Origin of the sequence: Solirubrum puertoriconensis (assembly GCF_001483135.1) — a bacterium.
Taxonomy (GTDB): Bacteria; Bacteroidota; Bacteroidia; order Cytophagales; family Hymenobacteraceae; genus Solirubrum; species Solirubrum puertoriconensis.
Genome location: NZ_LNAL01000007.1, coordinates 341627 through 456969 on the forward strand (window position 1 = coordinate 341627; position 115343 = coordinate 456969).

Annotated in this window: 94 protein-coding genes and 4 tRNA genes (1 of these 98 cut by a window edge); 47 read left to right on the forward strand and 51 right to left on the reverse strand. The window is 58.1% G+C overall.

What is annotated here, in order from left to right; genetic code table 11:
* From ASU33_RS11930 to ASU33_RS11950, 5 genes are all read left to right on the forward strand, one after another.
* Positions 1–754, forward strand: partial view of a SusC/RagA family TonB-linked outer membrane protein gene (locus ASU33_RS11930; protein ID WP_078063082.1) — the end only. It extends 2282 nt beyond the left edge of the window; only the last 754 of its 3036 coding nucleotides appear in the window; its start codon lies beyond the left edge, outside the window; the stop codon is at positions 752–754.
* 24 nt (positions 755–778) lie between these two features.
* Positions 779–2434, forward strand: a complete 1656-nt coding sequence (locus ASU33_RS11935; protein ID WP_059071073.1) for a RagB/SusD family nutrient uptake outer membrane protein — start codon at positions 779–781, stop codon at positions 2432–2434.
* A 338-nt stretch (positions 2435–2772) separates the two neighbouring features.
* Complete coding sequence (locus tag ASU33_RS11940; RefSeq protein WP_078063083.1) at positions 2773–4494, forward strand: glycoside hydrolase family 28 protein; 1722 nt, start codon at positions 2773–2775, stop codon at positions 4492–4494.
* A 55-nt stretch (positions 4495–4549) separates the two neighbouring features.
* Positions 4550–6508, forward strand: a complete 1959-nt coding sequence (locus ASU33_RS11945) for a glycoside hydrolase family 88/105 protein (protein ID WP_059071074.1) — start codon at positions 4550–4552, stop codon at positions 6506–6508.
* A gap of 3 nt (positions 6509–6511) precedes the next feature.
* Entirely contained in the window at positions 6512–8170 is a 1659-nt protein-coding gene (locus ASU33_RS11950; protein WP_059071075.1) for a glycoside hydrolase family 43 protein, read from the forward strand.
* A gap of 62 nt (positions 8171–8232) precedes the next feature.
* Here ASU33_RS11950 and ASU33_RS11955 read toward each other — a convergent pair whose 3' ends face one another.
* Positions 8233–9264 (reverse strand): LacI family DNA-binding transcriptional regulator, encoded by a 1032-nt coding sequence (locus tag ASU33_RS11955; protein ID WP_059071076.1) that lies wholly within the window; start codon positions 9262–9264, stop codon positions 8233–8235.
* 276 nt (positions 9265–9540) lie between these two features.
* On the opposite strand from ASU33_RS11955, the gene kduD reads away from it, so the two are divergent.
* The 14 genes from kduD (at position 9541) to ASU33_RS12030 (ending at position 29156) form a co-directional block, all read left to right on the forward strand.
* Positions 9541–10311, forward strand: a complete 771-nt coding sequence (gene kduD, locus ASU33_RS11960; protein WP_059071077.1) for a 2-dehydro-3-deoxy-D-gluconate 5-dehydrogenase KduD — start codon at positions 9541–9543, stop codon at positions 10309–10311.
* A 77-nt stretch (positions 10312–10388) separates the two neighbouring features.
* A complete protein-coding gene (kduI, locus tag ASU33_RS11965) occupies positions 10389–11207 on the forward strand; it encodes a 5-dehydro-4-deoxy-D-glucuronate isomerase (protein WP_059071078.1) in 819 nt (272 codons plus the stop codon).
* A 47-nt stretch (positions 11208–11254) separates the two neighbouring features.
* Positions 11255–14530, forward strand: coding sequence for a SusC/RagA family TonB-linked outer membrane protein (locus tag ASU33_RS11970; protein WP_059071079.1), 3276 nt, complete (start codon positions 11255–11257; stop codon positions 14528–14530).
* Positions 14531–14558: 28 nt separating this feature from the next.
* Positions 14559–16433, forward strand: coding sequence for a RagB/SusD family nutrient uptake outer membrane protein (locus tag ASU33_RS11975; protein WP_059071080.1), 1875 nt, complete (start codon positions 14559–14561; stop codon positions 16431–16433).
* A 106-nt stretch (positions 16434–16539) separates the two neighbouring features.
* Positions 16540–18579 carry a pectate lyase gene (gene pelA / locus ASU33_RS21815; RefSeq protein WP_286130516.1) on the forward strand — a complete coding sequence of 680 codons (2040 nt, stop codon included), beginning with the start codon at positions 16540–16542 and terminating at the stop codon, positions 18577–18579.
* A 10-nt stretch (positions 18580–18589) separates the two neighbouring features.
* Positions 18590–20119 carry a tagaturonate reductase gene (locus tag ASU33_RS11990; RefSeq protein ID WP_059071081.1) on the forward strand — a complete coding sequence of 510 codons (1530 nt, stop codon included), beginning with the start codon at positions 18590–18592 and terminating at the stop codon, positions 20117–20119.
* Complete coding sequence (locus tag ASU33_RS11995) at positions 20116–21768, forward strand: UxaA family hydrolase (RefSeq protein ID WP_059071082.1); 1653 nt, start codon at positions 20116–20118, stop codon at positions 21766–21768. The genes ASU33_RS11990 and ASU33_RS11995 overlap by 4 nt, the downstream gene beginning before the upstream one ends.
* Before the next feature lie 143 nt (positions 21769–21911).
* On the forward strand, positions 21912–23351 hold the full coding sequence (gene uxaC / locus ASU33_RS12000; protein WP_059071083.1) for a glucuronate isomerase: 1440 nt from the start codon (positions 21912–21914) through the stop codon (positions 23349–23351).
* A gap of 176 nt (positions 23352–23527) precedes the next feature.
* The gene (locus ASU33_RS12005) at positions 23528–24544 is read left to right on the forward strand and encodes a sugar kinase (protein ID WP_059071084.1); all 1017 of its coding nucleotides are present in this window, start codon (positions 23528–23530) and stop codon (positions 24542–24544) included.
* 28 nt (positions 24545–24572) lie between these two features.
* Positions 24573–25250 (forward strand): beta/alpha barrel domain-containing protein, encoded by a 678-nt coding sequence (locus ASU33_RS12010; RefSeq protein WP_059071085.1) that lies wholly within the window; start codon positions 24573–24575, stop codon positions 25248–25250.
* Between the two features lie 4 nt (positions 25251–25254).
* The gene (locus ASU33_RS12015; RefSeq protein WP_350308180.1) at positions 25255–26625 is read left to right on the forward strand and encodes an MFS transporter; all 1371 of its coding nucleotides are present in this window, start codon (positions 25255–25257) and stop codon (positions 26623–26625) included.
* Positions 26626–26637: 12 nt separating this feature from the next.
* Positions 26638–27105 (forward strand): nuclear transport factor 2 family protein, encoded by a 468-nt coding sequence (locus ASU33_RS12020; protein ID WP_059071087.1) that lies wholly within the window; start codon positions 26638–26640, stop codon positions 27103–27105.
* 173 nt (positions 27106–27278) lie between these two features.
* Positions 27279–28823: an aldehyde dehydrogenase family protein gene (locus ASU33_RS12025; RefSeq protein WP_059071088.1), complete on the forward strand. Its 1545-nt coding sequence runs from the start codon at positions 27279–27281 to the stop codon at positions 28821–28823.
* A gap of 261 nt (positions 28824–29084) precedes the next feature.
* A tRNA-Glu gene (locus ASU33_RS12030) sits at positions 29085–29156 on the forward strand.
* Positions 29157–29215: 59 nt separating this feature from the next.
* On the opposite strand, the gene ASU33_RS12035 is transcribed toward ASU33_RS12030, so the two are convergent.
* On the reverse strand, positions 29216–29611 hold the full coding sequence (locus tag ASU33_RS12035; protein WP_059071089.1) for a hypothetical protein: 396 nt from the start codon (positions 29609–29611) through the stop codon (positions 29216–29218).
* An 80-nt stretch (positions 29612–29691) separates the two neighbouring features.
* Entirely contained in the window at positions 29692–29880 is a 189-nt protein-coding gene (locus ASU33_RS21015; protein WP_078063084.1) for a DUF2256 domain-containing protein, read from the reverse strand.
* Positions 29881–29962: 82 nt separating this feature from the next.
* Between ASU33_RS21015 and ASU33_RS12040 the strand changes: the two genes are divergently transcribed.
* From ASU33_RS12040 to ASU33_RS12050, 3 genes are all read left to right on the forward strand, one after another.
* Positions 29963–30412, forward strand: coding sequence for a DMT family transporter (locus ASU33_RS12040; RefSeq protein WP_059071090.1), 450 nt, complete (start codon positions 29963–29965; stop codon positions 30410–30412).
* A 76-nt stretch (positions 30413–30488) separates the two neighbouring features.
* Positions 30489–31211, forward strand: coding sequence for a class I SAM-dependent methyltransferase (locus tag ASU33_RS12045; protein WP_059071091.1), 723 nt, complete (start codon positions 30489–30491; stop codon positions 31209–31211).
* A 39-nt stretch (positions 31212–31250) separates the two neighbouring features.
* A complete protein-coding gene (locus ASU33_RS12050; RefSeq protein ID WP_059071092.1) occupies positions 31251–31706 on the forward strand; it encodes an acyl-CoA thioesterase in 456 nt (151 codons plus the stop codon).
* Here ASU33_RS12050 and ASU33_RS12055 read toward each other — a convergent pair.
* Positions 31703–32257, reverse strand: a complete 555-nt coding sequence (locus ASU33_RS12055; protein WP_059071093.1) for a DinB family protein — start codon at positions 32255–32257, stop codon at positions 31703–31705. The genes ASU33_RS12050 and ASU33_RS12055 overlap by 4 nt on opposite strands.
* A gap of 64 nt (positions 32258–32321) precedes the next feature.
* On the opposite strand from ASU33_RS12055, the gene ASU33_RS12060 reads away from it, so the two are divergent.
* On the forward strand, positions 32322–33722 hold the full coding sequence (locus ASU33_RS12060) for a hypothetical protein (protein WP_059071094.1): 1401 nt from the start codon (positions 32322–32324) through the stop codon (positions 33720–33722).
* Between the two features lie 66 nt (positions 33723–33788).
* Here ASU33_RS12060 and ASU33_RS12065 read toward each other — a convergent pair whose 3' ends face one another.
* From ASU33_RS12065 to ASU33_RS12075, 3 genes are all read right to left on the reverse strand, one after another.
* A complete protein-coding gene (locus ASU33_RS12065) occupies positions 33789–34766 on the reverse strand; it encodes a pyruvate dehydrogenase complex E1 component subunit beta (protein WP_059071095.1) in 978 nt (325 codons plus the stop codon).
* A 127-nt stretch (positions 34767–34893) separates the two neighbouring features.
* The gene (locus tag ASU33_RS21285; protein ID WP_149867186.1) at positions 34894–35106 is read right to left on the reverse strand and encodes a hypothetical protein; all 213 of its coding nucleotides are present in this window, start codon (positions 35104–35106) and stop codon (positions 34894–34896) included.
* A gap of 269 nt (positions 35107–35375) precedes the next feature.
* On the reverse strand, positions 35376–37190 hold the full coding sequence (locus ASU33_RS12075) for a tetratricopeptide repeat protein (RefSeq protein WP_059071097.1): 1815 nt from the start codon (positions 37188–37190) through the stop codon (positions 35376–35378).
* A 150-nt stretch (positions 37191–37340) separates the two neighbouring features.
* Here ASU33_RS12075 and ASU33_RS12080 point away from each other — a divergent pair, with 150 nt between their 5' ends.
* The gene (locus tag ASU33_RS12080; protein WP_059071098.1) at positions 37341–37559 is read left to right on the forward strand and encodes a PspC domain-containing protein; all 219 of its coding nucleotides are present in this window, start codon (positions 37341–37343) and stop codon (positions 37557–37559) included.
* Positions 37560–37659: 100 nt separating this feature from the next.
* On the opposite strand, the gene ASU33_RS12085 is transcribed toward ASU33_RS12080, so the two are convergent.
* The 14 genes from ASU33_RS12085 to ASU33_RS12150 form a co-directional block, all read right to left on the reverse strand.
* Positions 37660–38730: a glycosyltransferase family 2 protein gene (locus ASU33_RS12085; RefSeq protein WP_059071099.1), complete on the reverse strand. Its 1071-nt coding sequence runs from the start codon at positions 38728–38730 to the stop codon at positions 37660–37662.
* Complete coding sequence (locus ASU33_RS12090; RefSeq protein ID WP_059071100.1) at positions 38720–39055, reverse strand: YbaB/EbfC family nucleoid-associated protein; 336 nt, start codon at positions 39053–39055, stop codon at positions 38720–38722. The genes ASU33_RS12085 and ASU33_RS12090 overlap by 11 nt, the downstream gene beginning before the upstream one ends.
* Before the next feature lie 123 nt (positions 39056–39178).
* On the reverse strand, positions 39179–41167 hold the full coding sequence (locus tag ASU33_RS12095; protein WP_059071101.1) for a T9SS type B sorting domain-containing protein: 1989 nt from the start codon (positions 41165–41167) through the stop codon (positions 39179–39181).
* 34 nt (positions 41168–41201) lie between these two features.
* A complete protein-coding gene (hutH, locus tag ASU33_RS12100; RefSeq protein WP_059071102.1) occupies positions 41202–42698 on the reverse strand; it encodes a histidine ammonia-lyase in 1497 nt (498 codons plus the stop codon).
* A gap of 507 nt (positions 42699–43205) precedes the next feature.
* Positions 43206–44618 carry a histidine--tRNA ligase gene (gene hisS / locus ASU33_RS12105; protein WP_059071103.1) on the reverse strand — a complete coding sequence of 471 codons (1413 nt, stop codon included), beginning with the start codon at positions 44616–44618 and terminating at the stop codon, positions 43206–43208.
* Positions 44619–45008: 390 nt separating this feature from the next.
* Positions 45009–47555, reverse strand: a complete 2547-nt coding sequence (locus tag ASU33_RS12110; RefSeq protein WP_078063085.1) for a TonB-dependent receptor — start codon at positions 47553–47555, stop codon at positions 45009–45011.
* Positions 47556–47679: 124 nt separating this feature from the next.
* Positions 47680–48336 carry a TIGR02117 family protein gene (locus ASU33_RS12115; RefSeq protein ID WP_160328182.1) on the reverse strand — a complete coding sequence of 219 codons (657 nt, stop codon included), beginning with the start codon at positions 48334–48336 and terminating at the stop codon, positions 47680–47682.
* A gap of 170 nt (positions 48337–48506) precedes the next feature.
* Positions 48507–48932 (reverse strand): carboxypeptidase regulatory-like domain-containing protein, encoded by a 426-nt coding sequence (locus ASU33_RS12120; RefSeq protein WP_059071106.1) that lies wholly within the window; start codon positions 48930–48932, stop codon positions 48507–48509.
* Between the two features lie 441 nt (positions 48933–49373).
* Complete coding sequence (locus ASU33_RS12125; protein ID WP_078063086.1) at positions 49374–51848, reverse strand: TonB-dependent receptor; 2475 nt, start codon at positions 51846–51848, stop codon at positions 49374–49376.
* A 275-nt stretch (positions 51849–52123) separates the two neighbouring features.
* Positions 52124–52567, reverse strand: coding sequence for a carboxypeptidase regulatory-like domain-containing protein (locus ASU33_RS12130; RefSeq protein WP_078063087.1), 444 nt, complete (start codon positions 52565–52567; stop codon positions 52124–52126).
* Between the two features lie 834 nt (positions 52568–53401).
* The gene (locus ASU33_RS12135; RefSeq protein ID WP_149867188.1) at positions 53402–54808 is read right to left on the reverse strand and encodes a toxin-antitoxin system YwqK family antitoxin; all 1407 of its coding nucleotides are present in this window, start codon (positions 54806–54808) and stop codon (positions 53402–53404) included.
* 276 nt (positions 54809–55084) lie between these two features.
* Positions 55085–56269: an acetyl-CoA C-acyltransferase gene (locus ASU33_RS12140; protein ID WP_059071110.1), complete on the reverse strand. Its 1185-nt coding sequence runs from the start codon at positions 56267–56269 to the stop codon at positions 55085–55087.
* Between the two features lie 120 nt (positions 56270–56389).
* Positions 56390–57265 carry a hypothetical protein gene (locus ASU33_RS12145; RefSeq protein ID WP_149867189.1) on the reverse strand — a complete coding sequence of 292 codons (876 nt, stop codon included), beginning with the start codon at positions 57263–57265 and terminating at the stop codon, positions 56390–56392.
* A 20-nt stretch (positions 57266–57285) separates the two neighbouring features.
* Positions 57286–58266: a vWA domain-containing protein gene (locus ASU33_RS12150; RefSeq protein ID WP_059071112.1), complete on the reverse strand. Its 981-nt coding sequence runs from the start codon at positions 58264–58266 to the stop codon at positions 57286–57288.
* 159 nt (positions 58267–58425) lie between these two features.
* Here ASU33_RS12150 and ASU33_RS12155 point away from each other — a divergent pair.
* From ASU33_RS12155 to ASU33_RS12165, 3 genes are all read left to right on the forward strand, one after another.
* A tRNA-Ser gene (locus ASU33_RS12155) sits at positions 58426–58516 on the forward strand.
* A gap of 59 nt (positions 58517–58575) precedes the next feature.
* Positions 58576–58649 (forward strand) — tRNA-Pro (locus ASU33_RS12160).
* A 134-nt stretch (positions 58650–58783) separates the two neighbouring features.
* A tRNA-Arg gene (locus tag ASU33_RS12165) sits at positions 58784–58860 on the forward strand.
* A gap of 78 nt (positions 58861–58938) precedes the next feature.
* Here ASU33_RS12165 and ASU33_RS12170 read toward each other — a convergent pair.
* The 3 genes from ASU33_RS12170 to ASU33_RS12180 form a co-directional block, all read right to left on the reverse strand.
* The gene (locus ASU33_RS12170; protein ID WP_059071113.1) at positions 58939–59643 is read right to left on the reverse strand and encodes a RibD family protein; all 705 of its coding nucleotides are present in this window, start codon (positions 59641–59643) and stop codon (positions 58939–58941) included.
* Positions 59644–59704: 61 nt separating this feature from the next.
* Positions 59705–60529 (reverse strand): SMP-30/gluconolactonase/LRE family protein, encoded by an 825-nt coding sequence (locus ASU33_RS12175; protein ID WP_216818566.1) that lies wholly within the window; start codon positions 60527–60529, stop codon positions 59705–59707.
* Between the two features lie 169 nt (positions 60530–60698).
* Positions 60699–61367 carry a flavodoxin family protein gene (locus tag ASU33_RS12180; protein ID WP_059071114.1) on the reverse strand — a complete coding sequence of 223 codons (669 nt, stop codon included), beginning with the start codon at positions 61365–61367 and terminating at the stop codon, positions 60699–60701.
* Between the two features lie 341 nt (positions 61368–61708).
* On the opposite strand from ASU33_RS12180, the gene ASU33_RS12185 reads away from it, so the two are divergent.
* Positions 61709–62557, forward strand: coding sequence for a DNA/RNA non-specific endonuclease (locus ASU33_RS12185; protein WP_059071115.1), 849 nt, complete (start codon positions 61709–61711; stop codon positions 62555–62557).
* A 78-nt stretch (positions 62558–62635) separates the two neighbouring features.
* Here the strand turns inward: ASU33_RS12185 and ASU33_RS12190 are convergent, their stop codons facing one another.
* The 3 genes from ASU33_RS12190 to ASU33_RS12200 all read right to left on the reverse strand — a co-directional run bounded on the left by ASU33_RS12190 (position 62636) and on the right by ASU33_RS12200 (position 64745).
* Positions 62636–63166 carry a hypothetical protein gene (locus ASU33_RS12190; protein WP_059071116.1) on the reverse strand — a complete coding sequence of 177 codons (531 nt, stop codon included), beginning with the start codon at positions 63164–63166 and terminating at the stop codon, positions 62636–62638.
* A gap of 135 nt (positions 63167–63301) precedes the next feature.
* Entirely contained in the window at positions 63302–64174 is an 873-nt protein-coding gene (locus tag ASU33_RS12195) for an EamA family transporter (protein ID WP_059071117.1), read from the reverse strand.
* A gap of 133 nt (positions 64175–64307) precedes the next feature.
* On the reverse strand, positions 64308–64745 hold the full coding sequence (locus ASU33_RS12200) for a hypothetical protein (RefSeq protein ID WP_059071118.1): 438 nt from the start codon (positions 64743–64745) through the stop codon (positions 64308–64310).
* A 117-nt stretch (positions 64746–64862) separates the two neighbouring features.
* Between ASU33_RS12200 and ASU33_RS12205 the strand changes: the two genes are divergently transcribed.
* Entirely contained in the window at positions 64863–65231 is a 369-nt protein-coding gene (locus ASU33_RS12205) for a hypothetical protein (protein WP_149867190.1), read from the forward strand.
* Between the two features lie 22 nt (positions 65232–65253).
* Here the strand turns inward: ASU33_RS12205 and ASU33_RS12210 are convergent, their stop codons facing one another.
* Positions 65254–65709 carry a hypothetical protein gene (locus ASU33_RS12210; protein WP_059071120.1) on the reverse strand — a complete coding sequence of 152 codons (456 nt, stop codon included), beginning with the start codon at positions 65707–65709 and terminating at the stop codon, positions 65254–65256.
* Between the two features lie 357 nt (positions 65710–66066).
* Between ASU33_RS12210 and ASU33_RS12215 the strand changes: the two genes are divergently transcribed.
* Entirely contained in the window at positions 66067–66861 is a 795-nt protein-coding gene (locus ASU33_RS12215; RefSeq protein ID WP_059071121.1) for an alpha/beta fold hydrolase, read from the forward strand.
* A 105-nt stretch (positions 66862–66966) separates the two neighbouring features.
* On the forward strand, positions 66967–67497 hold the full coding sequence (locus ASU33_RS12220) for a hypothetical protein (RefSeq protein ID WP_059071122.1): 531 nt from the start codon (positions 66967–66969) through the stop codon (positions 67495–67497).
* Between the two features lie 75 nt (positions 67498–67572).
* Here ASU33_RS12220 and ASU33_RS12225 read toward each other — a convergent pair whose 3' ends face one another.
* The 3 genes from ASU33_RS12225 to ASU33_RS12235 form a co-directional block, all read right to left on the reverse strand.
* Complete coding sequence (locus ASU33_RS12225; protein ID WP_059071123.1) at positions 67573–68130, reverse strand: DUF6799 domain-containing protein; 558 nt, start codon at positions 68128–68130, stop codon at positions 67573–67575.
* Between the two features lie 141 nt (positions 68131–68271).
* Positions 68272–69240, reverse strand: a complete 969-nt coding sequence (locus ASU33_RS12230) for a YitT family protein (protein ID WP_059071124.1) — start codon at positions 69238–69240, stop codon at positions 68272–68274.
* A gap of 176 nt (positions 69241–69416) precedes the next feature.
* Positions 69417–69746, reverse strand: coding sequence for a hypothetical protein (locus ASU33_RS12235; protein ID WP_149867191.1), 330 nt, complete (start codon positions 69744–69746; stop codon positions 69417–69419).
* 314 nt (positions 69747–70060) lie between these two features.
* On the opposite strand from ASU33_RS12235, the gene ASU33_RS12240 reads away from it, so the two are divergent.
* From ASU33_RS12240 to ppk1, 4 genes are all read left to right on the forward strand, one after another.
* Entirely contained in the window at positions 70061–71461 is a 1401-nt protein-coding gene (locus ASU33_RS12240; protein ID WP_059071126.1) for a T9SS type A sorting domain-containing protein, read from the forward strand.
* Positions 71462–71694: 233 nt separating this feature from the next.
* Positions 71695–73671, forward strand: a complete 1977-nt coding sequence (gyrB, locus tag ASU33_RS12245) for a DNA topoisomerase (ATP-hydrolyzing) subunit B (RefSeq protein ID WP_059071127.1) — start codon at positions 71695–71697, stop codon at positions 73669–73671.
* Between the two features lie 108 nt (positions 73672–73779).
* Positions 73780–74157: a RidA family protein gene (locus ASU33_RS12250; protein WP_059071128.1), complete on the forward strand. Its 378-nt coding sequence runs from the start codon at positions 73780–73782 to the stop codon at positions 74155–74157.
* 54 nt (positions 74158–74211) lie between these two features.
* The gene (gene ppk1 / locus ASU33_RS12255; protein WP_078063089.1) at positions 74212–76539 is read left to right on the forward strand and encodes a polyphosphate kinase 1; all 2328 of its coding nucleotides are present in this window, start codon (positions 74212–74214) and stop codon (positions 76537–76539) included.
* Positions 76540–76614: 75 nt separating this feature from the next.
* Here the strand turns inward: ppk1 and ASU33_RS12260 are convergent, their stop codons facing one another.
* From ASU33_RS12260 to topA, 5 genes are all read right to left on the reverse strand, one after another.
* Entirely contained in the window at positions 76615–77592 is a 978-nt protein-coding gene (locus ASU33_RS12260; protein WP_286130519.1) for a Ppx/GppA phosphatase family protein, read from the reverse strand.
* Between the two features lie 85 nt (positions 77593–77677).
* Entirely contained in the window at positions 77678–81388 is a 3711-nt protein-coding gene (locus ASU33_RS12265; protein WP_059071129.1) for a BamA/TamA family outer membrane protein, read from the reverse strand.
* Between the two features lie 158 nt (positions 81389–81546).
* On the reverse strand, positions 81547–82254 hold the full coding sequence (locus ASU33_RS12270) for an SIR2 family NAD-dependent protein deacylase (protein WP_059071130.1): 708 nt from the start codon (positions 82252–82254) through the stop codon (positions 81547–81549).
* An 82-nt stretch (positions 82255–82336) separates the two neighbouring features.
* Complete coding sequence (locus ASU33_RS12275; protein WP_078063090.1) at positions 82337–83233, reverse strand: DUF4846 domain-containing protein; 897 nt, start codon at positions 83231–83233, stop codon at positions 82337–82339.
* Between the two features lie 103 nt (positions 83234–83336).
* Positions 83337–85775 (reverse strand): type I DNA topoisomerase, encoded by a 2439-nt coding sequence (gene topA, locus ASU33_RS12280; RefSeq protein ID WP_059071132.1) that lies wholly within the window; start codon positions 85773–85775, stop codon positions 83337–83339.
* 353 nt (positions 85776–86128) lie between these two features.
* Between topA and ASU33_RS12285 the strand changes: the two genes are divergently transcribed.
* From ASU33_RS12285 to ASU33_RS12320, 8 genes are all read left to right on the forward strand, one after another.
* Positions 86129–90574 (forward strand): methyl-accepting chemotaxis protein, encoded by a 4446-nt coding sequence (locus ASU33_RS12285; RefSeq protein WP_286130520.1) that lies wholly within the window; start codon positions 86129–86131, stop codon positions 90572–90574.
* An 81-nt stretch (positions 90575–90655) separates the two neighbouring features.
* A complete protein-coding gene (locus tag ASU33_RS12290; protein ID WP_059071133.1) occupies positions 90656–91192 on the forward strand; it encodes a chemotaxis protein CheW in 537 nt (178 codons plus the stop codon).
* A 48-nt stretch (positions 91193–91240) separates the two neighbouring features.
* Positions 91241–91642 (forward strand): response regulator, encoded by a 402-nt coding sequence (locus ASU33_RS12295; protein ID WP_059071134.1) that lies wholly within the window; start codon positions 91241–91243, stop codon positions 91640–91642.
* 81 nt (positions 91643–91723) lie between these two features.
* Positions 91724–92842: a chemotaxis protein CheB gene (locus ASU33_RS12300; RefSeq protein WP_149867192.1), complete on the forward strand. Its 1119-nt coding sequence runs from the start codon at positions 91724–91726 to the stop codon at positions 92840–92842.
* Positions 92839–94476, forward strand: a complete 1638-nt coding sequence (locus tag ASU33_RS12305; RefSeq protein ID WP_059071136.1) for a chemotaxis protein CheA — start codon at positions 92839–92841, stop codon at positions 94474–94476. Before ASU33_RS12300 ends, ASU33_RS12305 begins: the two co-directional genes overlap by 4 nt.
* Positions 94477–94556: 80 nt before the next feature.
* A complete protein-coding gene (locus ASU33_RS12310) occupies positions 94557–95180 on the forward strand; it encodes a chemotaxis protein CheC (RefSeq protein ID WP_059071469.1) in 624 nt (207 codons plus the stop codon).
* A 34-nt stretch (positions 95181–95214) separates the two neighbouring features.
* Positions 95215–96312, forward strand: coding sequence for an agmatinase (gene speB / locus ASU33_RS12315; RefSeq protein ID WP_059071137.1), 1098 nt, complete (start codon positions 95215–95217; stop codon positions 96310–96312).
* 92 nt (positions 96313–96404) lie between these two features.
* Positions 96405–96740, forward strand: coding sequence for a phage holin family protein (locus ASU33_RS12320; RefSeq protein ID WP_059071138.1), 336 nt, complete (start codon positions 96405–96407; stop codon positions 96738–96740).
* Between the two features lie 74 nt (positions 96741–96814).
* Here ASU33_RS12320 and ASU33_RS12325 read toward each other — a convergent pair whose 3' ends face one another.
* The 5 genes from ASU33_RS12325 to ASU33_RS12345 all read right to left on the reverse strand — a co-directional run bounded on the left by ASU33_RS12325 (position 96815) and on the right by ASU33_RS12345 (position 102771).
* On the reverse strand, positions 96815–97501 hold the full coding sequence (locus tag ASU33_RS12325; protein ID WP_160328183.1) for a DUF4349 domain-containing protein: 687 nt from the start codon (positions 97499–97501) through the stop codon (positions 96815–96817).
* A gap of 355 nt (positions 97502–97856) precedes the next feature.
* Positions 97857–99164 (reverse strand): UDP-N-acetylglucosamine 1-carboxyvinyltransferase, encoded by a 1308-nt coding sequence (murA, locus tag ASU33_RS12330; RefSeq protein ID WP_059071140.1) that lies wholly within the window; start codon positions 99162–99164, stop codon positions 97857–97859.
* 5 nt (positions 99165–99169) lie between these two features.
* On the reverse strand, positions 99170–99886 hold the full coding sequence (locus ASU33_RS12335) for a DUF4290 domain-containing protein (protein ID WP_059071141.1): 717 nt from the start codon (positions 99884–99886) through the stop codon (positions 99170–99172).
* Between the two features lie 187 nt (positions 99887–100073).
* Positions 100074–100442: a hypothetical protein gene (locus ASU33_RS12340; RefSeq protein WP_149867193.1), complete on the reverse strand. Its 369-nt coding sequence runs from the start codon at positions 100440–100442 to the stop codon at positions 100074–100076.
* Between the two features lie 88 nt (positions 100443–100530).
* Positions 100531–102771 (reverse strand): ATP-dependent helicase, encoded by a 2241-nt coding sequence (locus ASU33_RS12345; protein WP_059071470.1) that lies wholly within the window; start codon positions 102769–102771, stop codon positions 100531–100533.
* A gap of 200 nt (positions 102772–102971) precedes the next feature.
* Between ASU33_RS12345 and ASU33_RS12350 the strand changes: the two genes are divergently transcribed.
* A complete protein-coding gene (locus ASU33_RS12350) occupies positions 102972–103544 on the forward strand; it encodes a DUF3109 family protein (RefSeq protein WP_059071143.1) in 573 nt (190 codons plus the stop codon).
* 80 nt (positions 103545–103624) lie between these two features.
* Here ASU33_RS12350 and accC read toward each other — a convergent pair whose 3' ends face one another.
* From accC to ASU33_RS12400, 10 genes are all read right to left on the reverse strand, one after another.
* Complete coding sequence (gene accC, locus ASU33_RS12355; protein WP_059071144.1) at positions 103625–104968, reverse strand: acetyl-CoA carboxylase biotin carboxylase subunit; 1344 nt, start codon at positions 104966–104968, stop codon at positions 103625–103627.
* 104 nt (positions 104969–105072) lie between these two features.
* The gene (accB, locus tag ASU33_RS12360) at positions 105073–105576 is read right to left on the reverse strand and encodes an acetyl-CoA carboxylase biotin carboxyl carrier protein (RefSeq protein WP_059071145.1); all 504 of its coding nucleotides are present in this window, start codon (positions 105574–105576) and stop codon (positions 105073–105075) included.
* A gap of 34 nt (positions 105577–105610) precedes the next feature.
* Positions 105611–106174, reverse strand: a complete 564-nt coding sequence (gene efp / locus ASU33_RS12365) for an elongation factor P (protein WP_059071146.1) — start codon at positions 106172–106174, stop codon at positions 105611–105613.
* Positions 106175–106368: 194 nt separating this feature from the next.
* Positions 106369–107382, reverse strand: coding sequence for a beta-ketoacyl-ACP synthase III (locus tag ASU33_RS12370; protein WP_059071147.1), 1014 nt, complete (start codon positions 107380–107382; stop codon positions 106369–106371).
* A gap of 109 nt (positions 107383–107491) precedes the next feature.
* Positions 107492–108433, reverse strand: a complete 942-nt coding sequence (plsX, locus tag ASU33_RS12375) for a phosphate acyltransferase PlsX (RefSeq protein ID WP_059071148.1) — start codon at positions 108431–108433, stop codon at positions 107492–107494.
* Positions 108434–108516: 83 nt separating this feature from the next.
* On the reverse strand, positions 108517–108738 hold the full coding sequence (gene rpmF / locus ASU33_RS12380) for a 50S ribosomal protein L32 (protein ID WP_059071149.1): 222 nt from the start codon (positions 108736–108738) through the stop codon (positions 108517–108519).
* Positions 108739–108786: 48 nt separating this feature from the next.
* Complete coding sequence (locus ASU33_RS12385; RefSeq protein ID WP_059071150.1) at positions 108787–109320, reverse strand: YceD family protein; 534 nt, start codon at positions 109318–109320, stop codon at positions 108787–108789.
* Between the two features lie 77 nt (positions 109321–109397).
* On the reverse strand, positions 109398–109766 hold the full coding sequence (locus ASU33_RS12390; protein ID WP_059071151.1) for a helix-turn-helix domain-containing protein: 369 nt from the start codon (positions 109764–109766) through the stop codon (positions 109398–109400).
* Positions 109767–109965: 199 nt separating this feature from the next.
* The gene (gene pdxA, locus ASU33_RS12395) at positions 109966–110985 is read right to left on the reverse strand and encodes a 4-hydroxythreonine-4-phosphate dehydrogenase PdxA (RefSeq protein ID WP_059071152.1); all 1020 of its coding nucleotides are present in this window, start codon (positions 110983–110985) and stop codon (positions 109966–109968) included.
* A 141-nt stretch (positions 110986–111126) separates the two neighbouring features.
* Positions 111127–112575 (reverse strand): leucyl aminopeptidase family protein, encoded by a 1449-nt coding sequence (locus ASU33_RS12400; RefSeq protein ID WP_059071153.1) that lies wholly within the window; start codon positions 112573–112575, stop codon positions 111127–111129.
* 138 nt (positions 112576–112713) lie between these two features.
* On the opposite strand from ASU33_RS12400, the gene rsmA reads away from it, so the two are divergent.
* The 3 genes from rsmA (at position 112714) to greA (ending at position 115158) form a co-directional block, all read left to right on the forward strand.
* Entirely contained in the window at positions 112714–113505 is a 792-nt protein-coding gene (gene rsmA, locus ASU33_RS12405; protein WP_059071471.1) for a 16S rRNA (adenine(1518)-N(6)/adenine(1519)-N(6))-dimethyltransferase RsmA, read from the forward strand.
* A gap of 56 nt (positions 113506–113561) precedes the next feature.
* The gene (locus ASU33_RS12410; protein ID WP_149867194.1) at positions 113562–114506 is read left to right on the forward strand and encodes an NAD(P)-dependent oxidoreductase; all 945 of its coding nucleotides are present in this window, start codon (positions 113562–113564) and stop codon (positions 114504–114506) included.
* A gap of 181 nt (positions 114507–114687) precedes the next feature.
* Entirely contained in the window at positions 114688–115158 is a 471-nt protein-coding gene (gene greA, locus ASU33_RS12415) for a transcription elongation factor GreA (protein WP_059071155.1), read from the forward strand.
* Positions 115159–115343 lie beyond the last annotated feature (185 nt).

Genomic DNA, 115343 nt, shown 5'->3' on the forward strand with positions numbered 1-115343 from the left:
TAGCACCGGCGCCAACGACATCAACAACGGCTGGTTTATTGGGCAGCCCACGCGGGTGTTCTACGACTACGAGAAGATTGGCATTTGGCAGCTCGATGAAGCCGACCAAGCCAAGGCCTACGGCCAAAAGCCCGGCCAGATTAAGGTGAAAGACCAGAACGGGGACGGGCGCATTACGGCCACCGACGACCGCATTATTGTGGGCTCGGCCTTGCCCAAGTGGAACGGCAGCCTGAGCAGCGACGTGGCCTACAAAGGCTTCGACTTGTCGTTTCAGGTGTTTGCGCGGGTGGGCCAGATGATCAACTACGAGTACGACCAACTCTGGGACCCGCAGGGCATCGAGAACAGCGCGAAGCAGGATTATTGGACGCCCGAAAACCCCACCAACGCTTACCCACGGCCCGATGCCAGCGTGTCGAAGAGCAGCATGCAGTATTTCAGCACCCTAGGTTACCGCGATGCCTCCTACGTGAAGCTGCGCGCCGCCACTTTGGGCTATAACCTGCCTGCCGCTTGGCTCAGTAAAATTGGCCTAGGTACGGCGCGCGTGTACCTGCAGGGCAAGAACCTCTTGGTGATCAGCAAAGTGAAAGACTACGACCCCGAGCGCGGGGCGGCCGCCGCTGCCGCGAACCCCGAAGCAACGGCTACGACCTCTACCTCCACGCCAGCTGGCGCACGGGTTGGTTTGGCTCCGTTGTCGAACCCCATTCCGCGGGTGCTTACCGTGGGCCTGAACCTCAGCTTCTAACCTCCCAACTACCCATATCAAGTCATGAAACGCACGACAAACAAACTGATGCTGGGTGCGGGGGCGGTACTAACGCTGCTTGCTGTCAGCTGCGATAAGAAGCTTGAAGAATTTAACCCCTCGGGCCTCACGGCCGAGGTGGTGTACACCACGCCCGCGGGCTTCGAGAGTCTCGTGAGTGCCGCCTACTCCTACAACCGCTGGTGGTACGGCAAGGAAGATGGTTTCAGCGCTTCGGAACTGGGCACCGATTTGTGGCTGCGCGGCGCCGGCGACGTTAACCCCGAACTAACTGATTACACCACCAACCTGCAGTCGAGCTCCAGGGCGCTGGAGGTGCTGTGGGGCAAGCTGTATGCCGCCGTAAACCTGTGCAATACGGGCATGGAGTACCTAGGCAAATCGGGCCTCTCGGATGCGCAGAAAAAAGCGCGCGAAGGCGAGCTGCGCTTTCTGCGAGCCTTCTATTACTGGCACATCGTTGAAACGTGGGGTGGGGTTCATTTCACTACCGAATCGACGAAGAGCGTGCAAACCACTGCCAACCGCACCTCCGAGGACGAGTTCTACAAGCAGATTATAGAAGACCTGACGCTGGCCGTGGCCAACTTGCCCGCTACCTCGCCCGATTACGGCCGGGCCACCAAACCGGCGGCCGAGGCTTTTCTGGCAAAGGTGTACCTCACGCGCGGCAACTATCAGCAGGCGGCTACGCTGGCGCAAAAGGTAATCACCGGCTACAACTTTCAGCTGGTGCCGCGCTACGCCGACCTCTGGGCCATGAACAACCTAGAGAACCGCGAAATTATTTGGGCCGTGAATTACTCCAAGGACCTGAGCCTGAACGACCGCACCGATGCGCTTCTGTACCCCGACGGGCACCCGCGCGGCGGCAACAACGGCCACTTGCTTTGGATGATGAAGTACGACGACCAGCCCGGCATGATCCGGGACGTAGCCAACGGGCGGCCCTTCAACCGCTACATGCCGTCGTTGTTCCTGCTGAATCTTTTCGATGAAACCAAGGACTCGCGGTACCAGGCATCGTTCAAAACGGTGTGGTTTGCCAATACTGCCGTGGCTGGCCGCTTGGCCGTGGGCGATACGGCCGTGGTAGCCAGCAAGCGCGAAATACCCGATGCGCTGGAGGCCACCAAGAAGTACCGCGTGTGGGACCTCAGCAAGGTGTATCGCGCCAACGGCACCGTGAGCGGCGACCGGCTGCACTACGTGTGCCTGCGCAAGTTCGACGACCCAACGCGCCCAACCATTCAGGAAGAGCAAAGCGCCCGCGACGCCTACCTCATTCGCCTGGCCGATGTGTACCTGCTGAACGCCGAAGCCGAGCTGCGCCTAGGCAACACGGGCAAAGCCGCTGCCCTAATCAATTCGGTGCGTAAGCGGGCCGCGCTGCCCGGCAAGGAAAGCCAAATGGAGATAACCGCCGCCGATGTTTCGCTCGATTTCATCCTCGATGAGCGGGCCCGCGAGCTAGCGGGCGAGCAGCACCGCTGGTTCGATTTGAAACGCACCGGCAAGTTGCTCGCGCGGGTGCGCACCTTCAATCCCGAAGCCGGCCCCAACATTCGCGACTACCATTTGCTGCGGCCCATTCCGCAGCGCCAACTCGATGCCGTGCTGAACAAGGACGAGTTCAAGCAAAACCCCGGCTACCGCTAGCATGTACAGCACTGCCCGGCCCCGCGCCGGGCAGTGCTTTTTTGGTACATAGCACTTCTGACAGTTGGTTAGTGGCTATTGAAGCGGCACGTTGTGAGTGTTGTGCTCAACACCAAGCATGCTCAAGTAGCGGGCTGGAGCGGCTTTGCTCAATCGTGTTGGCAACGTTCCCGATAACGTTTGCGCAAAAAAATACCCACGCAAGCACCTAGGCTTGCGGAGGCGAGGATTAACATTAGACTACCACTGGTCCTACTCTCAGGCATAATGCCAAGCTCCGGACCTAAGGAACGGGCGTAAGAAAGTGCATGCAGCACCACCCGAATTTTGCTTCAGCTATGAAAAGACTTACCACACTGGCGCTGCTCGGGGCCCTGATGAGCTGCCGCGCAGCCGAGTATCCGGCAGCAACCGCTAAGACAAATGCTGGCAAGCTTACCGACAACGCCGGTGCGGCATCTGCTACCGAAGCACTGCCCAACCTGCCGCAGGTGAAAACGCCTTCGTTCCGGGCCGACACAGCTTCTGTCGTGAAGTTTGGGGCTGTGGCCGATGGCGTTGCCAAAAACACGCAAGCGTTTCAGCAAGCCATTGATGCCGTAAGCAAAGCCGGTGGGGGCGTGGTGCTGGTGCCGCGCGGGCACTGGCTCACGGGCCCCATTGAGATGCGCAGCAACGTGAACTTGCACCTAGCCAAAGGCGCGCTCGTGCAGTTCTCGGCCGACCGGGCCGATTACCACCTCATCAAAACCAGCTGGGAAGGCGTAGCGGCCGTGCGCAACCGGGCGCAGATCTACGGCCAAAACCTCGAAAACATTGCCATTACCGGGCAGGGCGTTTTCGATGGCGCAGGCAACACTTGGCGCCCCGTGAAAAAGGGTAAGCTGACGGACTCGCAGTGGAAGCGCCTGGTAGAGTCGGGCGGCGTGCTGAACGAGAAAAAGGATACCTGGTACCCCTCGGCATCGGCGCTCAAAGGCTCTACCATCAAGGAGGCCTTTTACCTGAAGCCGGGCAAAGAGGTGAAGGACTACGAGGACATCAAAGACTTTCTGCGCCCCGACATGATGGTGCTCGACCGGTGCAAGCGGCTGATGTTGGAGGGCGTAACCTTCCAGAACTCGCCGGCCTGGACGCTGCACCCACTCATGAGCGAAGACATCACCGTGCGCAACGTAACCGTGCTCAATCCCGAGTACGGCCAGAATACCGATGCCATCGACCTAGAATCGTGCCGCAACGGCATTGTGGAGGACTGCACGTTTGACGTGGGCGACGACGCCATCTGCATCAAATCGGGCCGCGACGAGCAGGGCCGCGAGCGGAACATGCCCACCGAAAACTTCATCATCCGCAACACCAAAGTGTACCACGCGCACGGTGGGTTTGTAATTGGCTCGGAGATGTCGGGCGGGGCGCGCAACATCTACGCCTCCAACCTCACCTTCATGGGTACCGACGTAGGGCTGCGCTTTAAAACCACACGCGGCCGCGGCGGTGTGGTCGAGAACATTTTCATCAACAACGTCGACATGCGCGACATTGTGGGCCAGGCCATCATCTTCGACATGTACTACATGGCCAAGGACCCCGTACCGCTAGCTGGCGAATCGGCAGCACCGCCCGTTATCAAGGCCGAGCTGCTAAACGAAGGCACCCCGCAATTCCGCAAAATCTCTATCAAGGACGTAACCTGCAACGGCGCCGAAACGGGCATTTTGGTGCGCGGCTTGCCCGAAATGCCTATCCGAGACATTTCGATTGAAAATGCCACGCTACAAAGCACCAAAGGTTTGGTGTGCATCGAGGCCGAAAATATCCGCCTGAAAAACGTAGCCCTGCTCACGACGCAAACCCTGCCCGTGATGGAAATTCAGAACAGCAAGGACATTGTGCTTGATGGCATCCGGTACAAGCCCGGCGCCGAGCTGCTGATGCGCGTAACCGGCGACCGTGCCAAGGGCGTGAAGCTGGCCAACACCGACACCAAAGCCGCGAAAAAAGACGTGGAGTTTGGCGACAAAGTGTCGAAGAAAGTTCTGTCCATCTCGAAGCTCTAAACCGGATGCCCCTGCTACCGCCTGGCAGGGGCATTTCGTTGCACTCCCTTTCCCGATGAAACTAACCTACCGACTGCTCCTAGGTGCTTTGCTGCTGACTTCGGCCGCCCAGGCCCAACAGGCACCGGCGCCTACCAAGCCCATGTCGCAGCGCATGGCCGATGCATTTATTTCGTGGCACCCCGATTCTATCCTGATCGGCAACCGCAAAACTACCCGATGGGACTACGAGCAGGGCCTGATGCTGAAAGCCTTGGAGCGCGTATGGAACCGCACGGCCGACGCCAAGTACTTCACCTACATTCAGAAAGACCTGGACTTGTTTGTGCAGCCCGATGGCAGCATCCGCACCTACAAGTTGCAGGACTACAACCTCGATAACCTCACCACTGGCCACGCGCTGCTTACCCTAGGTCAGATGTCGGTGCCGAAGCAGGAGAAGTACCTGAAGGCCGCGCAGCTGTTGCACAAGCAGTTGGAGGAGCAGCCCCGCACCAAAGAGGGCGGCTTTTGGCACAAGAAGATCTACACCAACCAGATGTGGCTCGACGGCCTGTACATGGCCGAGCCCTTCTACGCCGAGTACAGCCAGGTTTTCAAGCAACCCAAAGGCTTTGATGATATAGCCAAGCAGTTTGCGCTTATTGAAAAGCACCTGGTTGATGCCAAAACCGGCCTCATGTTCCATGGCTACGACGAAAGCCGGGAGCAGAAATGGGCCAACAAGCAAACCGGTCAGTCGCCTAACTTTTGGGGCCGCGGCATGGGCTGGTACGCCATGGCTTTGGTAGATGTGCTCGACTACTTCCCACCCAACCACCCCGAGCGCCAGAACCTAGTAAAGTACCTGCAGCGCCTGGCGCCCGTGCTCGTGAAGTACCAAGACCCCAAAACCGGAGCCTGGTTTCAGGTAGTTGACCAAGGCACACGAAAGGGTAACTACGTGGAGGCCTCGGCCTCGAGCATGTACGTGTACGCGCTGGCCAAAGGCGTGCGCATGGGTTACCTCGATAAAAAGTACTTCGCTACTGCTCAAAAAGGCTACGCCGGCCTGCTGAAGCAGTTTGTGCAAACCGAGGGCAACGGTGCGCTGGCCTTCAACGGCACCGTAAGCGTGGGCGGCCTAGGTGGCAACCCTTACCGCGACGGCAGCTACGAATACTACCTGAGCGAACCCCTGCGCAAGAACGACCTGAAAGGCGTGGGCCCGTTTATTCTGGCCAGCGTGGAGATGGAAGTAGCCGCCGAGCAGGGCGTGGGCAAAGGCAAAACCGTGGGTTTGGATACCTATTTCAACCGCGAGTTTCGGAAGAGCAACATTACCGGCGAGCAGGAGCCTTTCCATTACACTTGGGAAGACCGCATGCACTCTGGTTTTTGGTGGTGGGGCAATCAATACCGCGAGTTAGGGGCCCGTACCGTTTCGATAGGTGCGCCTACCAAAGCCTCGCTGAAGGACCTCGACGTGCTCATCATCGTTGACCCCGATACCCGCAAGGAAACTCCGCAGCCCAACTTTGTGCAGCCTGCGCACATCGAGGCGCTGCAGCAGTGGGTGAAGGGCGGTGGCGTGCTGGTGATGATGGCCAACGACACCTCGAACTGCGAAACCAAGCACTTCAACGAGCTGGCCAAGGTCTTCGGCATGCAGTTCCTCCCCCTGAACCTGAACATGGTGAAAAACGACCAGTTTGAGCAAGGGAAAGTGAAAGTACCGGCTGGCACGGGCGTATTCAAGCAGCCCCTCAGCCTGTATATCAAAGAGCTGGCGCCGCTAAGCGTAACGGGCCCAGCCAAGCCGTTGATTGCCCGCGAAGGCAACGTGATTATGGCCACCGCCAAAGTGGGCAAAGGAACGGTATTCGCCATCGGCGACCCGTGGCTGTACAACGAGTACGTGGATGGCCGCAAGATTCCGGCAACGTTTCAGAACGCCCAAGCTGCGAAAGACTTGGCTACCTGGCTACTGAGCCAAACGGGCGGCAGCACTGCTAAGCCTGCCGCCGGGCAATAATCTATGCCGCTGACACAGGTGAACAACTACATTCTGCAAATCCTACTAATGGCTGCCTGGCTTGTGCCGGGCAGCCTTTTTGCTCAGCAGCCAACTCCTGGGGTATCCAACGTATGGGTGCCCGACCTAGGCAACGGCACCTACAAAAACCCGGTACTCTACGCCGACTACTCCGACCCCGATGTGGTGCGCGTGGGTGCCGATTATTACCTCACTTCGTCGAGCTTTAATGCGGTGCCAGGCTTGCAGATTTTGCACTCGCGCGACTTGGTAAACTGGTCCATTATCGGCTCGGTTTTTCGGCAGCAACCGCCGCTGGCTCGCTACCGCGAAGTGCAGCATGGCAACGGGGTGTGGGCACCGGCTATTCGCTACCACAACAAGGAGTTCTACATCTACTATCCCGACCCCGACCTAGGCATTTTCGTGACAAAGGCCAAAAGCCCGGCCGGGCCGTGGTCGGAGCCGGTGTGCGTAAAAGAGGCCAAAGGCTGGATTGACCCTTGCCCGTTGTGGGACAAAGACGGAAAAGCCTATTTGGTGCACGGGTTTGCTGGCTCGCGGGCGGGCATTAAATCGGTGTTGGCCATTAGCCCCATGAGCCCCGATGGTACCCGCTTGGTTGGCGACGACGTGCTGGTGTTTGATGGGCACAATGGTCACCCAACCGTAGAGGGGCCCAAGTTTTACCAGCGCAACGGCTACTACTACATTTTCGCGCCGGCGGGCGGAGTGGCTACCGGCTGGCAACTGGTGCTGCGCTCCAAAAACGTGTTTGGGCCCTACGAGGAGCGTATCGTGATGGACCAGGGCAAAACGACCATCAACGGACCGCACCAAGGGGCTTGGGTTGATACCAACACGGGCGAAGACTGGTTTCTGCATTTTCAGGACCAAGGCCCTTACGGGCGAGTTGTGCACCTGCAGCCCATGGCGTGGAAGAACGACTGGCCCGTGATTGGCGACGACCCCGACGGCGACGGCAAAGGTCAGCCGGTGCTTACCTACCGCAAACCACGCACGAAAGGTCCAGCTAAACCCCTTGCCACACCGGCTACTTCCGACGAATTCAATGCCAATCACCTAGGGCTGCAGTGGCAGTGGCATGCCAACCCGCAGGATTACTGGGCGTACCCCAACGGAGCGCAGGGCTTCTTGCGCATGTACTCGGTGCAACTGCCCGAAGGCTTCCGCAACTATTGGCAAGTGCCCAATCTGCTGCTGCAAAAGCTGCCGGCCGAAACCTTCACGACTACTACCAAACTCACCTTTAGCCCGCGGGTAGAAGGGGAGAAGGTAGGCCTAATGATGATGGGGTTGGATTACGCTTATCTATCAATCACCAACCTAGGCGGCCAGTTACAACTCAGCCAAAGCGTGAGCACCAACGCCGAGAAGTTAACTGCTGAAACCACCAGCGCGCCGGTACAAATACCAGCCGCGCAAGCCAAGCAGCCCATTTACCTGCGTGTGGCGGTGCGGGCCGGTGCCAAATGCCAGTTCAGTTATAGTTTCGACGGGCAAACCTTTCAGCCCCTAGGTCAGGAATTTCTGGCGCGCGAAGGCAAGTGGATCGGAGCGAAGGTGGGCTTGTTTTGTAGCCGCCCGACCAGGTTCAACGACTCCGGCAACGCCGACATCGATTGGTTCAGGATAGAGTAGAAGCAACAAGGCCAGCACACAGTGCTGGCCTTGTTGCTTGTAAAGGGTGGAGGTTCGTTGCCTTAGCTGGCTGTGCTGCTTGCAACGCGAGTCGATTCGCGCACCTCCAAATGCGATGGAATGACTACCGTGTTGGGCGGCATAGCTCGGTGCTTGCGCTCGATAAGCTCGATGAGGCGTTCGGCTGCTGCTTGGCCAATTTCCTGGGCCGGCTGCACCACCGTGCTCAGCGAGGGCGAAAGCAAATCGGCAACGTTCAGGTTGGTGAAGCCGATGATCGACATTTCGTCGGGGATGGAGATATGCCGCTGACGTAGGGCAGCCAAAGCACCTAGGGCCAGCCGGTCGCTGGCGGTAAAAATGGCATCGGGGCGGGGCGATTGGGCCAGCAGCTCATCCACCATACCTAGGGCTTCATCAGGGCCGAAAGTGCCGTAGCGTACCAGGTTCTCATCGAAGGGAATGCCGTATTGCTCAAGGGCTGCGCGGTAGCCCGCCAAACGTTCCTGCGTAATCGACATCCAGCGCGGAATGGTAAGGTGCGCAATGCGCCGGCGGCCCGATTTGATGAGGTGCTCGGTGGCGGCAAAAGCTCCCGCGTAGTTGTCGGCTACTACTTTGGTAGTATTCAGCTCCTCCGAAACCCGGTCGAACTGCACCAAGGGCAAATTGCGCTGCAGCAAATCTTGCAGGTGGTTCACGTCGGAGGTTTCGCTCGAAAGCGAAATCAGCAGGCCATCTACCTTGCGCGCCATGGCTTGCTGCACGTTGGCTACCTCGCGCTCGTACGATTCGTGCGTTTGGAAAATAATGACGTGGTAGCCCCGGTTGTAGGCAATGGCCTCAATGCCGTTGATGGCTTGCGAGAAGAAGTAGTTGGCAATTTGAGGCACGATAACCCCGATGGCCCGCGAGCTGCTGCCCTTCAAACTCAGGGCAATCGGGTTGGGCCGGTAGTTTAGCTTCTCGGCGTACTCCATCACAAGCCGCTTGGTCTCGGGGTTGATTTCGTAACTGCCCCGCAAGGCCCGCGAAACCGTGGACGTGGAGAGGTTGAGTGCCCGGGCTATGTCTTTGATGGTGACGTTTTCCAAGAATAAAGCTGGTTAAAGTGCAATTGAAACCGCTGGCTAGTTAACGGTTTTTTTTGAGTTTGGCAGAGGGCAAGGGTGCGGATGAAGAAATGCAAAATCGGTGAAAGCAAGCATCAGAGCGAAATGGCAACGTTCCCGATAACGATTGCATAAATAAACTCAGAGTATTGCTTCCGTTTGCGCTGTAGGCTATAAAAATTAACAATCACAGTGGTGCTAGTCAGGGTCTTCAGCCAAGCTATTCATCCTGAAAAGTTAACAACACAACTCCAACGAATGAACCTGTCCACTGCCTTTCGCCTCGATGGCAAACTCGCACTCGTAACCGGCTGCAACCGCGGCATTGGGCAGGCCATGGCACTGGGGTTGGCCGAAGCAGGCGCCGACATCATTGGCGTATCGGCCTCGTTGGCCTTGCAGGGCAGCGAAACCGAGCAGCAGGTGCGGGCTCTGGGCCGTAACTTCTATCCGTACCAGGCCGATTTCAGCCAGCGTAGCCAGGTTGATGCGTTTTTGGAGCAAGTGCAGCAGGATTTTCCCCGCATCGACATCCTCATCAACAACGCTGGCACCATTCGGCGCCAACCCGCCGCCGAGCACTCCGATGAGTTCTGGGACGAAGTGCTGCGCATTAACCTCGACGCCCCGTTCCGGCTGGCCCGCGCCCTAGGTGCCCGCATGCTGCAGCAAGGCAGCGGCAAAATCATCTTCACGGCTTCGCTGCTCACGTTTCAGGGCGGCATCAACGTGCCCGGCTACGCGGCCAGCAAAGGCGCCATCGGCTCGGTTGTGAAAGCATTGGCCAACGAATGGGCCGGCCGCGGCGTCAACGTCAATGCCATTGCCCCGGGCTACATCGCTACCGACAACACCGAAGCCCTGCGCAACGACCCCGGCCGTTCGCAGAGCATTTTAGGTCGCATACCGGCTGGCCGCTGGGGCACCCCCGACGACTTCAAAGGCCCCACGGTTTTCCTGGCTTCGCCGGCCGCCGACTACGTGCACGGCACCATCTTAACCGTCGACGGCGGCTGGATGGGACGCTAACCGCCACGCAGCCGCCAACTATTCCTCACCTAGGGCTTCGGCTCGCTTGCTGCCTTCGGGCACTTCACCCCAACCACATGCTCCAACGCTACGCCTGCAGCCCCCGCGAAACCGCCGCCATGAACACGGCCCAGTTGCGCGAAAACTACCTCATCGAGCAGCTTTTTGTGCCCGGCGAGATAGAGCTGGTGTATACCCATTACGACCGCATGATTGTAGGCGGCGCAACCCCCGGCGCGGCCGCGCTGAGCTTGCCCTGCCCCGATGAACTCAAGGCCGAGTACTTTTTGGAGCGGCGCGAGCTGGGCATCTTGAACGTGGGCGAAGCCGGCGAGGTAACCGTTGATGGCACCACCTACGCCCTAGGTAACCAAGACTGCCTATATGTAGGCAAGGGCAGCCGCGAGGTATCGTTTGCCGGCGAAGGCGCCCGGTACTACCTGCTATCGGCCCCGGCCCACGCCGAGTACCCCACCACGCTACGCACCCAAGCCGAGGCTACGCCGGTTGAGATGGGCGCACTCGAAACCGCCAATCAGCGCACCATTTACAAGTACATCTACTCCGAAGGCATCCAGAGCTGCCAGCTGGTAATGGGGCTCACGCAGCTCAAGCCCGGCAGCGTGTGGAACACCATGCCCAGCCACACCCACACCCGCCGCATGGAGGCCTACCTGTACTTCAACCTGCCGGCCGGCCAGCGGGTGCTTCACCTTATGGGCGAACCGCACGAAACGCGGCCCCTGTGGGTATCGAACGAACAAGCTATTCTCTCGCCGCCGTGGTCTATCCACACCGGCTGCGGTACGGCTGCCTACGCCTTCATCTGGGGCATGGCCGGCGAAAACCGCGAGTACACTGACATGGACGCGGTTGCTCTCGACCAACTCCGCTAGGCAAGCTCTTCCCGCAACAGCCAAAGATTCCCACACCCGTTCTTCCCATGAAAAAACAACTACTGATGGCCGCGCCGCTACTCGCCGTAGCGATTTCGGCCACGGCGCAGTCCCGACGCATTGAGGGTATCGTGCGCTCGGAAAAAGGTGAGGCGCTTCCTGGCGTTACCGTAGTAGTAAAAGGCACCACCACCGGTGCCAGCACCGACCCCGATGGCAAGTTTAGCCTGAGCGTAGACGGGGAGAATGCCACCTTGCGCCTGAGCTACATTGGCTTTGTGCCGCAGGATGTGGTAGTGGGCAATAAAGCAGCCTTGAACATCACACTCAAGGAAGATGCAAAGCTGCTCAACGACGTAGTGGTTATCGGCTACCAGGAGGTGCAGCGCCGCGACGTAACCGGTTCGGTGTCGTCGGTAAGTGCCCAGCAGATTAAGGACATCCCGGTTAACTCTGCCGCCGAGGCCCTAACTGGGCGCCTGGCTGGTGTGCAGCTGACCTCGTCGGAGGGCACGCCCGGCAACCAGAACGTGCAAGTGCGCGTGCGCGGTGGCGGCTCGATTACCCAAGACAACTCGCCTCTGTATGTAGTCGACGGCATTCAAATCGAGAATGCGCTATCGGTTATTGCGCCGCAGGATATTGCCTCGGTTGACGTGCTGAAGGACGCCTCGGCCACGGCCATTTACGGTGCCCGCGGTGCCAACGGCGTAATCATCATCACCACCAAAAAAGGCCTCGAAGGCAAAACGGTGGTGAGCTATAACGGGTTTGTGGGCGTCCGCAAAATCTCGAAAACGCTCGACGTACTCAGCCCCGACGATTACCTCAACTACCAGTTCGAGCGTGCCAGCCTGATTGGTACTGCCTCGGGCGGCCTGAACACGTTCAAAGAACTGTTTGGCAGCCGCAACTTCAACAGCGACACCCTGCAGCGGGCCCGCCGCGCCCCGTTTGTTGACTGGCAGGACCAAGCCTTTGGCCGCAATGCCATGCAGCAAACCCACAACCTCTCGGTATCGGGTGGGGGCAAGGGTACCACCTACAACCTGAGCCTGACGCGCAATAACGAAGAGGGCATTCAGCGCGGCTCCGATTACGTGCGGAACCTCGTGAACTTCCGCTTCGACACGAAAGCCACCGAGAAGCTAAGCCTAGGTCTGAACGTCCGCTTCAACGACCAGGAGGCCAACGGAGCAGGTACTTCGTCGTCGGGCTCCAACACCACCTCGCGCCTGCGCAACGCTGTGCAGTATATGCCGCTGATGGTGCCGCGCGCTGATGGCACGGTAGCCGATGTATCGACGTTCGACCCGGATTTCTTCGATCAATCCTCGCTGGTAAACCCCATTGTTACCATCGATAATGAGCAGCGCGAAGACAAGCGCCGCACCTTTAACATCGGCGGCAACGCTGCGCTGGTGCTGATGAAGGGCCTGACCTTCCGTACCACCGCCGGCCTCGACATTACCAACTTCGGGGTAAGCACCTTCAACGGGCGCTACTCGCCCACGCTTCGCTCGCCTGCCGGTGGCTACGCCAACTTGCCGTTTGCTACCATTACCACGGCTACCCAGCAAACGATCAACAACTCGAACGTGCTGGACTACAGCCGCAAGACGGACAAGCACTCGTTGGGCTTGTTGCTGGGCCACGAGGTGTACCTGCAAAACAACCGGCAGCAGTACATCCAAACCAACTTCCTGCCGCTCGACATCACGGCTGACCGGGCCTGGGCCAACATCAACCAAGGCGTACTGCCTCCGGGCCAATCGGCGCAGCCGGTATTGCCGCAAACCAGCATTCCGCAAAACTTCCGCTTGCTGTCGGGTTTCGGTCGCGTTACCTACTCCTACGACGATAAGTACTTGTTTACGGGTACCTTCCGGGCCGATGGTTCGTCGAAGTTCCACCCCGATGATCGTCGCCGGTGGGGTTTCTTCCCCGGTGCTTCGGTGGCGTGGCGCATTTCGCGCGAGGGGTTCTTCCAGGATGTATCGGCAGTTAACGACCTTAAGCTGCGCCTGAGCTACGGCGAAGCTGGCAACAACCGCATTCCGGACAACCTGTACTACGGCTTGTTCCAGGCCGGGGTAGCGCCATACTCGCTCAATAACACCATCGTGTTGGGTTCGGCGGCCACGCGTTTGGCCAACCCTTTCCTGCGCTGGGAGTCGACCACCACGCGCAACGTGGGTCTCGATCTGGCCCTGTTCCAGAACCGGGTGCAGTTCACGGCCGATGCCTACTACAACACCACCTCCGACCTGCTGCTCGATAAGCCGGTGCCGGCCTTCACGGGCTACACCTCGCAGCAGCAAAACGTAGGCAAAACTTCGAACCGCGGTATCGAGCTGCAGCTGACGGGTACCGTGGTGCAGACGCCCGACTTCACCTGGACGGCCACGGCCAACGCCTCGATTAACCGTGGCAAAATCGAAAGCCTAGGTGGCGACCAGCAGGAGATTCCAGCCATTACCTCGGGTTGGGCAGGCTCTACGGCTTCGCTGATTCCGGACTTTGTAGCTCGCGTGGGCCAGCCGGTAGGGCAGATGTATGGCTACGTAACCGATGGCTACCTCACTGCCGACGACTTCGAGAGCTACACGCCCTCCACAACGCCTGGTGCCTTAGGTAGCTGGGTGCCCAAGCCGGGCTTGGTAAACAACCTAGGCCTGATCGGCGAATCGGCTTTCCGCCCGGGCCTCATCAAGTTCAAGGACCTTAATAACGACGGTCGTATCGACGATGCCGACAAAACGGTTATCGGCAACGCCAACCCCAAACTGGTGGGTGGTCTGAACCAGCAGTTCGCTTACAGAGGCTTTGACGCCAGCGTATTCCTGAACTTCGTGCTGGGCAACGACGTGTACAACGCCAACAAGCTCGAGTTTACCTCGAACACGGCTAACACGGCTTACAGCAACGTGCTTGGCATTATGGAAGATCGGTACCGCACCATCGAAGCCGATGGTACGCCCATTACTTCCCTCGACCGTCTGCGCGAGGTAAACCAAAACGCCAATATCTGGACGCCCACCCGCAACTTCGTCTTTCACTCGTGGGCGGTAGAGAGCGGCTCGTTCCTGCGCGTGAACAACGTAACCCTAGGTTACACGCTGCCCAAGACGCTGACCAGCCGTGCCAAGCTGAGCAGCCTGCGCTTCTACGTGACGGCCAACAACCTGTACACCTTCACGAAATACTCCGGCTACGACCCCGAGGTGAACACCCGTCGCAGCTCGCCGCTGACGCCCGGCGTCGACTACGCCGCTTACCCGCGCAGCCGTGCCTTCCTGCTTGGCGTGAACCTCTCCCTCTAATTCCCACCCGAACTTTCCCGTCCTGCATATGAAATCGTTCAGCTTCTTTCGCGTTGCGCTAACTGCCGCAACCGTAGTAGGCTCAGCCGGTGCACTTACGTCGTGCAAAGACTTTCTCGACGTTGAGCCTATTGCCCTGAACACGACGGAGTACACCTTCAGCACCGTCGACGGAGCCACGGCCGCCGTAATTGGCGCCTACGACCCGCTTTCGGGCGACAACGGCTACGGTACGCGGGTGAGCATGTACTACCCCTACGACTCCGACGAGATGATCGGCTCGGCAGGGGCTCCCGATGGCGGCCGCCGCAGCATCGCACGCTACTCGTCGTTGGCTACGAATTCGGAAATCAACAACCCCTGGAACCAACTGTACCAAGGAGTTGAGCGCGCCAACATCTGCATTCAGCAGATTCCGCAAGCAACGATTTATACCAGCGGCACCCCGGCCGAGCAGGCTGCCATGCGTCGCCTGCACGGTGAGGCCCTCACGCTGCGTGCACAATACCTGTTTGAGCTGGTGCGCAACTGGGGCGACATTCCGGTGCAGTTTACTCCCTCCGTTGCGGGGCAGGATTTCAACCTGCCAAACTCCGACCGCAACGCCACGCTCAAGCGCCTCATCGATGACCTGAACACTGCTGTTGAGCTGGTGCCGTGGCGCTCAGAAGCAGGTGCTGCCAATGAGCGCATCACCAAGGGTGCCGTGAAGGCGCTGCGGGCCCGCATCGCCTTGTTCCGCGGTGGCTACCATCCTAGCTCAAGCACCGGTACGTTCGAGCGTGCATCCGACTACCAGGAGTACTACCGCATTGCTCGTCAGGAGTGTGCCGATTTGATGGCCCGCCGCTCCGAACACGACCTCAATTCGAGCTTCCTGGAGGTATTCAAGAGCATGAACGAGAAGCGCCCCGAGGCCAAAAACGAAATCATCTTCCAAGTGGGGATGTCGACGGCAACGGGTAACTCCGGCAGCAAGCTGGGCTATTACAACGGCCCGCGTCTGCGCAACACCAACGGTACTTACGGCTCTACACAGGGCGCCGTAACCATTGCGCCGCCATATTTCTACGCCTTTGACTCGACCGATACGCGCCGCGACGTGACCATTACCACGTACGAAATTGGGGCGAACAGCAACTTCCAGTCGGGTGTTGCCCTGAACAACATCACCGATGGCAAGTGGCGCCGCGACTGGCACATTCCGCCGGTAACCGGCTCGGTTAACTACCTGGATTACAACTGGCCCATCATTCGCTTCGCCGATGTGCTGCTGATGTTTGCCGAAGCCGAGAACGAGCTGAACGGCCCAACGCAAGCGGCTCAGGATGCCCTGCTCGAAGTACGCGCCCGTGCCTTTCGGGGCAACCGCGCCACCGCGCTGACGACGCTTAACCAAGCGGGCTACAACCTAACCAGCAAGACGAGCTTCTTCAACGCACTTACCCAAGAGCGCTACCTGGAGTTTGGTGGCGAAGGCATCCGTAAGTATGACTTGCTGCGCTGGAACCTGTTTGCTACCAAAATCGAAGAGGTAAAGGTCAACATCGAAAAGATGGCCAAAGGCGAGGCTCCTTACCAGAACGTGCCGCTTTATCAGTACTACCGCACGCCCTCGGCCAGCCCCGTGCAGTGGACGCGTTCGTTCTACCGCCCTTCGCCCAGCAACAATGCTGCTCCCTCCGGTACTACCCGCGTAAACTGGCGCCAAGCCATTACTGCCGAATACGTGGCCAACACGCGCCCCGCCGGTACCACTTACCGCCTTGGTACCACCAACGCCACCAGCACCGCTACTGGCCTAGCTGCCGAGTACGTGCCCAACCGTGGCAAGGAGCTGCTGCCCATTCCACAGGCTACGCTTTCGGCCGATCCGGCTCTCAAGCAAAACTTCGGCTACTAGGTATTTAGGCCCCGGCTATTCGTGGCTGGGGCCTTACCCAGGCTACCATAAACATTACCCAACTGCCTAACACAGGCACTCCGAAATGAGCGGCTCGATGACATTTATGCTGCGACTACTGATCCTGGTTTTGGGATTGGCAGGGGGCATTATCTGCCGGGCAGTTGCCCGGCAGATAACGGTAGCCGCCGATGGTTCGGGCATGTTCCGAACTGTGCAGGAGGCTATCAACAGCCTGCCTGCGCATGCCTCCAAGCAGCGTGTAATCTTCATCAAAAATGGCACCTACCGCGAGCAGGTGTTTATCGATGGCAAGGACCACATTACGCTGAAAGGCGAAAGCGAAAAAGGCAGCATCATCAGCTTTGCCCTGGCCCGCGATGCTTACCGCTGCGGTGGCAACGCCGACGACTGGGGCGTGGCTACGCTGAACATGCGCAACTCTCCCGACGTCACGCTCGAAAACCTGACCATCGTAAACAGCTACGGGTTTGATGCCGCCGGCGACGTAACTATTGATTGCCCCGTGGAGCCCTCGGGCAAAAAGGTGGTAAGCAAAACCGGACATCAAATGGCGCTGCGAACCTTTGCGGGCACCACGCGCCTGATTGTGCGGCATTGCACTTTCCGGGCCCTAGGTGGCGATACGGTTAGCCCCTGGGACACCGAAGGGGGCATGTATTATTTCAAGGACTGCACCCTGGAAGGTGGCGTCGATTTTTACTGCCCGCGTGGGTGGGCCTACGCCGAAAACGTGCGCTTTATCTGCCACAACATGTCGGCCGCTATTTGGCACGACGGCTCGGGCAACCGGGACTCCAAAACAGTATTGAAGAACTGCACCTTCGAAGGCGACAACGGTTTTAAACTGGGGCGCTACCACCGCGAATCGCAGTTCTATTTAATCGGCTGCAGGTTCCCGCAGAACATGGCCGATGCCGACATCTACCACGCTACTTCGGGGCCGGGCACGCCCTCGTGGGGCCGGCGCGTGTATTACAGCGACTGCCACCGCGAAGGCGGCGACTTTGCCTGGATGAAGGACAACCTGGCCACTGCCCTAGGTGCTCCTACGGCCAAGCAGATTACGGCAGCCTGGGCATTTGATAACCGCTGGAACCCGGAGGGCAAAAAGAAAGACGTAGCAAAAGCCGCTGCCCCCGCCGCTACCGATACCACTGCCGAGCGCATGCTGATTTATCAGCGCACGATTGGGGGCTGGCCCAAGGCAATCAGCGAGGTAAAAGTTGATTACAAGAAGGCCCTGACGGAGGCCGAAAAAGCCGCTGTTGCAGCCGGTGCTGCACGCAACGATGCCACCATCGATAACAACGCCACCACCCGCGAAATCCGCTACTTAGTTGAGGCCTTTAAACGCACCAACAACGCGGTGTACCGCAAAGCAGCCGAGCGCGGTATTCGCTTTTTGCTGCAGATGCAGCACAAGAGCGGCGGCTTTCCGCAGTACTACCCCGATAGCAGTTCGTACCGCGGCCAGATTACCTACAACGACGACGCCATGGTGCGCGCCCTGTGGGTACTGAAAGACGTAGCCGATCAGAAGGGCGACTTTGCTTTGGTTGATCCTACGTTGGTTGGGCCAGCTAAGCAGGCGGTGCAGCGCGGCATCAGCTGCATCCTACGCACGCAGTACGTGCAAAACGGCAAGCTCACGGCGTGGTGCGCCCAGCACGACCGTCGCACCTTGCTGCCCACCAAAGCCCGCGCATTCGAGCTACCCTCGCTGAGTGGGATGGAAACGGTGGGCATACTGGAATTCTTGATGGCAGTGGACCAACCCACGTCCGAAATCAAGCTAGCCATTAAAGCTGGTGTGGCTTGGCTGAACGAAGTGAAGATGCCGGGCCTCACGGTGAAGCTGATTGAAGACCCCAAGCAGCCCAGCGGCCGCGACCGGGTTATCGTGCCCGAGGCAGGTGCTAACGTGTGGGCCCGCTTCTACGACCTAGAAACCAACAAACCATTCTACGTGGGCCGCGCAGGGGAGAAGAAGCCTAACCTGGCCGACATCGAAAACGAGCGCCGCGCCGGCTACGCTTATGCCGGCACCTGGCCCGAAAAACTTCTGACAAAAGCTTATCCCAAGTGGCAGCACAAGTGGGAGAACGGAAAGAGCGGATTATAAGCACATCATCATGACCTACTTGTCGCGCAACATTGTGTTAGCTGAAGCCGCCACCGCGGCCGTTGCGTTGCCCAACGCAGCGCAGTTCGAGCTACCCGAAAAGGTTTTGCAGTTTGGTACCGGCGTGCTGCTGCGCGGCTTGCCCGATTACTTCATTAACAAAGCCAACCAGCAAGGCATTTTCAATGGCCGCATCGTGGTAGTGAAATCTACCGACGGTGGCGACATCAATGCCTTTTCCCGCCAGGATGGCCTCTACACCCTGTGCATCCGTGGTATCGAGGATAGCGAGCAGGTAGAGGAGAATGTGGTATGCTCGGCCATCAGCCGCGTGCTGTCGGCCAAAAGCCAGTGGGCCGAGGTGCTGAAATTTGCTGCCAGCCCCGATCTGCAGGTAGTGATTTCGAACACTACCGAAGTCGGTATTCAGCTGCTACAGGAAGATATTCACCAAACCCCGCCGCAGTCGTTTCCGGGTAAGCTACTGGCCGTACTTTATGCCCGTTACCAAGCGTTTGGCGGCGACAAGAGCAAAGGCTTGGTGATTGTGCCCACCGAGCTGATTCCGGACAACGGCAGTAAGCTCGAAGCCATTTTGCTTGAGCTGGCACACCGCAACGGGCTGGAAACGGAGTTTCTGGATTGGCTTGAAACCGCCAATCACTGCTGCAACTCACTCGTCGACCGCATCGTGCCCGGTCGCCCCGATGTAGGTTCGTACAACGCCTTGAGCGAGCAGCTCGGCTACGACGACGACCTGCTGACGATGTCGGAAGTGTACCGGCTGTGGGCTATTGAGGGCGACGAGCACGTGCGCTCGGTACTCTCGTTTGGGCAAGTTGATAAAGGCGTCATTATTCAGCCCGACATCAACGAGTTTCGGGAAATGAAGCTGCGCCTGCTCAATGGTACGCACACCCTGAGCTGCGGCCTAGCGCACCTGAGCGGTTTTGAAACAGTGCGTGGCGCAATGGACGACGAGGTGTTTGGCTCCTTCATTGGGCACCTGATGCTGGGCAATCTGCTGCCTGGTATTCCGTACCCCGTAAGCGAAGCCAAAGCCCGCGACTTTGGCCGGCAGGTGCTGGATCGATTTCGCAACCCCTTTATTGAGCACCGGTGGCTGGCCATAACGCTAAATTACACGGCCAAAATGCAGATGCGCAACGTGCCCACGCTGCTGCATTACTACCAGCAGCGCCGCGGCGTGCCGCAGAGCATTGCCCTAGGTTTTGCCGCTTACCTGCTGTTCATGCGCGGTACGCACGAGCAGAATGGAACGTGGTACGGCGAACTAGGAGGGGAGCAGTACCCCATTCAGGATGAGAAGGCGGGCTACTTCGCCGAGCTCTGGCAAAAGCTAAGCCCGGCAGTCCTCGTCACCACGGTGCTGCAAAACCAGGCACTATGGGGCCACGACCTAGGCCAGCTGCCCGGGTTTGCCAACCAAGTAACCGAGTACCTGCAGCAGATGCTCGACCACGGCGCATACGCTGCGGTAACTACGCTGCTCAACAACCAGGTGCTAGTAGAGAAATGAGACACCAAGTAGCCAAAATACACCCTGCCGACAACGTGCTGGTTGCCCTGCAGGACCTTCCGGCTGGAACTCCCATTCAGTGGGACGGAGCCACCATCACTACCGCCGCGGCTATTCCGGCCAAGCACAAACTGGCGCTGCAGGCTTTCGAGCCCGGCGACTCCGTAACGATGTACGGCGTGTTGGTGGGCAAGGTACGTCAGAGCATCCCCCTAGGTGGTTTGCTCACTACGGCCAACATTCAGCACGCCACCAACAACTTCGACCAAAACGGCTCGCACCGGGCCGAGTGGCCGAAGCCCGACGTATCGCAGTGGCAGGAGCGCACCTTTATGGGTTACCACCGCGCCGACGGGCGCGTGGGTACATCCAATTACTGGTTGGTTATTCCGCTGGTATTCTGCGAGAACCGCAACATACAGGTGCTGGAAGAAGCCTTGGTAAACGACTTAGGCTACGCTCGCAAGAAGTCCTACCAGCCGCAAACGCAGGAGCTGATTGCCCTGATGCAAGCGGGCAAGTCGGTAGAAGAAATCCTGCAGGCCGACCTGCAATCGGCCATTGAAGCGCACCAAAAACCCAAGCTTTTCCCGAACGTGGATGGCGTACGTTTCCTGAGCCACGAAGGTGGCTGCGGCGGTATCCGGCAGGATGCCCAAACGCTGTGCGGCTTGCTGGCTGGCTACATCACGCACCCGAACGTAGCCGGAGCAACGGTGCTCAGCTTAGGATGCCAGAACGCGCAGGTGAGCATGCTGCAAGAGGAAATCCAGAAGCGCAGCCCCAACTTCGACAAGCCGCTCTTCATCCTGGAGCAGCAGAAAATGGGCACCGAGGAAAACCTCGTAAGCACCGCGCTGCGCCAAACTTTTGTGGGCCTGATGCAAGCCAACACAGCGCAGCGCCAGCCGGCTCCGCTCAGCAAGCTCGTAATTGGCTTAGAGTGCGGCGGCTCCGATGGTTTCTCGGGTATTTCTGCCAACCCGGCTGTAGGCCACGTGTCCGACCTAGTGGTTGGCCTAGGCGGCACAGTTATCCTGTCGGAATTTCCGGAGCTGTGCGGCGTGGAGCAAGAGCTGTGCGACCGGAGCGTGGATGCAGCCACGGCCCAGCGTTTTACCGAACTGATGAAAGCTTATGGCGACAGCGCCAAGGCGGTCGGTTCAGGCTTCGATATGAATCCTTCGCCAGGCAACATCCGCGACGGCCTCATTACCGATGCCATGAAATCGGCTGGGGCGGCGCGCAAGGGCGGCTCGTCGCCGGTAGTGGCAGTGCTCGACTACCCCGAGCTGGTGACCAAGCCGGGCCTGAACCTGTTGTGCACCCCCGGCAACGACGTGGAATCGACCACGGCCGAGGTGGGCTCGGGTGCTTCGGTGGTGCTGTTTACCACTGGCTTAGGCACGCCCACCGGCAACCCCATTGCGCCCGTGGTCAAGATCAGCAGCAACACGGCGTTGGCCAAGCGCATGCCCGATATCATCGACGTGAACACGGGTACGGTAATCGACGGCGAAGAGACTATCGAGCAGGCCGGCGAGCGAATTCTGGACTATGTGATTCGCGTAGCCAGCGGCGAAGAAGTAGCCGCTGTACGCCACGGTCAAACCGATTTTATTCCCTGGAAACGGGGCGTTTCGCTGTAAACCGATTCATCAGCTGTCATCCTGGGTAGTAGCCGGAGGGCTTTATCACGCGTGAACGACTAACTCCGGATAGTTTACTATTCGAATGTGATAAGGTCCTTCGGCTATGCCTCAGATGACAATTAGCTTCTAGCTCACTCGCTATGAAACCCTTCCTGAACGAAGATTTCCTGCTTCAGACCGATACCGCTCGCACGCTCTACCACGAGTATGCGAAGCAGATGCCCATTATCGATTACCACAACCACCTGCTGCCCGACCAAATTGCCGAAGACAAGCAGTTTGAGAACCTGACGCAGATTTGGCTGTACGGCGACCATTATAAGTGGCGCGCTATGCGCACCAACGGCGTCGACGAGCGGTACATCACCGGCGATGCATCGGACTGGGAGAAGTTTGAAAAGTGGGCCGAAACGGTGCCTTATACCCTGCGTAACCCGCTGTATCACTGGACGCACCTAGAGCTGCAGCGGTATTTTGGCGTAACCGAACTGCTGAACAAGGAGTCGGCGCGGCGCATTTACGACCACTGCTCCGCGTTGCTGCGCACGCCCGAGTACTCGGTGCGCAATCTGCTGCGCAAGATGAACGTGCAAACGCTGTGCACCACCGACGACCCCTCTGACTCGCTGGAGCACCACCGCGCCATTGCCGAAAGCGGCTATAACATTCAGGTACTGCCCACTTTCCGCGCCGATAAAGCCATGTCGCCGGAAGACCCGGCTGCTTACAACGCCTACCTCAATAAGCTAGGCGCTTCGGCTGCCGTCGACATCGTAAGCTATCAGGATCTGCAGCAAGCCCTGCGCGTGCGCCACGACTACTTCGCGGCCTTAGGTTGCAAGCTTTCCGACCACGGCTTAGAGCAGATTTACGCAGCTGATTACACCGAGGCTGACACCGCACGCATCTTCGCGAAAGTGCGCGGCGGTGCTGCGCTAGAGCAGGCCGAGGTGTTGCAATTCAAATCGGCCATGCTAGTATTCTTGGCTGAGCTAGATTGGGAGAAAGGCTGGACGCAACAGTTTCACCTAGGGGCGCTGCGCAACAACAACTCGCGCATGCTGCGCCAATTGGGCCCCGATACCGGCTGGGACTCCATCGGCGACTTTTCGCAGGCTGCGGCGCTGTCGAAATTCCTCGACCGCCTCGATACGCAGGATAAGCTGGCCAAAACCATCCTCTACAACCTCAACCCCGCCGACAACGAACTGTACGCCACCATGATTGGTAACTTCCAGGATGGCTCTGTGGCTGGCAAAATGCAGTTTGGCTCGGGCTGGTGGTTTCTCGATCAGAAGGACGGTATGGAGCGGCAAATAAACGCCTTGTCAAACATGGGTTTGCTGAGCCGTTTTGTGGGCATGCTCACCGATTCGCGCAGCTTTCTCTCGTACCCGCGCCACGAGTACTTCCGTCGCATTTTGTGCAACCTGCTCGGCAACGATGTAGAAAACGGCGAGCTACCCGCCGACATGGAGCTGCTTGGGCAGATGGTGCAAAACATCTGCTACCACAACGCCGAGCAGTACTTCGGCTTCCAGCAAGTAGCAAAATCAAGCCAAGTAGCCATCGAGGCATAAGCTGCTAAGAGCGCCGGCAACGTTCCCGCAAACGTTGCCGGTGTTTTTTATGGCTATTTCGATTGCCAGGCTTCGTTTACTGCCGATTTTGTCGGAAGACCTTTTCCTAACTCTTCAATGGTAGCGCTGAGCACCACCCGCGCTGCTCTGAATCACGAGCCGCTTTCCACCCCCGCATGAAGCAGATCGTTACGTTTGGCGAAATCATGATGCGGTTGTCGCCGCCGCTGAACTACCGCCTCGAGCAAGCCTCGAACCTAGAAGTGACTTACGGCGGCGGCGATGCCAACGTGGCTGCTTCGGTGGCTTGCCTTGGCTTGCCGGCCGCCCACGTAACCTGCTTTCCGGAGCACCAGCTGGGTAGGGCCGCCGTGCAGCAGTTCCGGCGCCTAGGCGTTGATATGCGCCACACTGTGTTTATCCCAAACACGCGTATGGGCCTGTACTTTCTCGAAGTAGGCTCGGCCTTGCGGGCCAGCACCATCGTGTACGACCGGTTTGATTCGGCATTCGCCAAGCTCGATCCGGCCGCTTTCAACTGGGAGGAAATTCTGAAGAATGCCCAGTGGTTTCACTGGACGGGCATTACGGCAGCCATTTCGGCTTCGGCGGCGCAAGCCTGCCGCGAGGCCATCCGGGTAGCCCGTCGCCTAGGTATTACCGTGTCGGCCGATGTAAACTACCGCCGCAACCTGTGGCAGTATGGCCAACGCGCCCAGGATGTGATGCCTGAGTTGGTTGAAGGCTGCGACGTAGTGGTATGCTCGGAAGGAGATGCCGCCGACTTGTTCGACATCAAAGCCGACGCCGGCACTGCCAACAGCTTTGCCTCGATGGCCGAAAAGCTAATGCAGCGTTTTCCGCAGATAAAGCAAGTAACGGCGACGCAGCGCGAAACCCAGAGCGCTTCTCACGAACGCATTAAAGGCATGCTCACCGATGCACAACTCGGCTACCTCGAAACTGCCTTCTACGACATCGTGCCCGTTGTCGACCGTATTGGCGGCGGCGACGCCTTCATTGCCGGCTTTATCTATGGCGCTCTGAAGCTTGAGAATCCCGAGCAAGCGCTGGCCTTCGCCACTGCAGCATCGGCCCTAAAGCACACCATCCACGGCGATGTAAACCTGGCCACTGCGGCCGAAGTGGAGCACATCGTGGCTGGCAATACTACTGGCCGCCTGCTGCGCTGATTTTTCCACACCTTATATCCCACCCGCCATGCCCTTCACTACCGACAACACTCCTAAAATTGCCTCCGTCGACGTGCTGGCGCGCGTGCTGGAAGCGCCGGTGATTCCTGTGTTTTACCACGCCGATGTGGCGCACGCGCAGCAGATTATCAGCGCCTGCTACGCCGGTGGTATTCGCGTATTCGAGTTCACCAACCGCGGCAGCAACGCCTTCGAGGTGTTTACCAAGCTGCGCAGCTACGTGCGCGACAACTGCCCCGAGATGCTGCTGGGCATTGGCACCATCTACAACGCGCAGGATGCCGAGGCTTTCATTCAGGCCGGTGCCGATTTTGTAGTGCAGCCCGTAACCACCGCCGATGTAGCCGCCATTTGCCGCCACTACGATGTAGCCTGGGTGCCCGGTGTGATGACGCTGAACGAGATTTTCCATGCCACCCGCTTAGGTGCGCAAATGGTAAAAATCTTCCCTGGCAATGTAGTAGGCCCCGATTACGTGAAAGCCGTGCACGGACCCATGCCGAAGGTGAAGATTATGGTAACGGGAGGCGTGGAGCCCACCATCGAAAGCCTCGGCGCTTGGTTTGGGGCTGGCGTAAGCTGCGTGGGCATGGGTTCCCAGCTCTTCAAGAACGCCGATGACCTAGGAGCACTGTCGGGCCGCATTGCCGACCTGATGGATTTCGTAAAAACCTTTACGCGCTAGCCGTATGCCAACTACCACCCCCAAACCGATGGTAAGCACTGCCGGGGCTACGGCGCCCGCGCAAGGCCCCATAGGCAAATACCGCTGGACGATATGTTCGCTGGTGTTTTTTGCCACCACCATCAACTACCTCGACCGGGCGGTTATTTCGCTGCTCAAGCCGTACCTGGAAACGGAGTTTCGGTGGACGGATGCCGACTACGCAAACATTGAAATTGCCTTTAAACTGGCCTACGCGTTGGGCATGGTAGGGGTGGGCCGCGTAATCGACCGCTTGGGTACCAAAATCGGCTACGCGCTGTCCACGTTTTTGTGGAGCCTGGCTGCTGTCGGTCATGCCTTCGTGAGCAGCACGTTTGGCTTTAGCGTAGCGCGGGCTTTCCTAGGTGTTACCGAGGCCGGCAACTTCCCGGCAGCCATTAAGACTACGGCCGAGTGGTTTCCGCAGCGCGAGCGGGCCTTGGCTACGGGCATCTTCAACTCGGGCTCGAACGTGGGCGCCATCATTGCCCCGCTTACCGTGCCGCTGATTGCCGAAACCATTGGCTGGCGCTGGGCCTTCATCATCACCGGTGCCATTGGCTTTGTGTGGCTGGTGCTGTGGTTTATGCTCTACGAGGTGCCGGCTCGCCAGGCGCGCCTCACCAAAGCCGAATTCGACTACATCCACAGTGACGTGGACGACTTGGCCGCCGCATCCATCGAAACCCAACCCAAGGTATCGTGGTTGCAACTGCTGGGTTTTCGCCAAACCTGGGCCTTCGTGCTAGGCAAGTTCCTCACCGATCCTATCTGGTGGTTTTACCTGTTCTGGTTGCCCGACTTTCTGAACAAACAGTACGGCCTGAAGGGTACCAGCGTGGCGCTGCCAGTGGCTATGGTCTACATCTTGTCGAGCGTTGGTAGCGTGGGCGGCGGCTGGATTCCGCTGCGCTTTATCCGCAATGGTTGGCCGGCTTTCCGGGCCCGCAAAACGGCCATGCTGTTAATTGCCTTGTGCGTGTTCCCGATTGTGTTTGCTCAATACCTAGGGCAAATCAACATGTGGTTGGCGGTGCTGGTGATTGGCATTGCGGCAGCGGCCCACCAAGCCTGGAGCGCCAACATCTTCACCACCGTTTCGGATATGTTCCCGAAGCGCGCCGTAGCATCGGTAACGGGTATCGGCGGCATGGCTGGTGGCCTGGGGGGCATTCTGCTCTCGGCCTTGGTGCAGAAGCGCATGTTCGTGTACTACGAGAGCATCGGCCAGAAAGAAACGGCCTACTTCATCATGTTCCTGATTTGCGGAGGCGCCTACTTAGTGGCTTGGCTACTGATGCATTTCCTCGTGCCCCGCATGAAGCCCATTGCCATCGATAATCCTGCCGAATAGCCCTAGGTGTTCATGAAGAAATTACTCGCCCTGGCCTTGCTGCTGTTGATGGCAGTGGCAGACATGGCCCAAAGTTCCAAAGACAAAGCCGCGGCCAAAGAGGTAGAAGCGCTGGAACGCCAACGCTTCGAAGCGCAGGTGAAGAAGGATTATGCCTTTTTGGAGAAGGTGTTTGCCGACGACCTAGTGTATACCCACTCCAACGGCAAACAAAACGGCAAGCCCGACTACATTCAATCGATTCGGGATGGCAAAAGCCAGTACGATAAGATTGACGTGGAAGCCCTGAACGTGCGTGCTTACAACAATGGGCAAGCTGCCGTGGTAAACGGAACCATCACCATCACACTGCCCAACAACCCCGATGGTACGCCCAACTTGGCCCACCTTAAGTACGTCGTGGTCCAAATTAAAGACCCCAAGAAAGGTTGGCAGGTGGTGCTGTGGCAGTCGCAAAAGCAACCCCAAGCCAGAACCTAGGTAAACCTCACTGCCCCCTTGCTCGCAGTAGCAGTTAGGGCAGTTCCCACATCATTGCCAAAGCAAGAAGCCGGAGTTGTTGGTTATTGTTGCTAAAGAAGCAGGCACTTGCCTGCTGCAACCCGCCGCCTAGGTGGTAACCAATGTCTCCGGCTTTGCTGTACCCACTTCCTATGCCTAAAATCATTTCGCCCCAAGTAGAGTTTGCCGGCCTTGTTGCGCAGGTAAAGCAAGTTGCTCCCGAAATCTTCGACCAAAACGGCCGGTACCTGAACCTGCTTGAAGGCCGCTGGCAAGAAACCGGCAAGCCGCAGGACTTTGTATCGCCAATTGACGGCTCGGTGCTCGGTGCCTTGCCCATGCTCGACCGCGAAACCGCCCTGCGCGCTGTGAACTTCGCCAACGCCGAAGCCGGCCAATGGGGCAAAACCGACCTGGATGAGCGCCGCCGCCGCGTGCAGGACTGCCTCGATCAGCTCCGCCAGCAAGCCGACCTGGTGGGCAAGCTTCTGATGTGGGAAATCGGCAAAACTTACAAGTTAGGCTTTACCGATATCGACCGCGCCATCGACGGCGTGCAGTGGTACGTCGACAATATCGAAGACATGCTTGGCGACCGGGAGCCCCTAGGTGTGGTTTCGAATATTGCCTCTTGGAACTACCCCATGTCGGTGCTGCTGCACGCGGTGCTGGTGCAGGTGCTGTGCGGCAACTCGGCCGTGGCCAAAACGCCCACCGATGGCGGCTTCATTTCGCTGAGCCTCACCTTTGCCATTGCCCGCCGCTGTGGCTTGCCCGTAACGCTGGTGAGCGGCTCGGGTGGCGAACTGAGCGATGTGCTGGTAAAAAACGACGCCATCGACTGCCTCTCGTTTGTGGGTGGGCGCTACAACGGCCGCAACATTGCCGATGCCTTGGCCTCGGTGCACAAGCGCTACATGCTGGAGATGGAAGGCGTGAACACCTACGGCATCTGGAATTTCTCCGACTGGACGGCGCTTGAGGACCAGCTAAAGAAAGGCTACGACTACGGCAAGCAGCGTTGCACCGCTTACGTGCGATTTGTGGTGCAGCGCAGTCTGTTCCCTAGGTTCCTCGAAACCTATTGGAACGCCGTGCGCAGCCTGAAAGTGGGCAACCCTACGCTGGTTGATAACCCCGACGACAAGTTGCCCGATTTGGCATTTGGCCCCGTCATCAACCAACGCCAAGCCGAAGACCTCGACCGCCTCTACGCCGACGCCTTGAAAACTGGTGCTACGCCCATCTACGAAGGCCAGCTCGACGATTCATTGTTCTTGCCCGGCCAAGACCGCTCGGCCTACCGTGCTCCGCGCGCCTTGGTAAACCTGCCGCGCCAAAGCGAGCTGTACTTCAAAGAGCCGTTCGGCCCCATCGATAGCATCGTGCTCGTGGATCGGGTAGAGGAGCTGGTAGGGGAGATGAACATCTCGAACGGTGCTTTGGTAGCCGCTTTGGCTTCCGATGATCAGAAATGGGCCCAACGCACGGCCAAAGAAATTCGCGCCTTTAAGGTTGGCATCAACAAGCTCCGCTCGCGCGGCGACCGGGAAGAAGTGTTCGGTGGCCTAGGCGAATCCTGGAAGGGAGCCTTTGTGGGCGGCAAGCTGCTGGTTGAGGCCGTTACGCAAGCCAGCAACGGCCAGCTTGTTCTTGGCAACTACGAAGACGCACTGCTGCTTCCGGAAAAGATCTAGAGCCCGGCTGCTGCAACCAGACACGTGTACCGCTATGGTGCGTGTGTTTGGTTGCACTGCGCGCTGGCTTAGTTCACGGAGCCACGGTCAACTCGGCTTCAGTAATTGGTTTTAGCAGTCAAAAGTTACCGTTGAGTTAATTTTTTACAGGTGAATATCAGCTTGGTAAGACGCAAAGGGTCGATTTTGTGGCTTAAACAATGATTTGGCCTTGCGGAAATAAAAAGCCTTTGCTTACCTTTGCATCGTCAAACGACAAACGCTCCGTTCGTCTAGGGGTTAGGACTGCAGATTTTCATTCTGCCAACAGGGGTTCGATTCCCCTACGGAGTACTAAAAAGGCCGCTTCCTGATGCAGGAAGCGGCCTTTTTGATTTGAGTAGTTTTCGGTACTAGTGCACCACTCGGAGCATGTACTCGGGCTGACCCGGCTTGGGATTGTCGAGTCGGAAAGCGCCCACACGGCTGGGGCCGTAGCCGAGGTTTACCTTCACCCACTCGTCGCGGGCGGGCAGCAGTTGCATAACCTCGTCGCGAAGCTGGGCAATGGTTTGCTGCAAACGCTGGATTTGCTGCTGTACTTCGGCCAACGGGCGCGGCGGCTCAACCGGCGGAATGTTCTGGATGAAATTATTCGCTGCCACTTCGGCCGCCGAGGGATGAGCCGATTGAAGGCTGCGGGCCTCTACCTCCGCTTGGCGCAAATCTTCTTCGGCCTCTAGGTAGGCTATAACTTTTTGCTCCAGGGGCACTAGGTTGGGGTCGAGGTAATCAAGGTTCGATGACATAAAGCATCAGGGAAGGTTGTGGTAGGTTCTCAACGCAACCTCCGCTGGCAAGGATACGCCCTCGGCTACGGATAAGCCCCTTAAGCCGACGGCGCACCATCGGTTGCGGAGGCAAGGCGGTTGCGCCGGCACTTCTCCCCGCAGTATTTCACCTCATCCCAGCATTGGCTCCACTTCTTGCGCCAAGCAAATGGCCTACCGCAGGTTGCGCACTGCTTTGTGGGCAAATTGCTTTTGGTATAGCGCGGGGTGGAGAAGCTAGAAGGCATGTGTGCGGGAGCTTTGCTTACGTAAACCGCGTGCCTTGCGCTTAGTTGTGCCTAACTTGCCGCGTTTTTTCATTTCCGGTTTATGAATCGTTTGTTGTTGATGCTGCTGGCCGTGAGCATGGGCGCATTGCTGCCGGTACAGGCAGCGCTGAATGCCCGCCTGGCCCGCGCTGGAGGAGGACCTGTAGTAGCCGCGCTTGCGTCGTTTGCTATCGGCACGATTACCCTGTTGCTGATTGCCCTAGGTTCGGGCATGCGGCTGAGCAGTTTGGCAGGGGCTGCGCGCACTGAGTCGCCTGTGGTATGGTTGGGCGGCATTATCGGAGCGTTTTATGTGGGCTCGGTAACCTTGCTAACGCCCCGCCTGGGAGTGGCGCTTACCTTCGGGCTACTTATTGCCGGGCAGCTGTTGCTGTCCGTGGCGCTCGATCATTTTGGTTTGTTGGGTTTGCCCATGCAGCGCGTGTCGGTGGGCCGCGTGGCCGGCATACTTTTGTTGCTGGTTGGCGTACTACTCATCCGCCGTTTCTAATTACTGCATGGTAAGCAGCTGCCAGCGGGTACCATGGTGCATGGCCGCAGGCTGCTCATTACCAAATTTCTCGCATATGGCTTCTGCTTTCGACCCCATCGGGGCTGCGCTCAACGACTACCTAGGCGGCAACCAATCGGCATCTATTACGGTGCACAGCAGCGTAGCCGAAGATGAGCCGCTGCCGGCTAAATACTTCTTCCGCACGCTTTGGGAAATGCCGGAGCTCGAACGCACGGCCCTCGACGAGTGCCGCGGTCGGGTGCTCGACCTAGGTGCTGGTGCCGGTGCTCATGCGCTGGAGCTGCAGAACCGGGGTTTTCAGGTGAAAGCCATTGATGTATCGGTGGGGGCGGTGCAGGTTATGCAACAGCGCGGCGTGCGTGAGGTTGCCTGCCACGACATCTTCGAGCTAACGGCCTCTGCCGAACGCTACGACACCCTGCTGATGCTGATGAACGGCCTAGGTGTGGTGGGCACCCTCGAAGGGTTGGAGAAGTTCCTGAAGCTTGCCCACCAGTTGCTGGTGCCGGGCGGCCAGATATTGGCTACCAGCTCCGATATCAGCTACATCTATGAAGACGAAGACGGCGCGCTCAACTTCAACCTCAACGGACCTTACTACGGCGAGGTGGAGTACCAAATGAGCTACAACCAGCAAACCGGCCCGCAGTTTAACTGGCTGTTCGCCGACCCTACCATCGTGCAGGATTACGCCGAAGAAGCCGGCTACGATGTGGAGTTTATCGACGAAGACGACCAGCAACAATTTCTAGTGCGCCTCACCCGCCGCGGCTAAGCCAAGGGCTTACCGTACCGGGGCTCTTACTTGCCTTATATGCAATACCACAAGCAATACCCCATTCGTTGGGCCGACCTCGACCCCAACGGCCACATGCGCCACTCGGCCTACAACGATTACGCTGCCCAACTGCGCCTCGATTTTCTGGAGGATGCTGGTTTTCCGCTGGCTAAGTTTGCCAAGCTGGGCATTGGCCCTATTCTGTTTCGCGAAGACACGCGTTTTCTCAAGGAAATCAGCCCGAACGAAACGATCAAGGTAGGTGCCGAACTGGCTGGCCTCAGCGCCGATGGCAGCCGCTGGCGCATCGTACATACCATCTACAAAGCCGATGGGCGCGAGTCGGCCATTATTACCGTCGATGGTGCCTGGCTCGATTTGCGCCAGCGCAAGCTTGCTACGCCACCAGCCGAGCTGGCCGAAGCCCTGAGCAAGCTCGATCGGCACAGCTCGTATGCCGAAATCGAGCGCAGCCCCAAAGCTGGTTCTTAGGCCACCGTCCGCAGCATTTTGCTGATGCGCCCCAGTTGTTGCTGATGGTGCAGCACGTGGTCGAGCAGAAAGTCGAGCGTCTGCTGAATGGTGAGCATGCCCACCCGCGGATGCTTGAAGATGGCGCGGTTTACAAGCTGATCGGGAAACTCGTTGAGTAGGTTTTCGAGCTGCCGGCGGCTGGCCATCCACTGCGCACGCATGTCGGCCAGCGCGGGCAAATCGGTGGCGGCCGCGGGCGTAAGCGCCGCCACCCGGCCCGGGGCCTTAAACTTGATGCCCGGCAAACGTAGCAACAGGCGCAGCAGTCCTGCCCGCAAACGCATACCTAGGGTGCCGTTGGTCAGCTGGCTTTGTTCGCGGAGCTTCTGCTGCAGGTACTGCCCAATAGCTGCCTCCGACGACAGCAAGTGATGCACCACGTGTGCCGCCGACCATTGCCCCGGCGCCGGTGCTTGGTAAGCTTGCTCGCCTAAGGATTCGGCCGCTCGCAGCAGCTTTTCGGTGGCGTGTTCGAGTTGCTCGAAGCGGAGGTGTAGGCGATGGTTCATGCGGCAATCAAACAAGAAGGCAATACAGCAGGCATAATCAGTTTACCGCCCACCTTTGCGCTCAATGTTACCGCATATTCCGCACTTATCCGAAGCGCACCGCCGCCTGCTGCCTGTGCTGGCTACGCTCCTGCTATACCTAGGATATTTGCCGTTTTCGGGGTACCAACACCTCTACCACGACGCGCTGCTGTACTGGTACATCGCAGTAGAGTTTCTGGAGCCGGGCCACCGCTTCAGCTTTTTGGCCTTCGATAACTCCTTACGAGGGTATTTGTGGCCGTTACTGCTACTGCCTGCAAGGGTAACTGCATTCTTTAGCGGCATTTCACCGTTGGTTTTTACCCGGCTAATGGGCGGATTGGTAGCTGCCGGGCTGTTTGGCTGGGCTGTGCCCGCGGTGTGGGCCAAATGCAGGCCCGATCATCCGGCAAGCGTGAAGGCGAAGCTGCTGTTTGTTGCCCTAGGGTTTGTGTTCTGGCGCGATTACTTCAACTTCCCGCTCACCGATTTTCCGGCTCTGCTGGCTCTGCTAGCGGCGTTGTGGCTGTTGTTGCAACCCGCGCCTCGTGGCTGGCAGATGCTATTAGCTGGCGCGCTGACAGGGGTTTGCCTCAACCTCAGAGGGGTGTATGTAACGGCACTACCTGTTGTGCTGGTGTTGGCAATGTGGGGGCAGGGCGTTGGGCTAGGTAGGCGGGCTGTACGGGCTGGTTCGCTGGTACTAGGGCTGTGCGTTGTATTGGGGCCGCAGCTACTACTGAATGTGCGGCACTTCGGCGCCTACACGCCGCTCGTCCTGACGATGTACAGCCCCCGCGACGAGCACAACGCCTTGGTTGACAAGCTAGGCTGGAGCTTGGCCGTGCAGAAGTACGAAACCAACATAGGCCCGCAGCACCACGCCGCGCAGGTGCTCTACTTCGATCCGGCAGGCCAAGCCTTGCTCCGCCACCTAGGCCAAACCGAGTTTACCACAATAGGCAGTTACCTGCAAGCGGTGGGCTACCAACCAGCCACCGTAGCCGGCATCTATGCCCGGCATTTGGTTAGTGGCTTCGATGTGAAATACCCCACGCCGTACCTGCAGGAGTTACAGCCGATGCGCTGGGGCTACCGATCAATCAATTTTGTTTTGCTGGCTTTAGGCTTGGCAGCCTTAACGATATGCGGGCTGCAAAAAAGACCCACAAAGCAGCAAACGTTGGTACTGGCAGCGGTGTCGTTGCCGTGCCTGGCCACAATACCCACCGCAATGGAGTGCCGCTACTTAATGCCGTTGCATCTGCTGCTGCTAGGTGCGGTTTGCTTCGAGGGGCACCAACTGTTAAGCTGGGTGCGCAGCAGCAACAAGCGGTGGCTGCTTTTAGCAGTATGCGTATTGATGCTGGTCGGGTTTGCTTTCGCCTTTGTTCGGCAGCTCGAGAGTAACCTCGCACGGCCCGGGCAGCAGATAACCGGGTAAACACAAAAAGCCACCGGGGCAATCCGGTGGCTTTTGTGATGATCAAAGAGCAATTGGGCTCGTGGCTTAACGGTAGAGGACTTCCTTCACTGCCTTCACCGTGCGGGCTACATTGGGCAGTGCGGCCTCGATGAGCGTAGGAGCGTAGGGCAGGGGCACGTCGGCCGAGGTGATGCGGCGGATCGGCGCGTCGAGGTAGTCGAAGGCGTAGCGCTGCACATGGTAGGCCAGCTCCGAGCTGATGCTGGCCAGCGGCCAGGCTTCTTCTACCACCACCATGCGGTTGGTCTTTTTCACCGACTCCACCAGCGTAGCGTAGTCGATGGGGCGTACCGAGCGCAGGTCGATTACTTCGGCCTCGATGCCGTCTTTGGCCAGCTCGTCGGCGGCACCTAGGGCCACCTTCATCATCTTGCCGAACGACACGATGGTTACGTGCTTGCCTTGGCGCACCACGTTGGCCTTGCCAATCTCAATCAGGTATTCCTCTTCGGGCACCTCGCCTTTGTCGCCGTACATCAGCTCCGACTCCATGAAAATCACGGGGTCAGCATCACGGATGGCCGACTTCAGCAAACCCTTCGCGTCGTAGGGGTTCGAGGGAACTACTACTTTCAGGCCGGGGGTATTGGCGTACCAGTTCTCGAAGTTCTGCGAGTGCTGCGACGACAGCATACCGGCGTTACCCGTTGGGCCGCGGAACACAATCGGCACCGTGTACTGGCCGCCCGACATCGACATCATCTTCGCCGCCGAGTTGATGACCTGGTCGATGGCCACAAGCGAGAAGTTGAAGGTCATGAACTCAATGATCGGCTTGAGGCCGTTCATGGCCGCGCCCACACCAATGCCAGCAAAACCAAGCTCGGCAATAGGGGTGTCGATAACGCGCTCGGGGCCAAACTCGTCGAGCATGCCTTGGCTTACTTTGTAGGCGCCGTTGTATTCGGCTACCTCTTCGCCCATCAGGAATACGCTCGCGTCGCGGCGCATTTCCTCGGACATTGCTTCGCGCAGGGCTTCCCGGAATTGGATCGTCCGCATGTAGATGTCAGGAAAGAAAAAGTCGGGTCAATGAAAAAAGGCCGGCTCGCGAGGAACCGGCCCGTAAAGCTACAATGATAGGCGGGAGTGGGCAAACGTAGTTGCCTAAGGCCGACACATAATCCTATTAGGGTATTCGTTCGACCACTCCATAGCAGGTTGTTTTTACGGTACAATTGCCAGGGTCAGTCGGAAAAGAAACAGGAAAGTCAGGCTGTTTGATTGGTTGCATCGCCACGGCAGCGCCTTCAGGAAATGGCTCTCCTAAGTAACAAAGCTGCAAAACGCGAATAGTATCCAGCTGATCAGTTTTGATCAGCATTACAGCGGCAGTAGCCATAAGACCGCATAGGTTATTAGTGGAGGCGTGAAACAACACCTTCCCTTTGTGCAAGGCACCACTTTCTATGTACTGCCACTTTTCCTGACAGCTATCTTGTTGTACGTTGCCTATATTACTTCTCTGTGTTTTGAAGCAAAAGCTACTCATCCCAAATATAAGTAGACCAAGTGTGGCACTTCTCTTCATGCGACAGTTCTAGCTGTATGCTCGTCAGATGGTAGTACAAGTTCAACGCAAATCACCTTTGCGAATGAACATACTGTTGCCTACTGCCGCAGCGCCTCTACAAACGTTTTGCTACCGGCGTAGCTGCGGAACTCTAGGTCTTCCACTGCGCGCTGGGCGAAGGTGCGGTCGAGTTGCACAGCGCGGCGCAGGTACTGGCCTACGTCGCCTTCGCGCTGAGCCCGGGCGGCGACAACGGCAAGGCAGTAATAGGCCATAGGATCATTGGGCTTGAGGTTGAGCGCTTCTTGGTAAATCTGCGCGGCGCCGTCGTAGTTCTCCTTGGTTAGGTAGATGAGGGCGCGGTTCATGACATTCTGGTACGACTTGTCGCTGTAGCTCAAGCTGCGGATGGCGTCATCAGTCTGCCCAATTTCGATTTCCAAGGCGGCTTTGTCGGCAAAGACTTTGTCGAGAATAGGCTTGGAGCCGCCTAGCTTAATGGCGTAATCGTAGTTCTGCAGGGCCTCCAGCCGGTCGCCGGCGCGGTGCCAGGCCGTGGCTACGTGGTAGAACATGGTAGCCGTAGGGTTGCGGTGCGCTGCCAGAGTAAAGTTGGTTGCTGCCCGGCGTTGGTAGGCGCGGCGCACTTTGTCGCTTACCTCTTTTTCGGAGCGTTCGAGCAGTACCACGGCTAGGTTGTGGTAGGCCTCCCAGCGGCCCGAAGTAGCTACGGCGGTTTCGTAGATGCGCTGCTTTTCGGCCAGCAACGGTGTTAGTGTGGCCGAATAGCGCAACTCCTCGGGCGTAAGGGCATCGGCTTCGAGCTCTTTTTCTACAATCTTCTTCGAAAGGATGTAAATCTCGGACTGCAGGCGCTGCGGAGCCGTGTAGCGCACGGCCACGGTGCCGAAGCGCATCACGGGGTACACGTACTGCTCGATGTAATCGAAGAACGACAGCGTATGCAGCTGCTTTTCCTTTTGGGCCCACGTGCCGCGCGAGTCGTTGATGATGCTCACCACCGAATCGATCTGCTCGGGCTGCAGGGCCGAAGCCTGCACTTTGCTCAGAAACAAATCCCAGCGGCGCCGGTAGGTCTGGGTTTCGAACTTAACCGAGCTCAGGGAGTTCAGGTACGAGTTGTTATCGAGCCGGCGTTTATAATAGCGCATCAGGGCCTGCACGCGCTTTTCGGGCAGGCGCGAATCGTGGGAGTCGAGCGAATCGGGCGAGTGGCCAGCCACGATCATCACCTTCTGGGTTTGCTGATTGGCTTCGATAAACTCTTCCAGGGCGGCAACGTTGGTGCCAAGGTAATTACGGATTGCGCTTTGGCCTTCATCGAAGAAGAAAGGCAACACGCGGGTGCCGCCGCCTTCCAAGCTGGCTTCTTCGGGCAGGTAGGTTACGCGCTCAACTTCGCGCACCACCAAGCGGCTGGGCAACACTACGCCGCGCGCTACCATCAGTTCCTTTCCGGCTTTCAGCACTTTGCCGCCTGGCTTGAGCCGGCGTACCTGCGGCATCGTTACCAACTGGCCAGGGTTTTTGCGCGGCTCGTAAGGAAATGAGATGGGCTTTTTGACAACAACGAAATTGCGGTCTTGCTCGTCGTACACAAATTCGCCCACCAAAAAGCGCACGGTGCCGGCGGTGTCTTCGCGCAGGCCATTATCATAGCGGTAGCGCAGGGGCAGCTCGTACACGGCTCCCTTGTGCAGGTGCTTGGCCGGTACGCGTACTTCCAGCTCGGCCAGCACGTTTTCGCCGTTGGCCTCGAGTACGGGCGGGCGTACCTGAACTTGTTGACCCTCTTGCGCAACCCGCAACATGCGTGGCAGCGTACAAGCAGGCAGTGTAGCGGCCGTAACGACCGGAAGTAGGCGTAGAAGCGCGGCGCGCGAAACGTTCATGCAGCTAAATTCAGACGGCAAAATCAGCACCCTTAACGCAATTAGCCTTTTTTTGGACATAGCATCAGCAAAATTTACTGCTGCTTTGCTTGACGCTTGGCTCGCCGCAAGTTATATTATCGTCTGAACTGCCTTGATCATCACCCAGCTATGAAACGAATCACTGACTTTATTGAGCAGCAAAGCTTCGGGGTGTGCAGCTCCCTGGGCAATAAACTGGGCTTTTCGACCAGCAGCGTGCGGTTATCCTTCGTGTATGCATCGTTCTTCACGTTCGGCTCGCCCATTGTGCTGTACTTCGCCCTGGCCTTTTGGATGAACGTACGCCGGGCCATGCGCCGCCAGCGCAGCACCGTGTGGGATCTGTAATCGGCAAAGCATGCAGGGCAATTAGGCCCTTGGTTCCATAGCAAAACAGGTCGGCAACCCCGGTTGCCGACCTGTTCTTTTTTCCGGCTGCCATGCCTACCTAGGGTTGGTGTTGGTTGAATTTTAGCTCCGAAAAACGCCGTTTGCCTTGGCCGAAATAGGCCCAGACCAAGCTGCCCAGGTAGGTGCCAGGCCGTTGGGCAGCGGGCAAGTGCGGCCTGGCCAGCTTGCGCCTTTCGCGCCAGTAGCGCAGCTTCCCGAAAAAGTGTCGATGCGCCCGCACGATGGCTACGGCATCGGCGGTGTTGCCTTTGATTAGCATTTGCGCGGCAGCCACATAATCGAGTGCAAGGCGGGTGAGCAGGGTAGGCCACAACTCGCCCGGGGCTAAGTTCTTGTACAACAAAGCCAAGCCGTTGCGGAAGTTGAGGTAGGTTTTGCGTGGGTTTGACTTGTGCAAGGTGCCGCCGCCCACGTGGTACACCATGCTAGCGCCGTGGTACCATACCTCGTGGCCCGCGTTCCAGAGGCGCCAGCAGAGGTCAATTTCCTCCATGTGCGCGAAAAACTCGGGCTCCAAGCCTTGCTGTGCGTGCCAGGCGGCCGCACGCACCATCATGCAAGCACCGGTGGCCCAGGCTACTTGGCGCGGGTCGTTGTACTGGCCTAGGTCGGTTTCGAGGGTATCGAATAAACGGCCACGGCAAAAGGGATACCCCAGCCGATCGAGGTAGCCACCGGCCGCCCCGGCGTACTCAAACTCGGCGCGGGCGTTGTAGGCCCTTATTTTAGGCTGCACGGCGGCAGCTTCGGGGTTGCTTTCGAGCAGTTCGCGCAAAGGCCGCAGCCAACCGGCTGTTACCTCCACATCGGAGTTGAGCAGCACGTAGTACTTGTAGCGAGGCAGCAGACCTAGGGCATGGTTGTAGCCCTGGCAAAAGCCTAGGTTTTGGGCGTGCTGCAGTAATTGCACCTGCGGGTAGTGCGTGGCCAGCCAAGCTACCGAGTTATCGGAAGAGGCGTTGTCGGCCACCACCACGCGGGCATTGTCGGAGTGGGCCAGCACCGACGGGAGAAACTGCTCCAGCCAGCGCTGCCCGTTCCAATTCAGGATGACTACGGCTACATCGGAGGCGTTGTAGCCGCTATCAACTGGGGTGTTATAAGCCAAAGCCGCTTAAATCGAGACCGGGAATGTTGGGCAGCAGGCCGCTGGTGCGCTGCTTCATGTGCTCTTTCGACTTCTCATTCACCTCGTCCATCACCTTGTTCACGGCAGCCACCACCAGGTCGGCCACCATGTCCTTATCCTGCGGCGAGAGCAGTGTTTCGTCGATTTCGAGCTTCAGCAACTGGCGCTTGCCGTTGGCAGTAGCGCGTACCATTCCGCCGCCGGCCTCAGCCGTAGCCGTAATGTTCTTCAGCTCCTCCTGGGCTTGTTTTACTTTCTCTTGCAGGTCTTTGAAACGACCCATCATGCCCATCATATCAAACATAAGCGAGGTATGTTGTTGGTTGTTAGTTGACAAAGAATGGCTGTGCTGCTAAGCAATAAACCTAGCGCACACAGCGGCGCCAAAAGTACGGCTAAGGGCGCAAGTAGCCGCCTGTGAGTGGCTCTACCTGAGTAGCGTAATAGTGCCGTGTTGCACCACGCGTTGGCCGGTTTCGTCGATGGCTTCGAACTGAAACGAAAAAACCTGCGGCGCGGCCACCACGCCCCGCACACGACCGTCCCACGTTTGTGTGCGGTCGGTGCCGCGGAACACCACTACGCCGTTGCGGTCGAAGATGGTGAAGTTGAAGGTGCTCAGGAACCGGCCTTTTACCTCCAGTACATCGTTCAGGCCGTCGGCATTGGGGCTGAAGGCATTGGGCACCACCACCACTACGCGGCGGCTTACGGCGGCTATGTTGCTGTACACGGTGCGGCCGTTACTGGTAGCGGCCAGGCGGTAGCGCAACACTTGGCGCTCGGTGGGAGGTTGGGTGTCGAGGTAGGCAGTGCCGCTGACGGGCTGGTTGCGCAGCTCGCGGTTGTTGGCATCGAGGGTAATGAGGCGGTACGTCCAGCCGGTACCTTGGCCGGATGGCTCCGTCCAGCGCAGGCGCACCTGGTTGCCATCGGCATCGGCGGCTTGGGCACCTAGGGTAGGAGGGCACGCCGCGGGGCCTTCGGCTGAGGTAGTGCCGCACTCATCAATCAGCACGCCGGTATAGCACGGAATACGCTCGGGCGAAGCCGCGCCGGGCTGATCGGTAACGGGCAGTTGCTGGGCAGGCGGCAACAACTGAGGCGCAGCACTGCCCACAAAGCGGCGCAGCTGCAATCGGCTGCCGGTACCTAGGGCCGGCCCGAGCGTGGTTACCTCCACGGTATTATCAAGCGCGATGGACACCGAAAGCTGCGGCGGTGCGGCCGCTTGGCCCACGCTGGTTTGCACCGTGCGCGTATCCGAGAGCGAGGTGCCGTTGGCGGTGCGCGCCGTAATTTGGTAGCGGTACGTTTGGCCGCAGGTTACGGCCGCATCGGTATAAGCCGTAGTGGTAGCGGGCACGGTGGTCAGCACCTGCCCGTTGCGGCTGATTTGATAATCGGTAACGTTGCTGCCGGGCGGCTGCACCCAACTCAGCTGGTTTTGCCCATTGGCCGACGTAGCCGCAAGGCTAACCGGGCAAAGCTGCGCCGAGGGCAACGATAAGCTGCCGCAGGCATCGGTAAGGCGTAAGCGGTAGCAGCTACCTAGGGCACCGTTGGCCAGCGAAAAGGTGGTGCTACCGGTCGGTAAGGTGGTTATGCTGCTGCCATCTTGCTCGAGCACGTAGCGGTACTCAGGCTGCAACGCGGCAAAGCCAAACTCCAGCGTGGCGCCTTGCACGACCAAGCGCTGCAACACCGGGCTTTGGGGCGCCGCCTGCACGGGGTAGGGCTTGGTTGTGGCACCTTCGCAAATGCGGGCGTCGCGGTAGTTGCCAAATACCGTAATGGTAGTGGCGCCGGGCGTAGCTGCGTACACCGCGGTGGGTTGCGTAACCGGCTGGCGCGGGCCACTGCCTACTTGCACCTCGTACTGCACGTTGGCTTGAGGCTGCAGTACAGTGATTTGCACCTGCGTACGAGCCGTACCGCAGTACGCAAACGTAAAATCGGGCTGCGGGCGGGCGCGCACCTCAAACCGCCGTGAAAACAGCTGGCCCGTGCCCGTAGGGTAGCCCGGGCCGCCGGGGTTGGGCGTGTTCTGCTGAATAATGAGCGTGCCCGGCGTGTTGGGCACAGTGCGGGTGGTTAAGGTATCGAGGTTGGTGTTGGTCGTCGAAAAGCAATCGAAGATGTACCGGATGTTTTGCCGCGGGTAGTTTTGGCCGCTGCAGTCGCGCAGCCGGATGCGCGAGCCGGCGCAGAGCACCGTAACGGGCTGACCGGGCACATCGAGCAGTTGGCCGGTGGCATCGTCGTACACCCGAAAGCAAGCGGTGGGACCAAAGGCGTCGTTGGAGCACACTTGCGCCAGTGCCGAGCCTAAGTTCAGCACCAGCAACAAGCCCAACAGCGTGCAACGCAGCATCATGCTCGCCCCAACGCCCAAACGCCCGTTTTCATATTTCATTTGCGCAAAATAACGCCAAGGTGCGCGCCGTGGCTTAGGCCCACTGGTAGGTACGTACAAACTCGGCCGCTTTGTGTAGCGACGGATACAATACGCGGTCGGTTGCCACAAAGCGAACTTGCTCCTGAAACGCTTCTACCACTTGCTCGAGGGCAGCCGAGCTGCGCGCCGGCCGGCGGAACTGCAGGGCTTGCACGGCATTTAGTAATTCAATGCCAAGCACCTGCTCGGTGTTCTCGAGCACGCGCAGGGCTTTGGTGGCGGCGTTGGAGCCCATGCTCACGTGGTCTTCCTGGCCGTTGCTGCTCACAATGCTATCCACCGAAGCGGGCGTGCACAGCTGCTTGCTTTGGCTGACGATGCTGGCAGCCGTGTACTGCGGAATCATCAGGCCGGAGTTCAAGCCGGGCTCGGCCACCAGGAAGGGCGGCAAATCGCGCTGCCCGCTGATGAGCTGATAGGTGCGCCGCTCCGAAATCGAGCCTAGTTCGGCCACGGCAATGGCCAAGTAATCGAGGGCTAAGGCCAGCGGCTGGCCATGGAAGTTACCGCCCGACAGAATGGCGTCGCTCTCGGGGAAGATGTTGGGGTTATCGGTAACGGCGTTGCACTCGGTTTCGACCACTTGGCTTACGTGCTGCACCGCATCGCGCGAGGCGCCGTGCACCTGCGGCATGCAGCGGAAGGAATAGGGGTCTTGCACAGCGGTTTTGGGGCGCACTTGTAGCTCGCTGCCGTGCAGCAATTCCCGAATGTGCCGCGCCGCAGCCACTTGCCCTGCGTGTGGCCGAATGCGGTGCAGGCGCTCATCAAACGGATCGGGGCGGCCATCAAACGCCTCCAGCGAAATAGCCCCGATTACATCGGCGGCGTGCAGCAAGCGGCGGGCGCGCAAGGTGGTGTGCACGGCGTAGGCCAGCATAAACTGAGTGCCGTTCAGCAGAGCCAAGCCCTCTTTGGCTTGCAACGCAATGGGCTGCCAGCTGAACAAATGCATGGCATCGGCTGCGGCCAGGCGGTACCCCTCAAACAGCACTTCGCCGAGGCCAATCAGGGGCAAGCACAGGTGGGCGAGGGGGGCTAAGTCGCCGCTGGCACCTAGGGAGCCTTGCTGATACACCACCGGCACAATGCCACGGTTGTAGAAATCGAGCAGGCGCTGCACGGTGGCCACTTGCACGCCGCTGTGCCCGTAGCTGAGGCTTTGGGCTTTCAGCAGCAGCATCAGGCGCACCAACTCGGCGGGCACTTCGGCGCCGGTGCCGCACGCGTGCGACATCATCAGGTTTTGCTGCAGCTGACTGCGGTCGGCGGGCGAAATGCTGGTGTTGCAGAGCGCCCCAAACCCCGTGTTGATGCCGTACACCGGCGCATCGGATTGCGCCAAACGCTGGTGCAGGTAGCGGTGGCAATGCTCGATGCGTTGGCGGGCGTCGTCGCTGAGCGCAACGGTATGCTTTTGCTGAATTACCTGTTCGAGGGTGTTGAGGTCGAGGTAAGTAGCCGGGTTGAGATGAAACGTGTCGGGCATGGGTGGGTAAAGCCTAGCTAGTGGGTGGAGCTAGCAAAGCCGGAAGCTACTTGTTTGCCCGAAAATTGCCACCTTTCGGGGGCTGAGAAGTTTGTTGAATGACTAGCAGGAGCAGGACCGGTTCTACCTTTCTGTCATCCTTCATCTGGCGTACGCACAGCGAAGAACCTAATCACGCCTGGGCTTCATGCTGAGCCCCGTCGAAGCATCTCTACCGCTTCTCCCAGAACGTCATGTCGAGCTTGGCGAGACATCTCGCGTGCTGACGTAGGATATTATAATACTATCCAGCGAGATGCTTCGGCTACCGCCTCTGCATGACGAGCTAGGGCAGCGCCAGCCGAAGCGGTAGTGGTACTTCGACAAGTTCAGTATGACGGCCTCACCTGATTAGGTCCTTAGGCTAAGGCCTCTGACAGAAACGCAATGAGCAAACCCTAGGTACCAAAAGCACAACTGCCCGCCGAGGGCTCGGCGGGCAGTTGATAAAAGCAGTTCGGCAAAAGATTAGCGTTGCTCAGCACTGAGTTCCAACAGCCGGCTGATTACCTCGCCAGATGGCAGAGTAACTTCGGTGCCGGCGCGCATGTCGCGGAGCTTTACCAAGCCAGCGGCGCGCTCATCGGGGCCGGCCAGCAGCATGTATCGAATACCGCGCTTGTCGGCGTACTCAAACTGTTTTTTCAGCTTCGATACCTCGGGGTAAAGCTCGGCGGCCAAGCCGGCGTTGCGCATTTGGCGCAGCAGCGGCAGTACGGTGGCGCGGCCCTCTTGGTCGAAGTTGGCAATAAGGCACAGGGGCGCCGAAACGGCACCTTCAGGGAACAGTTGCAACTCTTCAAGCACGTCGTAAATGCGGTCGACGCCGAAGGAGAAGCCTACGCCCGAGAGGCCCGGCATGCCAAAGGCGCCGGTGAGGTTATCGTAGCGGCCGCCGCCCGAAATGCTACCCATCTGCACGTTGTTCACCTTCACCTCGAAGATGCAACCGGTGTAGTAGCTCAGGCCGCGGGCCAGCGTCACGTCGAAATCGAGGCGTTGGAAGTTCTCGAAGCCAAAATCCTGCAGGTAGCCCTGCACCTGCTCTAGGTCGGTGAGGCCTTTGGCGGGGCCAGCAGTGGCATCGGCCAACACGCCATCGGCGCCGAAGGCGGTGCGCAGTTGGGTGAGCTTCTCCTCGAACGAGCCGTCCACTTCGAGGTAGTTAAATACCTTTTCGATGGCTTCGTCGGTGAAGCCGCGCTGGCGCAGCTCGTTGCTTACGCCCTCCACGCCAATCTTGTCGAGCTTATCGATAGCCACGAACAAATCCGGCTCGGAGCCCACGCCACCTAGGGCTTGGTAAATGCCGGAGAGCACCCCGCGGTGGTTGATTTTGATGGTGAAGTCCGTCAGACCTAGGGTCGACAGCACCTCGTCGATCATCAGCACAATCTCGGCTTCGCAGAGCAGCGAGGTTGTGCCCACCACGTCGGCATCGCACTGCACAAACTCGCGGTAGCGGCCGCGCTGCGGGCGGTCGGCGCGCCACACCGGCTGAATCTGGTAACGCTTGAAAGGCAGTGTGAGCAGGTTTCGGTTCATCACTACGTAGCGCGCGAAGGGCACCGTGAGGTCGTAGCGCAAGCCTTTCTCGGCTACTTTGGGCAGCACCTTTTTGGCGCCGGCGGCCAAATCCTCAGCCGTAACATCCTTAGCGAAGTCGCCCGAGTTCAGAATTTTGAACAGCAGCTGGTCGCCCTCTTCGCCGTACTTACCCGTCAGCACCGACAGGTTTTCCATGGTGGGCGTTTCGAGGGGCGCGTAGCCAAACTTTTCAAACACGCGGCGGATGGTGCCGAAGATATAGTTGCGCCGGGCTACCTGCTGAGGACCAAAGTCGCGGGTACCGCGGGGAATGCTGGGTTTCTGAGCGCTCATTCGAGAGGTGAATGCGGAAATGTGGCCGCGAAGGTACTGCCTAGGTCGGAGAGGGCCGAGTTTGATGTCCGAAAAGACAAGAGGCCGGCTCTGCAAGCAGAACCGGCCTCTTCAATTATTAGCTATTCTTCGAACGTCATGTTTAGTCTGCCGAACCGAAGGAAGGCGTTAGCCAAGCATCTCTACGGCAAAGGCAGTTGCTTCCTGGGTCGTCATGCAGAGCAAAGCGAAGCATCTCGCCGGATAGTAATTACTACCGAAAGTCAGCAAGCGAGATGTCTCGCCTGCAGCTCGACATGACGTTCAGTTTGGTCTGCGACGAAGCGGTGGAGATGCTTGGCTAACGCCTTCCTTCGGTTCGGCAGACTAAACATGACGTTCATTTTGGGTTTAACCGCCGAAATCGCCGCCGCCTAGGTTATCATCCTGCTGCGGCTGCTGTTGTTGCTCGCCACGGCCACGACCACGGCCGCGCTGCGGGCCACCCTCGCCGGGCGCTTGGCCGAAACGGTAGGTAAAGCCGATGAAGCCCACGCGGGTTTCGCGCTTGAACTGGTTTTCGCTGCTGAAGTTGGGGCCGCGGAACTTGATGTTAAACTCCTGGGTGTTAAACAAGTCCGATACGCGCAGCGTGATGGCGCCGCGGTCTTTCAGCACGCTGTACTTAGCGCCGAGCTCGGTGGAGAAAATCTGGCCGAACGAGCCCTGCGTGGTAACGGTGCGCGAGCGGTAGAACGCCGACACCTGCAAATCGAGTGATTTGATGGGGGTGAATACCGAGTTCAGGCGGCCGGTGTAGGCGAAGTTCTTGTTGTCGAGCTCGGTGCCGGTACTGGCCGCAATTACGTTGCGGAAAGCCGAGCCGTTGAGCGACACGCGCCACCACTTAGCCAAAGGCTGCGCAAGCGAAGCCTCTACGCCGTAGGAGCGGCTGTTTGAGATGTTTTGCGGGCGCGTGGTGGTGATGCCCGTTTCGGCGTCGAGCTCGCGCAGGCGCTGCACCACGCCCGTGGAGTAGCGGTAGAACGCCGTGCCCGTAAGGCTGGTGCGGCCCTTAAACCACTGGTAACCCAGCTCCGAAGCGTTGATGTACTCGGGCAGCAAGTAGGGGTTGCCTTGCTGGTAGTTCAGCGGGTCGGAGTAATCAATGAAGGGGTTAAGGCTGTTGACATCGGGGCGGTTGAGGCGGCGCGAGTAGCTGGCCTGTACCCGCTGCGAGGGCGAAACGTCGTATGCCAACGTGAGCGAAGGAAACAGCCCTAGGTAACTGCGGCGGAACTGGGCCGGGAACGGCTGGCCACCGGGCGCGGGTGCCGTATTGTACTGACGGCCTTCGGCGTTGGTTTGCTCGGCGCGCAGGCCGGCCTGGTAGTTCAGCTTGCCGCGCACGTTTTGGTACGTGAGGTAAGCCGCCTGGATGTATTCGTCGTACTTAAAGCGGTTGGAGCGGCTGGGGTCGAAGGTGAGCGGCAGCACATCCGATAGGCCCAGCAAGAACTGAAAATCGGCATCGGTGCGGCGCATGGTGCTCTTCAGGCCAGCATCGAGGCGGCCTTTTTCACCTAGGGGGTGCACGTAGTCGATCTGGACTGAGCCTTGGTCGAGGCGGTTGTCGCTGCTCTGCTGCTGCAGCTGCGGCTGCGCGGGCAGGCGGCGGACTTGCAGCGAGTCGAGGCGCGAATCGGTGGTGTTTTCGCTGCGGATGGGCGTAAACACGGCCATGGCCGTCAGCTCGCGGCGCTTTTGACCGGCCCAGGTACGGCGGTAGTCCAAAGTAAAGTCGGTAGAGCGGCTGCGGCCATCCGATTCGTTGCGGCGAATAAACGAGCCGCGGTCGGCGCCGGTGGGGGCGTAGGTGCGGTTGGCGTTCAGGGTTTCAAACGACTCTGAGGTGTTCAGGCGCGGCTGCACCGACAGCGTAATAGTTTGCTGCGGCGTAATGGTGTAATCGAACCCAAAGCGGCCGCTGTGCGAAATGCCGGTACGGTCGCCGCGGCCGCGCTGCGTGAGCAGAATGGTGGAGTCGCCTTCGAGGCGGCCCCGCAGCAGGCTTACCTGATCGAGGTTGCGGCGCGTGAAACGGTTGTCGTAGCGGGCGTCGTAGTTGCCGAAGAAGTTGAACTTGCCTTGGCGCAGGTTCAGGGCCACCGAGCCGTTGTACTTGTCGCGGGTGCCGGCGTTCAGCGTAACAGAGCCGTTGAGGCCGTTGCGCTGCTCTTTTTTCAGCACAATGTTCAGGATACCACCCGAGCCTTCGGCATCGTAGCGAGCCGAGGGGTTCGTTACGATTTCTACGCTCTCAATTTGCGAGGCTGGAATCTGATCGAGGTTGACGGCGCGGCCGCCACCAGCAGCGCCGGTGGGTTTGCCGTCGATGTAGATGGTTACGTTTTGCGAGCCGCGCAGCGACACCGAGCCGTTCTGGTCCACGTTTACCGAGGGCACGTTCTGCAGCACGTCCACGGCGGTGCCGCCCACGGTGCTCAGGTCCTTCGATACGTTGATGACCTTCTTGTCGAGGTTGTCCTGCACAATGGCCCGTTCGCCCGTTACGGTTACGCCCTTCAGCTGCTGCGTGGTGGAGCGCAGGCGCAACTGACCTAGGGCCAACGAAGCCTGCTCGGCCGACAGCGTAATGGGCCGGCGGGCTGGGCGGTAGCCCAACTGCGTTACGCGCAGCGAGTAATTGCCAAACGGTACGCCCTCGATTTTGAACGCGCCGTTGTCGGCTGTTTGGGCACCCGTCACCAGGGTCGAGTCCTGGGCCCGAAGCAGCACCACGTTGGCGAAAGGCACCGGCTGGCCGTTGGAGCCATCGAGCAAAGTGCCCGTTACCGAGCCGGTGGTTTGAGCCCACACGCTCAGCGGCAACAGCAATAAAATGACGAGCAACAGCCTAGGCAGCTGTTGCGAAGAAGAAGTAAAAGCTGAACTCATTGAAAGTGAATTGACAACGCACGGCTCAACAACTCACCACAGCCCGGCAGGTTTAAAATATCTGCTCTGTCGCTGCGGCGAAAAACCGAGCAAAGACCCGGCCGCGCCCGAGGTGTTGCACGCGTTACTCACTTTTTTTGGCCGCCTGGCGCACTTGGTACAGCACCGAGGCAGCCAGCGGAGCCTTTAGGGCCGCCCGAATGCCGGCGCGGTGCAGGCCTTGGTTGGTCCAGTCGTTGCAGGTGCGCAAGGCATGGTAGCGGCCCTTGGCCCGAAAAAAGAAATCGTCGGGCGAGTAACCGGCTTCGTTGCGCAGTGCCCAATTGCCGAGCGAGTCGGGCCGGAAGGATTGCTCGATGTAGCTGGTGAGTTGTCGGTACTCATCAACCGAAATACGCAGCGGTACCACCCGCTCGCGCGGCCTAGGTGCCCCGCGGTAAAAGCCTACGTGCATCAGAGTACGGGCCGGCAGCACGGCTCGCAGCACGGTGCCCAGCTTGGGCATGCGCCCGCCGTACGACTCGAGGTAAAACGCCTCGTTGCCCCAGCCAAACGCTATGTACTCGTAGCCCGCAAAACGCGCTTGCAAAGCCGGGTTGCCGGTGCGCTGCAGCCAGTTGGTGTGGGTGCGGGGCTCAAGAATGGGCAACACCAAATCGGTATGGAAGCCGTTCGATACCACGTACATCGGCACGCCATCGGGCGTCTGCCGAAACGCCGCGTTGCGCGGAATCAGCGTTCCGGACATCAGCAGCACCACAAAGGCAACGAAAGCGGACATGAGCAGGCGGAGGGTACGGGGCCAGAAACGCATACGGACAAGGTTAGGTGCCGCAGTACCTAGGGCACATGTTTATGCCGCGGACCGGCAGCTGGTAACCCAAACGAAAGCGGGGCCGCAGGTACTGTACCTGCGGCCCCGCTCGGCCATAGCTCAGAAAGGAAGAAAGCTTAGTGCATGATGAGGGCCGTAGCGCCCAATGAGTTAGCTGTTGCCACCGGGGCATCCTCGGCGGGCACATTCACCGGCTCGAGCTGCACCTTACCTAGGTTGAGGCGCGGTTGCAAGGCATTTACATTCAGCGTCGATTGTGGCTCTTGGTAACCCAGGATGGTGGTGCGGAGCTTGTACTGGCCGAAGGGCAAGTTCTTGAAGCGGAAGCTGCCATCGGGGGCGGTGGTGGCTGTGGCTACGTAGGCGTTGTCGCGGGCCCGGAGCAGCACCACGTGGGCTTGCGGTATGCTTTCTTTGGTGCCCGCATCGAGCACCGTGCCTGTTATCTGACCTGTTCGGGAGGTAACAGCGGCGGTGGCGTACAGGGCCAGCATCAGGGCGAGGGCCGAAAGAAGGGAGCGGAAGGCAGCAGTCGTTTTCATAGTAGTAGTTGGTCGAAGTTGCAGTGTTGAGGAGGGCGGTAGGCGAGAGCAGCCGCGGTACTGCTTGGTGCCGGTGCCCAAAGGTTGCTCAGGGCGAGCCGTTGGCTAGGCGACCTAGGGCAGCAGGTGCTTTGGTTTTCAGTTGCTTAACCGGCGCCTAGGTTGCTCTGAACTAACGTTACAAAGGTAGCTTGGCCAGTAGGCGCGCATCAATCGCACGATGATGTGATGCAGTTGAAAATGTGCGTTTTAAGCGTAGAATCAAGGTTTTTGCCCCTCGGAAATTCTTGCCATAATGCTGCCGTAAAGCAGCTCGGCTGCGGGCCCACATCATTGGGTGAGAGGGAGGGGCGCTAAGCCGGCAAACAGCGGGGCTGCTTCCTCCCAGAAGCAGCCCCGCGGCGCGTTGTTCAGAAGGATAGAGGGCCGGCGTGGGGCTGGTTAGCCGCCGAAGCCACCACCGCCACCTTGCGGCTGGTTCTCAATCTTTTTCGGCGGCTTGTTTTTGCCCATGTACCACGAGAAACCTAGGTAGCCGACGCGCGACTCCCACTTGTTGTACATGGTGGCGCGGTAATCGGTAGTGGGCGTTTGGGCGAAGGCCTCTACGCGGTTGCGCTGGGTGTTGAAGATATCCGACACGCGCAGGGTTAACGCAGCTTTGTCGTTGAAAAGGCGATGACGGAAGGCAATATCCACTGAGCCTACCGGTGCCACCCGGCCTTGCGACGTGAGCACGGCCGCGCGGTAGTTGCCGGTTAGCTGCACATCGAGCTTGGGCGTTGGGCTGAAGGAGTTCATCAGGCGGGCCGTGCCCGACACGGTGCGGCGGCTCGATTCGTTGCCGGTGGCGGCCGTTACATTCGTCTGGAACAACGAACCGTTGGCCGTTACGCGCCACCATTTAGCCAGCGGCTGATTCCAGGATACCTCGGCGCCGTAGCTGTAAGCCTGCCCAAAGTTGTCGGCGTACTGGCCCGTGATTACCGCGCCGTTGCCGTAGAGGCGAGTGGCCAGCGTATCGATTTTGGTGAGGCGCTGGATGGCGTTGTTGGTTTGGCGGTAGAACAGCGTCGAGCTCAGGCTGGCCTGGCCCAGCGTAATCTGGTGGCCCAGCTCCAGCGCGTTAATGTACTCGGGGCGCAGGCTGGGGTCGCCGATGCGGTAGCTGCGCTGATCCTGGTAGAGCGGAAAGGCGAGCAACTGCATGAAGTTGGGGCGGTTGAGGCGGCGCGAATAACTCAGTTGCACGCGCTGGTCGGCAGTTGGCAGGGTGCGCACCACCGTAGCCGACGGAAACAAATTGAGGTACTCCAGCTTAAAGGGGCCCTGGCCGTTCTTTACGGAGCCGCTGGTGTTGGTGTATTCGGCGCGTAGGCCACCTTGCACGCTCCATTTGCCTACTTCGGTTTGGTACGTGGCATAGGCAGCCTGGGTGTACTCGCTAAAGGTATAAGCGTACGAGCGGTCGGCTACGCGCTTTGCCTCTTCGCCCTCGGCATCCTGGCGCATGAAATCGTAGGTGCCTTCGTTGGTTTGCCATTGGCCCTTCAGGCCGGTATCGAGGCGCGTTTTCTCACCTAAGGGGTGCGTGTAATCCACTTGCCCTGCCACGCCGTGCAGGTTCACGCCTATGTCCTGCTTCCACTCGCGCAGGTCGTCGGTAGCGGTGCCTTCGGTGTTGCGTTGGCCTACTACCACGTTGGCACTCAAATATGTATAACCAAGGTTGGCGGTTAGCTCGCGGCCCTTGTGCTGTTCCCAAGTGCGGCGGTAATCGGCCGATGCCTCGTGGTTGTCAACATTTTCACGCACACCTAGGGTGCTGGCAATGCGGCGCGTGCCAGCGGCATCGGTAAGGTTGGCTACTTGCCAACCGGTGTTCCGGCTGCGGTTCAGGTTCGGCTCGAAAGCCACCGTCAGGCTCTGGTTGGCCGGCAGGTTCAGATCGAAGCCCAGGCGGCCGTTGTAAGTCTTGTTTTGGCGCAGGTTGCCGCCCTGCTGCGCAGTGCGCAGCGAGTAGCCCTCCACGGTGGTGTACTGGTCCATCCACATCGTCGAGCGGAAGTCCATGTCGCGCACATCGGCCGAGGCAAACATGTTTAGCTTACCGGCGCGGCGGTTCAGGCTCAGGCTGCCGTTGTATTTGTCGCGGGTGCCAATGGTGGCCGTTGCCTGACCATTCCAGCCGTCTTTCTTTTGTTTCTTCAGGATGATGTTGATGACGCCACCCGCGCCAGCTGCATCATAACGCGCCGAGGGGTTTGTTACCACCTCCACTTTCTCGATGCTGCTAGCCGGAATTTGCTCCAGTCGGTTGCCCACACCGCCGTTGGCAGCACCAGTGGGTTTGCCGTCGATCAGGATGGTAATATTGGAGCTGCCGCGCATGCTCACGGTGCCATCGGGCGAAACGGCCACCGAAGGCACGTTTTGCAACACGTTTACAGCCGTACCACCTACGCTCGTCAGATCTTTTTCTACGTTGATAACCTTCTTATCCAGGTTGTCTTGCACAGCAGCCCGTTCACCCGTTACCGTCACGCCCTTTAGTTGCTGCGTAGTAGGTTGCAGCGCCACCGAGCCGAGGTCAACATCGCCGCCTGCAGACCCAACCGTCACCGTACGGCGCAGTGGCTGATAACCCAGCACAGTAGCGCGGAGGGCGTAGGTGCCCGGGGCAACTTTCTCGAGCTTAAAGCGGCCGGTTTCCGTTGTGGCGGTACCCGTTACCAGCGTCGAATCTTGGGCGCGGAGCAGCACCACGTTGGCAAAGGGCAGGGGCTGGTTGTTTGCTTTGTCGAGCAAGGTGCCGGCTACCGAACCAGGGGTTTGTTGGGCCTGAGCAGCCATCGACGTGCAAACCGCTACCGGAAGAGCGCACCACAGGGCTTTGGATGAGTATAGTGCAAACATGGGCTTGAATGGTGAGGTGAGATGCAGCACAAGCGCTGCTTAGTTACTTTTGCATTGACATGTACCTTGTTAAGCAAGGTACATGGCGGAAAAAAATGCGGATCAGATCCGCTAATAGGTAAGTAAAGGGGCGGCAGGTGGCCCTTAGGCCGGGGAGCAAGGCTGTTTTTCCGAAGCTTGCTCCCCGGTTGGGCTAGATAGCGTGCCTATGCACGAATAGGTGATTGAAGCGCGAAAGGAGGGAAGGAGACGCATACGAGGCAGGTAGCAGATTATTAATCCTGGGCTACCAGCGTCATTTTGTGCTGCGTGGAGTTGGCGGCTACCGCCTTCAGCGGGATGAGGCCGTAGCTGCCTAGGTCTACCACATCGCGGCCGGCAGCAATGATTACTTCTTCGTGAAGAGGCTCGTAACCAGCAACTTCTACGTGCAGCATGTAACGGCCAAAAGCAGCGCGGTCGAGGCGGAATTCGCCGTTATCGGCCGTTACGGCACCCGCAATCAGTTGCTCGTTGTCTTGGCGCATCAGGGCCACGGTGGCCTGGTTGAGCGGCCGGCCAGTGTACTGGTCGATGAGCGTACCGCTGAAGGAGCCGGTAATTTGCACACCGGTGTGGGTGCTGGGTGCCTCCGAGAAGTTGGCGGCAGCGGGTTGTGAAATGGATGCAGCGAGGAGGCCAGCACCCATCAGGGCGCGGTTGAACATTGAAAGTAACATGACCTGAGAGAGAAAAAGGTTACACGAACGGGGGTGCCGTCGGGCAGCCGGTGGCCGCGGTTCCACTCTGTGCTGTCCGTCCGACCAACGATGGCAGACGCAAGACTATCGGTTGATCTTCAAGGAAGTATCAGTAGTTGATAGTCGCCAAATACCGTGTGCGGGTTGCAGCCCGGTTGGTGGGCGGCTGGCGGTCCGGTCGGTTACCGGGCCCCGCATGCGGCTTACTCATTCAACGTTTCAAAGGTAATGATAGGTACTTTGTAACGCAAGGTACTTGCTATATTTTTTTATTGTTAATCTTCAATTCGCCTTCTGCTATGCTTTTAAGGCGTTTTCAGAAGGGTAGATGGAAAGCCGTAGGTAGGGGTTGCCTAGGTAGTAAAGTTTTTCCTAGGTACTGGGCCGACAAGGATGGGAGCAGCAGGTAAATAAGCAGTACAGCCTAGATGCAGGCCAGCCGGAGTTCGGTAAGCACCAACAGCCCCAACAAAGTGGCTGGTGGGTAGGCCGAACGAGAGCGGGTAGAACGACGGCCGCGGTCCGCCGTCCTGTTCACTCACCATTCAAACTAAAGACTACGAACTTTTTCGTAGGATGCATCTGGCGGTAAATTTTTTTCGAGGCCTGAATGCGATGGTGGAAACTCCAACTTAGGGCAATAGTTACAGCCCGCTCCGAACTTTTTTACTAACGCTGCAGACCCCGGTAATTATATGCTACATCATATATAAATGTGCAGGACACACGCTTACGCTGAAGCTACCTCGGGCAAAAGAAAACCGCCAACTCAGAACGAGTCGGCGGTTGTGGCTGTAGCCAATAGGCTGCGGTTTACTTAGTGCCGGGGGCAACTACCTGCCCATTCCGGAAAGTCTTTTTTTCCGATACGGCTTTGCCATCGGGGCCAAAGTAGCTCCAGACGCCCGTTTCGCGGTTGTTGCGGAACTGCCCCTGCACCTCCAGGGTGCCATCTTCGCGCAGCTGCCGGTAGGGGCCCGATTTCAATCCCGCTTTCCAAGTGGTTTCGTTGCGCAGCTTACCCGATTGGTAGAACTCCTGCTCGGTGCCCACCGCCTTGCCGCCCTCGTAGGTGAGCTTGCGCTGCACCTGGCCCGTCGGGAAGTAGGTGGTTTGCTCGCCCACCAAACGGCCGTTGAGGTAGGTTTCCTTGCGCTGCACCTGCTTGCTGTTGGGGAAGAAAGTGCGCCACGTGCCGTTGCGCTGGGTGTTCTTGAATTCCTGTTCCTCCTTCACGCCGCCTTCCTCGAAGAACACGGTCACCTTACGGTCTTTGGCCGCATTGGAGTACACCACTTCCTGCTCGGGCTTGCCCGACGGGTAGAAGTAGCGCGATAGTCCCGTCAGCAAACCGGCTTTGTAATTCTGTGTGCTTTTCAGCTTGCCGTCTTCGTAGTAGGTTTTTACGGCGCCTTCGAGGTTAGCCGTACCGGGGGCCAACTGCTGGGCGCGCTTGGTAAGGTCGTCGCCGAGCTGGTTGGTTACCTGGCGAGTAGCGGCGGTAGCAGGCACGTAGTTGCCCTCGGTGCGCAGCTTGCCCGTGGGGTAGTAAGTGCGCATGGTGCCGCGGCCGGTGTTGTCCATGGTCACCTCGGTTTCGAGCTGGCCGTTGCTGTACCACGTTTTGTAGCCGCCGGCCAGCAGGCCGTTGCGGTAGGCACCTTCGCTCTGTAGCTGGCCGTTGGGGAAGTACGTGCGCACCACGCCGTTGGGCTGCCCATCCTTGTAGGTCATTTCAACCTGGGGTTTGCCCGAGGCATACACCTGGCGCACCACACCGGAGGGCTGGCCGCGGTCGAGTGTGGTTTCGAGTTTCAGCTCGCCCGAAGGGTGGTACATCTTGATGCTGCCCGTGGGCTGATCGTCGACGTAGGAGCCCTCTTGCGCTACTTTGCCTGTGGGGTAAAATGTGCGGAAAGGCCCTTGCCGTTGGCCTTCCTTGAAGGTTACCTCCAGGCGGCGCTGTCCGGTTTCAAAAAACTCGACGTAGGCGCTATCGGGCTTGCCGCCGCGGTAGCTGGTTTGAACCTCCAGCTTGCCCGTGCGGTAGAAGCGCTTGTAGGGGCCCTCCATTACGGTGTCGGCCCCCACAAGGGCGCGGTATACCTCGCGTTTTTTTGTGCGGGTGGTATCGAAGTACGTGGTAAAGACGCGGGGGCGCTGCGCCCAGGCCGGAGCCGCTAGCAGCAGGAGTAAGCCCGCCAGCAGTAGTTTGTTCATGCCGTCAAATATGCGCTTTCGAATTAACAGCGCCTGTCCTAGAAAAATTGTGCCGAAGCTGCAGATGCGCTGTCGGGTAGTGGGCTCAACAATGCCTTGCGCGTAAAGGTGCTGCAATCCTGCTTCTTACAACCGAGCCCTGAAACACCTAGGGTACAATACTGCCCTAGGTAAAAAAACAGGTGCCGTGGCCCATGGGCCACGGCACCTGTTTGGTTGTTCGCAATTTCCGTGGACTGGTAGGCCGGAAGGGCAACCAAACCCGGTGGGTTGCAATTACAATTTCTCGAACACGAGGCTGCTAGCGCCACCGCCACCGTTGCAGATGCCTGTTACACCAATCTTGCCGCCTTCGTTGTTCATCACGTTCAGCAGGGTGGTTACGATGCGGGCGCCCGAAGCCCCCAGCGGGTGGCCCAGCGACACAGCACCGCCGTACACGTTCACCTTGGTGCCTTCGAGGTTCAGGAGCTTGTTGTTGGCCAACGATACCACCGAGAAAGCCTCGTTGATTTCGTAGAAGTCAACCTGCTCGGGCGTTACCCCGGCGTACTTCAGGGCCTTCGGAATAGCCAGCGAAGGCGAGGTGGTGAACCACTCTGGCGCTTGCTCGGCATCGGCAAAGCCCAATACGCGCGCCATCGGCTTCAGACCTAGGGCTTCGGCCTTCTCCTTGCTCATCAGCAGCACGGCGGCGGCGCCGTCGTTGAGGGTAGAGGCGTTGGCCGCCGTTACGGTGCCGCCCTCTTTCAGGAAGGCCGGCTTCAGGCCCGGTACTTTAGCGAAGTCAACTTTGGTGTATTCCTCGTCGTCTTCAACCACCACGGTTTTGCCGCGCTGCTCAATGGTAACCGGAATGATTTCGTCTTTCTTTTTGCCGGCTTTGGCCGCATTGGCGCTGCGGGTGTAGCTCTCAATGGCAAAGGCATCCTGCTCTTCGCGGGTGATGCCCATTTCCTTGGCCGTGTTTTCGGCCGCGTTGCCCATGGCGTAGTTGTGGTAAGGGTCCCACAGGCCGTCCTTCATCAGGCCGTCGATCATCTGGCCGTGGCCGTATTTCGCGCCGAAACGGGCTTTGTCGAGGTAGTACGGTACGTTCGACATGCTTTCCATGCCACCGGCCAGTACCACATCGGCATGGCCCAGCATAATGGCTTGGGCGGCCATCATAATGGCCTTCGAGCCCGAGGCACACACTTTGTTTACGGTGGTGCACTCTACCTCGTAGCCGAGGCCGGCTTTCAGGGCAGCCTGGCGGGCCGGAGCCTGGCCCAGGTTGGCCGAAATCACGTTGCCCATGATTACCTGCTGCACCTCTTTGGGCTCAACGCCGGCTTTCTCGAGGGCACCTTTCAGGGCAATGCCGCCCAGCTCGGTAGCCGAAAGCGAGGCCAAGCTGCCACCAAACGAGCCGATGGGCGTGCGCACCGCCGAAATGATATAGACTTCTTTAGTCTGCATGAATGTAAAAAGGGTGGGGTTGTAGTAGAAAGTCGGGCTGAGGCTGCCGGGGCAGCGACAAGCCAAAAGTAGTAGGAATTTTCGGGTGCCTAGCTGCACTTCGCACCCAAGTACCTAGGGCTACCAGGCGGGCTTGCGCGGATCGGGGCGCTGCGTACCCTTGTGCGGTATCTGCTGCAGATACTGCTGCTCGGCAGCCTGCAGCGCATCCAGGAGCTGCCGGGCCTGCGCTTCATTCAGGTTTAGCGGAGCTAGGCGTTGGCGCGTAATCACACGGTTATCGGTGGGTTTAGCTGCTTCGCCGCTGGCAGCACCATTAGGGTTGCCCTCACCGGTGCCTTCGGCGCTAGTATCAAGCCCGCGGGTACCGCCTGGGGTATTACCCTGCGTTGTTTGCTGGTTGGTATTGCCGCCTAGGTTGCCCGCCTTACTGCCTTGCCCGGTAGCTTGGTTGCCACTGGCCGGAGCTTGTTGCGGAGGCGCTTGGGCAGGCTGGGTTTCGCCTGACTGCTGATTGGAGCCACCTTGCTGGGGTTGCCGCTCGGCGGGTGGGGGCGGAGGCGGCGGCAGTTGTGGCTCGTTGCGGCGGCCTTGGTAGGGGCGGAGCAACTCATAGTTGTAACGAGCGGCCGAGTTGCGCGGGTTATTCAGTAAAGCCTGCCGAAGCAAAGCCGTGGCCTGCGCGTAATTGCCGGCAGAAGCAGCCAGTACGGCAAGTTGCTGGCGCGCTACGCTGCGCACTTCCCGCGAAGGGCTTTGCAGTAGGGCGCCGTAAGCTTGGCGGGCTTCGGGGGTACGCTTGAGCTGCGCGTAGGCGTGCCCTAAGTTTAGCAGTACCGATTCTTCGCTAGCACCCAAAGCCCTAGCGCGGGCATAGGCAATAGCAGCAGTTGCATAATCGCGCCGGGCGTATGCGTTGCCGCCTGTGCGCAAGGCTTCATTGGCCTCTTGAACGCGCTGCAAAGCGCCCCACCAGCCGCCGACAAGCAACAGCATTACAAGTAGCAAACCGCGCATCAGGGCTTCACAACGGTTACGGAAATCACCACGTCGAGCGCGAGCAACAACAGTGCCGCCGCTAGTGGGTACAGGTAGCGGTTGTCGGCCACGGTTACGGTGCGCACTTGCTGCGTTTGGCCCTCGAGGCGCGAAATAGCCCGGAGCAGCAGCGGAAACTCGTTGCGCCGGTCGGTAAGCTCAACGTATACACCGCCGGTAGCTTCGGAAAGGCGGCGCAACACCGCTGGCTGTAAGCGCGTGAGGGCAGGCTTGCCCTGTGAATCGCGCACATAACCTCCAGCCCTAGGTATGCGTCCGCCGGCTGCGGTGCCCACCCCAACGGTGTAAAGGCGCATACCGCTGCGCACTACTTCGCGCAGTACGCCCTCTACATTTTCGCTGTAGTCTTCGCCGTCGCTCACCAACACCAACGCCGTGGCCCTAGGTGCGCTGGCACTGTCGGGCTTAATGGCCGAAGTGGCCATGCGAGTAAGTGCCAGCTGCAAGGGTTGAGCCAGCTCCGTACTGCCTTTAGGTACCAGGCGTGTATCCAAGGTGTTCAGCAAAAGCAAAAGAGCTTCCTGATCGTAGGTAAGCGGGCAGTGCACAAACGCTTCGGAGCTAAAGACAATTAGCCCGATACGGTCGGCCGGGAAACGCTGCACCAGTTCGGTTAGCTCGGCTTTGGCTTTCTGTAGCCGCGAGGGAGCCACGTCGGTAGCATCCATCGAACGCGATAAATCGACCAGCAGCCACACATCCTTGCCCGCTGTCCGAACGGCGCGCTGGGTAAGCCCATAAGCCGGACCCAACAAGGCTACCAGCAGCAGCCCGAAGGCAAGCAGGCGAGGCAAGGCTTTCCACCCCAAGCGCCACCCCGACATGCCAAGGGGGCGCGAAAGCCGCACCGTGCGCCACACGTATCCAAAATACAGCAGCAGCACCCCAGCCGTAAGCAAGGCTTCCCAAATACTCCAGGAATACAGCCAAGTAAGCATGCGCAGGGGCCCGATTCAGGCGGTGGTAGATGTCAAAGATAATGGCCCTGCTGAGCTGAAACGAAGATTTTTTTTCGCTCAACAATTGTTTTCCGAATGCTGCTTGTATATTTGCGGCACCTAAGGGCAAGCGGCCAGTAGGTTATCAGCCTCAAATACGGAGAGGTGGGTGAGTGGCTTAAACCAGTAGTTTGCTAAACTGCCGTAGACCTAAAGTTTACCGGGGGTTCGAATCCCCCCCTCTCCGCCACGGGCTTCCCGTACATCGGGAAGCCCGATTTTTTACCAGAGCGGCTCTTGTAGCCGCAACGGGGTGTAGCGTAGCCCGGTATCGCGCCTGCTTTGGGAGCAGGAGGCCGCAGGTTCGAATCCTGCCACCCCGACTACCTTTTCGGAAGCCGTCTGCCCGCCTAGTGGGGTGGGCGGCTTTCGATGCTTAAGTCCAGATGCTTGCACGGTGCACCTTTAGGCGCCAAGTCGGGTACTTAAGCTTAATGATTACGTATTGACACTATAAGCTCCCGTAGCTCAGCTGGATAGAGCATCTGCCTTCTAAGCAGACGGTCGCACGTTCGAATCGTGCCGGGGGTGCCACTTGTGAACAGCGTTCTAGCCATAAGCTAGGGCGCTGTTTGGTTTTGGGGCATACTGCTCGCGTCTGCTTACTCGCACTTAAGCCTGTTTGAAACGATATTTCAGCCACACAACATCGTTGTCGAGCTGTTGCACTTCGTTCAGGTACAAACGTGTAGCGGGGCCTTTGTGCAAGTATTCGCTTACCTCAAAGGTTGTCGGCGATTTAGGTGTGCCATCGGCAATGGGCAGCACCAGTAGGCTTAACTCGTCAATTAACCCAGCGTTCAGCAAGGAGCCGTTTAGGTGGCCACCGCCTTCGAGCATCAGCGTTTCAATGGGAAACAGCTTGGCCAATTGCTGCAGTACAGAAGCGAAATCAACTTCGGTAGCGCCCGCAAACAGGTAGGAGATTTTCTGGCGTTGCAGGTAGTAGAGATAGTCGTCGCTTACCTGTTCGGTAAGTACCTCGATTATGTGGTCGCCGCCGGTGGTATTGCTCTCCCAGCCTAGTTTGCCGTGCGCATCTACGGCAATAGCGAAAGAGGTAGCATGTTGGTCGCCGATGTACGGTTCGCGCGCCAATGGGTGCGGAGCCGGAAGCAACTTGGGCTGCACACCGCCCGAGAAGTCGCGCTCCATGGTAATGCGGCCGCACATCCACGCCTGGCTGGTGAAGGTTTCGTGGTATTTCTCGAAGTAACCAGAGTAGGTATTGTTCAGGTCTTCGTCTTGCCAATTGGCCGACAGGATCTTGCCGTCCACGGAGGACATCATGTGGCAGATTACGTGGGGTCGTTTCATAGCGCGGTTATACGGCGGAGCCGCTTGGTGTTGCAACGGTAGGTGTGTTTTGCTGCCTGGGTTAGCTCCGCAGATCAATGGCCCACAGATGTGCCTCCCCGGTGATAAACAACCGGTTGCCGCTCGGGCCACCTAGGGTGCAGTTAGAGCACAAAGAAGGCGTAGGTACTTCGCCGAGCCGCTCGCCTTCGGCGCTGAAAATTTGAACGCCGCTGCCCGAACTCGTCCAAACCCAGCCGCGCGTGTCCACAAACATGCCGTCGGGTACGCCGGGCTCAATCGTCGCAAAGGTGCGAGGATTACCCAGGCGCCCATCGGGCTCAACCGTGAAGGCGACAATCTCATGCTTGTGGCCACCGGCCTTCAGCGAAGTATCGGAAACATACAGCGTGTGGCCATCGGGCGAAAAGGCAATGCCGTTGGGTTGCTCGAGGTCGGCGGCGCGGGTTAGCTGGTGCGTGACGAGGTCGTAGCGGTATACGCTGCGGTGATCTAAGGCGGGCTCGGCGGGGCAACCCTGCCGAGGCTGCGTGAGGCCGTAGGTAGGATCGGTAAACCAGATGGCTCCGTCGGGGGCTACTGCCAAATCGTTGGGCGAGTTCAGCCGCTTGTCGGCGTAGTGCGTCACGATCATCACGGTGAGCCCATCGGCGAGGGTTCGGCTGATGCCGCGGCGTCCCTGTTCGCAGTGAATGAGGTTGCCATCGGCATCGATGGCGTTGCCGTTGGTGAACATGGTGGCATCGAGCAACACGCCCACGCTGCCATCGGGCTGCCACGCTAGTACGCGGCGTCCTTCTACATCGCTCCACACCAATAGTTGCTGCTGCTCCCACCATACGGGGCCCTCGCTCCAGATGGCCTGATCGTACAAGCAGAGAAGCATTAGCATCCAGCACTGCTGCCAATCGATTATCGAGGATGCGTGGCTTGGCTACGTCGGTTACTTGCCGGGGCGTACCGGCTTGCCGGACAAGGCAGCTAAACGCGATGCGTTCCATGGGTGAGAAATTGGTAATGGAAGGGGGGACTGGCGTGCTTGATTCAGTTGCCGATTACGACTCTTTTTCTGGGTCACTCTCTTGCTTCGCGTCCTCGTTGAGCTGGTTTAAGTTGGTGGGGTAGGGATGCTGCGCTAGCACACGGGCTAAGTGCAGGCAGTTGTACACTAAGTAGCGCACATTCTTGTTGGTGTACAGGTGCCGCTCGCCGCCAGCTTCTTGGTACGACGGCCCTGGGCCAGCCTCGCCTACCCAGTACGAATTGGCGTTGGGCGGAATGCTGAAGCCTTGCTCCTGCATAGCCCAAACAAGTTGCTCAACGGAGGCGTGGGCGCCATCTTCGTTGCCGGTGATCAGCACACCACCTACCTTGTTGTAGGTAAACGCTTGGCCTGTTGCCTTATCAACGAGACCTTCTTCGTGAAATACCGAGTCCATCCGCTCGATGTAGCGCTGGCCCCAGGAACTTAAATGCCCCACCCACACCGGTGCCCCGATGATCAGGATCTGGCAGGCCTTGATTTTGGCTAACACTCGGGGCCACTCGTCGCCTTCGCCTTCATCGGAGGAGGTACCGGGTTTGATGTTGTAATCGGCGAGGCGCAGTACTTCACACGCCACCTGCTCCTGCTCGAAGAGGCGCACCGCTTTGCGGATGAGGGCATCGGTGTTGGAAGGTTGCGGACTGGGCTTTAAGGTGCAGTTCAGAAATAAGGCTTTCATCAAAACGAGGTGTGGTTGCGGTACCACTGCACTACGAGCGGGCAGCCGGGGTGTTGTGGCAGCGCAGGTTACTGCTTTACCCGAGCTGATGGAGTGCGGCTGCACCTGCCGAAAAGTCAAATGCACCCAAAGCCAATGCACATGTGGAGTTGGCTAGCGTTATTTGTTGCGTGGCCCACTCACCTAGGGCTTAAGTGGCGTAAGAGCTGCTGCCGGAGATGATGGCCGCTACAATCCAAACTTGCAGCAACAGCTGAACGGGAGATGGTGGTTATCCTGCGGTTTCGGGCTGCTTTGGTTTATCGGCTGCTCCGCCCACCCAAACTTGCTTTTAACTTATTATGTCGCGTTTTTCGGTTGCTGCGCTGTTGTGCTCGGGCCTGCTGGTGTTAGGAGCCTGTTCCGACTCAGAATCAGACCCTACGGCTGGTGCTCTGCGCGAGCATTTGGCCCTAGGTAACCCAAGCGGCGCTGCATCGGAGGCCAGCCAAACGGGCAACTACTTGCTGGTTAAGCCGCAGTATGTGCTCAGCTACTCGCGCGAACGTGGCATAGCTAACTGGGTAGCGTGGCACCTAAGCAAGGAGTGGCTGGGCTCGGCCCCGCGCCAAGATGATTTTCGGGCCGATGAGGCATTGCCGGCGGGGTGGTACCAAGCCACCGGAAGCTCGTACCAAGGTTCCGGCTTCGACCGGGGCCACTTGTGCCCGTCGGCCGACCGCACCCGCAGCACCGCCGACAACTCCGCTACTTTTCTGATGACCAACATGGTGCCGCAGGCGCCCAACAACAACCAGCGTACCTGGGCCGCGCTCGAAGAATACTGCCGCACCTTGGTGGGGCAAGGCAACGAGCTCTACATTGTGGCCGGTGCTTATGGCAAAGGCGGTACGGGCAGCAACGGCTACGTCAGCACCCTCGAGCAAGGCCGTATTACGGTGCCCAAGCGCCTCTGGAAAGTAGTAGTTGTGCTACCCACCGGCGACGATGACCTCAAGCGCATGGGCAGCAACACCCGCGTAATTGCCCTCGATTTGCCCAACGACAACTCGGTAAGCAGCAACTGGGGTAGCTACCGCACCAGTGTGGATGCCATTGAGCAGGTTACCGGCTACGATATACTATCGAGCCTGCCCACCACTACCCAAGCAACGCTGGAAGTACGCGTAGATGCCGGGCCCACGCAATAATTCTCAGGACTGTTGAAACGGGAAGGCCCTAGGTGCTAATCGCACCTAGGGCCTTCCCGTTGGGCCAATGCCAAAGCGCTACTGATGCCGAATAGGGTATTCGGTTTTGTAGGATAAGGGGGTGCCAGCTGCTGCAGCAACGCCGGCCATGTAGTACACTGCCGGCATGTTGGAGGAAACGGTGCCGTCGACAGTATAGGAGCCCGTTACGCGGTAGCCCAATCCGTTGCCCTGAGGCGGTGCGGTTTTCACGGTTACCTCGCTGATGAGCACGGGCATGGGGGCTCCATCGTAGGTTTCGATGGTTGGTAAGTTGAAATTGCGCACGTAGGATTTCACGGCTACCGGAGGCAAAATCAGTTCCGCGGGCTTCAGCTCGAAGCCCCCGCCAGCTGTGGGCACCACCCGCCGTACGCTCACCGTTACGAGCGGATCTTCGAGCGGCAACTGGCTTGCGTCACCCTCGCTCATTACAAGGGTCGAGAGCATTACGGTGTGGGTTTTCGGCACGGGCGCAGGCGTGGGCTTTGGCTGCGGAGCGGGCGTTGGCAGGTTGATGCTACAAGCCGTGAATGCCAACGATGTAAGCAGGAGTACAAGTTTTTGCATTAGGTTCGGATCTGACCTCAACAATACAAAAATTAGCATTTAAGTCATAGAGTCATAAACCTGGGCTCAGCTGCTGGCCAAAGAAATTACCTGCACCCGCCGGACCTAGGCATGACTACGCGTATACAAGCAGTGTTATTCGCCGCCGATGGCCGCTTCGGCTTGGCGTGTGGTGAGCGTGGCTCCGGCACTGGCAACTACAATAAAGGCAACCGCAAGCCACTGCGGCAGCGTTAGCTGCTCGTGCAAAAACAGCCAACCCGATAACGCGGCTGCCACCGGCTCAAGGCTCATCAGAATACTGAAGGTGCGGGTAGGCATGGAGGTAAGGGCATGCATCTCGAGCGAAAAGGGCAGCACCGACGAAAACACCGCCAGCAACGAGCCAACGAGCAGCAACGGTAGCGTAAGGGTTTGAAACTGCCCACCGGCAAGCCCAAAGGGCAGCACGGGCAGCAGGGCAAACAGCATACCCACGCTTACGGCCACGGGCCCCGGCAGTAGTGCTGCCGTGCGCCTGCCAATCACGATGTAGACTGCCCAAGCCGCTCCAGCACCTAGTGCAAACACAAGCCCCAACACGTCGACGCCGTGGTTGCTCCAGGGTGTTATGAGGGCAATGCCGCTGCCAGCTAGTGCTACCCAAACCGCATCGAACCACCGACGCGAGCCTGCCAAAGCCAGCGTAAGCGGGCCAACAAACTCCAGGGTAACGGCCAGGCCCAGCGGTATGCGTTCGAGGGCGCAGTAGAACAGAAAATTCATCAGCCCTAAGGCTAAGCCATATGGCACAACCGCCTGCCACTGCCCAACACCGAGTTGCCTAAGGTTTGGGCGAACAACAATCAGCAACAGCAGTGCCGATACGCCAACCCGAATGCTGGTGGTACCAGCGGCTCCTAGCACCGGAAACAACCCCTTGGCCAAGGCGGCGCCACCTTGCACACTGATAATGGCCAGTAGTACAGCTACTATCGGCGGCAACGAAATACGAACAGGGTTAGGCATTCAGCAGAAATAGAACCGCGCGGGCCTGTATGGCGACAGAATAGCGCGGCTGGGAAGCTTGGGCACCTTGCAGGGCTAGGGCAGCCGCTCGGCAAGGGGGAGTACCTAGGTGGTTTGGGCAAGTGGGCGCTGCCTAGAGCATGGAGGCAACGGGCACTTGGCGGCGCAACCACGTTAGGGCTGCAGATTCGTCAGTGAAGCTGGCTATGTAAGGTGCTTCGGGTACCGGGGGCCATTTGAGGGCCCGAATGGCATCGAGTGCTTCCGGATCGGTAGGGGGGAGTACGGCGGCGTAGCGGTAATTACCTTGTACCACGGAGCGCGGCAGCCAGTCTTCCACTATCCAGGCACCTTCGGCCGGCGTTAGGGCAGCCATGTCGCGCTGATCTACCAATACTTTGCCCGTGCCTTGCCGACGGCAAACCTGCAACAGCAGATTCATCACAGCCTGAAAATCGTCGAGGTACCTAGGCCCGCTCCGCCAGGTTAGCCGCAAATACTCGTTTGGTGCGGCGCTAAGCTCCGCGACGGAGTTAGCAAAGATTGTATCGGCAACAGCAAGCGCTTCCATGCCCGAAAGTATTAATTCTTAAATAGCTTAATAACTATACTGAAATAATCGGACCAGGAATTCACGTTCATGCCGGAATGGGCGCCCTCGAAGTATTGTTTTGGCCGTAGTTGATTTATGGACCGACCCGCTAGCCTTTCCGAACGGCTGCGCTTGGGAGCAGCACAAGCGGCCGACATACCCAACCGGATGTTGGCACAGCCCCCGTACACCGCTGGGTTTGCCGAGGGGCTCGCCTATATGTTTGCAAATCAGCCGGCTGCGGAAGTGTCCTTGCTTCTGAACGGCTTCTTCCCGGAGGCTGACGAGGTAGACTGTGATTACCTGCTCGAGGTGCTAGCCCACATCGAAGAAACACGCTACTGCGAGCAAGGCGTGGGCTGTGGCGTAGCGTTTGTGTTTTGGGGCACTGAGTACGCGCCGGTGTGCATGGCCGCAGCGCGCGAGTGGGTGGCGGTTAAGCGTGCAGCGCTCGGCCAAACCTGAGCCGCAATAGCCAAGATGAAATTCAGGCCGCTTGCAGGTCGTCTTCGCGGTAACAATCCCAGTAACCATCGTTCAGGCGGTACACGTTTACGCGGTGCACCAAGCCGGTAGCCGGATGGCGTTCTTTTACCTGCCCGCGCCAAATAATGCGGTGGGTGCTGTTGTTGTATGCGGCTTGCACGGCTTGCCCTAGGTCGAAAGCAAACGTTGCAGCTGAGGGGTAGTAAAACGTAAGCCCAATGGCCCCGTTATCGTCGGTAATAGTGGCTGGTTCGGGCTGGGGGCTGAGGCAAGATGTTTCGTGCCAGCCCAGTGGCTCGCCGCACACCCCGCACAGCATGGCATCGGCAGCGGCTTCGGGTACCGTAGCTGCAGACGGCGGGCCGAAAGGAATTTCCATGCCGAAATCTGCCGTTTCGTCCAGGACTAGTTCCGCTTCAAACACGCCCGACGACTGGAACTTGGATGCGTTAGCCATTGCAGGTTAGCTAAAAATTTAGGCTAATTTATCTGCTGCTAACCTAATTGGCAAAATCCAGCTTTAGCTAAGCTTGCATGAAGTGTAGCGCAACTCCTCCATGAAGGGTAGCGAGCAGGTATGACCCGAGCAGCATTGCCAAGCCGTCCTGCTTTTTCTAAGGATCGAATTACCTAGGTGGCTGGAGCCTCGTTTGCGCAGGAAACAACAGTGGGGGCAGGTGGGCGATGAATGTTATATAGGCTCGTTGTGATACCGCTGAGCACATAAGTGGTTGTTTCCGAAGCTGTAGTTGGCTATCTTTTCAGAAGTTGCTGAGCCGTTATTCCAAATTACCTCGTTATCCCTACTGCTTTCATGAATGTAGTACAGCGCAACAACGTACATGTACTAGGCAAGGGCGAGCAAACCTTGGTGTTTGTGAATGGTTTCGGCTGCGACCAAACCATGTGGCGGTATTTGCTGCCCTCGTTTTCGCAGGCGTACAACATGGTTTTGTTTGATCATGTGGGAGCTGGGCTATCGGCTGCCGATGCCTATGTGCCCGAGAGGTATGCCAAGCTGCAGAGCTACGCCGATGATTTGCTGGAAATCTGCGAACACCTGCGGCTCGAGCAGCCGGTGCTAGTTGGCCATTCGGTTGGGGCCATGATTGGTGCCTTAGCTACAATCACGCGCCCGGAGCTATTCAAGCAGGCCATCTTGATTGGTGCTTCGCCGTGCTACATGAACCTGAACGGCTATTACGGCGGCTTTGAGCGTGCCGACTTGGAAGCCATGTTGGAGTTTATGGAGCGCGACTATGTAAGTTGGGCCGATACGTTCGGCCCATTCATCATGGGCGCACCCGATCGGCCTTCGTTGGCCGCCGAACTTACGCACAGCCTCTGCCAAACCAACCCCGTCATTGCCCGGCAGTTTGCGCGCGTCACGTTTCTGTCTGATAACCGGCAGGATGTGGGGCAAATACCCGTGCCGTGCCTGCTGTTGCAATGCGAGCAGGATTTGATTGCGCCACCCGAGGTAGGCAATTTTCTGCAGGCCAACATACCGGCCTCGCAACTGGTAACGCTACCAGTCTCAGGCCACTGCCCACAACTCAGCGCCCCCGCCGAAACTGCGCAGGCCATGGAGTTATACTTGGCGGCCTAGGTGCCCCCGGCCGATGGGATAGGAGGCAGCACCAACAGCTATCCTCCGGAAAAGCACTTGGCCTGGACTTTGCACCCGGCCCGGTTGCAACACTCCTCCATCGACATGAAATCTCCTTTTCTGCTGCTTGCCGCCGGCTTAATGCTGGCCCCGGTACCTGCGGCCCTCGCCCAAGGGCCCGGCAACCACAAAGACAAAAAAGAATACAAAGGCGGGAAGGACAAGGAGTACAAGGATGGAGATGACGAGGATCGGGACGACGACGATGACGACCGGGGTTACGAAAGGCGCGACAACGGCCGCTACTCTAACCGCAAAGGCTCGGTCGGGGGCATTTTGGGGCGCGTTATATTTCCGCCAACCGGCAGTGGTGGGCCACGCCGCCTAGAGGGCGTGCCCCGCGGCCACTACCCGCCGCCGGGCCAGTGCCGCATTTGGTACCCCAACCGCCCGCCCGGGCACCAGCCGCCGCCCACCGACTGCCGAAGCCTCATTGGCCGGCGCCTCGAGCCGGGAGCATTTATATTGCACGGCAACCAAGCTTACGATGCCGAGTATGATTGGCGCGCTGAAGAGCGCCGCCGCCCCGGCAGTGTAGTGCAGGACGTTCTGGATATCCTGTTTCCCAGGAGCTAAGCACATCCAACGGCAACGGCCGCCTGCTACACCATGTAGCAGGCGGCCGTTGCCGTTGAAAAAAGCGGAGAATAATTAATCGTCCCAATCCCTTCTTTCCTTCCGCTTCTCTTTCCATTTCTTGCCGCGTTCGCGCTGGTACTCTTCGTGGCGTTTGGCTTCTTCGCGCAGCCACTCTTCCTCTTTTTTGCGCCGCTCATGCGCTTTTTCGGCTTGCTTTCTGTCGTACTCGTTGGCCTCGTCGCGGTCGTCGCCTAGGAAATCGGCTAGCACGGCCCGAACTTGCTCAACGCTAGGCGCGTATTCGCGTGCCTTGTTGCTCTTGCCCGGCGAGGCAAGGGCCAAGCCATTGGCAGCCGATAATACAGTTACGGGGTTGCCTTTCAAGTCGCAGCCTTGGCCTTCCCGGAGCTCGGTGCGTTGGCCTGTGGCACTTACCACAAAACCATCTTTGGTGATGATGGAACCGTTGGGCAATACTACGTCGTGCTGCATTGGGCGCAGCTGGCCATTGCGCAGCACATGCATTTGTCCGTTGCGCCGCTGAAAACCATCGTTGTTGGTGCGTTGCCCAACTGCCGAGCCCGCCGTAAGCAGAAACAAGCCGACGCTGAGCAGCAAAAGTTTGCCCATAGGAGAGAGGTAAACTGGTATCTGAAGCTGCATAGATAGCAGCAAATACAAAGCCAGCCCCAGCTTTAGCACCTAATTAAGGGGCCTAGGTTGCGGCTGGCTTTGGTAATCAAACCTTAAGCGGTACTGCGAAAAACCGGGTTAGTGTAGCGGCCGCTTTTTCACCATGCCGCCGCGGGTATCGCGTACGCTGTGCATCACCACGAAGGCTTGCCGGTCGATTATTTCAATGGCGTCGATGAGCTGCGTTACCTCCAGGCGCGTTACCACCGTAAACACAATGTCGATGCCTTGGTTTTGGTGGCCGTGCGAGCCGTAGCCACGCTTGCCTGCGTACACGGTTGCGCCGCGGCCCAACTGCTCCGTAACCATGATCCGAATGGCCTCGCTGCGCGACGAGATGATGGTGACGCCGGTATACTCCTCAATGCCTTCGATGATAAAATCGACGGTTTTGGCGGCCGATAGATAGGCCAAAATGGAGTACAGCGCCGTTTCGACGGAGAGCAGCAAGGCCGCCGCCGCGAAGATTACCAGGTTGATGCAAAGGATAATGTCGCCGACACTTAGAGGCGTTTTCTTGCTGAGGTACACGGCCAGCACCTCGGTGCCATCGAGCACGGCACCGCCGCGTACTGCCAGGCCAATGCCAGCACCTAGGAAGAAGCCGCCGAATACGGCAATCAGAAGTTTATCCTGCGTGGGCGTGGGAAAGCTGACCACCAGTAGCACCAGCGCCAAGCCAAGAATAGTGACGAGGGTTTTGATGGCGAAAACCCGGCCTAGCTGGTAGTACCCCATGATGATGAAGGGCACGTTGATAAGCACAATCAGCACCGAAAGCGAAACTCCCGAAAGCTGATTGACGAGCAACGAAATACCCGTTACACCACCGTCGATGAAGTCGTTGGGTAGCAGAAAGCCTTTCAGGCCGAAAGCAGCCGAAAACACCCCGGCTACCAACATCAGCAGCTGCACTACCTGGCGCCGAAACCACGGGCGCGAAACCAAATACCCCCATTGAATGGGTGGCGAAGATGAAGATGCTGGCGCGAGCTGCCCCTGGCGTTGCTGCCGGAGGCGCTGCAGTAATAATTGCTGAATCAGCATGAGCTAGGAAGGAGAACCACGCACCGCTTGGGCACGCACTGCCCTGCCGCTACCTAGGGCAAGCTGCGCCAGTAGAAGCCGGGAGTGCACGAGCGGGTGCGGGGAGGTAAAACCATTGCAACAGAGCCGCACACCAGCCTACGGCAGTGCTGCGGCAAACCATTTGGCTAGCCTACCTAGGGCGCATTAGGAAAAACAAAGGACCGCAGCAACCGCGACCGGTGGAAAGCTGGCACGGCCGCCACGCCGAGCTGCACCTCGGGTATAAGTACCTCCCACAGCAGCCTGTGTAGCAAAGGCATAGGCTGCAGTGTGGGCAGCCACGGCAGCTTGCGCTCGGGCAGGGGCAGCGTAAGTCGCTGGCTGCCCTGGGCAATGTCGTGCCGCAAGTAGTCGTGCTGATGCACTGCTTGGCGGCGCTGCGACCTGTGGTGCGGGCGAAACACGGCGTTGCCACTGGCCACAGTAGGTTGCTCGGCCAACCCCCGCTGGGGCGACGCGCTCATGAACATGGCAACTAACCAGGTCCAGCAGAGGGCAAATGTGGCAGAACGAACCAAACGCACGGTATTCAAAACAACTACAAACTGCCGGATTTGTCTTGCTGCCACCAAGGCTATGTACCTAGGTCGCAATCTGAACAGCAGCGACCAGGAAGGAAATGCAAGGCAATATTTTTACCTAACGGTAAGTTAAGTCCTGTTTTATATCAGATTAAAAATATAATAATCCGTACATTCAGCACCGGCGGCGGTACATGCGGCTTCAGCGTGCACCCGTCACCGGCGCTGGCCTAACCCATTACTCACGTACCACCGCTATGAAAAAACTGTTACTCTCGCTGGCTTGTGCATTGCTTACCAGCGTAGCTGCGCTAGGGCAAGGCACCAATCCATTTTGGCTGGCCCAGAACTTTGGCGCCAACGCTGTACCGGCCAACTACCTCGTAGAGCAGGTTAAGGCAGTAAATGCTTCAACGGTATGGGTGCTCGTTAGCGAAAACGTGGAGGAGCCCATCGTGAACCGCTACGCCCGCACCACCGACGGGGGCAACACTTGGACGGGCGGCCTAATCACCGGCTTGCCGGCTGGCTTGAGTGTAGCCAACATCACGGCCGTTGACGCCAACACGGCATGGATTGCGGCTTACCCGGTTGCGCAGTCGGCCACTGCGCCCGGCATCTACAAAACCACCAACGGGGGCCAATCCTGGACGCGGCAAGCCACCGCTACCTTTACCGGCGACGATGCTTATCCGGATGTGGTTCACTTTTTCGATGCCAACAACGGTGTGGCGTTTGGCGACCCTAACCCGGCCGGCGCCGGGGCGCAGTTTGAGATGTACACGACTGTTGATGGTGGTACCACCTGGACGCGCCTCAACAACGCCCCAACCTCAGCTAATGCCGCCGAATTTGGCATGCCCGGTACTCACTTTGTGCTGGGTAACACCATTTGGGTCAGTACTTTCAGCGCAAACAACACCGGTGCTCGGTTGCTGAAATCGACCGACCGCGGCCTCACCTGGACGGCTTCTGCAACGCCCATACCCAATGCCATTCTCAACATTGCTTTCACGGATGCGCAACGCGGGCTGCTCAATTCGGGCTTTACCTTGGCTAGCACCAACGACGGCGGCGCCACCAATACTGCTCTCACGTACAACGGGCCACTGCGTGTGTTTGGGCTTGATGCCGTACCGGGCTTGCCCAACACCTACATCAGCGTAGGCCAAAACGTACGCCAGGCTAGCAGCATCAACGATTACGGTAGCTCTATCTCGCGCGACGGCGGCGCTACCTGGACGAACATGGACATCGGCAAGTATCAATTTGAGGTTGATATGCTTAGCCCATCCGTTGGTTACACAGGAGGTTACACAGGCACAGCCGGTAGTGCCAGCACGGGGGGCATGTTCAAGCTGAACTCCGTGATTTCCTCAACCCGCGTGAGTGCTGCCACCGATGCGGCCGTCAAAACCTATCCAAACCCGAGCGCCAGTGGCATATTTCAGCTGAGCCTGGGCGAGCCGAACCTGCGGGTAAGCCGCTTGCACATAGCCGACGCCCTAGGTCGCGAGGTATACGCGGCCTCGTTGCAGCCCACGGGAGCTACCACGCAGGAGGTACTCATCGACTTAAGCCAGCATAAGGCCGGCCTGTACAACCTGCAAGTAGAAACCAACAAGGGCACGTTGGTGCGCAAACTCGTGATTCGCTAGCAACTGAGGTTGCTTCAAGTGGGTTGTACCTAGGCTTTGCAGTGTATTTCAGCCCACTAAGCTTTCCTGTAGCCAATGCACTCCAACGCCCCAATACACAGGCCGCTCCGGGTAATCCGGGGCGGCTTTTATTTTTGGCTTTTTCTGGCCGGAAAACCCTGTTAAATCTAGTAAAAAAGGGATGTTTCGGTATCTTCGCGTGTTATACAGGAGCTGAACTTTAACCGCCGCACATGAGCGAAATTCAAGAGAAAAAAGCCCCCGCCGCATACTCGGCTGATAGTATTCAGGTACTGGAAGGGCTTGAAGCCGTGCGCAAGCGCCCGGCCATGTACATCGGCGACATCGGTATCAAAGGCTTGCACCACTTGGTATGGGAAGTAGTCGATAACTCAATCGACGAAGCGCTGGCCGGGTACTGCGACACGATTGACGTAACCATCAACGAAGACAACTCCATCGTAGTCCGCGACAACGGCCGCGGCATTCCGGTGGACTTCCACCAGAAGGAGGGCCGCTCGGCGCTGGAGGTGGTAATGACCGTGCTTCACGCGGGTGGTAAATTCGATAAAGACACCTACAAAGTATCCGGTGGTTTGCACGGCGTAGGCGTAAGCTGCGTGAACGCGCTGAGCAACCTGCTGCGCGTAACCGTGTACAAAAACGGCCACGTGTACCAGCAAGAGTACGAGCGCGGCGCACCGCTGTACGCCGTGAAGCAAATCGGCGACACGGAGCGGAGCGGTACGCAGGTCGAGTTCTGGCCCGACGATACCATCTTCACCGAAACCGTTTACCGCTACGAAACCATTGCTACGCGCTTGCGCGAGCTGGCGTACCTGAACAAGGGCATCCGCATCAACCTGACGGATTTGCGGGAGAAAGACGACGACGGCACAGCCCGCGGCGAAACTTTCTTTTCGGAAGGTGGCCTGGCCGAGTTCGTGCAGTACATCGACGGCGAGCGGAACGTGCTGATGCCGCGCCCCATTCACGTGGTGAGCGAGCGGGGCGGTACGCCCGTAGAAGTAGCCCTGCAGTACAACGACTCGTACCAGGAGCACATCTTCTCCTACGTTAACAACATCAACACGCACGAGGGCGGCACGCACGTAGCCGGTTTCCGCTCGGCCCTAACCCGTACCCTGAAGGCCTACGCCGACAAATCGGGTATGCTGGAGAAGGCCAAGGTTGAAATTCAGGGCGACGACTTCCGCGAAGGCCTCACCGCTGTTATTTCGGTGAAAGTAGCCGAGCCGCAGTTCGAAGGCCAGACCAAAACCAAGTTGGGCAACAACGAGGTGAGCGGTGCCGTGAACCAAGTAGTGGGCGAAATCCTGAACCAGTACCTTGAGGAAAACCCCAAGGAGGCACGCGTGATTGTGGAGAAGGTAATTCTGGCTGCTAAGGCCCGTATTGCTGCCCGCAAAGCCCGCGAAATGGTGCAGCGCAAAACCGTACTGGGCTCCAACTCGCTGCCCGGTAAGCTGGCCGACTGCTCCGAGTCGAACCCGGAGGCGTGCGAGCTGTACCTGGTAGAAGGTGATTCGGCAGGTGGCACGGCCAAGCAAGGCCGCGACCGTCGCTTCCAGGCCATTTTGCCGCTGCGCGGTAAAATCATGAACGTGGAGAAGGCTCAGGAGCACCGCATCTACGAGAACGAGGAAATCCGCAACATGATTACGGCCCTAGGTGTAACGTTTGGCGAGAAGACTGCCGACGACGACGGCACCGAAACCCGGGCGCTGAACCTCGAGAAGCTGCGCTACCACAAGGTCATCATCATGACCGACGCCGACATCGACGGTTCGCACATTCGTACGCTGATCCTCACATTCTTCTTCCGCTACATGCGTGAGCTGGTGGATAAGGGCTACATCTACATTGCCCTGCCGCCGCTGTACCTCGTGAAGCGTGGCAAAGAAGAGCGTTACTGCTGGACGGAGCAGGAGCGTGCCCAAGCTCAGGAAGAGCTTGGCAAAGGCCGCCCCGAAACCGTGAACGTGCAGCGCTACAAAGGTCTAGGTGAAATGAACGCCGAGCAGCTCTGGACTACTACCATGCAGCCCGAGACTCGTTCGCTGAAGCAAGTAACCGTGGAATCGGCGGCCGAGGCCGACCACCTGTTCTCAATGCTGATGGGCGACGAAGTAGCCCCGCGCCGCGAGTTCATCGAGCGCAATGCCAAGTATGCCAAGCTGGATGTGTAAGCACCCCGCAACCAAAAAAGCCCGCCTTGCGCGGGCTTTTTTGTTGGGCGTTCGGCATGCCGACTAAATCACTGGCAGCCTAAAGCGGCTGCAACCGTAACAAGCACAATGCGACAACTTATTTCATCTGACTCACCCTGGGAGGACTTCGTTGGTTACTCCCGAGCTGTACGCGTTGGCAACGTAGTAGAAGTAGCCGGAACCACCGCCCAAGATGGCAGCAGCATTACCGGCGGCGATGTGTATTCGCAAACCAAGCGCATTCTGGAGAAGATCAAGGACGCTCTGGCCGAGGCCGGTGCAACCATGGAGCAAGTAGTGCGCACGCGCATTTATATCACCGATATCCGGCGCTGGGAAGATGTAGGCCGGGCGCACGGCGAGGTGTTTCAAACCATTCGGCCGGCCTCAACCATGGTGGAGGTAAGCGCCCTTATCGATCCGCGCCTGCAGGTAGAAATTGAAGCCACGGCCATTATTTCGTAACTCTGCGTAACTCCGTACCGCCTAGCCCGAATACGCAGGTAGGATTACTACTTTATGAAACTGTTTAAGTCGTCGGACCTCATCCGCAAGAGTAAATACATCAGCCGCGACCTGAGTTGGTTACGGTTTAATTACCGCGTACTCGATCAAGCCCGCGACACCTCGCGTACCGTGCTCGATCGGCTCCGTTTTTTGAGCATCACGGCCTCCAACCTCGATGAGTTCTTCATGATTCGGGTGGGCTCGTTGTATAACTACCTCGACTACGGCAAGGTGCGCGTCGACTACTCGGGCCTGCGCGAGCTGCCGTTTCGCCGCAAGCTGCTCGATTTTGCCCACCGCTTTGTGCATGATCAGTCGCAGACCTATTTGCAGGAGCTGCGGCCGCTGTTTGCGCGCAACGGCTTTGATATTTTGCGGGTTGATGAGCTGACGGAAGTAGAGCAGAAGAAGGCCGACGGCTACTTTAAGAACACGGTGTTTCCGCTGCTCACGCCGATGGTGTACGACTCGTACCACGGCTTTCCGCTGATGATGAACCAGCTGCTCATTTTTGGCGTGGTAACGCGCATGAGCGGCGAGGGGCCGGAGGAGGGGCAGGAGCGCCTCACCTTCGTGCAGATACCGGCCAACCTGGCCCGTTTCTTCGAGCTCATGCGCAAGGACAAGGTCATCTTTGTTCCTATCGAGGAAATCGTCCGAGCAAACCTAGAGAAGCTGTTTCGCAACGTCGATATCGTGTCGGCTACGCTGTTCCGCATCACGCGCAACGGCGACTTCACGCTGGAAGAGTCCGACGATATCGACGTCGACTTTATTCAGGAAATTCAGCAAGGACTGAAAACCCGCAAGCGTGGCCGCGTGGTGCGCTTGGAGGTAGAGCCCGATGCATCGGGCCTGCTGATGCAGGTGCTGAAGGAACGCTGGCAGATTGATAACGGCAACGTGTTCGTTATCAGCTCGCTTATTGACCTGCGCGGTGTAAACCAGATTGTGCGCCACCCCAGTTTCCGCGATAAGCTGCCCCGCTCACTCGCACCGGTGCAGCCGCTCAGCTTGCCCCTAGGTGCCGATGAGAACCTGTTTGAATACCTGAAGCACCACGATGTGCTGCTGCACCACCCGTACAACTCGATTGAGCCGGTGGTGAAGCTGCTGGAGCAAGCCGCCGAAGATCCGCACGTACTGGGCATCAAGCAAACCATTTACCGCCTGGCCGACGACTCGCGCGTGACGGCGGCATTGCTGAAAGCGGCCGAAAACGGCAAGCACGTATCGGTACTGTTCGAGGTGAAAGCGCGCTTTGATGAGGAGCGCAACATTCGCGAAGGCGCCAAGCTCGAAAAGGCCGGTTGCTTCGTCATCTATGGGGTGAGTAAATACAAGACGCACACCAAGATGGCCATGATCATCCGCAAGGAGGGCGAAAAGGTGACGCGCTACGTGCACATTGGCTCGGGCAACTACAACGAGCAAACCTCGCGCTTCTACACCGATGTGAGCCTGCTCACGACCAACGACGTGTATGGCCACGACGTGTCGGAGTTCTTCAATGTAATTACCGGCCACTCGCAACCCGACGACTACGAGTACCTGATTACGGCGCCCAAGGACATGCGCCAGCAACTCATTCAGCTCATCCGCGACGAGGCCCGCAACGCCAAGCGCGGCCTGCCCTCGGGCATTGTGATGAAGATGAACTCGCTTGAAGACCGTGACATCATCGACGAGCTGTACAAAGCCTCCAAAGCGGGCGTGCCCATCCGGCTGATTGTGCGCGGCATTTGCTGCCTGCGCCCAGGCCGGCCGGGCCTGAGCGAAAACATTGAGGTGCGCAGCATTGTGGGCGAATACCTCGAGCATACGCGTTTGTTTTACTTCCACCACGGTGGCCAACCCAAAGTGTACTCGGGCTCGGCCGACGTGATGGTACGCTCCTTCGACCGCCGCATCGAAGCGTTGTTCCTCATTGTTAATCCGCAGTTGCTGCGCGAGGCCATCAACATCCTCTACTTCAACCTGCGCGATAACTACAACACCTATCTGATGCGCGAAGACGGGGCGTATATCAAGCGCCACCCCGTTGATGGTGAACCCGTGTTTAACCTGCACAAGGAGTTTTACTTGAAGAACTACGGTTTGGTACAGGATACCGCTTTGTACCAGGATTTTCTGGCCGCCATGCCCATGGCCCGCGTGCCCGAAGGCGAAACCGTTTCGCCTTCGGAGGATAGCCTGATAGCCGGCGAAGAAGTGGTGCTGCCCGAAGACGAGGTAGACGAGTTGCTCGAGGCCGCTACCGAGCCTGCTTTGGCCGTGGCCCAGCCCGACCCGCTTACGCCGGGCCCAGTGCCGCCTGTAGTGCCCGAGGAGCAAAGCTAACGACCTAGGGCAACCTAGGTGCCGGGAGTATCGGCAAGCAAAAGGCCCGAGTGCTTAGCACTCGGGCCTTGGTGTTTACGCGCCTTCCGAATCGTTCTGAATTACCGGCACCGGCATTTTGTGCGACTGATCGGTGATCGGGCGGATTTCCTCGAAGTGGTCTTCGAACAGGGCCTGCAGCATGCCGTCTTTCAGGCCGATGTCGGGCACCAGCATGTCTTTGGCCCCCGACCATTCCATGGCCGATAAATAGATCTGACCAGCCGGCACGATTACGTCGGCGCGGTCGGGGTTGAGCATGAGCAGGTTCACCCGCTCATCCATACTAAGACTGCGCAAATGGTCGAGGATGCCAGCAATGCGCTTGCGCTGAATGGGCTGCTCGGGCGGTAGCTGCGCCAAGGCATAGATCTTATTAATGTTGCCGCCGGTGCCGATGGCGCGGGTTACGTGGTAGCGCCGGGCGTTTTCCTTTACCCACGTTTCCATTTGCTGCCAAGTATCCTGGAGTTTGGCGCCCGGCTGGCCATCGTTTTGCAAGCGGCGGATAGAGCCCACTTCGAACGACTGCGACGCCACCTTGCGGCGGTCGGAGTATAAGTTAAACTCCGTGCTGCCGCCGCCTACGTCGATGTGCAGGTAGTGGCGTTTGTCTTCGAGCAGCTGCATGATTACGCGGTTTACGTAAGCGGCTTCGGCCTGCCCGTCGATGATTTGCACCTCAATGCCCAGCTCGCGCTTCATGCGCTCGGCAATGGCCTGGCCATTTTCGGCGGAGCGCATAGCCGAGGTAGAACAGATGAGGTAGTGGGCCACGTCGTGCACTTCCATCAGCAGCTTGAGCGCATGCAGAAACTTCACGAACTTCTCTTCCTTGGCGGGCGAAATGCGGCCGGTGGCAAACACATCCTCGCCTAGGCGCAGCGGGTAGCGCACGTACTCAACGCGCTTGAGCCGGTAGTTGCCACCAAACTCTAGCACGGCAGAAATCTGACAACGGACAGCGTTGGAGCCGATGTCGATGGCGGCTAGTTTCAGCAGCGGGTATTCCATGGGAGAGGCGGTAAAAGGGAGAAAACGGGCAAAGGTAAAAAGGCCGGAAATAACCCGGCCTTTGTTTACTCGGCATGCCTACTGCTTACTGATCGATGCGGAAGCCTAAGCCGAACTGCAGCAAGTAGTTTTCCTCGGCCGAGCTTTGGATAGAAACCGACAAAGCCAAGGTTTCATACACCGGCGCAATGTAGAAACCGCCGCCGTAGCCACGGTGCCATCCGCCAGCCGCCGAACCTTTATAGTACACCTGGCCCTGGTCGTAGAACCCGAACACGCCGTAGTAGAAGGGGAGGAACTGGGTGTTGGCGTAGCCCAACGCGAAGCGCAGCTCCGAATTCAGGTAAAGCGAGGCGTCGCCGGTGAAGCGGTTGCGTACGTAGCCGCGCAGGTTTTGGCGCAGGCCCAACTGCGTGAACTTGTAAAACGGAATTTCATCAACGGAGCCGTAGTTTTTGCCGCCGCCGCCCTTCACTACCAGCGTTATCGGAATACCTAGGCGCGCCGTGCCGTAGTACTCGGCAAAGCCTTCGGAAAGGCCGAAGGTGCGCTTTCCTTGGTTGAGCTGGCGCCAGGTGGTATGCTCGCCGTACAGGCGCACACCTTTGCGGGCGAATTGCTTCCGGTCGCGGAAATCCAGATCGAGCACGGCGCGGCCGCCCAACAGGCGCTGGAAAGCGACATCGGGAACGGGCTCGTCGGAAGGCATGGGCTGCCCGCCGGCTATCAATTGCCCTAGGTAACTGTTGCGGGCAAAGTCGCTCTGGTACTGCTCGTACACCGGGCCCACGCGCAGCAGGCTTTTCTGCCGAATTACGCGCTCAAAAAAGGCTTCGGTTTGGTAGCCGCGGTAGCGTGCCCGGTAAAAGTTATCTTCAAACAGGTCATCGTTTTTGCGGGTGTTGTTGCCCAGGCCGAAGAAGTTGTAAAACGGAAAGTAGTTGCCGTAAGTACCGCGCACCCCAAAATCGACTTTGCCGAAGAGGTAACGCCAGCGCACGTTGCCCGTAACCTGCCGGTTGCCGCCTGTGGTGTACTGCGCATCAATGCCGTAGCGCACACGGTAATCGGGCTTGCGGAAACCCTGCTTTACCCAGTCGAAACCGGCGGCCACGCCGAAGCCGTCGTTGCGGTTGAACAGCAAGCCGCCGCGCGGCGCGTAGCCGTCGTATTCAAAAGCGTTGCGGTCGTAGTGATTTATGCCTAGGTGGTTGGAACGCCGATCGGTGGTAGGTGTGGTGGCTAGCAGTTCAGTGCCGAGTGCATCGTACACCTCGGTGCGGCCCCCGCTCGAGTTGTTGGTAATCTGGTCTTTGCCTTCGCCGCCAATGATGCGCACCCGAATGCTGCCGGGTTCGTTGCCATTCAGCCGGAATACGTCGCGGCCATCGAGCCCGTACAACCGGATGTCGCGCGTTTCGCCGCGCACAAACGTTCGGTCGAAAAAGGGCTGGCCTTTGGCATTGCCTTCATCGTCGCGCTTGCTCACCTGTACCCGCACTTGGCCGCCGGGCAGGCGCTGCACCTCGAAGAACTCGCCCTTGTTCGAGCCCACTACGTCCACATCGCGGGCCAGCATCAGGTAGTACTCGTCGAGAGCTTTGGGCAGCTCCTGAATGCGGCTTTTCAGCTTGCGGTTGATGTCGCGGCCCGAAATGCCTTGGATTTCCTGAGGCAGTTGCGCCGTAGCCGAATCGATGGCGGCGGGCGTAATGCGCTCCTGCAGATACTGACCGATATGGCGCCAATCGTCGCGCGCGAGCGACGGCAGCAGGGCGCGGTCGAGGTGGCGGGCTGGCCAGTTCAGGCTTTCCAGGTCGCGAAAATGCTCGCCAAAGTCCTCAATGCTCGGCACAGCCCATTCGCGGTTGGCAACCCAGGTGAGGGCGCCGTTCCAAAGGGTAAACGACTGATCACGGTCGCGCGGAATGGGCTTGAATATCTTCTGCTTGCCCTGGTCGTACTCGGCCCATTTCCAGTTGTCGTCGTGCTTGCCAAAGTCGGCCACTAGCATGTCGAAAGCCCGGGCTTTACCTAGGGCAAAAGCGTCAACGCGGTTGTCGTTGTCTTTGTAGAGCTGCCGAAACATGCTGAAGGAGCGCCGCACTTCCTCGGCTCCCCCAAAGCCGGGCAGATTAGCTTTTTTATCCCAAGGATCTTCCTCCAGCGTGCCGAGCAGCCCCGCGTAATCGTCGCGGAAGGAGCCGAGCTGTTGGTTGTCGGGCAACGCAAACAACCTAGGGCGGGCGTGCAGAATGTCGGTGCGGTCGAGCAGCGGCGACACTACCAAGGCTGAATACGGGTGCGCCGTGGGCGTGATGTCGCGCAGGATATCGGCCGCTACGGAGTTGCGCAGCTCGGGCGGCAGAATTTTGGTAACGTCCTTGTCAACCGAGCGGAAGGTGTATTCCGAGCTGTCGGCCGCAATAAACTTAAGCGAAGTTGTTTGGCGCCCGCCGCCTCGCTTGTAAGGCCGCAACCCGCCTTTTTCGGTTCCTAAGTCGAGCACGGGTACGGTTACCGGCTGCGTCCAGGTGCTACGGTACAGGGGGCCCATCAGCGGCTTTTGCAAACCATGCGCACGGTACTGCGGGCCCGGCGTTACGGTAGCGGTGGTGGCTGCATCGCCTTCGGCCCTAGGTGCGCCAGCGGTGGTGCGGGCCAAGGGGCAGGGCAGGTAAGGGTTGGTGGGTACGTCTTTGCTTTCGGGCAGGCAAGCCGACTGAAACAGCGTAGCCGCAAACGCTTCCTTGGTAGCGTCGTTGCGCTTGTCGAAGGTGATGAACGTTGCCTTCACGGTGCCGTCGGCGGCGTAATCGAGGCGGGTATAGCCAGCTTCGGCTTCGTTGTAAAGCGACTTGGCGTTGTTGGCAACCGGCTCGACGTGCGTAAAGCTGCCCGACACTACATGGTAGTTGCGCTCGAAGGGTGTCAGCTGCAGGTTGAAATCGTGGGCGGCAACGTACAGCGCATTCGGGTGCTCTTTCAGCGTGCCCAGCATGGTTTTGCGAAACGCTTGGTAGCCTGGCGAGGCCATGTCGCGCGGGGTACCCACGTTTTGGCGGTAAGCCGCATTAATGGTGCCGAGCACAGGCGGTGACAGGTGACGCTTCAGGGGCTGATAGCCGCCGTAAGTACCATTGCTAATAACGGGTTGGTGCCCAACCAGCAGCACGTTGCGGCCCCGGGTTTCGTCGAGCACATCTTGCAGCTGTTCCCGAAACTCACCGGCCGACATGGTTTTGCAGTCGGTATCGGGCGCCTCGGGCCGATCGAAGGGGTGCGACCACCACGGCGTGTTGAGGGCTACCAGCCGTACGAGCGGGGCCACGTCCACAATCTCCGGCCCCGGGCAGCCGTTGCTCGGAAGGAACACGTTTTGCCCGCCAAGCTGCGCTTCGATGTATTTCTCAAGGCGGCGCACGCTCTTTTGCCCGTCGCGGCCCGAGTTGTTCCAGTCTTTGTCGCCCGGCACGAAGTAAATTTTGCCGTTGGGCAACCCCTGCACGAGTGCTAGCAACGCATTCGCGCGGGCCTCAAGCGAAGTGCGCGAGGTATCCTGTTTCTCCGATAGGCCCTCGTTACCTACAATGTCGCCTAAGTGCACCACCGTAAACGGGGTGGTTTCCTGCTCCAGGGTGCGGCGCAAGGAGCGAAGCCGGGCCTCCGGAATTTGGCCCGCCGTATTGCCCAGCAGGTACACGTGGTGTGTGGCAGGCACCGACTGCGAACGGGCGGGCAGGACAGCCGTCAGCAGCAAACCAGCCACAAGTAGCCGGCGGTAGATATAGCTCATAGAGAAGCAGAAATGGAGCAGAAATGCTACAGCCCACTTTGTGGAATGCGGCACTAAATGCTCTACCTACGCGAAAACTACCTAGGTGGATAACTCGACAGTTACGCACGTGCTAGCTGCACCATTGCGGATTGGTGCGGCTGCTCCATTTCGCTGGGTTATCGGTTGGCCGTTGCCTGATCGAGTAACTCCTGCACCAGCCGTGGCACGCCCACGGTGGCAGGCTCGGCAATCAGCTCAACATTGCCCCGCCGCGATACGCCGGGCAAGCTCGGATCGACCACGTAGAGGGGGCAATTGCTGGGTAGGTAATGGATGAGCCCGGCCGCCGGGTATACCTGCAGCGAGGTGCCAACTACCAGCATGATGTTGGCGGTAGCGGCTTCTTCCATGGCGCGCTCCATTAGCGGTACGGCCTCGCCAAACCACACAATGTTGGGGCGCAGCTGGTGGCCTCGCTCGCAGGTTTGGCCCAGCTCAATTCGGTCGTCCTGCATGGGGTACACCAGCTCTTCGTAGCGGGTACTGCGGGCTTCCATCAGCTTACCGTGCAGGTGAATAACGTGCGTAGAGCCGGCCCGCTCGTGCAGGTCGTCGACGTTCTGCGTCACGATTACCACTTCGTAGGCTTTCTCCAGCTCAACCAATGCCAAATGGCCGGCGTTGGGTTGTGCCTTGCGGGCAGCTGCGCGGCGTTGGTTGTAGAATTCCAGCACCAATTCGGGATTTTTGGCCCAGCCTTCGGGCGAAGCAACGTCTTCAACGCGGTGGTTTTCCCAGAGCCCATCCGAGGCCCGGAAAGTAGCCAAACCGCTTTCGGCCGAAATGCCGGCTCCCGTAAGTACCACTATTTTTTTGCGAGTCATAACGCAGCGTAGTTGGTGCGGCCAACTGCAGCCGCCATGCTAGGTGCTGTTCAACGCAAAAGCACCTAGGGCAGTTAGCCACTTACTGCCAACGCATCAGCTGGTCGGCCGTGAAATTCCATTCGGGCGTCTCGATCCACTCGGCTGCCGGGTCAATCAGGAACCATGCACCTAGGCCCGGGCTTGGGCGGTTGCGGAGCACGTGTATATCCTGGGCGGGCATGTAGCTTTGGGCCAGCAGCGCGTATTTGCGCTTTGTGGTGGGGTGTTCGGCTACATCCAGCACCAACACTGCGTGGCCAGGTGTACCGCCTTTGATGAGCACGTCGCCCGCCCGAACATCGTGCAAGCGTACGGGCCGCAGCTCGCGGCTCAGTGAAAGCGAACCAGCATAAGTGAATATCTGATCGAGGTAGCGGCGCAGCACTGCATGAGTAGGATCTTCGGGTTTCCTGGGTGCTGGCAGTACTTGCTGCCCCTGCACCCGAAAGCCTTGGCCGTCAATCCAATCGCCAAACCAGATGTCGTGGCCGCTGGTAAGATGAAAGTGTATTTGCCGGTAGTTCTGCGTGAACTGATATTCGGCCCGCAAGCGCATCACGGCATCGGCGCACTGTTGCAAGTCGCGCGGTCCGGTATCAATATCGAGCACAGCCGCGTGTACTGTTTGCGGGGTTTTCAGTTTGCCGTTGTGCAGGTACACGGGGGTGCTTCGTGGCTTCAGCGGCAAGTAGCGCAGCCATTGCGCAAACGAGTTGGGTGCCGCTGCTACCCGCTGGCAACCTGCAGGCGGTGCAAAGCGCGCGGCAAGCGAATGCTGCGTGTTGTAGGGGTGCGTCAGCCAGCTGTACTTGCCGCTACTTGCCTCACTTGCCCTAGGTGTCTCATCATCAGGCTCCAAGGAAGCAAGCGAAGGAGTATTGTCCGTAGCAAGGATTAGCGCCAGACCTACTAAAGGCAGGGGTAAGGTTGAAAGCATAGCCTAGCAACGTAACACACCTGGAATATTATATAAGCTGAATAAAACAAGAAGGCCTCGCCAATAACTGTTGGCGAGGCCTTCAAAGTATGAGCATATAGGGCTACTTGGTAGCTTTCTTAGAAGTGCCGGTTGATTTTTTAGCTGCCGGCTTTTTGGTGGCACCAGCGGCTTTTTTGGCCGGAGCCTTGGCGGCGGGCTCTGCTGCCTTTTTGGCTCCGAAGCGGCCTCGGGCAGGCTTATCGGGAGTGGCCTCGGCCAACTCCAGGCAGCGCTCAAGCGAGAGGCTACGCGGCTCTTCGCCTTTCGGAATCTTTACGTTTTTCCCACCGCACACGATGTAAGGGCCATACTTGCCGTTGAGCACCTGTACATCGGCCCGGCCTTGGGCTTCGAAAGTAAGAATCACCTTTTCCGCTTCCTGCTTGCGCTTTTCCTCAATTAACCGAACAGCTTCCTCGGGCGTAACAGTATGCGGGTCCTGGCCTTTGGCGAGCGAGTAAAACTTACTGTCGTGGCGGATGTACGGGCCGAAACGGCCGATGGCAGCCGTCATGTCTTTTTCTTCGTACTGGCCTACCACGCGCGGCAGCTTAAACAGCTCCAGCGCTTCCTCAAGCGTGAGGGTTTCAATAAACTGGCCCTTGCGCAGGTTGGCGTAAGCCGGTTTGATTTCGCCTTCTGCTTCGCCCAGCTGCACGTACGGTCCGAAGCGGCCTAGCTTGGCGTAGATCTTGTCGCCGGTTTCGGGGTGCTCGCCCACCAGGCGCGAGGTGCCCACATCGGCGCGCTCTACTTCCTTGCCGCGCTCCACCGTTTCGTGGAAGGTGCCGTAGAAGCCGGCAATCATCTGTTCCCAAGCTTCCTGCCCATCCGCAATGCGGTCGAATTCTTCTTCCACTTTAGCCGTGAAAGAGTAGTCGATAATCAGTGGGAAGTGCTCAACTAGGAAATCGTTCACCACCATGGCCGTATCCGTCGGGAACAGCTTGCCACGGTCGGCGCCAAATACTTCTGTTTTGGTTTCGGTGTTTACCCGGTCGCCGTCCAGCGTCAGCACATGAAACTTGCGCTCCTTGCCTTCGCGGGTGTCTTTCTCCACGTAGCCACGCTTCTGAATGGTGCTGATGGTAGGAGCGTAGGTCGACGGGCGACCGATGCCCATCTCTTCCAGTTTCTTCACCAACGAGGCTTCGGTGTAGCGAGCCGGCGGCTGTGCGTACCGCTCCGTAGCCGAAAGGCGCTGCAGCGGCAGCTGCTGACCCAAATTCAGCGGAGGCAAACCACGCGAGAACGACGATTCGCCATCGTTGTCTTCGTCATCTTTCGATTCGCTGTAGGCTTTCAGGAAACCTTCGAATGTAATTACCTCGCCCGTTGCCGTAAGCGTTACGCCGGGCTGCGTGCTGATGCCGATGGTAGCCACGGTACGCTCAATCTCGGCATCGGCCATTTGCGAGGCCAACGCGCGCTTGCGGATGAGGTCGTACAGGCGCTGCTCGGCCGAATCTTCACCCGCTTTCACCAACGAAAAGTCGGTTGGGCGAATGGCTTCGTGCGCTTCCTGGGCCGAGGCGGCTTTGGTTTTGAACTGACGCGTATGCGAGTACTCCGGACCGTAAGCGCGGCTGATTTCGGCTTTAGCACCGTTCAGGGCTTCCTGCGAAAGGTTTACCGAGTCGGTACGCATGTAGCTGATTTTGCCACCTTCGTACAGGCGCTGGGCTACGCTCATGGTTTGCGCCACCGAGAAACCCAGCTTGCGCGAGGCCTCCTGCTGCAGGGTAGAGGTGGTAAAGGGCGGCGCCGGGCTGCGCTTGCCGGGCTTCTTTTCCAGCGTTTCGATGCCGTAAGCCGCACCCACGCAATGAGCCAAAAACGCCTCAGCATCTTCGAGCGTTTTCAGGCGTTGGGGCAGTTCAGCTTCGAGCACGGCTCCGTTGCCGGCATCGAAGCGGGCCACCACGCGGTACGCCGACGAGGTTTTGAACTGCTGAATTTCCCGCTCGCGCTCCACTACCAAGCGCACGGCTACCGACTGTACGCGGCCAGCCGACAAACCCGTCTTCACTTTCTTCCAGAGCACCGGCGAAAGCTCGAAGCCCACAAGGCGGTCGAGCACGCGGCGGGCTTGCTGGGCGTTTACCAGGTTCAGGTCAATCTCGCGGGGAGAGTCGATGGCATTCAGGATGGCGTTCTTCGTCAGCTCGCGAAAGACGATGCGCCGGGTTTTGGCATTCGTCAGATCAAGCGTTTCGGCTAGGTGCCACGAAATGGCCTCACCCTCGCGGTCGGCGTCGCTTGCCAGCCACACGGTTTCTGCCTCCTTAGCCAGCTTCTTCAGTTGGGTAATCACCTCGCGCTTGTCGGGCGAAACGACATAGGTAGGCTTGAAGCCGTTCTGTATGTCGATGGCGTTGTTGTCCTTCGGCAAGTCGCGCACGTGACCGAAGCTTGACTTGACCACAAAGTCTTTGCCTAGGTAGCCTTCAATAGTTTTGGCTTTGGCAGGCGACTCCACGATGACGAGGTTCTTAACCATAGAATAAGGGTGGGTAGTGGTAAGGCGCTAGTGGAGCAGCAGGGGTAAAATGGAACCGAAAAAGCTCGACAAGGTGTTGAACTCGGCCGCAAAGATGGATGAATAATCTATCCTCACTACGAAACAGCGCCTAGGGCAAGTTCAACACCTAGGTATGTAAAGGAGTTTCGACGTTCCGAAAGTATTGCCGATCAGTACCCTGTCAACGATTAAAATGATGGCGACGACGCCAAAAAGAATATATAGTAGCGCGCAACCAACTGCGTTTGCTACTTTTGCTCGAACTGCCCACTACCCCCAGTTGGCAGTCACCTGCCTTCACCGCGTTTTTTTGCGCTTCGATCCTTCCTCCTATGGCCTCCGGTAAGAACAGCAAACCTGCTACGAACCTTGCGCCTCTCGACAACGACGCTGATTTGCCAGTTGATGCTGACATGAGCAAGTCTGATCCTGTAGAACGCGTGAGTTCCGACCTAACGCGTAAACGTGGCGCTGCTCGTGGCAGCTCTGCGGGCACACAGGACCCCGATTACGTAAACGAGCAGCTGAACCGAGTTCTGTACGCCCTCGACGCCTTTAAGAAGGGCGACATCTCAGTGCGTTTGACTAAACAGAACGACGACATCTTCGCCGAAATCGCCGAAGCCTACAACTCAATGGTTGAGATGATCGGCGGGGTAGGTGGCGAGGTATCGCGCATCTCGAAAGTAGCGGGGGTAGAAGGTAACCTGAAGGCGCGCGCCTCCGGCGAAAACGCTACGGGTTTCTGGCGCGACATGATTAACAACATCAACGGCTTGGTTGACTCCATTGCCGTACCGGTGTTGGAGGTAGGCAAGGTACTGAAGAACATCTCGCGCGGTAACCTCGACGAGTCGTTCCAGATTCCGGTATCGGGCGACTTTAAGTTGATGGCCGAAACCATCAACAAAACCATCGACAACCTGAACGTATTCGCCAGCGAAGTAACCCGCGTGGCGCAGGAGGTAGGTACCGAAGGTCGCCTAGGTGGCCAGGCATCGGTACCGAACGTGGGTGGTGTGTGGAAGGAACTGACCGACAACGTAAACACGATGGCCTCGAACCTGACCTCTCAGGTGCGTGACATTGCCAACGTAGCCACCGCGGTAGCCCGCGGCGACCTGTCGCAGAAGATTACGGTAAACGTAAAGGGCGAGCTGCTCCAACTCAAGGAGAACCTCAACCAGATGGTGGACTCGCTGAACCTGTTTGCCGGCGAGGTAACCCGCGTAGCACAAGAAGTAGGTACGGAGGGTAAGCTCGGTGGCCAAGCTGTGGTGCCAGGCGTTGGCGGCGTTTGGAAAGACCTCACTGACAACGTAAACAACATGGCCGCCAACTTGACGAGCCAGGTACGTGACATTGCCAACGTAGCTACCGCCGTAGCAAAAGGCGACTTGTCGCAGAAAATCACGGTTGATGTTAAAGGCGAGCTGTTGCAGCTCAAGATGAACCTCAACCAGATGGTGGACTCGCTCAACCTCTTCGCTGGCGAAGTAACCCGCGTGGCGCAGGAAGTGGGTACCGAAGGCCGCCTAGGTGGCCAGGCCAACGTGCCGAGTGTAGCAGGTGTGTGGAAAGACCTGACGGACAACGTGAACACGATGGCCGCCAACCTGACCTCGCAGGTGCGTGACATTGCTAACGTAGCAACGGCCGTAGCGAAAGGCGACCTGACGCAAAAGATTACGGTAGACGTAAAGGGCGAGCTGCTCCAACTGAAGCAGAACCTCAACCAGATGGTGGACTCGCTCAACCTGTTTGCTGGCGAGGTAACCCGCGTAGCACTTGAAGTAGGTACAGAAGGTAAACTCGGCGGCCAGGCTGTGGTGCCAGGCGTTGGCGGCGTTTGGAAAGAACTCACCGACAACGTAAACAACATGGCATCGAACCTGACTTCTCAGGTGCGCGACATTGCCAACGTGGCTACCGCCGTAGCCCGCGGCGACTTGTCGCAGAAGATGACCGTGAACGTGAAGGGCGAAATTCTGGAACTCAAGAACATCTTGAACCAGATGGTGGACTCGCTCAACATTTTCGGTGACGAAGTAACCCGCGTAGCCCGCGAAGTAGGTACCGAGGGTAAGCTGGGCGGCCAAGCCGTGGTGCCCCGTGTTGGTGGTACCTGGAAAGAGCTGACCGACAACGTAAACACCATGGCCTCGAACCTTACGAGCCAGGTGCGCGACATCGCGAACGTTGCAACCGCGGTAGCAAAAGGTGATCTGACCCAGAAAATCACGGTTGATGTTAAGGGCGAGCTGCTGGATCTGAAGAACATTCTGAACCAGATGGTGGACTCGCTGAACATCTTCGCCGGCGAGGTAACCCGCGTAGCCCGCGAAGTAGGTACCGAAGGTATCCTAGGTGGTCAGGCCAACGTGCCGAACGTAGGCGGTGTATGGAAAGACCTCACCGACAACGTGAATACGATGGCCTCGAACCTGACTTCGCAGGTACGCGACATTGCCAACGTAGCAACGGCCGTAGCCCGCGGCGACTTGAGCCAGAAAATCACTGTAAATGTGAAAGGTGAGCTGCTCCAACTCAAGGAGAACCTCAACCAGATGGTGGACTCGCTGAACACGTTCGGTGACGAAGTAACCCGTGTGGCGCGTGAGGTAGGTACGGAAGGTAAACTGGGCGGTCAGGCAGTAGTGCCGAACGTTCGGGGTACCTGGAAGGAACTGACCGACAACGTAAATACCATGGCTGCGTCGCTGACCTCGCAGGTACGCGACATTGCGAACGTAACCACGGCCGTAGCCCGAGGCGACTTGAGCCAGAAGGTATCGGTTGACGTTCGGGGCGAGATGTTGGAGCTAAAAGACAACATCAACCGAATGGTGGACTCGCTGAACGTTTTTGCCGGCGAGGTAACCCGTGTGGCACAAGAAGTAGGTACCGAAGGCCGCCTAGGTGGCCAGGCCAACGTGCCGAACGTGAGCGGGGTATGGAAGGACCTTACCGACAACGTAAACCGCATGGCCGCCAACCTTACCACACAGGTACGTGGTATCGTGAAGGTAGTAACCGGTGTATCGCAAGGTGACCTTACCCAGAAGCTGACCCTGGAAGCCAAAGGCGAGCTGGCCGACCTGGCCGACACCATCAACCGAATGGTGGACGACCTGAACCGCCTGGCGCAAGAAGTAAGCCGCGTGGCCCGCGTAGCCGGGGTAGAGGGCAAGCTTACCGAGCGTGCCATGGTAACCGAGGTGAGTGGTTCGTGGAAAGACATTGTAGACACGCTAAACGACCTGATCGAGTCGATTGCCTCGCCGGTACTGGAAGTGTCGCGCGTAGTACGTGCGGTGTCTGAAGGTGACCTGACGCAGAAGGTAGAAGTACCGACTGCCGGTGACATTTACGCCATGGCAATGGCCTTGAACACGGCCGTTGAAAGCTTGAACGAACTGCTCGCTGAAATCAACGACTCGTCGTTGGTAGTGGGGGCTTCGTCGGAAGAAATGGCGCAGAAGGGCCTAGAGATGAGCCGCGTAACAGTTGACGTATCGCTTGCCATGCAACAGATGGCAGAAGGTGCGCAAAACCAAGCTATGAAGACCGACCAGGCCTTCAAGCTGATCGAGGAAATCATGCAGGCCACGAAGGAAACCGCCAACAAGGCCGACGTGGTAAACAAAGCCGCCATCCTAGGTGAGCAAACCTCGCAGCTGGGTCTGAAGACGGTAGCAGAAGTGGTGAAGAACATGGAGGAAATCTCCAGCGCTTCGGCCCAAACGGCTAAAACCATTGATGTACTCTCGGTTCGCTCGCAGGACATCAGCAAGTCGCTGGGTGTAATCACCGACATTGCCGCTCAAACCAACTTGCTGGCTCTGAACGCAGCTATCGAAGCCGCCCGTGCTGGTGAAGCCGGCCGTGGTTTTGCGGTAGTAGCCGAGGAAATACGCAAGCTGGCAGAAGGTTCGCGCAAATCGGCCAACGAAATTGCTACGCTGGTAGAGGACGTACGAAAAGACACCGCCTCGGCCGCAACCGCTATTTCGACCATGGAGGGCCGAGTACTGAAAGGGAAAAACGCAACGTTCGAGGCCAGCTCGGCCTTTAAGAATATTGCCACCTCTTCGGGCGAAATTCTGCGCACCTCGCGAGACATTCTCACGGCAACAGAGATTCAGAAGACCTCGATTGGCGACGTAGTTAAGTATGTGGAGGAAGTAGTAGCCATTGCCGAGCAAACGGCTTCGGGTACGCAGCAGGTAGCTAGCACGGCCAAGCAGCTTTCAAGTTCCATGTCGGAGCTGACGGCTTCGAGCCAGAAGCTTACTGATATTGCCGACGACCTGCAAGTAGGTCTCTCGGCCTTCCAGCTGATGGACCATTTGGCTGAGGATGTGTACTACGAGCCCGCTCCGCCCGTACGCAGCAGCTTGCGGCGTATGCAGCAGGCTCACATGCCCACGCGCGAGGAATTAGCGGCTCGACAGGTGCGCACGCCTAACCGCTCAGTAGCGGCAGCAGCTGCTCGGACGGTAGCTAACGGCGGCACACCTGTAACTCCGCCAAGCCGCCCCACGCGTCCAGTACCCATGCCGCGTCCGCAGTCGAACGGTACGCCCGAGCCAGCTCGTGCTAGCCGTAAGCCAGCCGCTGCTGCCGAGCAAGCTCCGGCTTCTCCGGCACCGCGCAAAGCTCCGGTGCGCCGCCCCGCTCCGCCGGTTACCGGCGAGGCGCAAGCACCAGCCAACCAGGCTCCGAGCAACGAAGGTGCTGACGCTCCAAAGGCTGCCTCGAAACGCAAAAACAAATAATTGACCGCAGGGATAAGATCTGGGAGTGCACATACATGAGCACTCCCAGACAAATCCGTTCTGTTCAGCTATTACTAGCGCATGACTGAATATTCGGCTGCCGCAGAAAAGAAGTCACCGAGGCCCGAAGTGCCTGTTCAGCTCATCGTTTTCCGCCTAGGTAACGAAGAGTATGGCATTCGCATCGAGCAGGTGAAGGAGGTAACGGTGACCCCCGAAATTGCCCGCATGCCCAAAACGCCACGTTTCGTTAAGGGCATTGCCAATCTTCGCGGCGACATAATTGCCATCATCGATCTGGAGGAGCGGTTTCGGTTACGTCGCGCCGATCAGCCGCTACCACTCCAAACCTTCACGTTGGCCATTGAGGCGCGCGATTACACCATTGGCATTCTGGTGCGCGAAGTGCCGCAACCAATTTCAATTCCTGCCTCGAGCATCGAGCAGGCACCTGATTTCATTCAGGACATCAACATTCACGACAAGTACATCGAGGGAATCGCACGGGTTGACAACCGCATAATCATCGTGTTGGACATGCTCAAGTTGCTCACTCCCGGGGAAATCATGCAGCTACGCCCCAAAGCAACATCTTCTGCTACCGCTGAGCGTAAATAGCCCTGGTTTCGTCCTAATCTTCCCATCGAGTTCCTTTAATCCGATCCTATGAAAAACCGCATCCTCATCGTAGATGACTCGTTCTACATGCGCACGATGCTGAAGAATATGCTGACCGACGCCGGTTACGACGTGGTTGGTGAGGCTGCCAATGGGCAGCAAGCGCGTGAGCTGGCTTCGGAAACGAAACCCGATTTGATTACACTCGATGTTATCCTGCCCGACAATACTGGTTTGGAGGTACTTAAGGATATTCGTCAGGAGCTGTCCGATGTCAAGATCGTAATGTGCAGCGCCGTAGGCCAAGAGGTCATTGTAAACGAAGCCTTGGAGAGCGGCGCAATAGCCTACATCGTAAAGCCTTTCTCTGAAGACAAAGTGCTAGAAATTGTCAGCGGAGCCCTGCAACAGGCCGGCAGTGAGTCGGATGCTTCCGAAGCCGCCGAATAACTCCAGCTCTGTTTGTGCTTGCTAGGTAGTTGACCTACGGCTGCCACCCAGTCAAGCTCACGACTTTCTTCTGCTTTCGTTTTGCTTAGTTCTGCCGTTGTACATGCTCCTCTAACCATCTTGCTCGGCGATATGCCGGGTTTGGTGCGCTTGGCTGTGTCCAAGGTGCTGCGGTCGGACAAGGATGTACGCATTGTTGCCAGTACCTCGGGAGCCGAAGACTTGCTTGCACAAACACGCACGTTACGGCCCGACCTGGTAATTGTGGGCGAGCAAGCAGCGGCGGTGCTCGAGAAACTCGCTGCCTGTCACCGCGGGCCGGTATTGTTGTACAGCACTCAGGAGCGCCGAACGAGCTTACTGCGCGAATCAACGAAGTGGGGCGTGTACGATTTGTTCGGGCCAATGCCTGCTCTTTCGCACCCCGATCATGCGTTTGTGCGCCGGGAGTTGCTAAGAAAAGTGCATCGCTCGCGGCGTGTGCTTACCACTTACGTAGGCCGTACAGCCAATAAACCGGAGGCGGGAGCCGAGGTATTAGCCATTCGCCGCACCAACGTTGCTCCGCCAAGAGGCTTGATTGTACTGGGTGGCTCAACGGGCGGTGCCGCAGCGGTAGAGCAAATTGTACGGCAGTTACAGCCGGGTTTGCGCCATGCTATTGTGGTGGCGGTGCACTTACCGGCGTCGTTTACCCCGCTGCTAGTAGAGCGGCTGCGGAAAGCCTCCGCGCTGCCTGTAATTGCTGGCATGGCTGGTACGCGCCTAGAGCCGGGCAAGATTGTGGTCGTACCCGGCGGTTGTCATTGGATGATCAAAGGGAGCCTGCCACAGCAGCTATGGCTAGCTCCGGCAACCGAAAAAGCCCCCGCTCTCGATGAGCCTAGCATCGATTTGCTGCTGAGTTCCGCTGCGCGAGCTGCTGGCCGCCATACGCTTGGGGTAGTTCTTACTGGGCTCGGCAAAGATGGTACCGTAGGCGCCCAAGTGGTGCGCCAGCTGGGCGGTATCATTGTGGCTCAAGACGAGCAATCGTCGGCTGTATTTGGCATGCCTAAGTCAGTTATTCGGGCTGGTCATGCATCAGTGGTGCTAAGCCTGCCCGAAGTGCCTCGTTTCATCAATGCCCAAACGCAGCTGATGCGCCCTTGGCCATTGGTTTCCCGTTCAAATTCCGTTTCCCGATCCTACACACGATGAAATCGCGCGAGCAGGAATACCGGGAATTGTTTATGGCTGAAGCCTTAGAGGCTTACGACGCCATGAGCCAGCACATTTCTGTGCTGGAGAAGCGACCCGACGATGAGGCTGCGTTACATGAGCTGTTCCGTTTGATGCACAACCTCAAGGCCAACGCCCGTGCCATTGGCTTTGCCGAAATTGGCGAGGTTGCTCACCGCATGGAAACGATCTTCGGAGAAATCCGGAGCAAACAACGCATTTTCGCGGGCTCACTGGTGCCCGTACTGTTTGCCGGCGTCGATGCCATCGGTGAAATGATCCGGGCCGTGGGGGCCAACCAAACCCTGCCCAATAGCTCGGTGCTGCTGGAAAACCTCGACCGCGTGATGCGCGGCGAGGAGCCTTTGCTGGATTCGGCACAAGCGGCTCCGTCGGACGAGGATGCAAACCGTAAGCTGGAGCTTTCGGACTTGGTTTACATCCCCATCAAGAAGCTCGACCACCTCCTCAACCTAGTAGGGGAGTTGATCATTGACCGCGACCGGGTTCTTACCCTCAGCCAAGAGATTGGCAACCTAGGTCTTTCGAACGTAGCCGCCCACCTGAGCCGCCTGGCCGACGACCTGCAGTATTCGGTGATGGATGCGCGGTTGGTAGGCGTGGGCACGCTGTTCAACAAGTTTCCGAGGGTGGTGCGTGATGTTGCCACGGCCGAGCAAAAGCAGGTTGAATTGACCATTAGCGGGCAGGACATTCAGATTGACCGCAACATTCTGCAAATCATAACCGATGCCTTGCTGCACTTGGTGCGAAACGCCATTGGTCACGGCATCGAAACACCTGAGGAGCGCACCCGTGCGGGCAAATCGCCGCTGGGGCACTTGACCCTCTCGGCGCAAACCGAGCGCGACGACGTATTGATTCGCATCATCGACGATGGGCGCGGCATTGACGTGGAGCGCGTGCGGCGCAAAGCTGTTGCGCGCGGTCAGCTGCCAGCCGACGTTGCTGCCCGTTTAACCGATGCCGAGGTATACAGCCTCATGTTTGAGGCCGGATTCTCCACTGCCGAACAGGTAACGGAAATTTCGGGCCGGGGTGTAGGGCTTGATGTAGTGAAGCTGGCCATTGACTCCCTAGGTGGCCAGGTGCGTGTCGACTCGCAGATGGGGCAGGGTACCACTTTTACCCTCGTACTGCCTACTTCCATCGCGGTAAAAGGTGCGTTGCTATTCCAGCTTGAAGAGCATTCGTACGCGCTGCCACTAATGCACACCGATTCGGTGGTGTCGTTGCGGCCCGAGCAGCTGCACGCCGTAGGCGGTATGTTGCTGGCCAAAGTGCAAGAAGAACACATTCCGGTAGTAAAGCTGGCCGAGCTGCTCGACGATTCCGATGAGCCCCTGCAGCCCGCCGACCGCGAAGCCCTGATGGGGCGCCAGGATATTATCATCACCAGCTACAATGGTCGTAAGCTGGGCCTGATTGTCGACCAGTTTCTGCGCCAGCAGGACATTGTAATTAAACCCGTGAGCCAGCCGCTCGACATGATTGACTTGTTTGGCGGCGTCACACTACTTGGCAGTGGGCAGGTGTGTTTGGTACTGGACGTACCAGCCCTGACGCGCCTTTTTATAGCCCGCCGCCCATGATACACGTACAGTCAAATTCGGGTCGCCGCCGAGTTGCCGCCGGCCTGCTACCTAACTGACCCACCCGTATGGACCTGCACATGAACGATCTGGAACGGGACATTATCCGCGAAATCCTCAACATTGGATTGGCGCGGGCAGCCGACTCGTTTGCTGCCATTGCCCAAGAGAAAGTGTTGCTGGAGGTACCGAGCCTTGAGCTGGTACGACCGCGCGATATACTCAAGATGGTGAACAAGTACCAAGCACAGCACGTGGTTGTGCAGTCGGACATTAAAGGCGACTTTAATGGTACTACACTGATGTTCTTTTCGGGGCAGCACGTACAGCGCTTATCGCACGTGTGCTTACGACAAACGATTGAGGAAACCCTCAACCTGAATGAAATGCAGGAATCGTTGCTGCTCGAAATTAGCAACATCATTACGGGTGCGCTGGTAACGCAGCTCGCCAATATCCTAAAAGCCAAGATCTACGGAGCGCCACCCCGAGCTCCGAAAGGCGACTTGGCACATGCCCTTGATAACCTGCTGCTGACCCACCCGCAAATGCAGCCGCTGATCTTTTCGGTTATCACGCAGTTTTCGGATCAAAACAGCAACGTGGAGCTCCCGCTGATGCTGTTCTTCGACCGCCTGACTTTCGACAAAATTCTTTCCATCATTCGCACCTACGACCTGCCTGGCAACGGCCAACTCGCCTAGGTTGCCGGGCAGGAGTGTTGCTTACCGCACCCTCATGCACGATCCTATCACGCTTTCGTTGCAGCAGAAGCTGGCCAATTTCGACCCCAACGCCGTTGGTGATACCTCGGGTGGATTGTTTGGTCTGCCTTTCACGGTTGATGAGGCCCAGGTTGTTGTGGTGCCCGTGCCGTGGGAAGTAACCGTATCGTACCGCGCGGGTACCGCTCAGGGCCCCGCCGCTATTGCCGAAGCTTCGGCACAGGTTGACCTCTACGATCCGGACATTGCCGACGCTTGGAAATTGGGCTTGGCCATGGACGAAATCAACGCTGAGTGGGAAGCCGAAAGCAAGCAGTTGCGCGAGTCGGCCGAAGAGTACATCAATTGGCTTGAGGATGGCCAACCTCAAGCAAACGCTGCTTCGCACCAGACCATCCCGGCTAAGGTAACCGAACGCGGCAAGGCTCTGTTGGAATGGCTGAAAGTGAAAACCGGGCAATACCTCGATGCCGGCAAGGCAGTAGTTGTACTTGGCGGCGACCACAGCACGCCCCTAGGGTATATGCACGCGCTGGCGGAGCGCCACGAAGAGTTCGGTATTTTGCAGATTGATGCTCACTGCGACCTGCGCGTAGCCTACGAAGGCTTCCAGTATTCGCACGCATCTATCATGTATAACGCCCTTCAGCTGCCCCAGGTGAAAAAGCTGGTGCAAGTAGGCATCCGCGACCTGTGCCAGCAAGAGGCCGACGTAATTGCACAGTCGGGCGGACGTGTGGTAATGTTCCACCACCGCTTCTTGCGCGATGAGATGTACGGTAAGAAATCGTGGAAAAAGCAATGCAGCAAAATCATTGCTCAGCTGCCACAAAAGGTGTACCTCAGCTTTGATATCGACGGCCTCGATCCGAAGCTGTGCCCTGGCACCGGCACGCCGGTACCCGGCGGACTTGAGTTCGAGGAGGCCCTGTACCTAATTCGTGCCGTTGTGCGCTCGGGCCGCCAGATCATCGGCTGCGACCTGAATGAGGTTGCTCCCGGCGACACCGACTGGAACGGCAACGTAGGCGCACGCCTGCTCTACCAAATGATTAACTGGATGGCCGTTTCGCAGGGCCGCCTCACGGCGAACGGGATAACCACCGTGTAGCAGCAAAATATCTGCTTTTTCGTATAGTTGCCCATCAGCTCAGCATTGCGAGCTGATGGGCAATTTCTTTTCCACCAAAACAGCTGCTCAATATGGGCTTCATCCTGAAATTCATTCTCAGTGCCATCATCGCCTACGTGCTTACCAAGGTGCTGCCGGGGGCTCACCTAGGTAGCATCGTCGATGCGCTTTTGCTGGTGGTGGTATTGGGACTCCTCAACGCTATTGTTAAGCCAATCCTTAAATTCATCGGCTTTCCCATCACTATCCTTACGCTAGGTCTGTTTTTGTTGGTAATTAATGCCATCATTCTGCTATTGGCCGACTGGATACTGCCGGGTTTCAAAGTAGATGGCTTCATTTCTGCTCTCATCTTCAGCTTCGTGCTGACAATAGTTACGGCCATCGTCGATATGATTGTGGATTAGAACCGAGGCGTTTCTAGTATGCAAAAAGCCGCTCCTGTGTGCACAGGAGCGGCTTTCTTTTAGAAGACAAGCAATTAGGCCGATAATGGGCGCCTGCGCCACCGTTTAAACAGCCAGACTCCAACGGTAGCCAGCAACAGCATCGGCCACAGGTACACTAAGCCAATCAGCACACTTGTAATGAGCTGCCAGCCACCGTAAAACGCCTCGGTCATGCGGCTGCCAAACGACAGCACAGGAGCCTCAGGTGTGGGCAAAGTAAGGGGTTGGTACAGCTTCAGGTAAATGGTAGAGTAAGCTACTTCGTCGTTAAGCGTCTTCAGTCTGCTTTCGGTAGCCTCAATGTCTTCGCGAGCCTCACCGAGCTTGGCCTCAATTTCCAACACTTCGCTGATCTTCTTGGCTTGGCTAAGCAGCCCTACGTAACGCTGCTCCAATGCGCGCTTGGTTCGCAACCTGGCCGACACATCCGCGTGCTGCGAAGTCACGTCTTCGGCTTCAATGGCTTTGTTTTCCACTGTGCCCAGCTTTGCTAAACCATTCAGCAGGACCGTAAACTGCTGCGGCCGTACCCGAATGGTCATTTCTTGCCGCCAGATGTCTTCTTCGCGGGTTTGGGTGGCGCTGCTTACCCAGCTACCGCTTCGGCGCACAATGCTATCTACCTGCGTAGCCGCTTTGCCTAGATCGTCCACATTAATGTCGACGTTGGCCTTGTATACCAGCAACCGCGCAGTTCGGGATTGAAGTGGTTGCGCCACGCTGCTAACCGTAGCTCCATCTGCCAATGCAATTCCGGGCTTGGGCGGAGCCGAGGGTGGCGGCGGAGGGGCAGGAAGGGGCTCTTCCCTAACTACCGCATCCGTGCTGGCTTGAGTAGATGATTGTGGCTCTTGGCTGTTGCAGCTTGCGAAGAGCAAGGCAAGGCCTACAGCACTAAACCTGAGCAAATTGTGCATAGATGTACAGTGGATGAATAAGCTTAACGACTTGACGCCGAATTGTCGTTTGTCATTTATGCGTGGCCATACCGAATGTAACCCTGCAAAAAGACAACCGGCCGCTTCTGCAAAGCAGAAGCGGCCGGTTGAAGGTGTGTACCGTACCTAGTGCCTATTATACGCGTTTGATCTGCGCACCTAGGGCTTGCAGGCGACCATCAATGTTCTGATAGCCGCGGTCGATTTGCTCCACGTTCAGAATGGTGCTTTTGCCCTCGGCCGAAAGGGCGGCAATCAGCAGCGCGACGCCAGCACGAATGTCGGGCGACGTCATGGTGATGCCGCGCAGGGCGTGGCGTTTATCTAAACCAATTACGATGGCACGGTGCGGGTCGCAAAGGGTGATTTGCGCGCCCATGTCGATGAGCTTATCCACGAAGAACAGGCGCGACTCAAACATCTTCTGGTGAATGAGCACGGTGCCTTTGGCTTGGGTAGCTACCACCAACGCAATGCTCAGCAGATCGGGCGTAAAGCCCGGCCAAGTGTGGTCGGAGATGGTTAGGATAGAGCCGTCGAGGTAGGTGGCAATTTCGTAGCGGTCTTGGGCCGGTACGAAAATGTCATCGCCGCGGTATTCCAGCTTTATGCCCAGCTTGCGGAAGGTATCTGGGATAAGGCCGAGCTCCGGAATCTGGCAGTTTTTGATGGTGATTTCCGAACCCGTCATGGCGGCCAGACCAATGAACGAGCCAATCTCAATCATGTCGGGCAGCATGCGGTGTTCGGTACCACCTAGGCGCTCCACGCCTTCAATGGTAAGCAGGTTGGAGCCGATGCCTTGGATTCTGGCGCCCATGCGCACCAGCATCTTGCAGAGTTGTTGCAGGTAAGGCTCGCAGGCCGCGTTGTAAATGGTGGTGGTGCCTTCGGCTAGCACTGCGCCCATTACAATGTTGGCCGTGCCCGTTACCGAAGCTTCATCAAGCAGCATGTGGGCGCCGTGTAGCTTGCCCGCGCTCGATATTTTGTAGAAGTCGGTGCCTTCTACCTTTAGCTCGCCGCCAAGTTTTTGCAGGCCTACAAAGTGGGTGTCGAGCGGACGACGGCCAATTTTGTCGCCGCCGGGCTTGGGCAGCTGGCACTTGCCAAACCGTGCCAGCATCGGGCCCAAAATCATTACCGAACCGCGCAGCTCGCGCGCCTGCTTTATAAAAGCCGGCGTGTCGAGGTAGTCAAGGTTCACAGCGTCGGCCTGAAAGCGGTAGGTCTCAGCACCAAGGCGCTCCACCTTCACGCCCATGTCAGCCAGCAGCTCAATGAGCTTGTTGACGTCGCGGATGTCGGGGATGTTCGAAATGGTTACCGGCTCGGCAGTCAGGAGCACGGCACAAATAATTTGTAGAGCCTCGTTTTTGGCTCCTTGCGGCACAATTTCGCCGCGTAGCGGTTGCCCGCCGATTACTTCAAATGCTGCAGACATGTACTCTATTGCGGCGGTTGTTGCTGGTCGCGTCCTCCTTTTTTGCCCCGACGCTTATCGCGCCGGTCGTTTTTGCCTCCTCCACGGCGCTGGTCACGGTCGCCACGTTCAGCACGCGGTTGTTGTACCAAAAAGGTACCGCTGCGCCCACCACCAGCGGCACCGGCAATGGTATCGAGGCCGCCTAGGGTTTCCAGCTGATTGATATCAAGCACCAACTTGCCGCCCGAAAGGTCTTTCAGGTGCTTCAGAATGGTTACATCCTTCGGCACGTCCTTGCTGTGCATGCGGTACAGGAACTTCATCACGCGTCCAACCGAAAGGGCCGCCTGCTCGCGCTCGGTTGCATCCTCAATTTCGGTGGCCTTGGCAATGAGTTCCTCTACGTTCTTACCATAAGGCCGCAGCTTGGGTGCCTTGTTGGGGTAGGCGAGGGGCTTTGGCTTCTGGTTAAACTGGTCGAGGCCAGTCAGCTCGAAAGGAGCGTCCACGTCCAGCTGGTTGCCGGTCATGGCATAAAGGTGGTTCCAGAGCTTGTGCTGGTAGTCCTGCTGCTCGCGCACGCCCGGGTTCAGGCGGAACATCAGCTGCACCACTTGGTGGGCGCGCTTCGTGCGCTCGGCGCGGTCTTCCAGCGTGAGCAGCGTTTGGGCCAATTGGTATGTGTTATGGCCGTATTCGCGCACCAGCAGCTGGAGCTGCGGAGGGAGGGTTTCAGTCATGGGAAGGTAAAGAAAGACATCGGCGGCACCAGGGGCTCTGCTGAGCAGAAGGACCAACCGAGAGGCCAAGCACAGCAGCTCGGCCATTTGGAGTGCTAAATATACGGCACTTGCGCGGGTTCAGGTGAAATGTAATGCAGATGACCGCGTACTTGTACCTTACCCCGCCATGATGCAGTGTATTGGTTTAACCAAGCAAACCACCTCCTGAAAATAGCAGCCCAACAATTGATAAATAGCCTAGAGCTAACATGACAAACGCCATAGCTACAAAAAGCAAATTAGCCATTATTGAATCGGGTTGAGGCTGAGCACCAACATCATTTCTGATAATTTGCACTCCTAGATATAAGCTTATGATAGTTAATGCGAAGCTGGTAAGCGTGAAGTAGCGTTGTGCTTCCGAATACCGCATGTAGGTGGCAAAGTCCAGCGGTTTATAGGCTGGGTGCGTAGGAGATACTCCGTAAAGCATGTAAAGCATATTATTGCGTAACAGCACTCCGGAAGCGCACAAGAAAAAAGCCAAAAGACGAAGTTTGGTACTTGTTTTCACGCCATCAATAAAGCAAATCCGCGCATCCCAGATGATACCCTCAGTTGATAGCCATCTGAAATGCGCGAATCAAAATCTCGGACTCAGCTTACAAAATCCGTAGCTTGGCGAAGCTCAGCAGCAAGGTTTTCTCGCCCACGCCGCCTTCAAACTGAATAGTCGCCTTCGTTTGGCCCGCCTGGGTTTCTACTTTGGTTACAGTGCCGAAGCCAAACTTCGGGTGTTCTACTTTATTGCCAGCAGCTAGGTTGCTCGTATCCGAAGGCTTAAAGTCGGCCGAGGGCACGTAGGGCTTAACCGGAGCGGCAGCAGGCTTAATCTTCTGAGCGCCCACCAAATTTGAGCGGCGCTCTAGCACTGGGGCAAAGGGACTTTCCTCGGTACCGTACTTGAAGTCGACGTACGTGGGGTCGATTTCGTCGATGAAGCGGCTTTTCTCGCAGCTGCGCAGGTTGCCCCACTGGTAGCGAGAGGTAGCGTAGCTCAGTGTCAGTTTCTTCTCGGCCCGTGTGATAGCCACGTAAAACAAGCGGCGCTCTTCCTCTAGGTCGGCCCGCGAGGTAATCATCATTTGGGAGGGGAAGAGGTTTTCCTCCATGCCGACGATGTACACGTTGCGGAATTCCAGGCCCTTGGCCGAGTGAATGGTCATTAGCGTTACCGATTCGCCGTCGTCCTTGGCGTCCTTCAGGTCGGTGTCGGTTACCAAAGCAATGTCCTGTAGGAACGACGCCAACGACTTGTCTTCGCGCTCTGGATCATCAACGTACTCCTTGATACCATTCAGCAGTTCCTGAATGTTCTCGTAGCGCGACAAGCCCTCGATGCTCTTATCGGCATACAAGTCTTCAATCATGCCCGAGTTCTTGGCAATGAACTTGGCGGCCTCAAAGGCGTCGTCCTTGGCGGCTACTACGGCGTAGCTCTTGATCTGCTCGGCAAAGCCCACCACGGGGTTCGACACGCGCGCCGGCAAGAACTTTTCGGCGTTGGCCACCACGTCCCACAAGGTTTCGTTGGCCTCATCAGCCGCGTTGATCAGCTTGCTGATGGTGGTGTCGCCGATGCCGCGCTTGGGGTAGTTGATGACGCGACGCAGCGCCTGCTCGTCGTTGGGGTTGACGGTGAGGCGCAGGTAGGCTACTAGGTCCTTAATCTCCTTGCGCTGATAGAAGCTCAGGCCGCCCACAATCTTGTACTTGATGTTGAGCTTGCGCAGGGCTTCTTCCATGGCGCGGCTCTGGGCGTTGGTGCGGTACAGGATGGCAAAGTCTTCGTAGGACAGATGGTGGTTCATCTTGTCCTCGTAGATGCCGTTGGCCACCAGCTTGCCTTCTTCGTTGTCCGAAGCTGCCCGAATCACCTCAATGCGCGGGCCTTCCTCGTTGTCGGAGAAAACGCTTTTGCGCAGCTGGGCCTGGTTGTTCTTGATAACCGAGTTGGCCGCCTTCACGATGTTCTTGGTGGAGCGGTAATTCTGCTCCAGCTTGAAGATGGCTAGCTCGGGATAGTCCTTCTCGAAGTTGAGAATATTCTGGATATCAGCGCCGCGGAAGGCGTAAATGCTCTGTGCATCGTCGCCCACCACGCAAATGTTGCGGTTTTTGGCCGAGAGCTTCCGCGTAATGAGGTACTGCGAGTAGTTGGTATCCTGATACTCGTCCACCATCACGTAGTGGAAGATGTTCTGGTACTTGTTCAGGGCATCGGGGTGGTCCTTGAACAGCACGTTGGTTTGGTACAGCAGGTCGTCGAAGTCCATGGCGCCGGCCTTGAAGCAACGCTGCTGGTACTGCTGGTAAATCACCCCAATCTTCGGGCGCATGGCGGCCTCGTCGTCCTGCCGGATAACAGGGTCGTTGAGGTACTGCTGCACCGAGATGAGCTTGTTCTTGGCTGCCGAAATCCGACCTAGGACGGTGCTCGGCTTGTAGAGCTTGTCGTCGAGGTCCAGCTCTTTTACAATCTGCGAAACCAGAGTTTTGGTGTCCTGCGTGTCGTAGATGGTAAAGTGGCGCGGGTAGCCCAGCTTATCGGCTTCCGAACGCAGAATACGCGCAAAGATGCTGTGGAAGGTGCCCATCCAGAGGTTCTTCGCCTCGGGGCCAACTACCTTCTCAATACGGGCCCGCATTTCACGGGCGGCCTTATTGGTAAACGTAAGGGCCAGGATGTTGAACGGATCTACGCCCTTTTCCAGCAAGTGAGCAATGCGGTAGGTGAGTACCCGCGTTTTGCCCGAACCCGCACCCGCAATAATCATCGCCGGGCCTTCGGTGTGCAACACCGCGCCGCGCTGCGACTCGTTCAGTAAGTTCAGATAATCCAGTGCCATTCTCTTTCTTGTAGCCCGATTACAGGCTAAACAACAAAGGTAAGGCTAAAGCTCCGCCGCTCGAAAGAGAATAGCAGCATTGCTCCCCGGCAAAGAAAGTTGAATAACGATCTAGGCGAACTTCAGCCTCTGCGCAGGTGTTCCACACCGAATCCTCAGCTGTATCTTTGCGGTTCGCTTTTGCGCCTGATTCCATGATTGTCATCCAGAATACCATCGTTTCCGACGATGTCCGCGACCAGTTTTTCGTTTGCAACCTTGAGCGCTGCAAGGGTGCTTGCTGCGTTGAAGGCGACCTAGGGGCTCCGCTCGAAGAGGAAGAACTTAAGATTCTGGAGCAGGAATACGACAAGATTAAGCCATTCCTTACCCTAGGTGGCCGCCATGCTATCGAGGAGCAAGGGCTGTACATCAAGGATTGGGAAGGCGACTACAGCACCACCACCATCGATAACCGCGAATGCGCCTACGCCCTCTACGACGAGCGCGGTATTCTGAAATGCGGCATCGAGCAGGCTTACTTAGCCGGCGCCACCACGTTCAAAAAACCTATCAGCTGCCACTTGTACCCCATCCGCATCAGCAAGTACGATGAGTTCGACGCGCTGAATTACGACCGATGGGAAATCTGCAACCCGGCGTGTGCCTTCGGAGCGCAGCTAGGCGTACCAGTTTACAAGTTTCTGAAGGAGCCGCTGATTCGGAAATATGGAGAGCAGTGGTACTCCGAGCTGGTTCAGGAGATTGAAGCTCCAAAAGCAAGCTAACTGAAAGCCACACCGGCCAACGAAAACGGCCCGTTCTGTTCGCAGAACGGGCCGTTTTCGTTGGCCGGTGTGGCCACTGATTACAGCGTCGAGAAGTCAAACGACTCCAGGAACTTCGTGGTGAAGTTGCCGGCCTTGAAGTCCTCGTTGTCCATCAGCTTCAGGTGGAAGGGGATGGTCGTTTTGATGCCCTCAACCACGAACTCCGACAGCGCACGCTTCATCTTCACCACGCACTCCTCGCGGGTTTGCGCAACGGTGATGAGCTTGGCAATCATCGAGTCGTAGTTCGGCGGAATCTGGTACCCAGCATACACGTGGGTGTCTACGCGTACGCCGTGGCCGCCCGGGATGTGCAGCACTGTGATTTTGCCAGGCGACGGACGGAAGTCCTTTGTCGGGTCCTCGGCGTTGATGCGGCACTCCATGGCGTGCAGCTTGGGCATATAGTTTTTGCCCGAAATCGGGATGCCAGCCGCAACTTTGATTTGCTCCTTAATGAGGTCGAAGTTGATTACTTCCTCCGTCACGGGGTGCTCCACCTGAATACGGGTGTTCATCTCCATGAAGTAGAAGTCGCGGTTTTTGTCGACCAGGAACTCGATGGTGCCTACGCCTTCGTAGCCAATGGAAGCAGCACCCGCAATGGCCGCTTTGCCCATCTTCTCACGCAGCTCGTCCGTCATAAAGGGCGAGGGAGCTTCCTCCACCAGCTTTTGGTGACGACGCTGAATCGAGCAGTCGCGCTCCGACAAGTGGCAGACCGTGCCAAACTGGTCGCCGGCTACCTGAATTTCGATGTGGCGGGGTTCCTCTACAAACTTCTCCAGGTACACACCGTCGTTGCCGAAGGCCGCTTTGGCTTCGGTACGAGCGTCGTTCCAAGCTTTTTCGAACTCGTCTTCGCTCTTGATGATGCGCATGCCGCGGCCGCCACCACCGGCCGTCGCCTTCAGGATAACAGGGTACTTAATTTCTAGCGCAACGCGCTTGCCTTGCTCCAGCGAATCAAGCAGACCATCAGAACCCGGAATGGTGGGCACGCCGGCTTTCTTCATTGTGTCCTTGGCCGACGCTTTGTCGCCCATGGCGTTGATCATCTCGGGCGAAGCACCGATGAACTTGATGCCATTTTCGCGGCAAATGCGCGAGAACTCCGCGTTTTCCGACAAAAAGCCGTAGCCCGGGTGAATGGCGTCGGCGTTCGTGATTTCGGCGGCCGCAATCAGGTTCGGAATGTTCAGGTAGCTGTCGCGCGAGGGGGCTGGGCCAATGCACACGGCCTCATCGGCGAAGCGTACGTGCAGGCTTTCCTTATCGGCGGTGGAGTAAACGGCCACCGTTTTGATGCCCATTTCGCGGCAGGTGCGGATTACGCGAAGCGCAATTTCGCCGCGGTTGGCGATGAGTATTTTCTTGAACACAGCTCTGGGTGTAGATAGGAGAGATGAGAGCTTAGAACTTAGATGCGGCAGGCGTATCAGCTTACCTTTTCTAAATTCTAAGCTCTCAATTCTAAGCTCTGAAATTACATCGGCTCGATGAGGAACAGCGGCTGGTCGTACTCAACGGGCGAAGAGTTGTCGACCATTACTTTCACGATGCGGCCGCGCTGCTCAGCTTCAATCTCGTTGAAGAGCTTCATGGCTTCGATGATGCAAATCACCTGTCCCTGCTCAACCACGTCGCCCACGCCTACGAAGGGCGGGTTTTCGGGGCTGCTCGAGCGGTAGAACGTACCAATCATCGGGGCCTTTAGCGCTACCGTGTTGCTAGCAGCCGGAGCCTCGGCTGGCGCAGCGGCCGACGTGGCAGCTTGCGGAGCCGGAGCGGCGGCCGGAGTGGCTTGCGGAGCCGGTGCAGCTACGGGAGCCGGAGCGTGCTGAGCCGGGGCGGCAGCGCCTACGCTCAGTACTTTGGTGTTGGGCTCGCGCTGTACCGAGATTTTAAACTCTTCGGTCTCGATGTTGACTTTGTTCAGACCCGACTTCGCGATGAAGTCGATCAGCTCTTGCAGTTCTTTGGCTTTCATGGCAGCGGGGGAGGGCTTTTGCGGCACCTTGTCCTTATTTGACTCTTTCGACATAAGTGTAGTCGCGGGTGTCGACGCGGATTTTCTGGTCTTGATCGATGAACAACGGCACCTGAATGCGGGCACCCGTTTCCACGATGGCCGGCTTAAGGGTGTTGGTAGCAGTGTCGCCGCGCAGGCCCGGCTCGGTGTAGGTTACCACCAACTCAACGAAAGCGGGCAGTTCGGCCGTTAGGGGCTGTTCGGTTTCGGCGTGGAACAGGATGGTTACTTCCTGGCCTTCCTTCATCAAATCGGCAAACGGCACCATGGCTTCGGGCAGCGTTACCTGCTCGAAGGAGCTGTTGTCCATGAAGTTGTAGCCGTAGTCGTCTTTGTAAAGGAATTGGTGGGGGCGCTGCTCTACCCGGGCAGTTTCAACTTTAACACCTGCGTTGAAGGTGTTGTCGATAACCTTACCGGTTTTGATGTTGCGCATTTTGGTACGCACAAAAGCAGGGCCTTTGCCCGGCTTCACGTGCTGGAATTCCGTGATGACGTGCAGGTCTCCGTTGTAGTTTAGAACGAGACCGTTGCGAAAATCCGCGGTGGTTGCCATTGCTGGGGAAAGAAATGTGGGAAATCGAGGTGTTGTGTGCTGAACCCGGATGGAAACTCCGGGTTTTGGTACGACTGCTTAACTGGCAGTTACTAGGTGTTTTGGATGGAAACAGAACGTGCCGACCCGTTGAGTGGCGGGGCGGCACGTCGGGGGTGCAAGTATAGGAGTTTTCCGCGTCAGGCCGCCCTAAGTTAGGCGTTCTGGGGGTCGGGCTTGGGGTCGTAGGCCCACTTGAGGTACAAGGAACCCCAGGTGAAGCCACCACCAAACGCGGCCAGAATCAGGTTGTTGCCTTTGCGCAGCTGGCTTTCATAATCGGCCAGACACAGCGGAATAGTAGCGTTGGTGGTGTTGCCGTATTTGTGAATGTTCAGCATCACCTTGTCGGCCCCAATACCTACGCGCTGGGCCGTAGCATCAATGATGCGCTTGTTGGCTTGGTGAGGCACCAGCCAATCGATGCTCTCGGGGGTAAGATTGTTGCGCTCGGCTACCTGAGCGGCTACGTCGGCCATGCCTTTTACGGCAAACTTGTACACCGTGGCGCCTTCCTGATACACAAAATGCTCGCGGTTGGCTACGGTTTCGGCAGAAGGCGGACGGCGCGACCCGCCGGCTTTCTGGTGCAAGAATTGCTCTCCCGAGCCGTCGGAGTGTAACTCCTGATCGAGCAGACCTAGGCCGTCGGTGCTGGGCTCGAGCAGCACGGCACCAGCTCCATCACCGAAGATGATGCACGTAGCGCGGTCGGAGTAGTCGATGATGCTCGACATTTTATCGGCACCCACTATAATGACTTTTTGGTAGGTGCCAGCCTTAATAAACGAAGCGCCTGTGGCCAATGCGTAGAGAAAGCCCGAGCAAGCCGCCTGCATATCAAAGCTAAACGCTTTGGTGAGGCCTACAGCCGCTGAAATGATATTGGCCGTGGCCGGAAACACCAAGTCGGGCGTGGTGGTGGCGCAAATCAGGAGGTCGACATCCTCGGGGCGGGTGCCCGTTTTTTGCAGCAACTGCTCAACGGCTTTGATGCCCATCACCGAGGTGCCTTGGTTTTCACCTTTCAGGATGCGGCGTTCTTTGATGCCCGTACGGCTTTGGATCCACTCGTCGTTGGTTTCTACCAGGGTTTCGAGCTCCTGGTTCGTCAAGACGTAATCGGGTACGTAGGCGCCTACGCCGGTGATGGCAGCGGTCAGCTTCATTGCAAAGGATTAAAAAAGCGGCGGAGAGAAATTGGCAAGTAAAACGGCCGCCAAGGTAGCAAAAAGTCCGGCCGAGAGGGCCGGACTTGCGTGCGAATTTACTTCCGCCTTACGATTTAAATGTGCTCTTGATTTGCTCGGCAATGCCCGAATGAGCCATTTGGTAGCCTTGCAGGAGCATGTTGCTAATAGCCAGCGGGGTGCTTACGCCGTGGCCAATAATAGCATTGTCGTTGATTCCCAGGATGGGCGAACCACCAACCGACTCGTAGTTAAATTTGTCGAAGAATGGGTCGTGCATGTTGCGAGCGGCCAGCAAGTCGTAGATTGACTCCGCCATTTTCAGCACCACATTGCCCGTGAAACCGTCGCACACAATTACATCGGCCTTGTCGTTGAACAGGTCGCGGCCCTCGATGTTGCCGATGAAGTGAATGTGCGGGTTTACTTTGAGCAGCTGATGAGCCTGCTGCGTCAGCGTTGTGCCTTTGCCTTCTTCCTCGCCTAGGTTCATGAGGCCCACAGTTGGCTTCTCAATGCCCAACACGTACTGCGCGTAGAGCGACCCAAGCTCGCCGAATTGCTCCAGCATTTCGGGTTTGCATTCGGCGTTGGCACCTACGTCGAGCATAATGCCAAAGCCACCGTGCTCCTTCGGAACGAAGTTGGCAATAGCGGGGCGAAGTACGCCGGGCACAGGCTTTACGCTGAACATTGCACCCACAAGCATGGCGCCTGTGTTACCAGCTGAGCAGAAGGCTTCGACTTCGCCGGCGTGCAGCATGCGGTAACCTACTGCAATGCTCGAGTCCTGCTTTTGTTGGTAGGCTTTGGCCGGGTGCTCACCCATCTGAATGATCTGGGTGGCGTTTACCAGCTCCAGCGAGGCAGCGGCATCGCCGTAAGCCTCTAGCAGGGGGCGTACGGCCTCTTCCTGGCCAATGAGCACGATTTGGGCCTTGCCAGCTAGCTTTTCAGCGGCAAGCACGGCACCGTCCACGGCAGCTTGAGGGGCGAAGTCGCCCCCCATTGCGTCGAGGGCTATTTTCATGAAAGCAGAATGAAGAACAGTCGGCGGTTATAACTGAAACCGGCGGCCGAGTGTCGGCCGCCGGTCAGAAAGGAGAGGCTAGGTTATTCCTCGTCGGTTGAAGCGGCGGCCGAAGCTACGGGAGCGTAGTTCTTAACAGCAATTTTACCGTTGAGGTACAGGTCACCGTCCACTACGTAAGCGCGGTGGCGCAGGTGCAGTTCGCCAGTGGTTTGGCAAACAGAAACTGCTTTAGCGTCGAGTTTGTAGTGGGTGCGACGCTTGTCGCGGCGAACGGCGGAGACGCGTCGTTTGGGGTGTGCCATGAGTGAAAGTGGGTATTAAAACAAAAGAAAAGTGTCAGCGAAGAAAGGCTAGTTGAGGTTGCGCAAAGCGTTCCAGCGTGGGTCGCTGGCATCCTCATCGTCATCGTCGTCGGAAGCTGCACCGGTGGAGTAGATGAGCTTCGCGTCGGCGTCGGGGTTTTCATCGGGCTCGTCTTGGAAGCGCGGGTGCAGCTTCTTCATCGGAATGGCCAAGCCGATGTAATCGAAAAAGTGCTGAGCCAGCGGTAGCGTCTGCGTATCGGGCGTGATTTGCAGCACATCGTCGTCGAGCTCGGCTTCGTGGTCTCCGAAGCGCACTAGCAATTGGTGCGTCACGTCGATGGGTTGGTCGAACTCGTCGAGGCTCCGGTCGCAAATAAGCTTCACGGTACCTTCGATGTGAATGCCGAGCACGATGCGTTGCGCGGTTTTATCGAGCACTACATCGGCACGCAGCTTACCGTCCGGAATCAGCGTCTGATCGAATTGCTCGAAAAAGTCCGTGCCTAGGTCGAAAACGTACTCATGCGTTTTCTCGCTTAGCGCGGCTATTTGCAAATCGTATTGCGTATCCTTTTTCACGGGAGGCTTTTTAGCAGGCGGCAAAAATAGATATTATTTGCCGCACAGGGAATGAAACAGTGGCTTTTAGGCTGAAATCAGGCCTTCTTGAGAATGAATTCGGGGCTGATTCCAAGGCGTTCGTAGAGCTTCTTGGCGAGGTCGAGCGTCACACGGCGTTTACCGCTGAGAATTTGCGACAAGCGCCCGGCAGGCACTTCCAAGAGCTCGGCCAGTTCCTTTTGCTTAAGCCGCATCTGCTGCCGCTTCAGCTCGATCATATCGGCCAAGGTGGCAGGCAGCGTAGGAATGGGCATTAGGCCTAACTGGTCTTCGTACGCGTCGATGGCGACTACTAACTCCCGAAATTCAGCCTCTAATTTCTCGTTGCCTTCAAAACCGGCCGCTACCAAAGCGTCGAGGCGACGAAGGGCAGCTTTGTATTCCGAAGGATTGTTGAGCGTCATGTGAGGGGAGAATCGGGAGAAAGAAGCAATACCACCTAGGGCACTCAGTCTTTCCGAGTGCAAAGGTGATGAGAAAATTGCAAATCGAAAAATTAAGTTTCGATTTTGGAAATTTTATTTCGTCGCGAGTAAAACAAACACGCCCCGCATCCATCTAGATGCGGGGCGTGTTTGTTAGTGAAAAGCCTCGTTGCGCGTGCTAGCCAGCGAGAGGTTGCTTGTCGGCAACGTGGTTACGAATCAGGTCGCAGGCTAGGTAAAGTGCTTCGCGGAAGGAAGTAGGATCGGCCGTAAACTTGCCCGCAAGGCCATAAGCAGTGCCGTGGTCGGGTGAGGTGCGTACCACCGGCAGGCCGGCGGTAAAGTTTACGCCGCGCTCGAAGGCAATCGTCTTGAACGGAATGAGACCCTGATCGTGGTAGAGCGCCAGGGTGGCATCGAACTGCTGGTACTGGCGGGTACCAAAGAAGCCGTCGGCGGGGTAGGGGCCGTATACCAGGTGCCCTTCGTTGAGAAACTGCTGAATCACGGGCTGCACCAGATCTTGCTCTTCGCTGCCGAGCAAGCCATTCTCGCCAGCGTGCGGGTTGAGGCCCAGTACGGCTACCCTGGGTTTCTGAATGCCGAAGTCTTGGCGTAGCGAGTGCAGCAACATGCGCAGCTTGCCAATGAGCACTTCGGAGGTGAGGCGCGTAGGCACGTCCTTCAAGGGAATGTGCCCGGTAGCGGTGGCCACCCGTAGGTTATCAGCCACCAGAAACATCAGGCTGTCGTTGTTGGTGCTGAAGTGGTGCGCTAGAAACTCGGTGTGGCCCGGAAAGTAGAAGCCTTCGCCCTGGGTATTGTCTTTGCTTATTGGGGCAGTCACCAACCCATCGATCAGGCCAGCTTTCAGGTCGTTGGCGGCGGCAATCAGCGACAGGCGCGCGGCCCGGCCCGACGCTTCGGATGGTTGACCGGGGGTAAGCACGAAATCTTCATCCCAGCACGTAACGGCGTTTACTTTACCGGCCACAATGTCGGCCGCCTCGCGCACTTGCCGAAAGGCCAGTGGAGCGTGGGTTTTATCGTTCGGAAAGTCGTCGAAAAGGGTGGAGGCGGTGCCGTACACCACTGGGGTGCAAAAGCGCAAAATGCGCGCGTCCTGAAGCGTGCGGTAAATGATTTCCGGTCCGATGCCGGCTAGGTCGCCGGTGCTTATGCCAATGCGGGGGAGCATTATCAGGGAGTGATGCGAGGTGTGGAACCGACACCGTTGCCGATGCCGGGCTTGATGCCGATCAGTTAAGTTAGGGCCCTAGGTGTTGCTAGGCGACAAGGATGTGTTACCTAGCAAGCAACGCATCCGATTGAAAGTAATTTACAAGCGGCTGGTTAGGAAAGAGTACAACAGCCGTACGGCCGTGCCCGTGCCATTTTTGCCGCGGTACGAGTCGGGTGCGGTGAGGAAGGCCGGGCCGGCAATGTCGAGGTGAATCCAGGGGTAGCCTTCGGTGAAGCGCTCCAAGAACTTGCCCGCCGAAATAGCGCCGGCTTCGGCTTTGCCTAGGTTGTTGATGTCGGCAATGTCGCTCTTGATGTGTTCGGCATACTCGTCCCACAGCGGGAACTCCACGATGCGCTCGTGCGTGCGGCGGCCGGCGGCGGCCAGCTCGCGCATCACGTCTTCATCGGCAGTGCCCATGGCCACAATGCCTTCTTTGCCGATGGCCCGGGCGGCGGACCCGGTAAGGGTAGCCGCGTCGATGACGAGTTGGGGTTCGTATTTCTTGGCGAAGTGCAGCGCATCGGCCAAAATCAGGCGGCCTTCGGCATCGGTGTTGAGTACTTCTACCGTGAGGCCGCTGTGCATCGTGAGCACGTCGCCGGGTGCATAGGCGGGGCCGCCGGGGCGGTTATCGGTAGCGGGTACGAGGGCAATTACGTGCAGCGGTACCTGGTTTTTGGCCAAGGCATACATCACGCCCGTCATGGCGGCGGCGCCGGCCATGTCGCACTTCATCATGTCCATCGAAGCGGGCGTGGGCTTCAGGCTTAGGCCACCCGTATCGAACACCACGCCTTTGCCCACCAGCACGAAAGGCTTCTCGTTGCGGGCACCCTCGGGCTTCCACTCCATAATGGTGAAAGTGGGCGGCTCGGGGCTGCCTTGGTTTACGGCCAGTAGGCCACCCATGCGTAGTGCTTCAATGCGGGCTTGGTCGAGAATTTCGGTGTGGTAGCCGGCGTCTTCGCCAGCGGCCGCCATTTGCTCAGCGAACATGGTTGCCGTGAGCTTATTCTGCGGCATGTTCACCAGGTCGCGGGCGAGCGTGACACCCAGGAGCAGGTTCTCCAGCTCGCGCACCTTGGTTTCCTCCTCGTTCACCAGCGCCACCCGGAACAGCTCAGGCGCCTTCTTCGATTTCTCATCGGTTTTGTAGCCCTCGAACTGGTACGCCGTGAGGTACAAGCCCTCGGCCAACGACAAGGCGGCTTGCTTATCGGCCGTGAGGTTAAGGATGTGCAGCTCCTTTACCCGAGCGGCCTTTAGCTTGGCGTGCAGTTGGTTGCCACTGCGGCGCAGTTGCTCGGCGCTCAGGTCGGCCGTTTTCTTATCGGCCGCCACTACCACGTACACCCGGTGGGTATACAGGTTCACCGCAAACAGCTTTTCATCGGCAGCGAGCTGCGCGTTGGCGTAGGTAAGGGCGGCTTCGGGTAGCTCGGGTGCTTCGCTCGGCAGTGTTTTGGTACCAGCGGGCAAAATCAGAACAACGTCGGCGGGGCCTTGGGGCAGCGCAGCAGCGGTGGCGAGGTGTAGTGGCATAGGGGGAAATCTAGCTTTGGCGCGCAAGTTATCGGGTTATGCGTTACCGGCCGCGCACGGAGTTCGGCCGCCCCCGCGGGGCTTTCGTACTTTTGCCGGCCAATCCTATACGCGAAGCTTGCCTTCGTGCCCATGCCTGTGGAACGCGTCACCCCGAAAAAGCACCTAGGCCAGCACTTTCTGGCCGATCTGAACATCTCCCGCCGCATTGCCGAATCGTTGCAGCTGCCCGATGGCGTGCGCCACGTGCTGGAAGTGGGCCCTGGTATGGGCGTGCTGACGCAGTTTTTGCTGGAGCGCACGGTCGATTATGAAACCACAGTAATCGAAATTGACCGCGAATCGGTGGCGTACCTGCAGCAGCACTTTTCGGCGCTGGAGGGGCGCATCCTGTCGGCCGACTTTCTGCGCCAGGACCTAGGCAAGCTGTTCGAGAATAAGCCGGTGGCCGTTATCGGCAATTTCCCCTACAACATCAGCTCCCAAATTTATTTTAAGGTGCTGGAGCACCGCCAGCAAGTGCGCGAGTGCGTGGGCATGATTCAGAAAGAAGTAGCCGAGCGTATTGCCGCCAAGCCCGGCTCCAAAACGTACGGTATCCTGAGCGTGCTGGTGCAGGCGTTCTACGACACCGAGTACCTGTTCACGGTGGGCCCGCACGTGTTTGTGCCGCCGCCCAAAGTGCAAAGCGCCGTGCTGCGCCTCACGCGCAACCAAGTGCAGCAGCTGGAGTGCGACGAGAAACTGTTTTTTCAGGTAGTGAAGCAAGCGTTCAACACCCGCCGCAAAACCCTGCGCAACTGCCTTAAGCCGATGGGTATGCCGCCTGAAGCCATGACGGATGCCATCTTTGATAAACGCGCCGAGCAGCTAAGCGTGCAGGACTTTGTCGGCCTTACGCAGCGCGTAATGGCAGTGCGTAGCACCTAGGGCTATGGCCCGCCCAAGCGTACTTTCGTCCGTAGTTCCACCAAGCCGAGTTTGCCGTGATACGTTGCCTAGTAATTGATGAAATGCACTCTTCCCTCAAAAGCTTGTTGCGCGAGATAGGAGTACAGATCGATTACGAACCCGATTTGTTGCCTGCCGAAGTGCCCGCTGCTTTGGCCGAAAAGCCTTACGAAGGGCTGATTGTGCGCTCCAAGGTGCGCGTTACGGCCGATTTGCTGCGCCACGGCAAACACCTGCGCTTCGTAGCCCGTGCCGGGGCCGGCGTCGATAACATTGATATTGCGGCAATGGAAGCCGCCGGCTTGGCCTTGCTGAATGCGCCCGAAGGCAACGAGCAAGCCGTAGGGGAGTTTGCGGTGGGCTTGCTGATCGGCTTGCTGCGTAAAGTAGCCTCGGCCGATGTGGAAGTGCGCCGCGGCGAGTGGCACCGCGAGGCCAACCGCGGCTACGAATTGCAGGCCCGCACGGTGGGCATTGTTGGCTGCGGGCACATGGGGCGCAGCTTTGCGCGCTGCCTGCGCGGTTTCGGCTGCGAGGTGCTGGGCTACGACAACGACCCCGCCGTGCAGCCCACCGATTACCTGCCGTTGGTGCCGCTCGAGGAGCTGCAGCAACGTTGCGACGTGCTGAGCGTGCACATCCCGTACTCAGCGGCTAATCACAACTTTATCAACGAAGCGTTGCTGCGCGGTTTTCAGCGGCCCTTGTGGCTGCTGAACACGGCCCGCGGCGAAGTGCTCGACCACGCCGCCCTGGTGCTACTGCTGCGCGAAGGCAAGCTGCGCGGGGCCGCCCTCGATGTGCTCGACAACGAACGACTAGGTGCGCTCAAGCCCGAGCAGCAAGCCCGCTTCGAGTACCTGCGCAAGGCCAACAACGTGGTGCTCACGCCGCACGTTGGCGGCTGGACGCACGAGTCGTATCAGCGCATCAACCAAGTGCTGGTGCGCAAAATCGAAGCTTTTCTGAGCAACGCGTAGTTGGTTTGGGCCAAGCGGCCATGCGCTACCTGGGGCACGCCGCCGCCGAGCCAGGTTTGCGCGGGTCTCTTGCGCACAGTGGTTGCCATTTCGTATATTTGCTGATGCCTGTTCGGGAGAACGGCCGGCACCGCCGGCCGTTCTCCTTGTTTTTTTACCTGTTTGCCCACCACTCATTGTCATGGCTGTCAACTATTATACCCCCGAAGGCTTGCAAAGGCTGAAGGATGAACTGCAGGATCTGAAAATCCGCGGCCGGGCCGAGGCAGCCCGCCAGCTGGCGGAAGCACGCGACAAAGGTGACCTGAGCGAAAACGCGGAGTACGACGCGGCCAAAGAAGCCCAAGGCCACCTCGAGCTGAAGATTTCGAAGCTGGAAGAGGTTATCGGCAACGCCCGCATCCTCGACGAAACCAACCTCGACACCAGCAAGGTGCTCATCATGAGCAAAGTGAAGCTGAAAAACCTCAAGAACAACGCCGTGCTCGACTACGTGCTGGTGGCGGAGGAAGAGGCTAACCTGGCCGCTGGTAAAATCTCGGTGAAGTCGCCGATCGGCAAAGGCCTGCTAGGCAAGTCGGCCGGCGATGTGGCCGAAATTACCGTACCCGCTGGCAAGCTGCACTTCGAGATTCTGGAGGTTTCGCGCTAAGCACCTCAGCTGGATTGCCCTAGGTGATGCAGCCCTTACATAATGGCATTTGCAAGGCGCGGCTGGTCCTGATAGACCGGCCGCGTTTTTTTGTGCCCTGTTCCGCGGTAGTGCCGGGCCTAACGCCGGAAACTTCCTAGCTTCACCGCGCCGAGTTTATCGGTACGTGTTACCTGTCACCCGTT

What these genes read in the sequence shown, in the direction of transcription:
- ASU33_RS11940 (WP_078063083.1), top strand. Translation starts at nt 2,773, where the DNA reads ATGAAAAGACTTACCACACTGGCGCTGCTCGGGGCCCTGATGAGCTGC.
- ASU33_RS12045 (WP_059071091.1), top strand. Translation starts at nt 30,489, where the DNA reads ATGGCTTCTGCTTTCGACCCCATCGGGGCTGCGCTCAACGACTACCTA.
- kduD (WP_059071077.1), top strand. Translation starts at nt 9,541, where the DNA reads ATGAACCTGTCCACTGCCTTTCGCCTCGATGGCAAACTCGCACTCGTA.
- hutH (WP_059071102.1), bottom strand. Translation starts at nt 42,698, where the DNA reads ATGCCCGACACGTTTCATCTCAACCCGGCTACTTACCTCGACCTCAAC.
- speB (WP_059071137.1), top strand. Translation starts at nt 95,215, where the DNA reads ATGCACGATCCTATCACGCTTTCGTTGCAGCAGAAGCTGGCCAATTTC.
- ASU33_RS12260 (WP_286130519.1), bottom strand. Translation starts at nt 77,592, where the DNA reads ATGGAATACCCGCTGCTGAAACTAGCCGCCATCGACATCGGCTCCAAC.
- ASU33_RS12120 (WP_059071106.1), bottom strand. Translation starts at nt 48,932, where the DNA reads ATGAAAACGACTGCTGCCTTCCGCTCCCTTCTTTCGGCCCTCGCCCTG.
- ASU33_RS12025 (WP_059071088.1), top strand. Translation starts at nt 27,279, where the DNA reads ATGCCTAAAATCATTTCGCCCCAAGTAGAGTTTGCCGGCCTTGTTGCG.
- ASU33_RS12190 (WP_059071116.1), bottom strand. Translation starts at nt 63,166, where the DNA reads ATGCAAAAACTTGTACTCCTGCTTACATCGTTGGCATTCACGGCTTGT.
- ASU33_RS12310 (WP_059071469.1), top strand. Translation starts at nt 94,557, where the DNA reads ATGAACGATCTGGAACGGGACATTATCCGCGAAATCCTCAACATTGGA.
- ASU33_RS12135 (WP_149867188.1), bottom strand. Translation starts at nt 54,808, where the DNA reads ATGAACAAACTACTGCTGGCGGGCTTACTCCTGCTGCTAGCGGCTCCG.
- ASU33_RS12080 (WP_059071098.1), top strand. Translation starts at nt 37,341, where the DNA reads ATGAAACGAATCACTGACTTTATTGAGCAGCAAAGCTTCGGGGTGTGC.
- ASU33_RS12140 (WP_059071110.1), bottom strand. Translation starts at nt 56,269, where the DNA reads ATGCAGACTAAAGAAGTCTATATCATTTCGGCGGTGCGCACGCCCATC.
- accB (WP_059071145.1), bottom strand. Translation starts at nt 105,576, where the DNA reads ATGAAAGCCAAAGAACTGCAAGAGCTGATCGACTTCATCGCGAAGTCG.
- ASU33_RS12125 (WP_078063086.1), bottom strand. Translation starts at nt 51,848, where the DNA reads ATGTTTGCACTATACTCATCCAAAGCCCTGTGGTGCGCTCTTCCGGTA.
- ASU33_RS12275 (WP_078063090.1), bottom strand. Translation starts at nt 83,233, where the DNA reads ATGCTTTCAACCTTACCCCTGCCTTTAGTAGGTCTGGCGCTAATCCTT.
- ASU33_RS12020 (WP_059071087.1), top strand. Translation starts at nt 26,638, where the DNA reads ATGAAGAAATTACTCGCCCTGGCCTTGCTGCTGTTGATGGCAGTGGCA.
- topA (WP_059071132.1), bottom strand. Translation starts at nt 85,775, where the DNA reads ATGGTTAAGAACCTCGTCATCGTGGAGTCGCCTGCCAAAGCCAAAACT.
- ASU33_RS12350 (WP_059071143.1), top strand. Translation starts at nt 102,972, where the DNA reads ATGATTGTCATCCAGAATACCATCGTTTCCGACGATGTCCGCGACCAG.
- murA (WP_059071140.1), bottom strand. Translation starts at nt 99,164, where the DNA reads ATGTCTGCAGCATTTGAAGTAATCGGCGGGCAACCGCTACGCGGCGAA.
- ASU33_RS12290 (WP_059071133.1), top strand. Translation starts at nt 90,656, where the DNA reads ATGACTGAATATTCGGCTGCCGCAGAAAAGAAGTCACCGAGGCCCGAA.
- ASU33_RS12050 (WP_059071092.1), top strand. Translation starts at nt 31,251, where the DNA reads ATGCAATACCACAAGCAATACCCCATTCGTTGGGCCGACCTCGACCCC.
- plsX (WP_059071148.1), bottom strand. Translation starts at nt 108,433, where the DNA reads ATGAAAATAGCCCTCGACGCAATGGGGGGCGACTTCGCCCCTCAAGCT.
- ASU33_RS12250 (WP_059071128.1), top strand. Translation starts at nt 73,780, where the DNA reads ATGCGACAACTTATTTCATCTGACTCACCCTGGGAGGACTTCGTTGGT.
- ASU33_RS12175 (WP_216818566.1), bottom strand. Translation starts at nt 60,529, where the DNA reads ATGCTTCTCTGCTTGTACGATCAGGCCATCTGGAGCGAGGGCCCCGTA.
- ASU33_RS12235 (WP_149867191.1), bottom strand. Translation starts at nt 69,746, where the DNA reads ATGAGCGCGTCGCCCCAGCGGGGGTTGGCCGAGCAACCTACTGTGGCC.
- ASU33_RS12130 (WP_078063087.1), bottom strand. Translation starts at nt 52,567, where the DNA reads ATGTTACTTTCAATGTTCAACCGCGCCCTGATGGGTGCTGGCCTCCTC.
- ASU33_RS12210 (WP_059071120.1), bottom strand. Translation starts at nt 65,709, where the DNA reads ATGGCTAACGCATCCAAGTTCCAGTCGTCGGGCGTGTTTGAAGCGGAA.
- ASU33_RS12270 (WP_059071130.1), bottom strand. Translation starts at nt 82,254, where the DNA reads ATGACTCGCAAAAAAATAGTGGTACTTACGGGAGCCGGCATTTCGGCC.
- pdxA (WP_059071152.1), bottom strand. Translation starts at nt 110,985, where the DNA reads ATGCTCCCCCGCATTGGCATAAGCACCGGCGACCTAGCCGGCATCGGA.
- rpmF (WP_059071149.1), bottom strand. Translation starts at nt 108,738, where the DNA reads ATGGCACACCCCAAACGACGCGTCTCCGCCGTTCGCCGCGACAAGCGT.
- ASU33_RS12215 (WP_059071121.1), top strand. Translation starts at nt 66,067, where the DNA reads ATGAATGTAGTACAGCGCAACAACGTACATGTACTAGGCAAGGGCGAG.
- ASU33_RS12180 (WP_059071114.1), bottom strand. Translation starts at nt 61,367, where the DNA reads ATGAAAGCCTTATTTCTGAACTGCACCTTAAAGCCCAGTCCGCAACCT.
- ASU33_RS12390 (WP_059071151.1), bottom strand. Translation starts at nt 109,766, where the DNA reads ATGACGCTCAACAATCCTTCGGAATACAAAGCTGCCCTTCGTCGCCTC.
- ASU33_RS11995 (WP_059071082.1), top strand. Translation starts at nt 20,116, where the DNA reads ATGAGACACCAAGTAGCCAAAATACACCCTGCCGACAACGTGCTGGTT.
- ASU33_RS12075 (WP_059071097.1), bottom strand. Translation starts at nt 37,190, where the DNA reads ATGAACGTTTCGCGCGCCGCGCTTCTACGCCTACTTCCGGTCGTTACG.
- ASU33_RS12195 (WP_059071117.1), bottom strand. Translation starts at nt 64,174, where the DNA reads ATGCCTAACCCTGTTCGTATTTCGTTGCCGCCGATAGTAGCTGTACTA.
- ASU33_RS12240 (WP_059071126.1), top strand. Translation starts at nt 70,061, where the DNA reads ATGAAAAAACTGTTACTCTCGCTGGCTTGTGCATTGCTTACCAGCGTA.
- ASU33_RS21285 (WP_149867186.1), bottom strand. Translation starts at nt 35,106, where the DNA reads ATGGCTACTGCCGCTGTAATGCTGATCAAAACTGATCAGCTGGATACT.
- pelA (WP_286130516.1), top strand. Translation starts at nt 16,540, where the DNA reads ATGCTGCGACTACTGATCCTGGTTTTGGGATTGGCAGGGGGCATTATC.
- ASU33_RS11970 (WP_059071079.1), top strand. Translation starts at nt 11,255, where the DNA reads ATGAAAAAACAACTACTGATGGCCGCGCCGCTACTCGCCGTAGCGATT.
- ASU33_RS12220 (WP_059071122.1), top strand. Translation starts at nt 66,967, where the DNA reads ATGAAATCTCCTTTTCTGCTGCTTGCCGCCGGCTTAATGCTGGCCCCG.
- ASU33_RS12110 (WP_078063085.1), bottom strand. Translation starts at nt 47,555, where the DNA reads ATGAGTTCAGCTTTTACTTCTTCTTCGCAACAGCTGCCTAGGCTGTTG.
- ASU33_RS12115 (WP_160328182.1), bottom strand. Translation starts at nt 48,336, where the DNA reads ATGTCCGCTTTCGTTGCCTTTGTGGTGCTGCTGATGTCCGGAACGCTG.
- ASU33_RS12040 (WP_059071090.1), top strand. Translation starts at nt 29,963, where the DNA reads ATGAATCGTTTGTTGTTGATGCTGCTGGCCGTGAGCATGGGCGCATTG.
- greA (WP_059071155.1), top strand. Translation starts at nt 114,688, where the DNA reads ATGGCTGTCAACTATTATACCCCCGAAGGCTTGCAAAGGCTGAAGGAT.
- ASU33_RS12370 (WP_059071147.1), bottom strand. Translation starts at nt 107,382, where the DNA reads ATGAAGCTGACCGCTGCCATCACCGGCGTAGGCGCCTACGTACCCGAT.
- ASU33_RS12055 (WP_059071093.1), bottom strand. Translation starts at nt 32,257, where the DNA reads ATGAACCATCGCCTACACCTCCGCTTCGAGCAACTCGAACACGCCACC.
- ppk1 (WP_078063089.1), top strand. Translation starts at nt 74,212, where the DNA reads ATGAAACTGTTTAAGTCGTCGGACCTCATCCGCAAGAGTAAATACATC.
- efp (WP_059071146.1), bottom strand. Translation starts at nt 106,174, where the DNA reads ATGGCAACCACCGCGGATTTTCGCAACGGTCTCGTTCTAAACTACAAC.
- ASU33_RS11950 (WP_059071075.1), top strand. Translation starts at nt 6,512, where the DNA reads ATGCCGCTGACACAGGTGAACAACTACATTCTGCAAATCCTACTAATG.
- uxaC (WP_059071083.1), top strand. Translation starts at nt 21,912, where the DNA reads ATGAAACCCTTCCTGAACGAAGATTTCCTGCTTCAGACCGATACCGCT.
- ASU33_RS12400 (WP_059071153.1), bottom strand. Translation starts at nt 112,575, where the DNA reads ATGCCACTACACCTCGCCACCGCTGCTGCGCTGCCCCAAGGCCCCGCC.
- ASU33_RS21015 (WP_078063084.1), bottom strand. Translation starts at nt 29,880, where the DNA reads ATGCCTTCTAGCTTCTCCACCCCGCGCTATACCAAAAGCAATTTGCCC.
- hisS (WP_059071103.1), bottom strand. Translation starts at nt 44,618, where the DNA reads ATGAGCGCTCAGAAACCCAGCATTCCCCGCGGTACCCGCGACTTTGGT.
- ASU33_RS12185 (WP_059071115.1), top strand. Translation starts at nt 61,709, where the DNA reads ATGTCGCGTTTTTCGGTTGCTGCGCTGTTGTGCTCGGGCCTGCTGGTG.
- ASU33_RS12285 (WP_286130520.1), top strand. Translation starts at nt 86,129, where the DNA reads ATGGCCTCCGGTAAGAACAGCAAACCTGCTACGAACCTTGCGCCTCTC.
- ASU33_RS12145 (WP_149867189.1), bottom strand. Translation starts at nt 57,265, where the DNA reads ATGCTGTTGCTTGTCGGCGGCTGGTGGGGCGCTTTGCAGCGCGTTCAA.
- ASU33_RS11935 (WP_059071073.1), top strand. Translation starts at nt 779, where the DNA reads ATGAAACGCACGACAAACAAACTGATGCTGGGTGCGGGGGCGGTACTA.
- kduI (WP_059071078.1), top strand. Translation starts at nt 10,389, where the DNA reads ATGCTCCAACGCTACGCCTGCAGCCCCCGCGAAACCGCCGCCATGAAC.
- ASU33_RS12170 (WP_059071113.1), bottom strand. Translation starts at nt 59,643, where the DNA reads ATGAAACGACCCCACGTAATCTGCCACATGATGTCCTCCGTGGACGGC.
- ASU33_RS12225 (WP_059071123.1), bottom strand. Translation starts at nt 68,130, where the DNA reads ATGGGCAAACTTTTGCTGCTCAGCGTCGGCTTGTTTCTGCTTACGGCG.
- ASU33_RS11990 (WP_059071081.1), top strand. Translation starts at nt 18,590, where the DNA reads ATGACCTACTTGTCGCGCAACATTGTGTTAGCTGAAGCCGCCACCGCG.
- gyrB (WP_059071127.1), top strand. Translation starts at nt 71,695, where the DNA reads ATGAGCGAAATTCAAGAGAAAAAAGCCCCCGCCGCATACTCGGCTGAT.
- ASU33_RS12060 (WP_059071094.1), top strand. Translation starts at nt 32,322, where the DNA reads ATGTTACCGCATATTCCGCACTTATCCGAAGCGCACCGCCGCCTGCTG.
- ASU33_RS12320 (WP_059071138.1), top strand. Translation starts at nt 96,405, where the DNA reads ATGGGCTTCATCCTGAAATTCATTCTCAGTGCCATCATCGCCTACGTG.
- ASU33_RS12205 (WP_149867190.1), top strand. Translation starts at nt 64,863, where the DNA reads ATGGACCGACCCGCTAGCCTTTCCGAACGGCTGCGCTTGGGAGCAGCA.
- ASU33_RS12295 (WP_059071134.1), top strand. Translation starts at nt 91,241, where the DNA reads ATGAAAAACCGCATCCTCATCGTAGATGACTCGTTCTACATGCGCACG.
- ASU33_RS12265 (WP_059071129.1), bottom strand. Translation starts at nt 81,388, where the DNA reads ATGAGCTATATCTACCGCCGGCTACTTGTGGCTGGTTTGCTGCTGACG.
- ASU33_RS12065 (WP_059071095.1), bottom strand. Translation starts at nt 34,766, where the DNA reads ATGCGGACGATCCAATTCCGGGAAGCCCTGCGCGAAGCAATGTCCGAG.
- ASU33_RS12305 (WP_059071136.1), top strand. Translation starts at nt 92,839, where the DNA reads ATGAAATCGCGCGAGCAGGAATACCGGGAATTGTTTATGGCTGAAGCC.
- ASU33_RS12005 (WP_059071084.1), top strand. Translation starts at nt 23,528, where the DNA reads ATGAAGCAGATCGTTACGTTTGGCGAAATCATGATGCGGTTGTCGCCG.
- ASU33_RS12035 (WP_059071089.1), bottom strand. Translation starts at nt 29,611, where the DNA reads ATGTCATCGAACCTTGATTACCTCGACCCCAACCTAGTGCCCCTGGAG.
- ASU33_RS12015 (WP_350308180.1), top strand. Translation starts at nt 25,255, where the DNA reads ATGCCAACTACCACCCCCAAACCGATGGTAAGCACTGCCGGGGCTACG.
- ASU33_RS12335 (WP_059071141.1), bottom strand. Translation starts at nt 99,886, where the DNA reads ATGACTGAAACCCTCCCTCCGCAGCTCCAGCTGCTGGTGCGCGAATAC.
- ASU33_RS11945 (WP_059071074.1), top strand. Translation starts at nt 4,550, where the DNA reads ATGAAACTAACCTACCGACTGCTCCTAGGTGCTTTGCTGCTGACTTCG.
- ASU33_RS12090 (WP_059071100.1), bottom strand. Translation starts at nt 39,055, where the DNA reads ATGTTTGATATGATGGGCATGATGGGTCGTTTCAAAGACCTGCAAGAG.
- ASU33_RS12095 (WP_059071101.1), bottom strand. Translation starts at nt 41,167, where the DNA reads ATGAAATATGAAAACGGGCGTTTGGGCGTTGGGGCGAGCATGATGCTG.
- ASU33_RS12150 (WP_059071112.1), bottom strand. Translation starts at nt 58,266, where the DNA reads ATGCTTACTTGGCTGTATTCCTGGAGTATTTGGGAAGCCTTGCTTACG.
- ASU33_RS12230 (WP_059071124.1), bottom strand. Translation starts at nt 69,240, where the DNA reads ATGCTGATTCAGCAATTATTACTGCAGCGCCTCCGGCAGCAACGCCAG.
- ASU33_RS12010 (WP_059071085.1), top strand. Translation starts at nt 24,573, where the DNA reads ATGCCCTTCACTACCGACAACACTCCTAAAATTGCCTCCGTCGACGTG.
- ASU33_RS12200 (WP_059071118.1), bottom strand. Translation starts at nt 64,745, where the DNA reads ATGGAAGCGCTTGCTGTTGCCGATACAATCTTTGCTAACTCCGTCGCG.
- ASU33_RS11975 (WP_059071080.1), top strand. Translation starts at nt 14,559, where the DNA reads ATGAAATCGTTCAGCTTCTTTCGCGTTGCGCTAACTGCCGCAACCGTA.